Annotated in this window: 88 protein-coding genes and 11 pseudogenes (1 of these 99 running past the window's edge); 56 read left to right on the top strand and 43 right to left on the bottom strand. The window is 71.9% G+C overall.

Going from position 1 to position 100744, the window contains the following annotated elements:
* Positions 1–97 (top strand): annotated as a pseudogene (locus KWI83_RS38830) (VOC family protein); the annotation flags it as partial.
* 17 nt (positions 98–114) lie between these two features.
* Here KWI83_RS38830 and KWI83_RS20585 read toward each other — a convergent pair.
* Positions 115–951: pseudogene (locus KWI83_RS20585) on the bottom strand (transposase).
* Positions 952–977: 26 nt separating this feature from the next.
* On the opposite strand from KWI83_RS20585, the gene KWI83_RS20580 reads away from it, so the two are divergent.
* The gene (locus tag KWI83_RS20580) at positions 978–2402 is read left to right on the top strand and encodes a sugar efflux transporter (RefSeq protein WP_218515827.1); all 1425 of its coding nucleotides are present in this window, start codon (positions 978–980) and stop codon (positions 2400–2402) included.
* Positions 2403–3244: 842 nt separating this feature from the next.
* Here the strand turns inward: KWI83_RS20580 and KWI83_RS20575 are convergent.
* The 3 genes and pseudogenes from KWI83_RS20575 to KWI83_RS20565 all read right to left on the bottom strand — a co-directional run.
* Positions 3245–4396, bottom strand: a pseudogene (locus KWI83_RS20575) (IS1380 family transposase); the annotation flags it as partial.
* Positions 4397–4518: 122 nt separating this feature from the next.
* Positions 4519–5697, bottom strand: coding sequence for an acyl-CoA dehydrogenase family protein (locus tag KWI83_RS20570; RefSeq protein ID WP_218515826.1), 1179 nt, complete (start codon positions 5695–5697; stop codon positions 4519–4521).
* Positions 5698–5825: 128 nt separating this feature from the next.
* Entirely contained in the window at positions 5826–6200 is a 375-nt protein-coding gene (locus KWI83_RS20565; RefSeq protein ID WP_218515825.1) for a ferredoxin, read from the bottom strand.
* Between the two features lie 144 nt (positions 6201–6344).
* On the opposite strand from KWI83_RS20565, the gene KWI83_RS20560 reads away from it, so the two are divergent.
* From KWI83_RS20560 to KWI83_RS20550, 3 genes are read left to right on the top strand one after another with little or no spacing between them, the layout of a single operon-like run.
* A complete protein-coding gene (locus KWI83_RS20560; protein ID WP_218515824.1) occupies positions 6345–6749 on the top strand; it encodes a ChaB family protein in 405 nt (134 codons plus the stop codon).
* 37 nt (positions 6750–6786) lie between these two features.
* Complete coding sequence (locus KWI83_RS20555; protein WP_218515823.1) at positions 6787–7149, top strand: DUF6479 family protein; 363 nt, start codon at positions 6787–6789, stop codon at positions 7147–7149.
* 57 nt (positions 7150–7206) lie between these two features.
* Entirely contained in the window at positions 7207–7560 is a 354-nt protein-coding gene (locus KWI83_RS20550; RefSeq protein ID WP_218515822.1) for a hypothetical protein, read from the top strand.
* A 13-nt stretch (positions 7561–7573) separates the two neighbouring features.
* Here the strand turns inward: KWI83_RS20550 and KWI83_RS20545 are convergent, their stop codons facing one another.
* The 8 genes from KWI83_RS20545 to KWI83_RS20510 form a co-directional block, all read right to left on the bottom strand.
* Positions 7574–8029 carry an RpiB/LacA/LacB family sugar-phosphate isomerase gene (locus tag KWI83_RS20545; protein WP_218515821.1) on the bottom strand — a complete coding sequence of 152 codons (456 nt, stop codon included), beginning with the start codon at positions 8027–8029 and terminating at the stop codon, positions 7574–7576.
* A gap of 38 nt (positions 8030–8067) precedes the next feature.
* Positions 8068–8958: an NAD(P)-dependent oxidoreductase gene (locus KWI83_RS20540; protein WP_218515820.1), complete on the bottom strand. Its 891-nt coding sequence runs from the start codon at positions 8956–8958 to the stop codon at positions 8068–8070.
* A gap of 357 nt (positions 8959–9315) precedes the next feature.
* Positions 9316–11682, bottom strand: coding sequence for a glycoside hydrolase family 65 protein (locus tag KWI83_RS20535; protein WP_256362547.1), 2367 nt, complete (start codon positions 11680–11682; stop codon positions 9316–9318).
* Between the two features lie 145 nt (positions 11683–11827).
* Entirely contained in the window at positions 11828–12235 is a 408-nt protein-coding gene (locus tag KWI83_RS20530) for a luciferase family protein (RefSeq protein WP_218515818.1), read from the bottom strand.
* Positions 12236–12306: 71 nt separating this feature from the next.
* A complete protein-coding gene (locus KWI83_RS20525; RefSeq protein WP_218515817.1) occupies positions 12307–13275 on the bottom strand; it encodes a RimK family alpha-L-glutamate ligase in 969 nt (322 codons plus the stop codon).
* A 634-nt stretch (positions 13276–13909) separates the two neighbouring features.
* Entirely contained in the window at positions 13910–14971 is a 1062-nt protein-coding gene (locus KWI83_RS20520; RefSeq protein ID WP_218515816.1) for a LacI family DNA-binding transcriptional regulator, read from the bottom strand.
* Positions 14972–15097: 126 nt separating this feature from the next.
* Positions 15098–16846: a beta-galactosidase gene (locus KWI83_RS20515; protein ID WP_218515815.1), complete on the bottom strand. Its 1749-nt coding sequence runs from the start codon at positions 16844–16846 to the stop codon at positions 15098–15100.
* 32 nt (positions 16847–16878) lie between these two features.
* A complete protein-coding gene (locus KWI83_RS20510) occupies positions 16879–17967 on the bottom strand; it encodes a sugar MFS transporter (RefSeq protein ID WP_256362579.1) in 1089 nt (362 codons plus the stop codon).
* 505 nt (positions 17968–18472) lie between these two features.
* On the opposite strand from KWI83_RS20510, the pseudogene KWI83_RS20505 reads away from it, so the two are divergent.
* A pseudogene (locus KWI83_RS20505) lies at positions 18473–18760 on the top strand (ABC transporter substrate-binding protein); the annotation flags it as partial.
* 180 nt (positions 18761–18940) lie between these two features.
* Here KWI83_RS20505 and KWI83_RS20500 read toward each other — a convergent pair.
* A complete protein-coding gene (locus KWI83_RS20500; RefSeq protein ID WP_218515813.1) occupies positions 18941–19504 on the bottom strand; it encodes a PadR family transcriptional regulator in 564 nt (187 codons plus the stop codon).
* 131 nt (positions 19505–19635) lie between these two features.
* On the opposite strand from KWI83_RS20500, the gene KWI83_RS20495 reads away from it, so the two are divergent.
* On the top strand, positions 19636–20028 hold the full coding sequence (locus KWI83_RS20495; RefSeq protein WP_218515812.1) for a nuclear transport factor 2 family protein: 393 nt from the start codon (positions 19636–19638) through the stop codon (positions 20026–20028).
* A gap of 33 nt (positions 20029–20061) precedes the next feature.
* Here the strand turns inward: KWI83_RS20495 and KWI83_RS20490 are convergent, their stop codons facing one another.
* Positions 20062–20352: a zinc-ribbon domain-containing protein gene (locus KWI83_RS20490; protein ID WP_218515811.1), complete on the bottom strand. Its 291-nt coding sequence runs from the start codon at positions 20350–20352 to the stop codon at positions 20062–20064.
* Positions 20353–20638: 286 nt separating this feature from the next.
* Here KWI83_RS20490 and KWI83_RS20485 point away from each other — a divergent pair, with 286 nt between their 5' ends.
* The 10 genes from KWI83_RS20485 to dhaM all read left to right on the top strand — a co-directional run bounded on the left by KWI83_RS20485 (position 20639) and on the right by dhaM (position 28060).
* Positions 20639–21103, top strand: a complete 465-nt coding sequence (locus KWI83_RS20485) for an SRPBCC family protein (protein ID WP_218515810.1) — start codon at positions 20639–20641, stop codon at positions 21101–21103.
* Positions 21104–21266: 163 nt separating this feature from the next.
* Positions 21267–21878, top strand: coding sequence for a hypothetical protein (locus tag KWI83_RS20480; RefSeq protein ID WP_218515809.1), 612 nt, complete (start codon positions 21267–21269; stop codon positions 21876–21878).
* Positions 21879–22191: 313 nt separating this feature from the next.
* Positions 22192–22686 carry a DUF2617 family protein gene (locus KWI83_RS20475; protein ID WP_218515808.1) on the top strand — a complete coding sequence of 165 codons (495 nt, stop codon included), beginning with the start codon at positions 22192–22194 and terminating at the stop codon, positions 22684–22686.
* Entirely contained in the window at positions 22683–23081 is a 399-nt protein-coding gene (locus KWI83_RS20470; RefSeq protein WP_218515807.1) for a DUF4247 domain-containing protein, read from the top strand. The genes KWI83_RS20475 and KWI83_RS20470 overlap by 4 nt, the downstream gene beginning before the upstream one ends.
* 61 nt (positions 23082–23142) lie before the next feature.
* On the top strand, positions 23143–23580 hold the full coding sequence (locus KWI83_RS20465; protein ID WP_218515806.1) for a DUF350 domain-containing protein: 438 nt from the start codon (positions 23143–23145) through the stop codon (positions 23578–23580).
* A 10-nt stretch (positions 23581–23590) separates the two neighbouring features.
* Positions 23591–25189, top strand: a complete 1599-nt coding sequence (locus tag KWI83_RS20460) for a polyamine aminopropyltransferase (protein ID WP_218515805.1) — start codon at positions 23591–23593, stop codon at positions 25187–25189.
* Positions 25190–25572: 383 nt separating this feature from the next.
* Positions 25573–25743, top strand: a complete 171-nt coding sequence (locus tag KWI83_RS20455) for a hypothetical protein (RefSeq protein WP_218515804.1) — start codon at positions 25573–25575, stop codon at positions 25741–25743.
* A gap of 276 nt (positions 25744–26019) precedes the next feature.
* Entirely contained in the window at positions 26020–27012 is a 993-nt protein-coding gene (dhaK, locus tag KWI83_RS20450) for a dihydroxyacetone kinase subunit DhaK (protein WP_218515803.1), read from the top strand.
* Between the two features lie 45 nt (positions 27013–27057).
* Entirely contained in the window at positions 27058–27657 is a 600-nt protein-coding gene (gene dhaL / locus KWI83_RS20445; protein WP_218515802.1) for a dihydroxyacetone kinase subunit DhaL, read from the top strand.
* Positions 27650–28060, top strand: a complete 411-nt coding sequence (gene dhaM, locus KWI83_RS20440; RefSeq protein WP_218515801.1) for a dihydroxyacetone kinase phosphoryl donor subunit DhaM — start codon at positions 27650–27652, stop codon at positions 28058–28060. Before dhaL ends, dhaM begins: the two co-directional genes overlap by 8 nt.
* 90 nt (positions 28061–28150) lie before the next feature.
* Here the strand turns inward: dhaM and KWI83_RS20435 are convergent, their stop codons facing one another.
* Complete coding sequence (locus tag KWI83_RS20435) at positions 28151–28636, bottom strand: TetR family transcriptional regulator (protein ID WP_218515800.1); 486 nt, start codon at positions 28634–28636, stop codon at positions 28151–28153.
* Between KWI83_RS20435 and KWI83_RS20430 the strand changes: the two are divergent.
* A pseudogene (locus tag KWI83_RS20430) lies at positions 28619–28865 on the top strand (SDR family NAD(P)-dependent oxidoreductase); the annotation flags it as partial. The gene KWI83_RS20435 and the pseudogene KWI83_RS20430 sit on opposite strands and share 18 nt — an antisense overlap.
* A 123-nt stretch (positions 28866–28988) precedes the next feature.
* Here KWI83_RS20430 and KWI83_RS20425 read toward each other — a convergent pair.
* Positions 28989–29690, bottom strand: a complete 702-nt coding sequence (locus KWI83_RS20425) for a glycoside hydrolase family 75 protein (RefSeq protein ID WP_218515799.1) — start codon at positions 29688–29690, stop codon at positions 28989–28991.
* Positions 29691–30050: 360 nt separating this feature from the next.
* On the opposite strand from KWI83_RS20425, the gene KWI83_RS20420 reads away from it, so the two are divergent.
* Positions 30051–31031 carry a fibronectin type III domain-containing protein gene (locus KWI83_RS20420; RefSeq protein ID WP_218515798.1) on the top strand — a complete coding sequence of 327 codons (981 nt, stop codon included), beginning with the start codon at positions 30051–30053 and terminating at the stop codon, positions 31029–31031.
* A gap of 163 nt (positions 31032–31194) precedes the next feature.
* Complete coding sequence (locus KWI83_RS20415; RefSeq protein ID WP_218515797.1) at positions 31195–31728, top strand: hypothetical protein; 534 nt, start codon at positions 31195–31197, stop codon at positions 31726–31728.
* Positions 31729–31748: 20 nt separating this feature from the next.
* Here KWI83_RS20415 and KWI83_RS20410 read toward each other — a convergent pair whose 3' ends face one another.
* From KWI83_RS20410 to KWI83_RS20400, 3 genes are all read right to left on the bottom strand, one after another.
* The gene (locus KWI83_RS20410; RefSeq protein WP_218515796.1) at positions 31749–32297 is read right to left on the bottom strand and encodes a PadR family transcriptional regulator; all 549 of its coding nucleotides are present in this window, start codon (positions 32295–32297) and stop codon (positions 31749–31751) included.
* Between the two features lie 29 nt (positions 32298–32326).
* Entirely contained in the window at positions 32327–34342 is a 2016-nt protein-coding gene (locus tag KWI83_RS20405) for an NADPH-dependent 2,4-dienoyl-CoA reductase (protein ID WP_218515795.1), read from the bottom strand.
* Between the two features lie 82 nt (positions 34343–34424).
* A complete protein-coding gene (locus KWI83_RS20400) occupies positions 34425–34799 on the bottom strand; it encodes a hypothetical protein (RefSeq protein WP_218515794.1) in 375 nt (124 codons plus the stop codon).
* A 303-nt stretch (positions 34800–35102) separates the two neighbouring features.
* Between KWI83_RS20400 and KWI83_RS20395 the strand changes: the two genes are divergently transcribed.
* Positions 35103–37181, top strand: a complete 2079-nt coding sequence (locus KWI83_RS20395) for a SpoIIE family protein phosphatase (RefSeq protein WP_218515793.1) — start codon at positions 35103–35105, stop codon at positions 37179–37181.
* A 27-nt stretch (positions 37182–37208) separates the two neighbouring features.
* Here the strand turns inward: KWI83_RS20395 and KWI83_RS20390 are convergent, their stop codons facing one another.
* The gene (locus tag KWI83_RS20390; protein ID WP_218515792.1) at positions 37209–37991 is read right to left on the bottom strand and encodes a putative protein N(5)-glutamine methyltransferase; all 783 of its coding nucleotides are present in this window, start codon (positions 37989–37991) and stop codon (positions 37209–37211) included.
* A 290-nt stretch (positions 37992–38281) separates the two neighbouring features.
* On the opposite strand from KWI83_RS20390, the gene KWI83_RS20385 reads away from it, so the two are divergent.
* The 7 genes from KWI83_RS20385 to KWI83_RS20355 all read left to right on the top strand — a co-directional run bounded on the left by KWI83_RS20385 (position 38282) and on the right by KWI83_RS20355 (position 44039).
* A complete protein-coding gene (locus KWI83_RS20385) occupies positions 38282–38887 on the top strand; it encodes a sulfite oxidase-like oxidoreductase (protein ID WP_218515791.1) in 606 nt (201 codons plus the stop codon).
* On the top strand, positions 38880–39635 hold the full coding sequence (locus KWI83_RS20380) for a ferredoxin reductase (protein ID WP_218515790.1): 756 nt from the start codon (positions 38880–38882) through the stop codon (positions 39633–39635). Before KWI83_RS20385 ends, KWI83_RS20380 begins: the two co-directional genes overlap by 8 nt.
* 157 nt (positions 39636–39792) lie before the next feature.
* A complete protein-coding gene (locus KWI83_RS20375) occupies positions 39793–40377 on the top strand; it encodes a hypothetical protein (protein WP_218515845.1) in 585 nt (194 codons plus the stop codon).
* A gap of 111 nt (positions 40378–40488) precedes the next feature.
* Positions 40489–41457 carry an acetylxylan esterase gene (locus tag KWI83_RS20370; RefSeq protein WP_218515789.1) on the top strand — a complete coding sequence of 323 codons (969 nt, stop codon included), beginning with the start codon at positions 40489–40491 and terminating at the stop codon, positions 41455–41457.
* A 22-nt stretch (positions 41458–41479) separates the two neighbouring features.
* Complete coding sequence (locus KWI83_RS20365; RefSeq protein WP_218515788.1) at positions 41480–41884, top strand: nuclear transport factor 2 family protein; 405 nt, start codon at positions 41480–41482, stop codon at positions 41882–41884.
* A gap of 89 nt (positions 41885–41973) precedes the next feature.
* Positions 41974–43140: a serine hydrolase gene (locus KWI83_RS20360; RefSeq protein WP_218515787.1), complete on the top strand. Its 1167-nt coding sequence runs from the start codon at positions 41974–41976 to the stop codon at positions 43138–43140.
* A 152-nt stretch (positions 43141–43292) separates the two neighbouring features.
* Positions 43293–44039 carry a GntR family transcriptional regulator gene (locus KWI83_RS20355; RefSeq protein ID WP_218515786.1) on the top strand — a complete coding sequence of 249 codons (747 nt, stop codon included), beginning with the start codon at positions 43293–43295 and terminating at the stop codon, positions 44037–44039.
* Positions 44040–44177: 138 nt separating this feature from the next.
* On the opposite strand, the gene KWI83_RS20350 is transcribed toward KWI83_RS20355, so the two are convergent.
* Positions 44178–44900, bottom strand: coding sequence for a class I SAM-dependent methyltransferase (locus KWI83_RS20350; RefSeq protein WP_218515785.1), 723 nt, complete (start codon positions 44898–44900; stop codon positions 44178–44180).
* A gap of 599 nt (positions 44901–45499) precedes the next feature.
* Between KWI83_RS20350 and rho the strand changes: the two genes are divergently transcribed.
* Both rho and KWI83_RS20340 read left to right on the top strand, forming a co-directional pair.
* Positions 45500–46645: a transcription termination factor Rho gene (gene rho / locus KWI83_RS20345; protein WP_218515784.1), complete on the top strand. Its 1146-nt coding sequence runs from the start codon at positions 45500–45502 to the stop codon at positions 46643–46645.
* A 126-nt stretch (positions 46646–46771) separates the two neighbouring features.
* Positions 46772–47608, top strand: a pseudogene (locus KWI83_RS20340) (D-alanyl-D-alanine carboxypeptidase family protein); the annotation flags it as partial.
* A gap of 83 nt (positions 47609–47691) precedes the next feature.
* Here KWI83_RS20340 and KWI83_RS38825 read toward each other — a convergent pair.
* The 7 genes from KWI83_RS38825 to KWI83_RS20310 form a co-directional block, all read right to left on the bottom strand.
* On the bottom strand, positions 47692–49047 hold the full coding sequence (locus tag KWI83_RS38825) for a glycosyltransferase family 87 protein (RefSeq protein WP_256362546.1): 1356 nt from the start codon (positions 49045–49047) through the stop codon (positions 47692–47694).
* Positions 49044–50438 carry a polyprenol phosphomannose-dependent alpha 1,6 mannosyltransferase MptB gene (gene mptB, locus KWI83_RS20335; protein ID WP_218515782.1) on the bottom strand — a complete coding sequence of 465 codons (1395 nt, stop codon included), beginning with the start codon at positions 50436–50438 and terminating at the stop codon, positions 49044–49046. The genes KWI83_RS38825 and mptB overlap by 4 nt, the downstream gene beginning before the upstream one ends.
* 90 nt (positions 50439–50528) lie before the next feature.
* Positions 50529–51461 carry a glutaminase gene (locus KWI83_RS20330; protein ID WP_218515844.1) on the bottom strand — a complete coding sequence of 311 codons (933 nt, stop codon included), beginning with the start codon at positions 51459–51461 and terminating at the stop codon, positions 50529–50531.
* A 36-nt stretch (positions 51462–51497) separates the two neighbouring features.
* A complete protein-coding gene (aspA, locus tag KWI83_RS20325) occupies positions 51498–52907 on the bottom strand; it encodes an aspartate ammonia-lyase (RefSeq protein ID WP_218515781.1) in 1410 nt (469 codons plus the stop codon).
* Positions 52908–53063: 156 nt separating this feature from the next.
* Positions 53064–54080: an asparaginase gene (locus tag KWI83_RS20320; protein ID WP_218515780.1), complete on the bottom strand. Its 1017-nt coding sequence runs from the start codon at positions 54078–54080 to the stop codon at positions 53064–53066.
* Between the two features lie 44 nt (positions 54081–54124).
* Positions 54125–55591 carry an amino acid permease gene (locus tag KWI83_RS20315; RefSeq protein ID WP_218515779.1) on the bottom strand — a complete coding sequence of 489 codons (1467 nt, stop codon included), beginning with the start codon at positions 55589–55591 and terminating at the stop codon, positions 54125–54127.
* A complete protein-coding gene (locus tag KWI83_RS20310) occupies positions 55588–56265 on the bottom strand; it encodes a FadR/GntR family transcriptional regulator (protein WP_218515843.1) in 678 nt (225 codons plus the stop codon). Before KWI83_RS20310 ends, KWI83_RS20315 begins: the two co-directional genes overlap by 4 nt.
* A 209-nt stretch (positions 56266–56474) precedes the next feature.
* Between KWI83_RS20310 and KWI83_RS20305 the strand changes: the two genes are divergently transcribed.
* The gene (locus tag KWI83_RS20305; protein WP_218515778.1) at positions 56475–57536 is read left to right on the top strand and encodes an acyl-CoA desaturase; all 1062 of its coding nucleotides are present in this window, start codon (positions 56475–56477) and stop codon (positions 57534–57536) included.
* 59 nt (positions 57537–57595) lie between these two features.
* Here the strand turns inward: KWI83_RS20305 and KWI83_RS20300 are convergent, their stop codons facing one another.
* The 4 genes from KWI83_RS20300 to KWI83_RS20285 form a co-directional block, all read right to left on the bottom strand.
* A complete protein-coding gene (locus KWI83_RS20300; protein ID WP_218515842.1) occupies positions 57596–58558 on the bottom strand; it encodes an SMP-30/gluconolactonase/LRE family protein in 963 nt (320 codons plus the stop codon).
* 63 nt (positions 58559–58621) lie between these two features.
* Entirely contained in the window at positions 58622–58909 is a 288-nt protein-coding gene (locus KWI83_RS20295) for a helix-turn-helix domain-containing protein (protein ID WP_218515777.1), read from the bottom strand.
* 261 nt (positions 58910–59170) lie between these two features.
* Positions 59171–60733 (bottom strand): arabinogalactan endo-1,4-beta-galactosidase, encoded by a 1563-nt coding sequence (locus KWI83_RS20290; protein WP_218515776.1) that lies wholly within the window; start codon positions 60731–60733, stop codon positions 59171–59173.
* A gap of 110 nt (positions 60734–60843) precedes the next feature.
* A complete protein-coding gene (locus KWI83_RS20285; RefSeq protein ID WP_218515775.1) occupies positions 60844–62865 on the bottom strand; it encodes a beta-galactosidase in 2022 nt (673 codons plus the stop codon).
* Positions 62866–63046: 181 nt separating this feature from the next.
* Here KWI83_RS20285 and KWI83_RS20280 point away from each other — a divergent pair, with 181 nt between their 5' ends.
* The 7 genes from KWI83_RS20280 to KWI83_RS20250 all read left to right on the top strand — a co-directional run bounded on the left by KWI83_RS20280 (position 63047) and on the right by KWI83_RS20250 (position 68929).
* Entirely contained in the window at positions 63047–64363 is a 1317-nt protein-coding gene (locus tag KWI83_RS20280) for an ABC transporter substrate-binding protein (protein ID WP_218515774.1), read from the top strand.
* Positions 64360–65286 (top strand): carbohydrate ABC transporter permease, encoded by a 927-nt coding sequence (locus KWI83_RS20275; protein WP_218515773.1) that lies wholly within the window; start codon positions 64360–64362, stop codon positions 65284–65286. Before KWI83_RS20280 ends, KWI83_RS20275 begins: the two co-directional genes overlap by 4 nt.
* A complete protein-coding gene (locus KWI83_RS20270; RefSeq protein ID WP_218515772.1) occupies positions 65283–66188 on the top strand; it encodes a carbohydrate ABC transporter permease in 906 nt (301 codons plus the stop codon). The genes KWI83_RS20275 and KWI83_RS20270 overlap by 4 nt, the downstream gene beginning before the upstream one ends.
* On the top strand, positions 66185–67216 hold the full coding sequence (locus KWI83_RS20265; protein ID WP_218515771.1) for a LacI family DNA-binding transcriptional regulator: 1032 nt from the start codon (positions 66185–66187) through the stop codon (positions 67214–67216). Before KWI83_RS20270 ends, KWI83_RS20265 begins: the two co-directional genes overlap by 4 nt.
* 510 nt (positions 67217–67726) lie before the next feature.
* A complete protein-coding gene (locus KWI83_RS20260; RefSeq protein WP_218515770.1) occupies positions 67727–68080 on the top strand; it encodes a VOC family protein in 354 nt (117 codons plus the stop codon).
* Between the two features lie 81 nt (positions 68081–68161).
* Entirely contained in the window at positions 68162–68551 is a 390-nt protein-coding gene (locus tag KWI83_RS20255) for a MarR family winged helix-turn-helix transcriptional regulator (protein WP_218515769.1), read from the top strand.
* A gap of 108 nt (positions 68552–68659) precedes the next feature.
* Positions 68660–68929 (top strand): hypothetical protein, encoded by a 270-nt coding sequence (locus KWI83_RS20250; RefSeq protein WP_218515768.1) that lies wholly within the window; start codon positions 68660–68662, stop codon positions 68927–68929.
* Between the two features lie 13 nt (positions 68930–68942).
* On the opposite strand, the gene KWI83_RS20245 is transcribed toward KWI83_RS20250, so the two are convergent.
* The 5 genes from KWI83_RS20245 to KWI83_RS20220 form a co-directional block, all read right to left on the bottom strand.
* Positions 68943–69779 (bottom strand): MBL fold metallo-hydrolase, encoded by an 837-nt coding sequence (locus KWI83_RS20245; RefSeq protein ID WP_308122120.1) that lies wholly within the window; start codon positions 69777–69779, stop codon positions 68943–68945.
* A gap of 79 nt (positions 69780–69858) precedes the next feature.
* A complete protein-coding gene (locus KWI83_RS20240) occupies positions 69859–70266 on the bottom strand; it encodes an SseB family protein (protein WP_218515767.1) in 408 nt (135 codons plus the stop codon).
* A gap of 913 nt (positions 70267–71179) precedes the next feature.
* A complete protein-coding gene (locus KWI83_RS20230) occupies positions 71180–73246 on the bottom strand; it encodes a discoidin domain-containing protein (protein ID WP_218515766.1) in 2067 nt (688 codons plus the stop codon).
* Positions 73247–73463: 217 nt separating this feature from the next.
* Positions 73464–74114, bottom strand: coding sequence for a DUF4360 domain-containing protein (locus tag KWI83_RS20225; RefSeq protein ID WP_218515765.1), 651 nt, complete (start codon positions 74112–74114; stop codon positions 73464–73466).
* A gap of 278 nt (positions 74115–74392) precedes the next feature.
* Entirely contained in the window at positions 74393–75463 is a 1071-nt protein-coding gene (locus KWI83_RS20220) for a methyltransferase domain-containing protein (protein ID WP_218515764.1), read from the bottom strand.
* A 246-nt stretch (positions 75464–75709) separates the two neighbouring features.
* On the opposite strand from KWI83_RS20220, the gene KWI83_RS20215 reads away from it, so the two are divergent.
* The 7 genes from KWI83_RS20215 (at position 75710) to KWI83_RS20190 (ending at position 82214) form a co-directional block, all read left to right on the top strand.
* Entirely contained in the window at positions 75710–77299 is a 1590-nt protein-coding gene (locus KWI83_RS20215; RefSeq protein ID WP_218515763.1) for an ABC transporter substrate-binding protein, read from the top strand.
* A gap of 20 nt (positions 77300–77319) precedes the next feature.
* On the top strand, positions 77320–78288 hold the full coding sequence (locus tag KWI83_RS20210; RefSeq protein ID WP_218515762.1) for an ABC transporter permease: 969 nt from the start codon (positions 77320–77322) through the stop codon (positions 78286–78288).
* A 14-nt stretch (positions 78289–78302) separates the two neighbouring features.
* A complete protein-coding gene (locus KWI83_RS20205; protein WP_218515761.1) occupies positions 78303–79199 on the top strand; it encodes an ABC transporter permease in 897 nt (298 codons plus the stop codon).
* A 290-nt stretch (positions 79200–79489) separates the two neighbouring features.
* Positions 79490–80458 (top strand): ABC transporter ATP-binding protein, encoded by a 969-nt coding sequence (locus KWI83_RS20200; protein WP_218515840.1) that lies wholly within the window; start codon positions 79490–79492, stop codon positions 80456–80458.
* Positions 80451–81131: an ABC transporter ATP-binding protein gene (locus tag KWI83_RS20195; protein ID WP_218515760.1), complete on the top strand. Its 681-nt coding sequence runs from the start codon at positions 80451–80453 to the stop codon at positions 81129–81131. The genes KWI83_RS20200 and KWI83_RS20195 overlap by 8 nt, the downstream gene beginning before the upstream one ends.
* A 94-nt stretch (positions 81132–81225) precedes the next feature.
* The gene (locus KWI83_RS38820; RefSeq protein ID WP_256362545.1) at positions 81226–81408 is read left to right on the top strand and encodes a hypothetical protein; all 183 of its coding nucleotides are present in this window, start codon (positions 81226–81228) and stop codon (positions 81406–81408) included.
* On the top strand, positions 81396–82214 hold the full coding sequence (locus KWI83_RS20190; RefSeq protein WP_308122119.1) for an MFS transporter: 819 nt from the start codon (positions 81396–81398) through the stop codon (positions 82212–82214). Before KWI83_RS38820 ends, KWI83_RS20190 begins: the two co-directional genes overlap by 13 nt.
* 112 nt (positions 82215–82326) lie before the next feature.
* On the opposite strand, the pseudogene KWI83_RS40340 reads toward KWI83_RS20190, so the two are convergent.
* Positions 82327–82446 (bottom strand): annotated as a pseudogene (locus KWI83_RS40340) (acyl-CoA dehydrogenase); the annotation flags it as partial.
* Positions 82447–82643: 197 nt separating this feature from the next.
* Here KWI83_RS40340 and KWI83_RS20180 point away from each other — a divergent pair.
* A pseudogene (locus KWI83_RS20180) lies at positions 82644–83863 on the top strand (CoA transferase); the annotation flags it as partial.
* 168 nt (positions 83864–84031) lie between these two features.
* Here the strand turns inward: KWI83_RS20180 and KWI83_RS20175 are convergent.
* The gene (locus tag KWI83_RS20175; RefSeq protein ID WP_218515839.1) at positions 84032–84799 is read right to left on the bottom strand and encodes a DJ-1/PfpI family protein; all 768 of its coding nucleotides are present in this window, start codon (positions 84797–84799) and stop codon (positions 84032–84034) included.
* Between the two features lie 185 nt (positions 84800–84984).
* On the opposite strand from KWI83_RS20175, the gene KWI83_RS20170 reads away from it, so the two are divergent.
* The 3 genes and pseudogenes from KWI83_RS20170 to KWI83_RS20160 all read left to right on the top strand — a co-directional run.
* The gene (locus tag KWI83_RS20170; protein WP_218515759.1) at positions 84985–86679 is read left to right on the top strand and encodes a BCCT family transporter; all 1695 of its coding nucleotides are present in this window, start codon (positions 84985–84987) and stop codon (positions 86677–86679) included.
* An 85-nt stretch (positions 86680–86764) separates the two neighbouring features.
* Positions 86765–87410: pseudogene (locus KWI83_RS20165) on the top strand (iron chelate uptake ABC transporter family permease subunit); the annotation flags it as partial.
* A 1-nt stretch (position 87411) separates the two neighbouring features.
* A pseudogene (locus tag KWI83_RS20160) lies at positions 87412–87675 on the top strand (ABC transporter ATP-binding protein); the annotation flags it as partial.
* 351 nt (positions 87676–88026) lie between these two features.
* Here the strand turns inward: KWI83_RS20160 and KWI83_RS20155 are convergent.
* Positions 88027–88974, bottom strand: coding sequence for a methionyl-tRNA formyltransferase (locus tag KWI83_RS20155; protein WP_218515758.1), 948 nt, complete (start codon positions 88972–88974; stop codon positions 88027–88029).
* Positions 88975–89072: 98 nt separating this feature from the next.
* Between KWI83_RS20155 and KWI83_RS20150 the strand changes: the two genes are divergently transcribed.
* Both KWI83_RS20150 and KWI83_RS20145 read left to right on the top strand, forming a co-directional pair.
* Positions 89073–90416, top strand: coding sequence for a lysine N(6)-hydroxylase/L-ornithine N(5)-oxygenase family protein (locus KWI83_RS20150; RefSeq protein ID WP_218515757.1), 1344 nt, complete (start codon positions 89073–89075; stop codon positions 90414–90416).
* 9 nt (positions 90417–90425) lie between these two features.
* Positions 90426–91211 carry an ABC transporter permease gene (locus KWI83_RS20145; RefSeq protein ID WP_218515756.1) on the top strand — a complete coding sequence of 262 codons (786 nt, stop codon included), beginning with the start codon at positions 90426–90428 and terminating at the stop codon, positions 91209–91211.
* Between the two features lie 263 nt (positions 91212–91474).
* Here KWI83_RS20145 and KWI83_RS20140 read toward each other — a convergent pair whose 3' ends face one another.
* Genes KWI83_RS20140 through KWI83_RS20130 form a run of 3 tightly spaced genes read right to left on the bottom strand, consistent with a single transcriptional unit; the run spans position 91475 to position 95380 of the window.
* On the bottom strand, positions 91475–93538 hold the full coding sequence (locus tag KWI83_RS20140) for an iron ABC transporter permease (protein ID WP_218515755.1): 2064 nt from the start codon (positions 93536–93538) through the stop codon (positions 91475–91477).
* Positions 93539–93542: 4 nt separating this feature from the next.
* Positions 93543–94523, bottom strand: a complete 981-nt coding sequence (locus KWI83_RS20135; protein ID WP_218515754.1) for an iron-siderophore ABC transporter substrate-binding protein — start codon at positions 94521–94523, stop codon at positions 93543–93545.
* Positions 94520–95380 (bottom strand): ABC transporter ATP-binding protein, encoded by an 861-nt coding sequence (locus KWI83_RS20130; RefSeq protein WP_218515753.1) that lies wholly within the window; start codon positions 95378–95380, stop codon positions 94520–94522. Before KWI83_RS20130 ends, KWI83_RS20135 begins: the two co-directional genes overlap by 4 nt.
* Before the next feature lie 276 nt (positions 95381–95656).
* Between KWI83_RS20130 and KWI83_RS20125 the strand changes: the two genes are divergently transcribed.
* From KWI83_RS20125 to KWI83_RS20105, 5 genes and pseudogenes are all read left to right on the top strand, one after another.
* Positions 95657–96538 carry a GNAT family N-acetyltransferase gene (locus tag KWI83_RS20125; protein ID WP_218515752.1) on the top strand — a complete coding sequence of 294 codons (882 nt, stop codon included), beginning with the start codon at positions 95657–95659 and terminating at the stop codon, positions 96536–96538.
* Between the two features lie 206 nt (positions 96539–96744).
* On the top strand, positions 96745–97296 hold the full coding sequence (locus KWI83_RS20120; protein ID WP_218515751.1) for a hypothetical protein: 552 nt from the start codon (positions 96745–96747) through the stop codon (positions 97294–97296).
* 373 nt (positions 97297–97669) lie between these two features.
* Positions 97670–98956 (top strand): DUF6777 domain-containing protein, encoded by a 1287-nt coding sequence (locus tag KWI83_RS20115; RefSeq protein ID WP_218515750.1) that lies wholly within the window; start codon positions 97670–97672, stop codon positions 98954–98956.
* Between the two features lie 196 nt (positions 98957–99152).
* Positions 99153–99455: a hypothetical protein gene (locus tag KWI83_RS20110; RefSeq protein WP_218515847.1), complete on the top strand. Its 303-nt coding sequence runs from the start codon at positions 99153–99155 to the stop codon at positions 99453–99455.
* A pseudogene (locus tag KWI83_RS20105) lies at positions 99452–100744 on the top strand (type I polyketide synthase); its annotated part runs 1155 nt beyond the window's last position; the annotation flags it as partial. The gene KWI83_RS20110 and the pseudogene KWI83_RS20105, both read left to right, overlap by 4 nt.

Here is a 100744-nt window from a genome sequence, read left to right as displayed (position 1 = left end):
GGACGTGGGCCAGGGCCCTGGCCGGAGCTGGGTGGTCATGGTCGACCCCGAGGGCAACGAGTTCGACGTCCTGCGCACCCTGGCACCGTCCAACTAGATGATCACTCCCAAGGGTTAGTGGTCGTAGGCGATCAGTGAGCGCAGCACGGGCTGTCCGCTCTGGTCGTTGTGCCAGATGGCGGTGGTCAGCGTGAGGATGCGCTGCATGATGCGGGCGACGACGCCGGCAGGCGTGCGGCCGTGGTGCTGTTCGAGGTTGAGCTGGCCCTTGAAGGTCTCGTTGACCGACTCGATAACCTGCCGCAGTGGTTTGAACAGCTCGGCTCCGGGCCGCTCCGGTTCGCCCTTGCAGGTTGGCCGCAGCAGCCGGATTCCGTGCTCGGCCAGCTGGTTCTCGAAGTCGCGGCCGAAGTAGTTCTTGTCGCCGATCAAGGTCTGTCCGGGCCGGGTGGCGAGGAGTTCCGGTTCGGCGTCGAGCAGGTCCAGCAGCGTCTCGCGCTCGTCGGCTTTCGCTCCGGTCAGGGCGAAGGCGACGGGCAGTCCCTGGAGCGTGCACACCAATGCAGGCGCAGGCCCCAAAAGAAGCGGCTGAACTGGCGCAGTAGCCGTACTCGGCCCATCCGGCCAGCTCGGAGCGTTTGACGGTCTCGCGGGAGCGGCCGCACGGCGGAGCAGCTCGGTGGCCTTGCGCAGACGCTTGTTGTAGCTGGGCTGCTGGGGCACGTACAGGAACAGGTGCCGCGGGTGAGCGCGGGTGTGGCGGAGCCACTTGGCCTCGGAGGTGAACCCGAGCATGGCCTGCATCACCGCGAGGGTGACCAGCTCGGCGTCGGTGAGTTTAGGGGTGGTCCCGACAGCCGGTCGCCATGGCGCGAGATGCGGCGATGCCTTCAGCAGGTCGTCGGTTTTCACGTCCAGTGCGGTGGCGAGGGAGTCCAAGTCTGGCGTCACAACCGCACTTTGGGCTCCCTCACCTCATGCGCGCAGCCGATCCCTTGGAATCGATCATCCAGTGTTCTGGCATTAGTTGCCTAGAGATTGCCATTTATGACAACCTCAGTCGGGCTATGGTCAAGCACGGCCGCGCCCTGGAGAGGTCCAGTTTGAAGACGGACATCAGCAGCGCACGGAACGGCACCGGTGCCACCCGCGTACTGAAGGACACAACACTGCGCGGCATGGCGGTCAACACAGCGATGATCGGCCTGGCGGGCGCGTTGGTGAGTACCTCCGTGAGCCTGTTCCTGGCCGGTCCGGTCGGGGCGACACCGCTCATGACCGGACTGTTCTTCTCAGCACGGGGAGTGCTGGAGATCGCCGCCGGTCTGACGGTCGGCACACTGTCGGACCGCATGCTCAACCGCCGGACGCTCCTGATGCTGTGTCCCCTGTTGTCCGCGGCTGGCGCACTCTCCTACGCGGCGTTCCGCGACTACCTGCTTCTCCTGGCCACCGGCGCGGTGCTGTTCGGCCTTGGCGGCGCCGGATTCGCGCAGATCTTCGCCTACAACCGGGACTACGCACAGTCCCGTGCGCTCGATTCGACTCTCCTGAACTCCATACTGCGGTCGGTCACCTCGGTGTGCTGGATCATCGGCCCGCCGCTGGGGTTCCTACTCGTCGACGCCCAGGGCTTCGTTCCGCTCTACCTGCTGGCGGCATTCCTCTACGCCATGTCGGGACTCTTGTGCCGGTGTCTGCTCCCCGACCTACCGCGAGACCCTGCCAAGCGGAAATCCGTCGGAAACCCGTTCACCGGGCCGGGCCGCCCGCTGCTGCTGCTGCTCTTGCCGGCCGTGGTCCTCTTCCTCGCAGTCAACTCGATCTACCAGATCAACATCGCGCTCTTCGTCACGCTCGATCTGGGGCTCCGCCCGAGTTTCACCGGGCTGATGATCGGCGTCGCGGCTGCCCTGGAGGTGCCGGTCATCGTGCTGACCGGACGGTACGCACACCGCCTCGGCGCTTGGCGTCTCGTGCTGGGCGCAGCGGCCGTATCGGCGCTGTTCTTCGCCACGCTGCCTTTCGTACACTCCCCGGCCGCGCTGCTCCTGTCTCAACTACCCGGTGCCGCCTGCACCGGTGTGCTGCTGAGCCTGCCGCTCTCGCTGCTGCAGGACGCCCTGCCAGGTCGGGCGGGCACCGCGTCTTCGCTGTACACCTCCTCCCAGCAGGCCGGCATCCTGCTGGCCGGCGCCACCGCGGGCGTAGTCACCCAGTGGGCCGGTTACACAGCCGTGTTCTTCGTCTGCGCAGGGCTGTCGACGGCTGCCGCGTTTCTGGTCGCGGCGGGGTGGCGTGCCGTCACACGCCACGGCGCCCGTCCGGATGCGGGCAGCCGCCCGGAGTCGGGGTCCGGCAAGGACGCCGAACCCGGCACCAGCCCGACGGCGGACCGGTGAAGAGTCGGCCCCCGGAGCGGCAACCCTCGCGGCCACCCGCGGCCGGCCCTACGGGAGCCGGACCCGCGCCGGAGAGCGCCGAGTTCGGCCCCGGCACACGTAACCGTGCGACCGCCTCGTTCTCCAGCGCGCCGGTGTAGCCGAGCCAGTTGAGGAAGTCACAGCGAGTGGAGTTGGGGAGGAATTCTCCCTTCCGGAACCGCGTGTACTGGCGTCTGACCCCGCCGACATCATCAATAGAGCCTCGGCATCACCTGCTGATCTCTGTTGGGGTCCAGGCTCAAGCTGAGGCAACACGCTCTAACTGTCCCCAGAATTCAACTTCAGTGGACGGCCTGTGCGGTGCCTCGTGCCTCTCAGAGGGTGCGCCAGGCTGGTTCCGCAGGACACCGAACCAAGGCCGCTTACCGCGGTGGGACAAGAGAGTGCTTCAGTCCCGGCGACCGCTCGGGCCAGGGCCGTTCAGCACGATCCTGTTAGAAGCTCAAAGGGGCCTGTGGCCGCGGTTCTCCGCTTCCCTCCGCTCACCCAGGGACGCCGCCCCGGTCACACGAGACTCAGAAGTCCAGCAAACTTCATCGGTTGCCGTGTCGAGCTTCCAACGACCGAGGGCACCCGCCACCGCAAGTTGGTCGAGCAGAGTCGCCATGGCCACAGAGGAGAGACCTGTCGTCCGGATCAAATGGGCGGTTTCGACGCGGCCCCGACCGTGATCGTCGGTATGTGCGGCAATCTGCAGCGCCACCAGGCGGGCGACGGCCCGCTGTCGTCGAACTGCCGAACGGCAGGTCTGGCGTAGGGCCCAGTCCGCTGCCTGGGCGCGGGCGAGACGGCCAGGCCTCCAGCCAGATCTGGTTCTGCGCCGCGTCGTGCAGGGGGAGGTTGCGCAGGCCGGTCGCGCGGGCGGCGCGGATGCGGTCCTCGGCGCGGGTCCGCTGGCGGTGCCGCAGTTCCAGCTCGGCGATCGGGGTGTGCGTGGTGTTGGTGGCGAAGCACGTCAGCCGCATCCCGTCGGCGTCGGTGAAGCGCAACTGGGCGCCCGGATGCGGGCGTTCCTTGCGGACGGTCAGCCGTATCCCCTTCGGCCAGCCGGTCAGGCAGTCGCTGCCGGCGTCAAGTTCGGCTACCCAGGCGCCGTCGCGGACCTCGCCGTCCGGCTCGATGGCCGGTGTCCACGCCGACGCGGGGATCTTCAAGACGGCCTGGTGGATGGCATCGGTAATGGTCATCCCGACCGAGTACGACAGCCACCGCCCGCGCGCGGACAGCCAGTCGACGAATTCGTGGGTGCCGCCGCCGGAGTCACAACGTATGAGCGTCTGCCGCCCGCGCCGGTACTTCTTCGGCAGCTGGGCCAGGGCCAGTCTCGCGGCCTCGATGTGGTCGGCCGCGGTGTTGGAGCCGGCATTGCCGGGCCGTAGCAGGCCCACGACCGGTTCCCCGGCCCCGCCGCGGCCGTGGTCCACGAACCCCATCAGCGGGTGATGGCCATAGGTCTTCTTCCAGGTCGCGGCGGCGTCCTGCTTGTCGGAATGCGCGATGACGAGCACCCCGTCGAGGTCCACGATCACCTGCCCGTCCGCGTCCGGCGCTGAATGGCCGGCCAGCCTCCAGACGTGCTCGCGTACTTCGGCGCGGGCGGTGCGGATCGCGGCCAGGGCGCGCTTGCCGCCCGCGGCAAGCGCGTCGATGAGGCGGGAGACGGTCGGGTCGGAGGCGACCGGCCCGAACACGTCGGGCTCGGCCCGCAGCATGCCCACATCGGCCAGGCAGTCCCCGCCCAGCGCGATCGCGAACGCGACATCCAGCAGGATCTTGCCCGGATCGTGCACGGCCCGCGGCTTGCGCCACGGTGCCAGCGCCGCAGATACCGCCTGGTCCAAGCCCGTCTTGCGTGCTGTCTCCACCAGCAGAACGGCCCCGGCCTGCGCCACCACCCCACGACCGCCGCCCTCAACACGGACACGCGGATACGACCCGATACGCTTCTTCACCTGAGGAGTGCAGCATTCCCGACGACGAACAGGACCCTGGACAAGTCCCATCGCCCCAGGTCAGCGGCACTCCTCGCTTATTTGATCAAGCCTCGGACAGGCCACTTGGTGAAAGCGCGAGGCTAACGCCGTACCCGGGGCATGCCCAGGCCGATCCACGAGATGATCTCGCGCTGGATCTCGTTGTTGCCGCCGCCGAAGGTGAAGATCACCGCGGAGCGGTAGCCGCGCTCCAGCTCGCCGTGCAGCACCGCCCCGGCCGAGCCCTCCTGCAGCGCGCCCGTCGCGCCGACGACTTCCATGAGCCAGGCGTAGGCGTCGCGGCGCGCCTCGGAGCCGTAGACCTTGACCGCGGAGGCGTCCTGCGGGGTGAGCGTGCCGTGCTGGACGGCGCTGACCATCTGCCAGTTGAGGAGTTTCAGGGCGTCCAGGCGGGTGTGGGCCTGGGCGAGGCGGCGGCGTACCCAGGGCAGGTCGATGACGCGGCGGCCGTCGGTGAGCTTGGTGCGGCTCGCCCAGCGCCGGACGTCGTGCAGGGCGCGGATCGCCATGGTGCCGTGCGCGGCGAGGGTGACACGTTCGTGGTTGAGCTGGTTGGTGATCAGCCGCCAGCCCTGGTTCTCCTCGCCGACCCGGCGGGAGACGGGGACGCGGATGTTCTCGTAGTAGCTGGCCGTGGTGTCGTGGCCGGCGAGGGTTTTGATGACGGTGCAGGAATAGCCGGGGTCGGACGTCGGCGCCAGCAGCATGGTGATGCCCCGGTGGGGCGGGGCGTCCGGATCGGTGCGCACGGCCAGCCAGACCCAGTCGGCGGTGTCGCCGTTGGTGGTCCAGATCTTGTGGCCGTTGACCACGTATGCGTCCCCCTCGCGCACCGCGCGGGTCTTGAGGGAGGCCAGGTCGGTGCCCGCGTCGGGCTCGCTGTAGCCGATCGCGAAGTCGATCTCGCCGGAGAGGATGCGCGGCAGGAAATAGGCCTTCTGCTCCTCGGTGCCGTACTGCATGATCGTGGGCCCGACGGTGTTCAGGGCCATCAGCGGTAGTGGCACCCCCGCCTGGGCGGCCTCGTCGAAGAAGATGAACTGCTCCATCGCGGTGAGCCCGCGCCCGCCGTACTCCTCGGGCCAGCCCACGCCGAGCCAGCCGTCGGTGCCGAGCCGCCGGACGGTGTCGCGGTAGAACCGCTTCTGCGCGGCGGGCTCCGCATGCCGCAGACGGGCGTTGTCCGGCACCAGCTCGGCGAAGTAGGCACGCAGTTCGGTGCGCAGCCGCTGCTGCTCGGGCGTGTATGCGAGGTGCACGGCGCCTCCAGGCTCCCAGGGCGGTCCTGCCTGACGGCGCACACCGTAGAACGTGTTTCAGAAATTGGGAATGGCGGCGGTCGGGTGAAGTCGCCCCGGCTCCCCACCGGGCGCCCACGGTGCGCGGCTCAGCCCAGCGTGCCCAGGAACTCCGTGCAGGCCCGGGCACAGGCCCGGCACGCCGCCGCGGCGTCCTCGGCGCCGGGGTGGCCGTCGAAGACATGCGCGCACTCCAGGCACACGGTGCGGCACCACTCCAGCTGGACCCGCAGTCCGTCCTCGTCGACGAGGGTCTGCTCGGACAGCATCCGGCAGGTCGCGTCGCAGACCTCCGCACACATGATCCCTTTGCGGCGCAGGAACTCCTGCTCCTCGGTTCCGTCCGGATCCACCAGGCTCGCGCGCAGCGCGCACGCCCGCGCACACTCCGTGCACGCCTGCGCGCAGGCGAAGCGATCTTCCAGGAACCGGAAGACGTCCTGCTGCGAAGTCGTCGAACTCACACCGCGCGGGTAGCCAGGGCGGCCTACGCCAAACCCCCGCCGGGACGAAGGGTAAGGCCCGTTTTCCGCCATCGCGCGCGGGCACCCGGAGAACCCCGGACGAACGGACGAACGGACGAACGAGGAACGAGGGAGGTGGATCAGATGCCCGGACGGGAGGAACTCCCCTCGACCCTGGAGCGCTCCTCCCGGGAGGCCCAGCGCACCTGGATCAAGGCGCACGACTCGGCGGTCGAGCAGTACGGCGAGGGCGAGCGGGCCCACCGCGTGGCCTACGGCGCGCTGAAGCACACGCACGAGAAGGTCGGCGACCACTGGGAGCGCAAGGAAGGCGGTCGCAAGGGGCCCTCGGACCCGCAGTCGGCCAGGCCGCGCGGCCAGGGCGGGCGCAGCGGCGAGGGCGTCGACGAGAGCGCCTCGAAGCAGCATCTCTACGACATCGCCAAGCGGCTCGGGATCGACGGACGGTCCCGGATGTCGAAGCCGGAACTGCTCGACGCGATCCGCAAGGCCAACCGTTCCAAGACGCGTGCCGCCCGGTCCCAGTGATCCGGTTCGCTGCCGATTTAGGGGGTATTCGTCCGATATGAATACCGCATCCATGCAGCTGGCGCAGAGCGGACTGCTCGCTCTGGGGCTGTTCGTGGCCGCCATCGCCGTGTTCGCGGTGCTCGCGGGAAGCTTCTGGCTCGGCAACCGCATCAAGCTCAGTGAACCCCCGCGTCCGCGGCCGGATGAGCAGCCCCATCTGCCGCCGGAGGGCCCGGTGCACGAGGTCCGGGAGAACCGGGAGCCCGACGAGGTGCCCGTGATCCCCAAGGGCGGTCGCCCGCTGACGCCGTACGAGCTGACCAACATGCAGACCCGGCCGAGCGCGTCGAAGGACCGGCCCCGCTGGGCCAAGGGCACCACCGGTTCGTTCGGCGGCGGTGGGCTCGGCGCGCACTGAGCGCCGCCCCCGGCAGCACGGACGCAGAGCACAGACAGACAGAGGGAAGGGAAGATCATGGCCGACGCCGGTCACAGCGCCCTGCCACTGCCCGACTACGACCATCTGCCGATCGGCGGTCTGGAGGCCCGGGTGCGGTCGCTGACCACCGAGGAGGTGGAGGAGCTTCTCGCCTATGAGCGGACGCACGCCGACCGGGTGCCGGTGACCGAGCTGCTCACGACGCGGCTGGAGCAGCTGAAGGCGGGGGCGGAGCCGACGTCCGGCGACCCGTCGGCGACGCGCCCCGAGCAGGGCGCGGGAAGGCGGGCCGGTTCCCCGGTGTCGCCCGCGACATCGCCGGAGCCCGCCGGCCCGCCGCCGCACGGCACGCCGGACCAGCGGGGGAAGCCGAAGGCGAACCGTCACTAGGAAGGGGGGAGCCTCAGGGCAGGGCCCGACCGTCGTCCAGCTGTTCGATGCGGGCCACGTTCCCCCGGTCCTCGGCGTCCTCGCCGGCCTGCCCGGCGAACCAGGCGTCGAGGATCTCCTTCAGGACCGGCTCGGAGGTCAGCCGCAGGCTCAGCGCCAGCACGTTCGCGTCGTTCCAGCGGCGGGCGCCGTCGGCCGTGTACGCGTCGGTGCACAGGGCCGCCCGTACGCCCGGCACCTTGTTCGCGGCGATCGACGCGCCGGTGCCGGTCCAGCAGCACACCACCGCCATCGCCGACGTCCCGTCGGCCACGTCCCGTGCCGCCGCCGACGAGCACGCCGCCCACTGCGGGTCGTCACCGGCGCGCAGCGCGCCGTGGGTGAGCACCTCGTGGCCGCGGTCGCGCAGTTCCGTGACGAGCAGGCGGGCGACGGGTTCGTCCATGTCCGAGGAAACGGAGATCCGCATGCCTCGGAGCCTACGTCAGCCCGGGCTGCGAACGAGGATCATGCGGAGGGCGCTTCGTCGAAGCTGGCGAAGTACGCGGCGGCCATGTCCTCGTCGCCGTGGCCCTGCGCGGCGGCGCGGGCCAGCCGCTGCGCGCCCGCGGCGGCGACATCGAGCCGTACGCCGTGCCGCTCGCCCGCCTCGACGATCAGCCGGGCGTCCTTCGCGGCTGTGGTCACCGCGAACTGGGGCGGGGACAGCCGGTCGTCGAGGATGAGCCCGCTCTTGACGCGCAAATAGCCCATGTCGAGCGGGCCGCCCGCGATGGCGTCGAAGAAGTTCTGCGGGTCCACGCCGAGCGCCCGCGCCAGGGCGAGGGCCTCGCCGGCCGCGTTGGTGGCGGCGAGGACCCAGCTGTTGGCGACCAGCTTCAGCCGCGTCGCGGTGCCGGCGGCGCCGTCCTCGCCGGTCCACACCGTGCGGTTGCCGACCGCGTCGAAGACGGGCGTGACGGCTCCCCGGCCGGTGCCCGGACCGGCGGCGAGCACGAGCAGCTGTCCGGCCTCGGCGGGCTGGCGGGTGCCGAGCACGGGGGCGTCGTAGAAGACCAGGCCGTGTTCCTCGGCGAAGGCGGCCAGTTCGGCGACGGAGTCCAGGCCCACGGTCGTCGACTGCGCCCAGGCGGTGCCGGGGCGCAGGGCGGGCGCGGCCTGGCGCATGACGTCCCGGACGGCGGCCCCGTCGTAGAGCATGGTGAGGACGGTGTCGGCGCCCTCGACGGCCTCGGCGGGGGTGTCGGTGATGTGCGCGCCGTCGGCGGCGAGCGGTTCGGCCTTGTCCCGGCTGCGGTTCCAGGCGCGGACGGTGTGTCCGGCCCTGGCGAGGTTGCGGGCCATCGCGGCGCCCATGATGCCGGTGCCCAGGACACTCACGGTGAGTGTGTCGCTCATGCGTCAACTTCCTGATCGGTACGGTGATCGCTGCCCTGCTCGGACCGTCGGCTCCGACGATGCCACTCCTTGGTCACATCCCGCACGGCGGCAGGCCTGGTGGCCGTGGAGCATCGGGCTCGGGCACTGCTGAGCGAGGGCCGCGGCGGGCGCGCCGATCCGGGTGTCCTGGGTGAGGAAGCGCACCCGGCCGCCGGGCAGGTCCTCCACCGGCCAGGCGTTCCGGCACGCCGAGCCGCTCCCCGGGCCCGCCGGTCCGCAACGCCCTCGGCGGACGTCAACCCGGACGTGGCCCGGGTCCGCGACCGGCTGCGGCACGCCGACCGGTCCTGGTCAGGACAGCCCAGCGGCGGCGGCTCACTCCGGCAGCACCAGTCGCCCCGACTCCCCCGGCTTCAGACGCACGGCCCGGCCCGGCAGGCGTACGTCGATGGGCGTCTCGTCGGACGACGGCACGCTGATCTCCATGCGGCCGTGGCGCAGGCGCAGGCGGACGCCCCAGTTTCCCTGGTAGCGCAGGGAGAGGCCGTACGAGGACAGCTCCGGCAGCGGGACCGGGTCCAGCCACAGGGCGCCCTCGCGGGTCTCCAGGCCGGTCAGGCCGCGCTGGACGAGGTCGAGGGTGCCGGCCATGGCGCCGAGGTGGATGCCCTCGCCGGTGGTGCCGCCCTGGACGTCGGCGATGTCACCGCGCAGGGCCTCCTGCACGAACTGCCAGGCCTCGGCGCGCCGGGCCCGGGTGAGGATCCAGCCGTGCACCAGGCCGCTGAGGGTGGAGCCGTGGCTGGTGCGATGGAGGTAGTAGTCGACGGTGCGCTGCCAGGTCTCCTGGTCCAGCCGCAGCCCCAACCGGGCGAACAACCCCTGCAGTTCGGCCGGTGCGAACAGGTAGCCGAGCATCAGGACGTCGGCCTGCTTGGAGGCCTGGTAGCGGTTGACGGTGTCGCCCTCGGCCTCCAGGATCCGGTCCAGCCGGCGGATGTCGCCGTACTCCTGCCGGTAGCGGTGCCAGTCGAGTTCGACGAGGTCGCCGTAGCCGTCGAACTGGCTGATGACGCCCTCGTGGAAGGGCACGTGCAGGGTGCGGGAGACCTCCTCCCAGTGGTCGAGTTCGTCGTCGTCCAGGCCGGTGCGCTCGGCGAGTTCGAGGCGCCGCGGCTCGGGCAGGCCGTGCAGCAGCTCCAGGGTGCGGGCGAGGACCCAGGAGGCGGTGACGTTGGTGTAGGCGTTGTCGTTCAGGCCGGGCTGCTGGGCGCCGGGGTAGGCGTCGTGGTACTCGTCGGGGCCGACCACGCCCCGGATGCGGTACCGGCCGAGGGCCTTGTCGTAACGGGCCGCGTCGGCCCAGAAGCGGGCGATCTGGAGCAGCATCTCGGCGGCCTTGGTCTGCCGGAACTCGGTGTCGCCGCTGGCCTCGCAGTACTGCCACACGTTGTACGCGATCGCCGAGCCGACGTGGTGCTGGAGGTGGGAGTGGTCCGGCAGCCAGCGGCCCGAGCGCGGGTTGAGGTGCAGCTGCTGGGTCTCCTCCCGGCCGTCGCTGCCGCTCTGCCAGGGGTACATCGCGCCCCGGCGGCCGGCGTCCAGGGCGGCGGTGCAGGCCTGTTCGAGGCGGCGGTGGCGGTAGCGCAGCAGGGCCCGGGAGACCTCGGGGAAGTGCAGGTTGAGGAAGGGCAGGACGAACAGCTCGTCCCAGAAGACATGGCCGCGGTAGGCCTCGCCGTGCAGTCCGCGGGCGGGCACGCCGACGTCGAGGTCGGCGGTGTGCGGGGAGAGCGTCTGCAGCACGTGGAAGAGGTGCAGCCGCAGGATGCTCCCGGCCTCGCCGGGGACGTCGAGGTCGGCGCGGCGCCACAGTTGGGCCCAGGCGGTGCGGTGGCTGCGCAGCAGCTCGTCGAAGTCGGGGGCGCGGCCGACGCGGGCGACGGCGGCGTACAGCGGGTCGCTGATCGCGGGGTCGCGCGAGGTGTGCAGCGCGACGGTCTTGTCGACGGTGGCGGGGCGGCCCGGCACCAGGCGCAGCCGGACCCGCTGGATGGTGCGGGGGCGGGCGTGCCGGACGGTGACGGGCGCGTCGGCGGTGATGCGGGACGCCATGCCGATACGGATGTCGGAGGTGCGGGTGCGGCAGCGCAGCCACACCGTGTCGTGCTCGGCGGTGCCCGCGTGCTCGTGGGTGAGGTGGTGGCCGTCCAGATCCCGGTAGCGGGGCACTCCGGCGTTGGTGACGCCGCCGTCGAGGGCGGCCTCGACGTGCAGTTCGCCGGAGAAGCCGTCGGTGGTGAACTCGGTGCGCAGCGCCGCCAGGTGCGGGTCGGCCATGTGCACCAGCCGCTGCTGGCGCACCGTCAGTGCCCGTCCGTTGCCCAGCCCGTAGCGGGTGAGCCGCTCCAGCACGCCCGAGGACAGGTGCAGCACCAGGCGGTGTTCGAGCACGGTCGCGGTGTCCGGGGTGAGCCAGGGGCGGCCGCGCAGCCGGAAGCGCAGCGGCAGCCAGTTGGGCACGTTGACCAGGTCCTCGTTCTCGACCCTGCGTCCGGCCACGTAGGAGATCAGCCGGTTGTAGCAGCCGGCCACATAGGTCCCCGGGTAGTGCACATCGTCCGCGGAGGACTCCGGCAGGGCGCCGCGGGTGGCGAAGTAGCCGTTGCCGAGCGTGCACAGCGACTCGCGCAGCCGCTCGTCGGCCGGTTCGTAGCCCTCGTACTCCCAGGTCCAGCCCATCACCTCGGTGCTCCTCCCGCAGCAGGCGGCTCGCCCGAGATCCGGTACGGCTGTCTCGGCACCCGTGCGGATGCAGTCTCTCCCCGACGCCCTGCGGGGCGGTGCGGCCCACGCCGGTGACGAGCGGGACCGCGCCGGAGCGGCCCTACGGGGCCAAGGGTGCCACGCCGGCCGGGTCGCGGCGCAGCACCGTGACCCGGTGGAAGTTGCACCCGCCGGGCCGGGCGGGCTCGGCCGGGGGCTGCTCCTGGTGGGCCTGGAGGGCGACGCTCACCAGGCTCAGCAGCAGGTCGACGTCCGTGTCGCAGTCGAGGTGGACGGTCACCCACCGGGAGCCGGGCACCAGCCGGATCGCCGTGGAGACGCTGAGGTCATGGGCGAACCGCCGGATGGCCCGGCTTGTCAGGTGCAGGTCCACGTCGTGGGCCGTGTGGAAGTGGGCGATCTCGCTGCGGGCGGAGCGAACTGCCCGCCCCGTGCCGCAACTGGCCGGTCCCGCCGTGAGGTCGGGCCAGGCCTGCAGTTGCTCCAGGGCGCGCTGGGCCAGAGTCATGTCTCCATCGTCGCCGCATCACCCCACCGATACCAGTGGTTGAACGTTTCGTAACCCAGGCGTGAGGATCCTCACGCGGGCAGCCGCCGCACGGGGCGCGCCCTGCGGGCCGCCGCCAGGGCGTTGAGATGGGCCTCGATGTACGGCACGGCGACCGTCTCGACCTCGCCGTCGACGAAGGCGGGCTGCACGTTCACCTCGAAGACGACTCCGCCGTTTTCGATGGCGAGGTCGACACCGGCGAAGGGCAGTCCGACCGACGCGGTGGCCGCGATCGCCAGCTGGGCGAGGCGCGGCGGGAGGTCGGGCGGGGCGATGGGGACGGGGGTGGCGCCCTGGCAGGTGTTGCAGGGGGTGTCGGGTTCGGGCTGGAGGTGTTCGCGGGCGTGGATGACGCGGCCGCCGAGGACGAAGACGCGGAACTGGTGGCGGGAGCCGTCCGGGGTGACGTTGCCCGCGTCCCGGGACAGCAGCCAGTCGGTGCCGCGCTCGGCGTAGAAGGCGGTGGCCCGCTCCACGCCGTCCTCGGTGGTGAGGTGGAAGGTGTCGCCGCCGCCGGTGCCGATGACCGGCCGGGCCCAGGTGTCCCGGCCGAGCTTGTCGAAGGCGGCCAGCGCCTCGGCGACGCCGGGCCGGGACAGTACGACGGTCTCCATGTGGGCGATGCCGTCCCGCCGGAACCGCTCCACGGTGAGGTCCTTCTCGGTGGCGGTGCGCCAGGCGGCGACGCCGGTGCCGAGGGTGACCACGTCGTGGTGTTCCAGGAGGCGCTGGAAACCGGCGAGTTCGTGGCGGCGGTGCGGGGGGATCTCGTAGAGCACGACGACGTCGGGTACGAGGTCCAGCTGCTCGTCGGGCACGTGCAGCCGTAAGCCCTCTCCGGCCGGGAGTCCGCGTCCGGTGCCGCCGGTCGCGAAGTGCCGGGAGTCGATGGGCACCGGCGCGGCGCCGGTGAGCAGCTCCACCGCCCGGGCGAGGAACTCGGCGCAGCCCTCGGGCGAAGTGGGGTCGGTGATCAGGGCGATGCACGGTCGGGACACGGCGACCTCCAGCGGTTCTCGACGCGCACGGGTGCCGCGCACCCTCGGTCGCGCGGCCCGGGCGAACTCACGGGGTGGTGTCGGTCGCGCGGGCGGTCGTCGGCGCCCGTCGCTGCGGGCTGAGCCGTGCCGAACGCCCGGCGCGGACCGGGGCGCCACACTGTAGGCGCACGGCGGAAGGCCATAACAGGGCGCACACACGCCCACCTCCTGCTCCCACCTCTGCGCCGTCCGCCCCGCGCGTGCGCCTTGCGGGGTGTGGGGACGTCAGGGGCCCCCGCAGGCCGATCGGTCCCGTGGACTTGCGGACGGGTCGGGGCGCAAGACGGCCGGTCCCGTGGCGACGCGGACGGGTCAAGGCACAAGACGGCCGGTCCCAAAGCCACGGGGACGGGGAGCGCCCCAGACGGCCGGTCCCACAGCCACGGGGACGGGGAGCGCCCCAGACGACCGTTCCCACAGCCCTCGGTCCAGCCAACAACCTGGACGACCGGTCCCACAGCCCTCGGTCCAGCCAACAACCCGGACGACCGGTCCCACAGCCCTCGGTCCAGCCAACACCCCGGACGACCGGTCCCACAGCCCTCGGTCCAGCCAACACCCCGGACGGCTGATCCCACGGCCCTCCGGGCGGTCAGGGCGTCGGAGCCGGTCCCGTGCTGCGGCGGACGACGAGTTCCACGGGTACGACGGGCTCGACCCCGGGTTCCACGCCGTCGATGCGGTCCAGCAGCAGGCGCAGGGCGCGGCTGCCGATCTCGGCGAAGTCGGTGCGCACGGTGGTCAGCGGCGGCAGCAGATGCGCGGCCTCGGGGATGTCGTCGTACCCGACCACGCTCACGTCGTCCGGGACCCGCCGCCCGGCCTCGTGCAGGGCGCGCAGCAGGCCGAGGGCCATCTGGTCGTTGGACGCGAACACGGCGGTGACGCCCACGTCCCGGGCCAGGCGACGGCCCAGTTCGTAGCCGGAGTCGGCGCTCCAGTCCCCGGTCAGCGGCTCGGGGACGCGGACGCCCGCCGTGTTCAGGGTGTCCCGCCAGCTGTCCATCCGTACGTCCGCCGAGGTCCAGCCGGTGGGGCCCGCGATGTGGTGGACGGTGGCGTGGCCGAGGCGCAGCAGGTGCTCGGTGGCCTTGCGCGCTCCCGCCCAGGAGTCGGCGGTGATCAGGGCCGTACGGCCGCCGAGGTCGTTCTCCAGCACCACCATCGGGGCGTCCAGCCCGGCCTCGGCCAGGGCGGTGCCGATCCGGCGCTGCGGGGCGATGGCGATCACGCCGTCCGCGCCCTCGGCCGACAGCCGGTCCACCGCGCGGACCACGGTGTCCCGTTCGGCCGTGTCCAGGGCGATGGAGCTGACCAGGTAGCCGGCGCCCTGCGCCGCCGTGTTGATCGCGGTGAGGATCGAGGCCGGTCCGTACCGCGCCGCGTCGAAGGAGATCACGCCGAGCATCCGGGTCCGCCCGCTGGCCAGGGAGCGGGCGCTGCGGCTCGGCCGGTACCCCAGCGCGCGCATGGCCTCCAGCACCGCCTCCCTGGTCTCGGCGCGGACCGCCGGATGGTCGTTGAGCACCCGGGACACGGTCTGCTTGGACACCCCGGCCAGCCGGGCGACGTCGTCCATCACCGGGCGCGCCCCGGCGAAGCTGCGGCGGCTGCGCCCCCTGGGAGCCGGGCCGCCGGGGGTGCTTCGGGTCATGGCGAGCGGTGCTTCCTTCGGCCTCTTCCCGGCGGTCCTGTCCCGCCCGGCGGAACCACAGGATAGGCCGGGCGGGAACGCCCTCCCCCGGCGCCTCAGCCGTGGCTGACGCCGAGGCACGGTCGATCAGCGCTGCACCGGTCCGAGGTCGGGGGTGTCGGTGAGGTGGGCGCGGGTGCTGGTGGTGGCGTGCAGTTCGAGGAGGACGAGGTCGTTGACGCCGGGACGGAGGGCGGGTGCGGGGACGTACAGGGTGCGTTGGGGGCCGCGGTTCCAGTAGCGGCCGAGGTGGAAGCCGTTGATCCAGGCCTGGCCCTTGGTCCAGCCGGGCAGGGAGAGGAAGGTGTCGGTAGGTTCGGCGATCTCGAAGGTGCCGTGGTGGAAGGCGGGGCCGACGACGGGGGTGGTCTCGAACGGCAGACCTTCGATGTCGTTCAGGGGCAGGGGGTGGCAGTCCCAGCCGCGCAGCTCCTCGCCGTCGAAGGTGACCGGTCCCAGCAGGCCCTTGGGTTCGCCGATGCGGGGCCCGTAGTTGGCGCCGCCCATGTTCTCCACGAGGACGTCCAGCGTGGTGCCGGGGCGGGGGACGCGGACGGGCAGGGTCTCGTCGTGGCGTTCGCGTTCCAGTACGCCGACGGGGGCGCCGTCGAGGAAGACCTGCGCCCGGTCGCCGACACCGCCCGCGAAGTGCAGCAGGCCGTCGCCGCCCGTGAGGAGGGTGGTGCGGTAGAGGGTGTAGCCGGAGCGCTGGCCGAGTTCCTCCATGGTGAGGGGGCTGTCGGCGTGCACGGGGTCGGACTTCCACGGCACGAGGGGCAGCAGGGCGGCCCGGCGGTCCAGCTCGACGACGGTGGGCGGGAGTTTGGGGCCCGGTGCGGGGGCGGGCTCGTCGGGTACGGGGGCATGGCGGGCGATGACCTCGCGGAAGGCGTGGTACTTCGGGCCCGGGTCGCCGCTCTCGGTGAGCGGGGCGTCGTAGTCGTAGGACGTGGTGATCGGGGCGTAGGCGTGGTCGTGGTTGGCCCCGTTGGTGAAGCCGAAGTTGGTGCCGCCGTGGAACATGTAGATGTTCACCGAGGCCCCGGCCGACAGCAGCCGGTCCAGGTCGCGGGCCGCGTCGGCCGCGTCGCGCACGTGGTGGCCCTCGCCCCAGTGGTCGAACCAGCCGATCCAGAACTCCGCGCACATCAGCGGCCCTTCGGGCTGGTGGGCGCGCAGCAGGCCGAGGTTCTGGTCGACCTTGCTGCCGAAGGTGGCGGTGGCCAGGGTGCCGGGGAGACGTCCGGCCGCCAGGTCGGCGGGCTGTTCGCAGGTGAACAGCAGCTCCTCGACGCCGCGCGAGCGCAGGGAGTGGTGCAGGTGCTTGAGGTACGCGGTGTCCTCGCCGTAGGCGCCCAGCTCGTTCTCCACCTGTACGGCGATCACCGGGCCGCCGGATGCCGCCATGTGCGGCAGCAGCGGGGGCAGCAGCTGGTCGAGGTAGCGGTCCACGGCGTCCGTGAAACGCGGGTCGCTGCTGCGCAGGCGGATGCCGGGGTCGGCGGTGAGCCAGGCGGGCAGGCCACCGCCGTCCCACTCCGCGCAGATGAAGGGTCCGGGCCGCAGCAGGACGTGCAGGCCCTCGGCCCGGGCCAGGTTCAGGTAGTGCGGCAGGTCCAGGATGCCGTCGAGGACGAAGGGGCCGTCGGGGTGGGGCTGGTGGAGGTTCCACGGCACGTACGTCTCCACCGTGTTGAGCCCCATCAGCCGGGCCTTGCGCAGCCGGTCGGCCCACTGGCCGGGGTGGACGCGGAAGTAGTGCATCGCACCGGAGATGATCCGGAACGGCTCACCGTGCAGCAGGAAGCCGTCGGAGGTCGTGGTCAGGGCGGGCATGGGCAACTTCCCTTCGGACGAGATTGATCGATCTACGACGGGCGAGTGGCCCGGATCAGCCAGAGAGTCGCCACCAGGCAGAGCGCGGACACACCGCTCAGCAGCAACGGCACCGCACGCGTCCCCGACCACTCGATGGCCTTGCCGAGCGAGGGACCGGCCGCTACGCCACCGGCCACGGACGCGGCGATGACCGTCGCCCCGGCTCGACGGGCCCGCGGCACCGCCCGGTTGAGCCACGGCAGCCCGGTCGGGAAGATCGGCGCGATGAACAGGCCGACGCCCGCGTACGCGTAGGGTGCGAGGCCCGGCACCGTGGCCAGCAGCAGACAGCCGGTCATGCCCGCGCAGGAGACGGTGATGATGGCCTGGGCGGAGAAGCGCAGGGCGATCGGCACGACAAGGAACCGGCCGACCGTCATCATCAGCCAGTACACGGAGGTGGCGGTCGCCGCGAACCCGGCGCCGTACCCCACGCTCTCCAGGTGGGTCGGCTCCCAGCCGCCGACGCCGGCCTCGATACCGACGTGCAGGACGTACAGCGCGACGAACACCGCGAGCACGGATCCCAGGCTCCGGCCCAGGGCACCGGACTCCCCCGTCGCACCGCCGGGCTTCGGCGACCGGTCGCGTACGCCCCTCAGGCACAGCAGCAACGGCAGGGTGACCAGTGCGAAGCCGAGGAAGACCGCCGGGTAGCGATCGGCGCCGACCACGCCGACGACGGCCGGGCCGAGCATGGCGCCCACGCCGAAGTGGGCGTTGAGGACGTTGAGCATGGCCGTCGAGCGGTGGCCGAAGCCGATGGCGAAGAGCTGGTTGAGGCCGTAGTCGACGCCGCCGAAGCCGAGCCCGGCGAGCAGCGCCATGGCCAGCGCCGACGGCCAGTCGGGCGCCAGGGCGAAGCCGGTCGCGCCCACGGCCATCAGCAGATACGAGCAGCCCAGGAGCCGCCGGTTGCTGATCCGCCCGTGCAGCCGGTCGAAGAGCAGCACCCCGGCGACACCGCCGGCGAAATGGGCGCTCAGCCCCAACCCGGCGGCCGACGGGGACAGCCCGAACTCCCGCCGGAACGCGGGGATCGCGGGCCCGTACAACGCCTGGAGCGCCCCGATGAGCATGAAGCCCACACAGGAGGCGACCACGGCGAGCGGGGTGAAGGCGGGGGTGTCCGGGGTGGTGCGGGCGGCTGCGACGGGAGGTCCGGTCGTTGGCTCGGTCACGCGGATTGATGTTACCGGTAACATCATGCCCGTCAAGGTGTCCTGCGCGGTGCCGTGAAAGGGGTTTCTGCCGTGGGGCGGTGATGGCGCCACGGAAGTGGCGGGCCGGGGTCCGCCCCCGGCTCCGTCATCGTCGCCGCCCGTCGCACCGGCGTGGCCCCGTCGCCCTCGCCCTGACACTGGCCCTTGGGCTGCTGACCGCGGCCTGTGGGGGCGGCTCCGGTCCCACGGGGGCGGACGCGTCACCGGCCTCGGCGGGTGAGCGTGCCGCGGCGGCGCAGAAGCAGCTCGCGACGAACTCCCTCGTCCCGCTCCAAGGGGAGCCACCGCAACCGGAGTTGCCCGTCACGGTCGACTCGTCCGACGGACGTGAGGTCACCGTCGAGGACGCCTCACGGATCCTGCCGCGGGCGCGGTGGATGCGGGCGTCGAGTCCGGCCTGGACAAGCCGTTCACGCCGCTGACCAGCGAGGCCCTGATCAAGGCCCAGCCGGATGTGATCCTGATGACGAGCAAGGGCCTGGAGTCGATCGGCGGCGTCGACGGACTGCTCGACGTGCCGGGCATCCGTGAGACACCGGCCGGTCAGAACCGCTCTGTCGTCACTCTCGACGACGGCGTCCTGCTCAGTTTCGGCCCGCGCACTCCCCTGGTCGTCGACATCCTGGTGGACCGGGTGCATCAGGTGTGAGCGGGAGCCTCAGCTGGTCAGCCTCAGGGGCGCGTTGTCCTTTGAAGTGGGCGCTCGCCACCGCCGCGCCCGCACGGCGTACGGCTGCCCCCAGGGTCGGCGATCCGGTCCACACGCCGTGCCGTCGCCCGCCCAGCCACGCCCGGCTCAGCCCGCCGCCGCGCGCTGCTCCGGCTTGCGTCAGCGCGTCGCCGCGCGCTCCTTCAGCCGCCGCAGCGCCAGCTCGCACCAGCGCAGGTTCTCCCGTTCGAAGGACATCCCGCGCAGCAGCGTGAGATACGGCCCGATCCGCTCGGCCTGTGCGAAGTGCTCGTCCTCCGTGCGCCCGCTCAGCATCCGCTCCCGCAGCCGCTCGTAGCGGGCCAGCTTGGCGGTGGCCCACTCGATGCGCTCGGCGACCGCCGCGCGCACGGCCTCCAGGTCGCCGACGTCGGCGCACTGGACCTTGACCATCAGCTCGTCCCGGATCGCGGTCGGCCGGGCGGGCGGTTCGGCGACGTAGGCCCGCACGGCGGCGAAGCCGGCCTCGGTGAGGGAGAAGAGCCGCTTGTTGGGCCGCCGCTCCTGCTCGACCACGCGGGCCACGACGAGGCCCTCGCGCTCCATGCGTTCCAGCTCCCGGTAGAGCTGCTGAGGGGTGGCCATCCAGAAGTTGGCGACGGAGGCGTCGAACCCCTTCGCGAGGTCGTACCCGGACGCCTCGCCCTCCAGCAGTGCGGCCATCACCGCGTTGCGCAAAGCCATCGCGCCACGTTAGCACCGCGTTGACTAGTCAACGAGTTGACCACCAAACCCTGGACAAGCCAGGCACCGCCCCCTAGCCTCGCTGCCACCTATTCAATTCGTTGACTATCCGAGTGCCCGAGGTGACCTGGATGCATCCCTTCCGTCAGGCGGTCGAGGACAAGGACATCGACGCCGTGGAGGCCATGCTGGCCGACGACGTCGTCTTCACCAGCCCCGTCGTCTTCAAGCCGTACACCGGCAAGGCCGTCACGGCCGCGATCCTGCGCGCCGTCGCCGAGGTCTTCCAGGACTTCTCCTACGAGCGGGAGATCGGCGCCCCCGACGCCCGCGACCACGCCCTGGTCTTCACCGCGACGGTCTCCGGAAAGCAGCTCCAGGGCTGCGACTTCCTGCGCATGAACGAGGACGGGAAGATCGCGGAGCTGATGGTCATGGTCCGCCCGCTGTCTGCGGCCAAGGCCCTGGCGGAGGAGATGGGCGCCCGCTTCGACGCCATCGCGCGGGAGGCGGCCGGGGCCTGACCCGGCGCCCGGACACCGAGGCCCTCGGCGCCTTCAGGACTGGTACGGCTGCTGCTGCGGTTGCCCGTACGACTGACCGCCCGGTCCGCCTGCCGCCTGCGCCTGCAGTTGCTCCGCCTGCTCCTTGGTCACCCTCTGTTCCGCGCCGCAGAACGTGCACTGGGTCGTGTACTTGGTCGAGAACGGGAACAGCGGCACAAAGAACAGCGTGAACTTGGTGACGCGCTTCCTGAGCGTGTGGGCGGCGGGATTGCCGCAGTGGCCGCACAGCAGCGTCAGTATCGCGATCTGGTACAGGTATCCCTTGGCGCCGAAGATGATCATACGGTCATTCCCTTCCCGGGGCGGCGTCTGTCGGCAGCGAGCCGGTGAGCGGCGCGGTGCGCTCTCGCAACACAGCCTCGTACACACCGATGCACTGGGCCAAACGGCACCGCGGAAGCCCGGGCACGGCGGACGCCGGACAACGCCCAGTGCAGCGACCAGCACGTAGTGCGACTCACTCAAGGCCCTGCTGTTAACCCGCCCTCCCCGGGTACTCGCTGCACTGTTCGGAGATCCGCACGGCGGGCCGACAGCCTGCCGGACACGATCGCCAAGGAGGTCGGACATGAGCACGGTCAAGGAAGCAGTGGAGGTCGAGGTCCCCCTGCACACCGCCTACAACCAGTGGACCCAGTTCGAGGAGTTCCCCAACTTCATGGAGGGCGTCGAGGAGGTCAGGCAACTCGACGACCGCCACAACCACTGGACCACGAAGATCGGCGGAGTACGCCGGGAGTTCGACACCGAGATCGTCGACCAGCTCCCCGACGAGCGGATCACCTGGCGCACCACCTCGGGGGAAACCCACCAGAAGGGCACTGTCCGCTTCCAGCGCCTGGACGACACGCACACCCGCGTGGAACTGGTCATGGATGTCGAACCCACGGGCGCCGCGGAGAAGGCCGCGGACATGACAGGGATCATGGACCGGCGCATCAAGGGAGACATGCGTCGCTTCAAGGACTACATCGAGCAGCGCGGCGGCGAAACCGGAGGCTGGCGCGGGCGCATCAAGCCCGGACCGTCCTGACGCCGACCGGCCCGCCCCCGAGAGCCGTGCCCTCGGCACGAGCATTCTCGGGGGTTTGGCGCCTGCCCCCGGGCCATGACAGTGCGTGATCCCCAGGTGCAACCTTTCGGCTGTCACGGCTGTCCTGGTAGATATCACCAACACGCACACCTTGGGGGATGCAATGGCGCGAAAAAGAAAAAGGGCAAGGAAGGCGACGGTGTGGGTGGCGCTCGCGCTCACGGGCGCCACCGCGGCGGTGGCGGCCACCCCGGCGCAAGCGGCCCCGGCCCGCGCCTCGGTCGCGACCCCGCCCGCCACGGCGTGTCCGACCGGCTGGGGCAGCACGGCCGAGACCCGCACCGCCACCACGACCGTGCCGGTCACGAACGTCAGGACCGGCCGCCAGGCCTGCTACGACCGGATGGTCGTCGACCTCCCCGGCGCGGGCACAAAGGGGCTCGGCTACTCGGTCAGGTACGTCGACCAGCTCCGCCAGGACGGATCAGGCCACCCCATTCCGGTCAGCGGCGGAGCCATCCTTGAGGTACGGGTGACCGCACCCGCCTACGACCCCGAAACCGGCGCGCCGACGTACCCCGCACGGGCGGGCCGCCCGCTGCCCGGCGTCGACCTCACGGGATACCGCACCTTCCGGGACGCACGCTTCGGAGGCAGCTTCGAGGGCGAGACGCAGATCGGACTCGGAGTGCGGGCACGGCTGCCCTTCCGGGTACTGGTGCTGACGGACCGCGTCGTGGTGGACGTGGCGCACAACTGGAACGGGACCCGCTGAGGACCGACGCATCGCCGGACCGCCCCGTCAGCCCGAACGAAGCTCGCCCGACTCCCCAAGCCTGGCGAGCTTCGCCAACGCCATCCGGCATGTCGTATCGCCACCGGGCGATGGCCTCGGCGTCCACGAACGCCCGATACACAGCCGCACGCAGGTAGCCAGAGGTGGGCCTCGTCTGCCCCACCCCGCAGCCCCGCGCGCGTGTGCCATACTCTGCGGCGTTCTGCATGGTCCAACTCGGGGGATCTTCGTTGAAGCTGGGGTGTGCGCGTTCCGTCCTGGGGGCGCGCGTGGCGTGCTGGGTCGGTACCGGATGAGCGGTATAGCCCTGGCCGCACCGTATCTCGACACCGACGCCGACCAGCTCTCGTTCGCCCTCGGTCATCCCCCGTGCACCGCGCTCGCCGTGCGGGACCTGACCGTCGGGGGGCTCGATGTGCAGCTCAGGCTCCTGGGTGCCTCGCATCAGGTCTTCGCGGGGCCGGTCCGGGAGACCGTGGCCTGTCTGCCCGGCGTCGAGGGAGGCCTGCCGGACGCGGCGGAGCGCGAGGTCGACGGCTGGAACTACCGTTTCGAGGCCCGCCTCCGCCGTTGTCCCGCTGGCGAGTTCAGCACTCGGGTGGCGGAGATACGCGGTCGGGCGGAGGCACATCCCCGGGCGCTGTACGGCATCTTCCCCGGCTCCCCGGACGCGGTCACCGCACTCACCGTCGAGTGGCGCGACACAGGACCGAGCTGGCGTACCTGGCACACGTATCCGCAGAGCCGCACGATCGTGGCGACGCACACCCGGCTGGAGGTCCGTTGAAGACCGCCCGACGCATCAGCGTCCTGTTCCTCGCCACGGCGGCGCTCGCCGCCTGCTCCGGTGGCTCAGGCACCAACGCCGTGCCGTCGAGCTGGATCCGCCAGGAATACCGTGCCGGCGGCGGGGGCTACCTCGACCGGAGCGACCCGGTCACCACGGTCGCGACCGAGATCCACAAGCACACCTCGGCCCAGGACCGCACCAGCAGCGGCACCATGGTCTTCCTCCGCTACCGGGACGACATCGTCGCGATCAGCCCCTACCTGGGCGGCAGCCGGATCGAGATCGACGACTACCGCAGCGGCTACACCCGCTGGAAGCGGCACCTGAGCTCGGTATGGCCGGATCCCGACAGCGACTCGTTCCGTGGCGGAGGCCCCGGCTCCGGCAAGTGACCCACCGCGGCCACCACGCCCACCGCAGTACACCCTGTCAGAAGTCCTCGAAAGGCACCCCGTGGCAGAGATCTTCGAGTCCGCAGGCACTGCCCTGCTCTACGGCCTGGTCGGCTTCGTGGTGATGGCGGTCGGGTTCATCGCCCTCGACCTCGTCACCCCCGGCAAGCTGGTCCATGTGGTGTGGACGGAGCGCAACCGGGGCGCGGCCGTCCTCCTCGCCGGCCAGACGATCGCGATCGGCCTCGTCATCGACCAGTCCATCCGGGCCAGCGAGTCCGAACTGGGCCTCAGCCACGGCCTGTTCAGCACCCTGCTGTACGGCCTGGCCGGAGTCGTCGTGATGACCCTGATCGCCTGCGTCGTGGGGCTGCTGACTCCCGGCCGCCTCGGCCACGCCATCCTCGACGACCAGGACGGCCGGCCCCACCCCGCCGCCTGGGTCCAGGCCGCCATGTACCTCGGTACGGCCTTCATGGTCGGCGCCGCGGTCTCCTGAGCCCGCCACCGTGAGTACCACCGCCCCGGATCGCACCGACCCGGCCGTCGCACAGCCGCCCGCGAGGTACTCGCGGGCGGCGCGCTTCCTGCTCCTGCTCGCGGTGTTCGTCTGTGCCGCCTGCGGTCTGGTCTACGAGCTGGCGTTGACCGCGCTGGGCAGTTACCTCATCGGCAACACCGTGACGCAGACCTCCGTGGTCATCTCCGTCATGGTCTTCGCCATGGGCCTCGGTTCCCTGGCCGCCAAGCCGATGCAGCGGCGCGCGGTCGGAGCCTTCGCCCTGTTGGAGGGAGCGCTGGCGCTCGTCGGCGGCCTGTCGGTGCTCATCCTGTACGTGACGTTCGCCTGGCTGCGGATCTACATGCCGGCCATGGTGGCGGTGTCGTTCGTCGTCGGCCTCCTCATCGGGGCGGAGATTCCGCTGCTGATGACGCTGCTGCAGCGGATCAGACGACAGGAGGCGGGCAGCGCCGTCGCCGACCTGTTCGCCGCGGACTACGTCGGGGCGCTGATCGGCGGACTGTGCTTTCCGCTGCTGCTCCTGCCCACCTTCGGGCAGCTCAAGGGAGCGCTGGTGGTGGGCGCGGTCAATGCCGTGGCCGGTGTCGTCGTCGTGCTGTGGATCTTCCGCCGGGAGACCCGACGTGCCGTGCGCATGGCGCTCCTGGGCGGTTCCGCCGCCGTAATCGCCGTTCTCGGCACGGTCTATGTGCTGGCGGACGACATCGAGGTCACGGCTCGTCAGCAGCTGTACCGGGACCCGATCATCCATGCCGAGAGCACGGTCTACCAGGACATCGTCGTCACCCGGTCCACCGCGTTCACGGGCAGGCCCGACACGCGGTTGTTCCTCAACGGGGACCTTCAGTTCTCGTCCGTCGACGAGTACCGCTACCACGAGGCCCTCGTGCATCCGGCGTTGTCGGGGAAACGCTCCTCCGTCCTGATCCTGGGCGGCGGGGACGGGCTGGCCCTGCGGGAGGTGCTGCGCTACGACGATGTCGAGGAGGTGACGCTGGTGGATCTCGACCCGGCGATGACGCGGCTCGCTCGTACCTTCGGGCCGTTGACCGACCTCAACGACGACGCGTTCGGCGACCCGCGGGTCAACGTCGTCCACGCCGACGCCTTCAACTGGCTGCGGGACGCCGGCGGGCGCCATGACGCCGTCGTGATCGACTTTCCGGACCCGGACACCGCCGCGCTGGCCAAGCTCTACAGCGTCGAGTTCTACCACCTGCTCCGGCACGCCCTGAACCCCGACAGCCACGTCGTGGTGCAGGGCGGGTCCCCGTTCTTCGCCCCCAAGTCGTACTGGTCCATCGCCACCACCATCGAGCAGGCCGGCTACCGCACCACCGAGTACCAGGTGGATGTTCCCAGCTTCGGCAACTGGGGATTCGTCCTCGCCACCCCCGGCACCGACGGTCCGCCGCCGACGCTGCGCCTGGCCGGGGACGCCCCACCGCTGCGCTTCCTGGACGACGCCGTGCTGGAGGCCGCTTCCGTCTTCCCGGTCGACCGCCGCCCCCAGCACGTCCGGGCGAGCACCTTGATGGATCCCGCGGTGCTCGAGTACGCGCGGCACGAGTGGCAGAACTACTGATCCGTCCGTGGGCCGTTCCGAGTATCGCTCGGCCCCAGCCCGGCGTCGGAGGCAGCGGGCAGGGAGCACAGCCGCCGCGTGTGACGACCGCTTCCGGAGCGAGGAGCTCAACTGGCCAGGTTGAGCAGTGACGGCGTTACCGGCCGCGAGCGCGGTGACGACGATGGCGCCCGGGGGATCCATGGCGATCACGTGGCTTCCTCACGGGGCTCTCCTGGACGTGCCCGCCCGACCGCAGCGCCACCTTTGAGCGTGACGAGGAGCCGGTCGGGCAGGGTGTAGTGCGCGGTCGCGATGCCCAGCGGGCGCCTGATGTCGGTGCACGCCGAACCGGGGCTGACGGGCGCGGAGTTGGCCCGCCGCCTCAACGTGGGCCCCGGGCCGTGGCCTCGCCGGTGGCGCGGCTGGAGGGCCGCGGGCAGCTGGAGCGCCGTGAACACCGCGCCACCGGCATGTGCAGGAGCTGCCAGGTCACCGATGATCTGGGCCTGCAGGAGACCGCACGGCTGCGGGCGCTGCTCGACCAGGTGGCCGACGCCGTACGCAAGGCCTGAGCCGCTCTGCGTCGCCGCCGCCCGGCGCAGGCCACCGAGCCCGGCACATACGGTTCGCGATCACCGCCACCCCCCTCAATTGTCACAGTGAGCGATGATGATTCTGTCTGGGGAACCATCCGCCCGCGTGACCTTCACCGTCTCAAGGTCGATACTGCCGACAGCAGCCCTCCACATCAGCACCGCCAGACCCGCCAAGACCGACGATCGAGCTTACTGGTCCTGACCGGCTGAAACGCAGGTCAGCGGCTCATCTGATCTCATCAGGAGGCCCCCATGAAGATCCTCATGAACGTACCGGAGACCGTCGTCGCGGACGCGCTGCGCGGTATGGCGGCGGCTCATCCGGAGTTGACCGTCGATGTGGAGAACCGGGTGATCGTACGGCGGGACGCGCCCGTCGAGGGCAAGGTCGCGCTCGTCTCCGGTGGGGGCTCGGGGCACGAGCCGTTGCACGGTGGGTTCGTGGGACCCGGGATGCTGTCGGCCGCCTGCCCCGGGGAGGTCTTCACGTCCCCCGTGCCGGACCAGATGCTGCGCGCGGCCGCGGCCGTGGACAGCGGGGCCGGCGTGCTGTTCGTCGTGAAGAACTACACCGGTGACGTGCTCAACTTCGACATGGCCGCCGAGCTCGCCGAGGACGAGGGCATCCAGATCGCCAAGGTGCTGGTCAACGACGACGTGGCCGTCACCGACAGCCTCTACACCGCCGGGCGGCGCGGCACCGGCGCCACGCTGTTCGTGGAGAAGATCGCCGGGGCCGCCGCCGACGAGGGGCAGCCGCTGGAGCGGGTCGAGGCGATCGCGCGGCAGGTCAACGAGAGCTCGCGCAGCTTCGGCGTGGCGCTGAGCGCCTGCACCACGCCCGCCAAGGGCACCCCCACCTTCGATCTGCCGCCCGGCGAGCTGGAGCTGGGCATCGGCATCCACGGCGAGCCCGGCCGGGAGCGGCGGGCGATGATGACCTCGCGCGAGATCGCCGACTTCGCGGTGCATGCCGTACTGGAGGACCTGGCCCCGAGCAATCCCGTCCTGGTCCTGGTCAACGGCATGGGGGCGACCCCGCTGCTGGAGCTGTACGGCTTCAACGCCGAGGTGCAGCGGGTGCTCGCCGAACGCGGGGTCGCCGTCGCCCGCACCCTCGTCGGCAACTATGTGACGTCCCTCGACATGGCGGGCGCCTCGGTCACCCTGTGCCAGATCGACGAGGAGTTGCTGCGGCTGTGGGACGCGCCGGTGCGGACGCCGGGGCTGCGCTGGGGTATGTGACACGGCGACGGGACGATCAAGGCACCTACCACGCGAGGAGACCCAGTGCTCGACGCCGACTTCTTCCGCCGTTGGATGGCGGCGACCGCCGCGTCCGTGGACCGCGAGGCGGAACGGCTCACGGCCCTCGACTCCCCCATCGGGGACGCCGACCACGGCAGCAATCTGCAACGCGGGTTCACCGCCGTGACGGCGGCGCTGGAGAAGGAGGCCCCGGACACGCCCGGCGCCATCCTGACCCTGGCGGGGCGGCAGCTGATCTCGACGGTCGGCGGGGCCTCCGGGCCGCTGTACGGCACGCTGCTGCGCCGTACCGGCAAGGCGCTCGGCGACGCCGCCGAGGTCGACCGGGCGCAGCTCGCCGACGCGCTGCGGGCGGGCGTGGACGCCGTGATGACGCTCGGCGGGGCCGCGCCCGGCGACAAGACGATGATCGACGCCCTGGTGCCGGGGGTGGACGCGCTCAGTGACTCCTTCGGCGCGGCGCGCAACGCCGCCGAGCAGGGCGCGCTGGCGACGACCCCGTTGCAGGCCCGCAAGGGCCGGGCCAGCTATCTGGGCGAGCGGAGCATCGGGCACCAGGACCCGGGCGCCACCTCGTCGGCACTGCTCATCGCGGGGCTCGCGGAGGCCGCCGATGAGTGACGAGAAGCTGGTCGGGATCGTGCTGGTGTCGCACAGCGCGCAGGTGGCCGAGTCCGTGGCCGAGCTGGCGAAGGGGCTCGCGGGCGGCGGTACGGCGGTGCCCGTCGCCCCGGCGGGCGGCACCGAGGGCGGCGAGCTGGGGACGAGTGCGGAGCTGATCGCCGCCGCGGCCGCGTCCGTGGACCGGGGCGCCGGGGTCGCCGTGCTCACCGACCTCGGCAGCGCCGTCCTCACCGTGAAGGCGCTGCTCGCCGAGGGCGACGAGCTTCCCGCCCGGACCCGCCTGGTGGACTGCCCGTTCGTCGAGGGCGCCGTCGCCGCGGTCGTCACGGCGGCCACGGGAGCCGACCTGGACGCGGTGGTGGCGGCGGCCTCGGAGGCGTACAGCTACCGCAAGGTCTGACTGTCAGGCCGGGCCCTTCCACCGACGGCGGAGGGTGTGCGGGCAGTGACTTCCCGGTCGCCCCCTCCGCCGCCGTACCGCCTCGGCTCCTCACCTCAATCCCTCCGCCACGGCGGCCGACGCCGAGCGCACCGTCACCTCCAGCTCGTCCTCCTCCGCCCCGCGCCCGGCGGCCCGCCAGGCGCAGTGCTCCACCGCCGCCCGCAGCGCCGCGTTGAACATCGCCGCCTGGATGGCCGCCCGCGGGTCGTCGGCCGACAGCCCGGCCCGCTCGGCGAGGGCGCGGGCGCACGCCGGTTCTGCCTCGCCGTACGTCTGGAGCCAGACCGCGCGCAGGCCCGGCTCGGTCCGGGTGTGCCGTACCAGCGGCCCGAGGAGCGTGCGCTCGGGACCGGCCACGAGCGGCCGTCCCGGTCGCCAGTCGCGCGGGCACCCCGCGAGCATCTCGATCCCGGCCGAGAACAACGGCCGTACGCAGCTCTCCTTGCTCGGGAAGTACCGCCACACGGTCCGCGCCAGGACCCCGACCGCCGGGCCGATCTGCTCGCCGGTGGTCGCGTGGACGCCCTGACGCACGAGGACGGCCGCAGCGTCATCGTCACCGGAGCGGGCTCCGGCATCGGGCGCGCCGCCGCCCTGGCCTTCGCCGCCGAGGGCGCCCGGGTCGTGGTGGCGGACCTCAACGCCGAGGGCTCGGCGGCGACGGTCTGCCGTCGTCGACCGGGTGACGCGGACCGCGGTGGAGCGGTTCGGCGGGGTGGACGTGCTGGTGAACAGCGCCGGGATCATGGACCGCATGTCGGCGCCCGAGAACGCCATCGCCCCGGGCGGCACCAGCACCGGCATCGCCGCGTGATCCTGCCCGTCGACGACGGCTGGTCCGCCGTCTGACGGCCACTCAGCCACGGCAGGCGGACTTGGCGACCACTCACCCACCGTCCACAAATCGCCGCGCCAGCCGCTCCCCCTCCGCCACAGCGGCGGCCTCGCTCTCCAAGGGTGAGACCCGCGAGCCCTTGAAGACGACGTAGGTGACACCGGAGTCCGTCCCCCCACTCAGCGGGTCGGGCGGGATGCCGAGGGCCCGGGCGGCGGCGTACGACGCCTCGCCGATGACCGCGCGAGGCCCGGCGTCACCGACGACCGCGTACTGCACCCGGCCGCGATAGATGATGGCCGCCGCCGACCCGCCGCGCACGCCGTGCTCGCGGTAGTCCCAGATGCGGCTGGGGACGGGCACGACGACGTACGGGAGGCGTTCGGCGTTCAAGTGGCGGCCGTCGGAGTCCTGGAAGGCCGTGCCGGCGGCGAAGTACGGGTCGGCGCGGCGGTTGCAGCGGCGGCCGGGGCGGCCGTCGCAGTCGATGTCCATGTCCGCCGTCCAGAAGACGGCGTCGCGGGTGCCGCAGACGGGGACGGTCGCGGGCCTGCCGGCGTCGGTGCGGTAGTGGCCTCTGGACACGGGGATGCAGTCCCGCACCTTGGCCAGCAGGTCGGCCGCCCGGACGGCGCCCTCGGCCGGTCTCTCGTGCCGGGAGCGGGGTTCCTTGGGAGGGTGGGCGGTCGAGGGCGTCGCCGGGGCGAGCAGGGCGGCACTTGCCGCGGCCAGCGCGAGCAACTGGACACGCACGATAGAAGACTCTCTGCTGGGGGACACTGACGGTCACTCCGCACCATCTGATGCTGTTCCCGATCATGAGGCCATCCGAGGGGTCCGGACGGTGCACGCCACGCGTGTCCACCAGGGGGCGGGATCCGAGCCCGTGTCGGCTCGGCCTCCCGGCCGCCCCGGCCGGCGCGGGTTCAGCGACGACAGCGGTCCGCGCCACAGCACGAACTCCGCACGACTCAGGGCGAGTTCGTCCGTGCTCGCTTCAGCATACGTAACCGCGCGCGGTGCTCCGGAACACACCACCCTCTTGATGTGATCGCGTCAGACGCGTCATATTGGTCCGGACCATTGCCGCCGTGCCATCCCGGGAGGCCAGTCGTGCGACGCGTTCCCGTCCCCGCTGCCCTGGTCCCCGGCGTGCTGCTGCTGGTCTCGTCCTGCGGCTGGGGCGGTACGGCGGACGGCGACGAGGGGCGGCTGCCCGCCGCGCCGACGGGGGTCACCGCGGCGGCGGGCAGCGCGACCAGCGTCCATGTGATGTGGAACGCCGTGGCCTCACGCGGCGTCAGCGTCTACGAGGTGTACCGCGACGCCACCAAGGTGGAGGAGGTCCCCGGCTCCGAGCACATGGTGGACGTGACCCGGCTCAAGCCGTCGACGACGTACGTCTTCAGCGTGCGGGCCCGGGACGCCGAGGGGCGGCTCGGGCCGCGCAGCCGTGAGGTGCGGGCGAGGACACCCGCCGCCGTCGCGTCCGACACCGCGGCCCCCTCACGGCCGGGCGAGGCACGGGGGCGGGCCGCCGGGAGCCGGGCGGCGCAGTTGTCGTGGGCCGCGTCGACGGACGACCGGGGCGTGGCGTCGTACGACGTGTACCAAAGCGGCACGAAGATCCACAGTGTGGGCGGGGGACAGACCGCGACCGTGGTGACGGGGCTGCGGCCGGGCACCCGCTACTCCTTCACCGTCCGGGCGCGGGACGCGGCGGACAACCTCTCCCCCGCCAGCGCCGCCGTCCGGCTGACCACCGCGCCGGGCACGGACGACGGGCGGGACACCGCGCCGACCGACTTCCGTGCGACGACCCGGCGCGCCGACGGGGCGTACCACATCGACCTGTCGTGGGTGCCGCCTGAGGTGGACGGGGTGATCACCGAGTACCAGGTCCAGCTCGACGGCCGCCCGGCCACCACCCTCGTCTGGGGCGGGGCCGTGCCCCGGGGCAGGGCGACGTACAGCTTCTACATCGGGCGGGAGGCCGGGGTGAGCCATCGGGTGCGGCTCCGCGCGCGACTGCCGGACGGCACCTGGGGCGGCTTCTCGGCGGAGCGGACGGTGACGACCGGCGAGGGGCGCTGAGACCTCCGGGCATGCCCTGGACGGCGGAACACGTCACCTGTGCGGGTGCGGTCCGCATGCGGGACGGGCCGGGGGCACGTTGGCTGCCTTTGAGGCAGCACGGGCGTTCCCCGACCTCGGCGGCGCAAGGGATGTACCGCCAACCGTGCCGCCGGAGGGTTCCATGCGTACTTCTCAGCCTCTTCTCGGGGCGGCCCTGGCAGCCGCCGCGCTGCCGCTGGCCCTGACCGCCGGACCGGCCGCCGCGAACACCGGTATCTCGGTGAGCACCGTCGGCTCCACGGTCTCGGTGACGACCAGCGCGTGCACCCAGGTGAACGGCAGATGGGGCACCGCCTCGCTCCTCAGCAGCAGCCAGGCGAACTTCGCCCAGGGCCGCCAGGTGCCGGTGACCGGCACGGTCACCCAGCAGAACGCGGCCTGGACCAACGTCAGCCCGGGCACGTACACCGTCATCGTCATGTGCTCCAACGGCAACACCGCCGGCACCCAGTCCGTCATCGTGGCCGCCCCGTCCAGGCCGACCATCTCGTCGACGTCCACGGCCTCGCCCACACGCGGTGTGATCGGCGGCGTCGGCGGCGCCAGCCGGGACTACGGCACGCTGACGCTGGTGGCGGGCGGGGCGCTGGTGGGGACGGGGGTGATCGCCACGGTCTGGTTCCTGCGCCGCCGCTCGAAGCCGTACCGGCTCTGAGCCCGGCTGCCAGACGACGTCTAGCGCTGTTCCGTCGGCAGTTCGGCGAACTCCGCCAGGGCGTGCTCCAGCCAGCGCGTCCAGAAGGTCTCCAGGTCGATGCCCGCCCGCAGCACCAGGTGCTGGAGCCGGTCCTGGGGGCTGTCCTTGCCCGGCGGGAAGTCGCGCCGCTCGATCTCCTCGTACTCCGCCAACTGCCGCCGGTGCAGGTCCAGATGGCGGCGCAGATCGTCCACGACGCCTTCGGTGCCGACCACGGCCGCGGCGCGCAGCCGCAGCAGCAGCGGGTCGCGGTGCGGCCTGGGATCCTGGGCGGCGGCGGTCCAGCGGGCCAGTTCGGCGCGGCCCGCGGGCAGCACCTCGTAGCTCTTCTTCTGCCCGCGCACCGGCTGCTCGGTCGGCAGGGCCCGGATCAGCCCCTCGGCCTCCAGTTTTCCCAGCTCCCGATAGATCTGCTGATGCGTCGCCGACCAGAAGTAGCCGATCGACCGGTCGAAGCGGCGGGTCAGCTCCAGCCCCGAGGACGGCTTTTCGAGCAGGGCGGTGAGGATCGCGTGCGGGAGTGACATGGTGGCCATCCTAGGGACGGGCCCCATGACTACAGGGCGGCCGCCAGTTCGGTGCCCTGCCTGATGGCGCGCTTGGCGTCCAGCTCGGCGGCCACGTCGGCACCGCCGATGAGGTGCGCGGGGCGCCCGGCGGCGACCAGCTCCTCGTACAGATCCCGGCGCGGCTCCTGCCCGGTGCACAGCACGATGGTGTCGACCTCCAGGACCGTGCTGGTCTCGCCGACGGTGATGTGCAGTCCGGCGTCGTCGATACGGTCGTAGCGCGCGCCCGGGACCATGGTGACGCCGCGGTGCTTGAGCTCGGTGCGGTGGATCCAGCCGGTGGTCTTGCCGAGGCCCGCGCCGACCTTGCTGGTCTTGCGCTGGAGCAGATGAACTGTGCGCGGCGGTGCGGGCCGCTCGGGGGCGGCGAGTCCGCCGGGGCCTTCATAGGTCATGTCGACGCCCCAGTGGCGGAAGTACGTCGCCGGGTCCTCGTGCGCCTTGTCGCCGGAGTCGGTGAGGTACTCGGCGACGTCGAAGCCGATGCCGCCGGCGCCGAGGATCGCGACGCGGTCGCCGACGGGGGCGCCGTCGCGCAGCACGTCCAGGTAGCCGAGGACCTTAGGGTGGTCGACGCCGGGGATGTCCGGGGTGCGCGGGGTGACGCCGGTGGCGACGACGACCTCGTCGTGGTCGGACACGTCGGCCGGGGTCACGCGCGTGTTGAGGCGGACGTCCACCCCGTGCGCGTCGAGCTGGTGGCGGAAGTAGCGCAGCGTCTCGTCGAACTCCTGCTTGCCGGGGACCTTGCGGGCGACGTTGAGCTGCCCGCCGATCTCGCTCGCGGCGTCGAACAGCGTGACCGCGTGGCCGCGTTCGGCGGCGCTGACGGCACAGGCCAGGCCCGCCGGGCCCGCGCCGACGACGGCGACCCGCTTGCGCCGCCGGGTCGGGGAGAGCACCAGCTCGGTCTCGTGGCAGGCGCGCGGGTTGACCAGGCAGGAGGTGATCTGCCCGCTGAAGGTGTGGTCGAGACAGGCCTGGTTGCAGCCGATGCAGGTGTTGATGGCCTCCGGCTTGCCCGCTGCGGCCTTGGCGACGAAGTCGGGGTCGGCGAGCATCGGGCGGGCCACGGACACCATGTCGGCGCACCCGTCGGCCAGCAACTGCTCGGCCAGCTCGGGGGTGTTGATGCGGTTGGTGGTGACGAGCGGTACGGACACCTCGCCCATGAGCCGCTTGGTGACCCAGGTGTACGCGCCGCGCGGCACCGAGGTGGCGATGGTGGGGATGCGCGCCTCGTGCCAGCCGATGCCCGTGTTGATGAGGGTCGCCCCGGCTTCCTCGACCGCCTTGGCGAGCGCGATCACCTCGTCGAGGGTGGAGCCGCCGGGCACGAGGTCCAGCATCGACAGCCGGTAGATGACGATGAAGTCCTCACCGACCGCCTCGCGCACGCGCCGGACGACCTCGACCGGGAAGCGCATGCGGTTCTCGTACGAGCCGCCCCAGCGGTCGGTGCGGTGGTTGGTCTGCGCGGCGATGAACTCGTTGATCAGATAGCCCTCGGACCCCATGATCTCCACGCCGTCGTATCCGGCCCGCCGGGCGAGGCGGGCGGCGCGGGCGTAGTCGTCGATGGTCCGCTCGACCTCGGCGTCGGTGAGCGCGCGGGGCGGGAAGGGGCTGATCGGGGCCTGGAGGGCGCTGGGGGCGACCAGGTCCTGGTGGTAGGCGTACCGGCCGAAGTGCAGGATCTGCAGGGCGATCCGGCCGCCCTCGCGGTGCACGGCCTCGGTGATCCGCCGGTGCTGTTCGGCCTCCACCTCGGTGGTGAGCTTGGCGCCGCCCTCGTACGGCCGCCCCTCGTCGTTGGGTGCGATGCCGCCGGTGACGATCAGGCCCACGCCCCCGCGTGCCCGGGCGGCGTAGAACTCCGCGATGCGCTCGAAGCCGCGTTCGGCCTCCTCCAGGCCGACGTGCATGGAGCCCATCAGGACGCGGTTGGGCAGGGTGGTGAAGCCCAGGTCGAGCGGGCTCAGCAGGTGCGGGTAACGGCTCATGGCCCCTCCGTGCGCGGTGACGTCCCTCTGTTGTAGACGACCGCGCACGGTTTATGCAACTAGTTGCATAACGGGAGGGGTGTCAGCGACTCTCCAGCCGTACGTGCAGCTCCCGCTCCTGGTCGCCGGAGGCCGTGGCGAGGTCCTGCACCTTGAACAGGTCGTGCAGGGTGGTGCGGAAGCGGTCGATCGCCCAGTAGCCGCCGTGCGCGTCGGCCTCGACGGAGGCCGAGAGCCGGGGGGTGGCGGGGCGAGGGCCCTCGTGCGGTTCGGAGACCTCGAAGGTGCCCAGCCACACCGTCGGCCGGACCTCGTGCCACTCGCGCGGTATGTCGTCGGAGCACCGGTCCGAGTCGAAGCACGCGCACAGGGTGTCGAAGACGATCCGGGCGTCCTCCTTGCTGCATCCGCTGATCTCCAGGGAGACGGATTCCGGGTGCAGTCGCTCACTGTCCATCGTGGGGCTCCTCTCGTGGCCGCACTGCGGTACGGCAGCGGGTTCCCGCACAGCCCCGTGCCGCACTCCCAGAAAACCACCACATTCCGGGATGTACAGCCCCGAGAGGAGCACCGGCTCAGCTCTTCGTGAAGCGGTACGTCTTGCCGTCGGTCAGGATGCAGATCGCCAGACACCCCCAGTCATGTTGAGGGATGGTGGAGTAGGGCTGTGGTGGCGTAAGAGAGAGGGTTGAGCGCGGTACGGCAAGGGGAGTCGGCACGAGGACGGCGTGCCGTGCGGAAGGCGAAGGCGGTGCGTGGGATGGGTGCAACCGGGCCACCGGTGGCCGAAGGGACCGAGCCGGGCAGCGGGCCGGAGCGGCCCAGCGGCCTGCTCGACGTGCTGGGCGTGGCCTCGGTGGTACTGGACGCCAAGGGCTGCATCGTCCTGTGGAGCCCCCAGGCCGAGGAGCTGTTCGGCTACCCGGCGCACGAGGCGCTGGGCCGTTACGCCGCCCGGGTGATGGTGCACGAGGAGCACTTCGACCTGGTCAGGAAGCTGTTCGCCGATGTCATGGCGACCGGTCGGGCCTGGGCGGGTGCCTTCCCGGTGCGCCGCAAGGACGGCAGCACCCGCCTGGTGGAGTTCCGCAACATGCGGCTGCTGGACGACCGGGGCGACGTCTACGCCCTGGGCCTCGCCGCCGACCAGTCGACCGTGCGCCGGCTGGAGCAGGACGTCGCGCTGTCCACGCGGGTGATCGCGCAGTCACCGATCGGGCTGGCCGTCCTGGACGCCGGGCTGCGCTATGTGTCCGTGAACGCGGCGCTGGAGCGGATCAACGGCGTCCCGGCCGAGGAACACATCGGCCGGACCATCGGCGAGGTGCTGCCGATGCTGGAGCTGGCGCCCCTGGAGGCCGCGTTGCGGCACGTCCTGGACACCGGGCAGCCGCTGGTCGACCACCCCGCCGTCGGCCGTACCCCGGCCGACCCGCACGAGGACCACGCCTGGTCGATCTCGCTGTACCGGCTGGAGGACGCCCGCGGCACGGTGCTGGGCGTCGCCCTGTCGGTCGTGGACGTCACCGAGCAGTACCGGGCGGGCGTGGAGGCGGAGGCCGCGCGGCGGCGGCTGGCGCTCATCGCCGACGCGTCGGCCCGCATCGGCACCACGCTGGACCTGGACCGCACCGCCCACGAACTGGCCGACGTCGCGGTACCGGAGCTGGCGGACGTGGCCGCCGTGGACCTGCTGGACTCGGTGGTGGGCGGCCGCCGCAGCAGCCCCGACCCGTCCCAACCGGCGGTGATCCGGGCCCTGGCGGTACGGGCGGACGACGCACCGGAGGCCCTGCGGGCGGCCGACCCGCCGGGACAGGTGGCCCGCTACGGCCCCGACCGCCTGGTCACCGAGTGCGTGCGCACCGGCCGGCCGGTGATGGTCCCGCGGGTCAAGGAGGAGGACCTGCCGCGCATCGCCCGGTCCCCGGAGGCGGCCGCCCTGCTGGCCCGCTCGGGCGTCCACTCGTATCTCGCCGTCCCGCTCATCGCGCGCGGCGAGGTGCTGGGCGCCCTCGACCTCAAGCGCATCCACAACCCGCTGCCGTTCGGCGAGGACGACCTCCTGCTCGCCCGTGAACTGGCCGCCCGTGCGGCGGTGCAGATCGACAACGCCCGCTGGTACCAGAACGCCCGCGACACCGCCCTCACCCTCCAGCGCAGCCTGCTGCCCAGCCATCCGTCCGTCACCGGCGGCCTCGAAGTCGCCTCCCGCTACCAGCCGGCCGGCGCCGCCACCGAGGTCGGCGGCGACTGGTTCGACGTCATTCCGCTGGACGGCGGCAAGACCGCGCTCGTCGTGGGCGATGTGATGGGCAGCGGCATCACCGCCGCGGCGACCATGGGCCGGCTGCGCACCGCCACCAACACCCTGGCCTCCCTCGACCTGGACCCGGCGGTGCTCCTCGAACACCTGGACCGGATCACCGAGGGCCTGGACCACTCGATCGCCACCTGCCTCTACGCCGTCCACGACCCCCGGCAGCGGTGCTGCCGGATCGCCAACGCGGGCCATCTGCCGCCCGTCCGCGTCCGCGGCGACGGAACGCGCGAGCTGCTCGACCTGCCGACCGGCGCGCCGCTGGGCGTGGGCGGCGTCGAGTTCACCACCACCGTCTTCGACCTCGACCCCGGCGACGAACTCGTCCTCTACACCGACGGCCTGGTGGAGACCCGCAGTCACTCCCTCGACGAACGCCTGGACACCCTGCTGGCGCTCCTCGACGACCCGACCCGCCCCCTGGAAGACGTCTGCGACCTCCTCGTCCGCACCCTGCACCACCCCGACAACCACGACGACGTGGCCGTCCTCATCGCCCGGGCGCAGACGGGAGACTGACCCGGGCCCGCGCCCTGTGAACCGACGTCAGTTGGTGCCGATCACCACATGCGCGTGCAGCTCCTCCGACACCGCCAGACGGGTCGTGAGGCCGGCCCGGTCGAAGGCGGCGACGGCCTGGGGGGCCTGGCGCTGGCTGGTCTCGCTCAGCAGGCAGCCGCCGGGCGCGAGCCACTCGGCGGCACCGGCGGCGACCCGGCGCAGCACGTCCAGTCCGTCGGCGCCGCCGTCGAGGGCGGTGGGCGGTTCGTGGTCACGTGCCTCGGCGGGCAGGAGACCGACCTCGGCGGTGGGGACGTAGGGGACGTTCGCGGCGAGGATGTCGACGCGGCCCCGCAGTTCGCCGGGGAGCGCCGCGTACAGGTCGCCTTCGTGGACCCGGCCGCCGTGCCCGGCGACATTGCGCCGGGCGCAGTGCACCGCGGCCGGGTCGATGTCGGCGGCGTGCAGTTGGACCCGGTCCAGGGCCGCGGCGAGGGCGGCGCCCACCGCGCCCGAGCCGCAGCACAGGTCGACGACGACCGAGGCGTGCGGGGCGGCGGCGACGGCTTGTTCGACCAGGAACTCGGTGCGGCGGCGGGGGACGAAGACGCCGGGTTCGACGGTGATGCGCAGCCCGCGGAACTCGGCCCAGCCGAGGACGAGTTCGAGGGGCAGTCCGTCGCTGCGGCGGGCCACCATCGCGGCGAGTTCGTCCGGGGTGCGGGCGGCGCCGAGGATCAGCTCCGCCTCGTCCTCGGCGAAGACACAGCCCGCGGCACGCAACGCGGCGACCACGGAGGCGCGGGAAGGGGAAAGCGGCAGGGGCATGCGGGGTGAGAGCCTTTCGGAAGCCGAAGGGCGCTCTCTCGGTCGTCTACTGCCGGTGGTCCGCGCCGACATGAGGGGAGAGCACCCGACCTGGCACAGCGGTAATGGGTCCCACCTCCTCGGTCACGCACGGCTGGGACCGCCCTCAGCCGGACGGTCACCCTACCCCACGGGTCGGACGGCGACCGCCTCCGGGGGCATGTCCTCGTACCCCGTACGGTGGTACGCGTACGCACTGATCACGCTCTACCCGCGGGCCGCCGCACCGGCGGTCTGGAGGCACCACCCGCATGAACGTCACCCGAGGCTTCACCGGGCGTCCGCGCGTCGACAACCCGGGGCTGCCGCCCGGCCAGTACGACGCGGGCGACGACTGGCCCGTCCTGTCCGCCGAGGTCACCCCCGACCTCACCCCCGCCGACTGGACCTTCCGCGTCGACGGCCTGGTGGAGGCGCCCCGCACCTGGGACTGGGCGCAGGCGCACGCGTTGCCGGCGTCCGCGTACGAGGGGGACATCCACTGCGTGACGAGCTGGTCGAAGTTCGGGGTGCGCTTCGGGGGCGTCTCGCTCGACGCCTTCCTGGAGCAGGTCCGCCCGCTGCCGACGGCCACGCACGCCGTCGCCTACGCGCACACCGGGTACACCACGAACCTCCCGCTCGCCGACCTCACCGGCGGACAGGCCTGGATCGCCTGGGAGTACGACGGCCGGCCGCTCCCGCCCGAACACGGCGGGCCGGCGCGGCTGCTGGTGCCGCATCTGTACTTCTGGAAGAGCGCTAAGTGGATCGCGGGCCTCCGCCTGCTCGACCACGACGAGCCCGGTTTCTGGGAGCAGAACGGCTACCACGCGCGGGGCAACCCGTGGGAGGAGCAGCGGTACTCCGGTGACTGACACGTTCACTCCCCCGACGCGGTTCGCCGTGCCCGGCCGGATCGCCGTGAGCAACGGCACCGCGGGCCGCTGGCAGACCGCCACCCTCACCGAGATCCGCCGCGAGACACCGCGCGCGGCCACCTTCCGGTTCGCGGTGCCCGCCTGGGCGGGGCATCTGCCCGGCCAGCACCTGATGCTCCGGCTGACGGCCGCGGACGGCTACACCGCCCAGCGCCACTACTCGATCGCGTCCGCGCCGGACGACTCCGGGCACATCGAGCTGACCCTGGACCACGTCGCGGGCGGTGAGGTCTCCGGCTGGTTCCACACCGAGGCCCGGCCCGGCGACCGGGTCGAGGTGCGCGGGCCGCTGAGCGGCTTCTTCGCCTGGCCGGGCGACCGGGCCGCGCTGCTGATCGGCGCCGGATCCGGCGTCGTACCGCTGATGTCGATGGTGCGGCACCACCGGGCGCGCGGCCTGTCCGTGCCGCTGCGGCTGCTGGTGTCCGCGCGGACCCCCGAGGAGCTGATCTTCGCGCGAGAGTACGGCGCCGAGACGACGCCCGTCTTCACGCGCACGGCGCCGCCGGGCGTACCGGTGGGTCGGATGAGCGCGGCGCATGTGGCGCCCCTCCTGGAGGCGGCGCCTCCCGGTGGGTGGGAAGCCTATGTGTGCGGCTCCGACGCCTTCGCCGAGCACGCCTCCCGTCTGCTCGTGGCGGCGGGCCAGCCGGTGGACCGGATCCGGATCGAGCGCTTCGGCTGAGCACCCGCCCCCTGCGCCGCCCCGTCCCCCTCATCGTCGGTCCCCATGAACGAAGTCCGTGGGACGGGGTACCTGAAGCATGTGGCTCTCGCACGCGTACATGGGCCCGGGAGGTGCCGGTACGGCTTCCGGGCTCGGTGACGGCGAGGAGGCGGAGATGCGAACCCGGGTGCGCGGCTGGCGTTGGCGGCGCAATCCGCTGCGGCGCAGGTCGGACGTCGTCGAGGCGTGGACGGTGCTGGCCGTCGCGGTCCTGCTGTTCCTGGGCGCGCCGCTGGCCGGGGCCCTGGCGGGCTGGTGGGCGCACGGCGAGGCACGGCAGACCGCGGCGGCCCAGCGGGAGGACCGGCGGCACGTCCGTGCCGAGGTCGTCGGCCGAACCCCCGACACGCTGCCCACGGTGCACGGCGGCCGGGAGTACTCGTACCGGGCGACCGTGCGCTGGACGGAGCCCGGCGAGGACCCCCGGACGGGCACGGCGCGGGTTCCGGCGGGGACGCGGCCCGGGGAGACGGTCGACGTGTGGTTCGACGGGCGCGGCCGCAGCGTGCCGCCGCCCGCAAGCGCGGCGACGATCTGGCAGCACAGTCTGACCATGGGGATCTGCGCCACGGCCGGCACGGTCGGCGTGGTGCTGGTCGGCCACGCCGCCGTCCGCCGGGTGGCGGACCGGCACCGGATGGCGGAGTGGGAGCGCGCGTGGGCGCGTACGGAACCGGAGTGGACCCGCCGTCGGGCCTGAGGCCTGCACCACGGGAACTGTTGCGGCGCAGGACCCGGGTATCTGGCGAGTGGTCCGACCACCCGCGTACGGTGTGATCACCAATGTCGTCTGCGCTGAAGGCGGTCCTACATGGCCCTGTTCGACCTCCCCCTCGACGAGCTCCGCGAGTACCACAGCTCCTCCGCCGCACCCGAGGACTTCGACGCCTTCTGGTCCAAGACGCTCCAGGAGGCCCGCGAGTACGACCTGGACGCCCGGTTCGAGCCGGTCGACACCGGACTGACCACCGTACAGGTGTTCGACGTGACGTTCGCCGGGTTCGGCGGTCACCCGGTGAAGGGCTGGCTGACGCTGCCCGCCGCCGCCGAGGAACCGCTGCCGCTGGTCGTCGAGTTCGTCGGGTACGGGGGCGGGCGCGGGCTGCCCCTCGAGCATCTGCTGTGGGCCTCCACGGGCCGCGCGCACTTCGTGATGGACACCCGCGGTCAGGGCAGCGCCTGGGGCGCCGGTGGCGGCACCCCTGACCCGGTCGGCGGCGCTCCGGCGTACCCGGGCTTCATGACCCGCGGCATCGACGCGCCCGAGAACTACTACTACCGCCGGGTGTTCACGGACGCGGTCCGCGCCGTCGAGGCCGCCCGCTCGCATCCGCTCACCGACCCGGCCCGCACCGTCGCGCTCGGCGCCAGCCAGGGCGGCGGCATCGCCATCGCCGTCGGCGGTCTGGTCCCGGACCTGGTGGCGGTCGCGCCCGACGTGCCGTTCCTGTGCGACTACCCGCGCGCGGCGACGCTGACGGACCGACACCCGTACCGGGAGATCGGCCTCTACCTCAAGACGCACCGCGGCCGCAGCGAAGACGTGCTGCGTACGCTGTCCTACTTCGACGGCGTGCACTTCGCCGCCCGTGGCGGTGCCCCCGCCCTGTTCTCGGCGGCACTGGAGGACCAGACGTGCCCGCCGTCCACCGTCTTCGCCGCGTTCAACGCCTGGGCGCACGAGGAGAAGGCGATCGAGGTGTACGACTTCAACGACCACGAGGGCGGCGGCCCGTTCCAGGAGGCCGCCAGGATGCGCTGGCTGCGCTCGTACGCCTGAACAGTCCGCTGAAAGGTCTGTCATGGAGGCACGGGAGGCCGCCGAGCGGTTCGTCCGCGTGTGGGAGCGGGGCTGGGCCACGCACGACGTGGACGCGCTGCTCGCGCTGTACGCCGAGGAGTGCGTCCACCGCTCCATGCCGTTCCGCGAGCCGCACCGCGGGCGCGCGGCACTCGCCGCGTATCTGCGCCGGTCGTTCGCCGACGAGCGGGTGACCGACGTGCGCTTCTCGGCCCCGGTCGTGGGCCAGGAGGGGATGGCGGTCGCCGAGTTCCGGGTGCTGTCCGAGGAGGGCGGCGAGCCCGTCACCCTGGCCGGATGCGTCTTCGTCCGGTTCGACGCCGACGGACTGGCGGTCGAGACACGGGACTACTGGCACACCGCCGACGGCCACCGGGAGCCGACGGGGTCGCTGTTCTTCGGCTGACCTTCCGCGCTGTCCGACCAGTCGGTACGTTCAGGGAGCCCCGGTCCGCAAGGTCGCGGGCCGGGCTTCCTACGGACGACGGAGGGTGCATGTCCGAGCGCGAGCCACAGATCCACGGCCACTGCGACGCCCGCTTCACGGCGGTGCGTGCGGCGTTCGAGGAGAACTTCCGGGAGCGGGAGGAGCTGGGCGCGGCCGTCACGGTCATGGTGGACGGCGTGACCGTGGTCGACCTGTGGGGCGGCTGGGCCGACCCGGCCCGCACCCGGGCCTGGGAGCGCGACACTCTGGTCAACGTGTGGTCGACGTCCAAGGGCCCGGTGGCGCTGTGCGCGCACGTCCTCGCCGACCGGGGCCTGCTGGACCTCGACGCGCCGGTGGCCACGTACTGGCCGGAGTTCGCCGCGGCGGGCAAGGAGAAGGTCCTCGTACGGCATCTGCTCTCCCACCGGGCCGGCCTGTCCGGCCTGCGCGAACCGCACTCGTTCGCCGACCTGTGCGACTGGGAGCTGACAACCCGTCGGCTCGCCGCGACGGAGCCCTGGTGGGAGCCGGGGACGCGGTCGGGGTACCACGCGCTGACGTACGGCCATCTGGTCGGGGAGGTCGTCCGGCGGGTCTCGGGGCTGCTGCCCGGCGCGTTCCTGGCGCGGGAGGTGACCGGGCCGCTCGGCATCGACTTCACCATAGGGCTGCCGGAGAAGGACGCCGGGCGGGCAGCGGAGCTGACGCACCGGCGGACCGCGCCCCGCTCCGAACAGACGGCGATCTTCAGCCAGTTGGCGCCGGCCGCGCTCGCCGCGCTGACCAACCCCGCAGTGGGCGCGGCCGAGGCCAACACGCCGGAGTGGCGGGCCGCCGAGATCCCCGCCGCGAGCGGCCACGGCACCGCGCGGGCGGTGGCGGCCCTGTACGGGATCCTCGCGGGCCGGGGATCGTACGGCGGCCGACGGGTCCTCTCCGCCGAGGCGGCCGAGCGGGTGCGGGAGGGCCAGGGCAGTGGCCGGGACCTGGTGCTGGGCGCCGGGCTCGACAGGGAGACGGAGGCCTGCCTCGGCCTGTGGCTCAGCGGGCCGCACGGCTCGTACGGGCGCAACCCCCGGGCCTTCGGGCACGACGGGTTCGGCGGGTCCTGCGGGCTCGCCGACCCGGAGGCGGGCGTGTCGCTCGGGTATGTGATGAACCGCATGGGGCCGCACATCGCCGACGATCCACGGAAGATGGCGCTGGTGAACGCCCTGTACGGCGCCCTGTGACAACCCTGCGCGCCCTCCTCGGGCGAGTTCCCGCCCAGTCTGTTTCGGCCGAACCGCCGGAGTGGCCTTCCGTGCTGGTTTAGACCAATGCTAGATCTGGTGGCGCAATGAGCCCGCACGGCTACCGCACGTCACCAACAGGAGGGCGCGGCATGGCCCGCACCACCCCGCACGACCGCCCGCACACCGACGAACGGCCCCTGTACTGGCGGATCGCGACGGAACTGCTCGGCGAACTACGCGACGGCGCGATCCCGCCCGGCGAACGGCTGCCGGGCGAGCGGCAGTTGGCCGAGCACTTCGGGGTCAGCAGGGAGACCGTACGGCAGGCGCTGGAGGTGCTGCGCCGGGACGGCCTGGTCGCCACCGACCGGCGCGGCAGTCACGCCACGCTGCCCGGCCCGCCGGTCGAGCACCTCACCTCGTCGGCCTTCCCGGTCGGTGCCCGGCGCGCCGCCGACCCGCGTGCCGTCGACCGGGCCACCGTCACCTGGGAGACGCCCCCGCCCGAGCACGCGGCGGCCCTCGGGCTCGCCCCGCACCGGCCGACCCTGATGCACCGCTACGAGTCCGCCTCCGCCGACGGCCGCGGCCTGCGCAGGGCCGTCACCTCCTTCTCGGCCGTGGCCCTGTCCGAGGTCGAGGAGCTGGGCCGCTACCGCGACCGGGCCGACGGCACCGCCGCGGCCCAGCTGCGCCGCGCCTACGACTGGATGCGCAGGGCAGGGCTGACCCTGCACCACCGCGACGCCATCACCCGCCTCCCCGACACCCCCTCGGTCCGGGTGACCCGCCTGGTGCACGACCAGTACGAGCGGCCACTGGAGGTCACCGACCTCGTCGTGGACGCCCAAGGGGACGCGCTGGTCTACGAGTTCACGCTCCCGGCGGCGGTCTGACCGGGTCCTGGGCCGGGCAGGGCCCGCCGCCGCTCCCGCGGGTCGCAGCGAGGTGCGGGTCCGCCCGGCCCCGGGCGCGGAGCGCGGCGCATGCCTCCTTCAACGCCGATCTGCTCGACTTCATCCGGAGCTGAGCCCCTACCGGAGGCGCCGGGCCACGACCATCCGCACCCGCGGGCTCCCGTCCCGCCGCCCGAACTCGGGCAGCGGGTGCAGATCCACCCGGAACCCGGCGCCTTCCAGCTCTCGGAGGACATCCCCGAACCGCACGGCCCGGTAGTACATGACGAACGGCGGCCGCCACACGGCGTTGCGCACCCGCATCACCAGGTCGAAGCCCAGCAGCATGCAGTACATCAGGGAGCCCGTCCGAGGCGGGGCCACGACGGGGAACACGAAGCACCCGCCGGGCCGCAGCACGGAGTGCACCTGGGCGAACAGTCCCGGCAGCTCCCGCGGCAGGAAGTGCCCGAACGCCCCGAAGCTCACCGTCACGTCGAACGCGGGGCGGAACGGCAGGGCCCTGGCGTCCGCACGCACCCACGACACCCGAGGCAGGCCCGACGGGACACGCTCCCGCGCGACCGCGAGCATGCCCGCGCTGAAGTCGACTCCCGTGACGCTGCGCTCGCACACCTGCCGCAGTACGCCGACGCCCGCGCCGGTACCGCAGCACAGGTCGAGCCCGTCCTCGAACGGCCCGATCCGCCGCAGCGCCGAGGCGACGGCGTCGAGCACCGAGTCCGGCGTGCGGAAGGGGGTGTGATCGAACTTGGGAGCGAGCAGGTCGTAGCCACGCTCGACCGACGACAACGCCTGGACGGCGAGTTCACGCAGGCTGGGACCTTGGGGGCTGAACATCGACTTCAGCTTAGAGGTCCTTGCACTATGAGCGTCCGATCAGGTCGCGTGGCCTGGTGCCGTGCATCGCAAGGCGCCGGAGCGCCCAGGTAGCTCCGCTACCTGGGCGTTTCGGCAACGCGGCGAGGTGCGGTGCCAGGCCGCGCGACCCGGGCGGGCATAGTGCAAGGACCCCTCAGTCCCGCCCGGACGGCAGGCGCGGCGTGGCAGGGATCAGCAGCCCGGTCACGCCGGAGTGGACGAAGACCAGCCCGGCGGCGGCCGGGCGCCGACACTTCGCCGGGTCAGCAGGTGAGACGTACGTCACAGCGGAAGTCGCGTGCGAGGCGGTAGAGTGCGACGAGCACTTGTGTACGCCCCGTTGTGGCGCCGGTGCCAGTTCCTTCCTCAGCCTGCGAGACACCCGCCGTTTCTCCTGGCCGGTGCAGCGGCTTCCCAGCACCACCTCCTCCACGGGCCGTCAGGCCGTCGCCGAGGTGCTGTTCCCGCCGCCCGGAGGCACATACGTACGCCTCGTCCGCGGCTCTTCCCCCATCCCTTCCCTTCCTCCCGCTCGCCTGCGCGGCAGGCCGCCGAGTCCTTCGAAAGGACCGACCACCATGACCATCACACTCGAACGCCCTCCCCATCAGCACTCGGCCCCGGCCTCCCAGGTCGCCACCGGTGTCCTCGACATCGACGCGGGCGGCAAGGGACATCTGCGAAGCCTGGACTGTCTGCCCTCGCCCGCCGATCCCCAGCTCCCGGCCGCCCTGATCCGCCGGTACGGGCTGCGCGAGGGAGACCTCGTCGAAGCCGTACGTGGTCCCCAGCGCGCCCTGACGGAGGTCGAGCGCGTGGACGGCCACGCGCCCGGGCAGCTCCGGGGCCGCCGCCACTTCCGCGACCTCACGCCCCTCCACCCCCGCGAGCGACTCCGCCTCGAACACCCGGCGGCGGGTCTCGCCGGACGCGTCGCCGACCTGATCTCCCCCATCGGCAAGGGGCAGCGCGGGCTGATCGTGGCCCCGCCCAAGACCGGCAAGACCGTCCTGATCCAGCAGATCGCGGCCGCCGTCGCCGGGAACCACCCCGAGTGCCGGTTGATGGTCGTGCTGCTCGACGAGCGGCCCGAGGAGGTCACCGACATGCGGCGCTCGGTGCGGGGCGAGGTGTACGCCTCGACCTTCGACCGGACGCCCCAGCAGCACATCGCGCTCGCCGAGCTGGTGATCGAGCGGGCCAAGCGGCTCGTCGAGGCCGGTGAGGACGTGGTGATCCTGCTCGACTCGCTGACCCGGCTGTGCCGGGCGCACAACAACGCGGCGGCCTCCGGCGGCCGTACTCTCTCCGGCGGTGTGGACGCGGCCGCGCTGCACGGACCCAAGCGGTTCTTCGGGGCCGCGCGGCTGGCCGAGGAGGGCGGCTCCCTGACCGTCCTGGCCACCGCCCTGGTCGAGACCGGCTCCCGGGCCGACGACTTCTTCTTCGAGGAGCTCAAGAGCACCGGCAACATGGAACTCCGGCTGAGCCGCGAACTCGCCTCCCACCGGGTCTTCCCGGCCGTCGACATCACCGGCTCCGGCACCCGCCGCGAGGAACTGCTCCTCGCCCCGGCCGAGTTGACCGCTGTACGGGGACTGCGGCGGGCGCTGCGGACCAGGGACGGCGAGGCCCGTCTGGAGACGCTGCTGGAGCGGATGCGGCAGACCCCCGACAACGCCACGTTCCTGCGCCGGATCCAGCCAACGCTGCCGGCCGGCTAGGCAGCCCCCTCGTCCCGGCGCGTGAGAACGCGACACGCCGGGTCCACGTGTGGCATCCGGGTGCACGCGGGACCCGCTCGGCCCGGCCAGCGTGGTTCGAGGCGAGTCCATTCCTAGGTTGATCATATGACGATCGGATTCGCTTCTCGGGCTGCCGTGTCGACCTGTGGCCTCTGCCTGGCTGGTGCCCTCACGTTCGCGCCCGCCGCGACGGCCGCCCCGACCGGGGCCGACCCCGGAACACCGGGCGGATCACGCGGAACGGCACCCGTACCGGCCGTGCTGTACCGCTCCGGCACGCAGGTGCGGCCGCGCCCCGGCGCGCCGGAGGTCCCGGACGTCTCCGCCCTGTCGTGGCTGGTGGCCGACGCCCGTACCGGCGAGGTGCTCGCCGCGCACGACGCGCACCGCAAACTGCCCCCCGCCAGCACCATCAAGGCTCTGTTCGCCCTCACTGTGCTGCCCAAGCTGCCCGGCGGCATCCGGCACAGGGTCACGTACGGCGAGTTGTCGGAGGTCGGTGAGGGCAGCAGCCTGGTCGGCGTCAGCGAAGGGCACTCGTACCGCGTCGACGACCTGTGGCGCGGGGCCTTCCTCAGCTCGGGCAACGACGCCGTGCGCGTACTGGCCCGGCTCAACGGCGGCTGGCTCGTCACGGCCCGGCAGATGGAGGCCAAGGCCCATGCCCTGGGCGCCCGCGACACGCGGGTCCGGTCGCCCGACGGATACGACGCGGAGGGCCAGGTGTCGTCCGCGTACGACCTGGCCCTCTTCGGCCGGGAGGGGCTGCGCAACGCGGACTTCGCCCGGTACTGCGCCACCCTGGAGGCCAAGTTCCCCGGAGGCGGTGGCTGGGAGTACGACATCCGCAACACCAACCGGCTGCTCACCGGCGACGACGGCGTGGCGCGCTACCCGGGCCTGATCGGCATCAAGAACGGCTACACCAGCAACGCCGGGCACACGCTCATCGCCGCGGCCCGACGCGACGGGCGCACCCTGGTCGTGTCGGTGATGAACCCGCAGTCGGGCGGCCCCTTCGACGTCTACGAGGAGGCCCGGTCGTTGCTCGACTGGGGCTTCGGCGCGGCCGACCGGGTCGACCCGGTCGGCTCACTGGAGGCCCTGCGCAGCACGCCCCGCCCGGGTCCCGAGACCGTGCCCGTGCCGGTGACCGCAGCGGCCACGCCGGAGGCCGAGCCCGGCTGGCCGGAGGCGGCGGCGATCGCCGTCGCCGCCTGTCTGGGCGCGGCGGCCGTCGCGCTGGTCCTGCGGCTCAAGGCCTTCCACATCGAGGGCTGACCGACCGGCAACCCCAGCAGCAGCCCGAGGGTGATCCAGGCGTACGCGTTGCTGCCGAGGAATCCGTCGACGCCGGACGCGTCGTCGAACCAGAGCCACACCACGCTGGTGCACAGCACCGCGTACAGCGCGGCCGCGATCCGCGGCTGACCGGCCCGGAGCAGCACCACGAAGGACGGCAGGAGCCAGACGAGGTGGTGCACCCAGGTGATCGGGCTGACCAGACAGGCGGTCAGGCCGGTGAGCGCGAAGGCGGCGTACCAGTCACCGGCCGCCGCGGCCCTGCGGGCGCGCCACGCCCACACGCCCAGCACCAGCAGCACGGTGACCGCCCAGAGCGCGCGGCTCTCGATGTCCAGCCGGGCCAGGATGCCCTGCAGGGACTGGTTGGAGACGTAGTCCAGCCGTCCCACACGGGTGGTGTCCCACATGGCGTGTGTCCAGTAGAAACGCGACGCCTCCGGTGTCACCACGGCCGCGAGCCCCGTCGCCCCGGCGGCCACGCCCGTCGCCACTGCGGCGGCCCGCCGGCGCCGGGCGAGCAGCAGCAGGCCGATGAAGAGGGCGGGCGTGAGCTTGATGGCCGCCGCGAGGCCGATGCCGATACCGGCCCAGCGGCCCCGCCCGGTGGCGAGCAGCCAGGCGTCGACCAGGACCAGGGCCAGCAGCAGGACGTTGACCTGCCCGAAGCTGAAGGTGTCGCGCAGCGGTTCGTACAGCGCGAGGGCGCAGGCGGCCAGGGCGCAGCCGTACCAGCCGTGGCGGCGCCAGGCCCGCCCGGTCAGCACGCGCAGCGACACGGCCAGGGCCGCCAGGTTCAGCAGCAGCGCGATCACGATCGCGGTGCCCATCCCGACCAGGGCCATGGGCAGCATGGCGACGGCGGCGAACGGCGGGTAGGTGAAGCCGTACATCGTGCCCGGCACCCGGTAGTCGTAGATCCGGCCGCCGTCGTGGATCCAGCTGTGGATGGTGCCGTGGTAGACGCGCAGGTCGAACCAGTCGCGCAGGAGCGGCACGGTCGCGGTGAAGACGGTCACGGCGGCGGCGAGGACCAGCACGAGCAGCAGCCGCCCGCGGTCGGTGCGGGGGGCCTTCATGCCGTACGCCCCAGGACCGGGGCCTGCGCGGCCTGGTGGGCCTGCCACAGCACGACCACGGCGAGTACGCCGCCGGACACGGCCAGCATCAGTTGCCCGAGGTCGGCCGGGCCGCCGCTGGGCAGGACGCCGAGCGCGAGCACACAGGTGACCGCCGCGACCCGGTGCCGTACCGAGGTGTCGGGCGCGGCGGCGGCGATCAGGAACAGCCCCCACAGCGCGTACCAGGGCCGGATGGCCGGGCCGAAGGCGGCCACCGCCGCGAGGCTGAGGCCCAGGGCGTACACCGGGCGCGGGCGCAGCCGCACCCATATGACGAACAGTACGACGGCGGTGATCACCAGGCCGATCGTGTGCCAGACGGGGACGGCGAGCGGTGCGAGGTCGCTGCCGAGCCGCTCCAGCAGGGCGCCGGTGGCCCGGCCGAGCAGGCTGGTGAGCGCCCAGTTGTGCGGTGAGACGGGGGTGTTGAGGGCGGCGATCCACCCGTATCCGGTCCCGGCGACGGCGGTGGCGGCCGCCGTCGTGGCGGCCGACGCGGCGGCGGTCGTCAGCACCGCCCGTACGGCGCCGCGGCCCGCGCGCATCTGGAGGACGACGATCGCGGCGAGGCCGAGCGCGGCGGGCGCCTTGACCAGCGCGGCGAGGGTGACGAGGACGGCGCCGAGGACCGGCCGGCGGCCGAGCGCCGCGACCAGGCCGACGCCGAGCAGGCCGAGCATCATGGCGTCGTTGTGCGCGCCCGCCACCAGGTGCAGCAGCACCAGCGGGTTGAGGGCACCGAGCCACAGGGCGGCGGCCGGGTCGGCGCCGCTGTGCCGGGCGAGGCGGGGCAGCGCGGCCGCCATCAGGGCCACGCCCAGCAGTGCCAGGAGGCGCATGCCCATCAGGCCGGCGGGGAGTTCGCCCCGGGTCAGGCCGGACAGCGCGGAGGCGGCGGCGAGGAACACCGGGCCGTACGGGGCGGCGGTGTGCTGCCACACCGGGGCCACCTCCTCGGCGAGCGGGCCGCCGAGCCGGGACGGGCCGTGCGTGTACACGTCGATCTGGGCGTCGACCATGGCGCCCTGGGCGAGATAGCTGTAGACGTCGCGGCTGAACAGGGGCGGGGCCAGCAGCAGCGGGGCCGCCCAGACGGCGAGGACCAGCAACAGGGAGCGGGGCGTGGGTGGTTCGGGGCCGCGCAGCAGGCTGCCGAGCAGCGCCCAGGCCGCTATCAGCAGCACGACACCGAAGTAGACGCCGACGAGTCCGAGCGCGGCGCCCGCCGAGGACGGCGACAGCAACTCGCGGACCGGGAGGGCTCCGGCCGTCTCACCACCCAACGCGAGAATGGCGGTACCGGCCAGACCGAGCAACTGGCAGCGGCGGAGATCGACGGAGGAAGCCATGGCCAACACTCGGTCAGGGTGTCAACGCCGGGTGGCCGGAAGGCGACGCGCCGCCCACCGGTGGTTAGCCTGCGCATGACCTCCGTGTGATCAGAACACCGACAGCCCGGTGAGCGTCGTGAAACGGTCCAGGGCAGCGACCCCCGCCACCGAGTTGCCGCGTTCGTCGAGCCCCGGGCTCCACACGCACAACGTGCAGCGGCCCGGCACCACGGCGACGATTCCTCCACCCACCCCGCTCTTGCCGGGCAGGCCCACCCGGTAGGCGAAGTCACCGGCCGCGTCATACGTGCCGCAGGTCAGCATCACCGCGTTGACCTGCTTGGCCTGGCTGCGGCTCAGCAGCCGCGAACCGTCGGCACGCACCCCGTGCCGGGCCAGGAAGGCGCCGGCCAGGGCGAGGTCGGCGCAGGAGGCGCGGACCGAGCACTGCCGGAAGTACTGGTCGAGCAGCAACGGCACCGGGTTGTCGATGTTGCCGTAGGAGGCCATGAAGTGGGCCAGTGCGGCGTTGCGGTCGCCGTGCGCGGCTTCGGACGCGGCGACCTCGGCGTCGAAGTCCAGGTCGGGGTTGCCGCTCTCGTCGCGCAGGAACTGAAGCAGGGTGCCCGCGGCGTCGCCGGTACGGGTCTGAAGGCGGTCGGTGACGACCAGCGCACCGGCGTTGATGAACGGATTGCGTGGAATGCCGTTCTCGTACTCCAGCTGCACCAGGGAGTTGAACGGGTTGCCGGAGGGCTCGCGGCCGACGTGCTCCCAGAGTTCGTCGCCCTCGCGGGCCAGGTCGAGGGCGAGGGTGAAGACCTTGGTGACGGACTGCGCGGAGAACGGCTCGCGCCACTCCCCCACGCCGTACACCGTGCCGTCCAGTTCCGCGACGGCCATGCCGAAGCGGCGCGGGTCGCAGGCGGCCAGCGCCGGGATGTAGTCGGCGGGGCGGCCACGGCCGGGGGTGTGCTCGATCTCCTCCGCGATGCGCTCCAGGATCGGTTGGAAGCTCAGCGACGACGTCATGATCACCAGTGTGCCTCCCGTCCGGTCCTGGCGCGCGTCCGCGGGTCAGACGACGGGTGAGCCGCTGCCCGCGAGGACCTCCGGCTTCAACAGCGCGGCGAGGGTCTCGGCGGGCAGCAGGCCCTTCTCCAGGACGAGTTCGGCGACGCCCCGGCCGGTGACGAGGGCCTCCTTGGCGATGTCGGTGGCGGCGGTGTACCCGATGTGCGGGTTGAGGGCGGTGACCAGGCCGATGGAGTTCTCCACGCTCGCGCGCAGCACTTCGGTGTTGGCGGTGATGCCGGTGACGCAGCGCTCGGCGAGGGTGAGGCAGGCGGCGCGCAGGTGCGTGATGCTCTCGGACAGGGAGTGCAGGATGATCGGCTCGAAGGCGTTGAGCTGGAGCTGTCCGGCCTCGGCGGCCATGGTGATGGTGACGTCGTTGCCGATCACCTCGAAGGCGACCTGGTTGACGACCTCGGGGATCACCGGGTTGACCTTGCCCGGCATGATGGACGAACCGGCCTGGACCGGCGGCAGGTTGATCTCGCCGAGGCCCGCGCGCGGCCCGGAGGACAGCAGACGCAGGTCGTTGCAGCTCTTGGAGAGCTTCACGGCGATGCGCTTGAGGACGCCGGACATCTGGACGAACGCGCCGCAGTCCTGGGTTGCCTCTACCAGGTTCACCGCGGTGACCAGCGGCAGGCCGGTGATGGCGGCGAGGTGGCGGCGGGCGGCTTCGGCGTACCCGGCGGGGGCGTTCAGGCCGGTGCCGATGGCGGTGGCGCCCAGGTTGATCTCATGGATCAGCTCGGCGGCCTCGGCAAGACGGCTGCGGTCCTCGTCCATCATGACGGCATAGGCGGAGAATTCCTGACCGAGCGTCATCGGTACCGCGTCCTGCAACTGTGTACGGCCCATCTTGAGCACATCGCGGAACTCGACGGCCTTGCGGGCGAAGGCGTCCTGCAGTACAGCCATCGCCTTGAGCAGTCCACGGACCGCGAAGACCGTCGATATCTTGACGGCGGTCGGGTAGACGTCATTGGTTGACTGGCCGAGGTTGACGTCCTCGTTGGGGTGCAGATATGCGTACGCGCCCTTGGCGTGGCCGAGCAGTTCCAGCGCCCGGTTGGCGACGACCTCGTTGGCGTTCATGTTGGTCGAGGTGCCGGCGCCGCCCTGGATGACGTCCACGACGAACTGGTCGTGCAGCCTGCCGGTGCGGATCTCCCGGCAGGCGGCGGCGATCGCGGCGGCCTTGCGCGGCTCCAGCAGGCCGAGTTCCTCGTTGGCGAGGGCGGCGGCCTCCTTGACGGCGGCCAGGGCGTCGATCAGGTGCGGGTAGGCGGAGATCGGCGTGCCGGTGATGGGGAAGTTCTCCGTGGCGCGCAGGGTGTGAACACCCCAGTACGCGTCGGCGGGGACGTCGCGGTCCCCGAGCAGATCGTGCTCGCGGCGGGTGGCGGCGGTCATCAACGGGTTCTTCTTTCTGAGGTGAGGGTGAGGTTCCCAGGGGCGCGGGGCGTTGTCGATATGCGGCTGTCGCCGCGCGGGCGCGACCAGCCACAAACGACCGGAAGACCGACGACGGCCCGCAGTCCCCCTTTTGAACCGGCCATCGGCTCCGCGCTACACGGAAGACGCCCGAGGAACCGGGTCCAGCGCCCGGACTGCCCGCACACACCCCACCGGCTGTCCTCCGCCGAGCAACGGCTCGCCCGCGAACTCGGTGAGCAGCGCCGGGTCGACCCCGGCGCGGGCCAGTGCGGCGGCGGCGACCGGGACGCGGGCCCGGCTCGCCCCGTCGGCGATCTTCACGGCGATCGCCCGGCCGTCGGGCAGCGCGGCCACCTGAACGCCCTCGAACCCGTCCTTGGCGAGCAGCCCCGGCACGGCCCGCATCAGCGCGGCCACGTCCCGACCGGAGCCGGAGGCCATCTCGGCGTGCTCGCGCATCGCGGCGGCGACACGCGCCTCGGGAGTGCCGGGCTCGGCGGTGACGATCCGGGCGGCGGCGCGGGCGAGGCCGTGCAGGGAGACGGAGAACAGGGGCGCGCCGCAGCCGTCGACGGTCACCTGGGCGACGCGCTGCCCGGTGAGGTCCTCGACGATCTCGGCGATGGCCAGCTGGAGGGGGTGCGCCGGGTCGGGGTAGTCGTCGAGGGACCAGCCGTTGAGCTGGGCCGTGTACAGCATGGCGGCGTGCTTGCCGGAGCAGTTCTGGGCGAGGCGGGAGGGCATCCGGCCCTCCCGCACCCAGGCGTCCCGGACGACCGGGTCGAACGGCAGGTCGGGAACGTTGCGCAGGTCGCTCTCGGCGAGTCCCGCCATGTCGAGGATGCGGCGGGTGCCTGCGAGGTGGCGTTCCTCGCCGGAGTGGCTGGCGGCGGCGAGGGAGAGCAGCTCGCCGTCGAGCGGCAGCCCGGCGCGCACCATGGCCACGGCCTGGACGGGCTTCAGCGCCGAGCGCGGATAGAACGCCGCCTCGACGTCGCCGATCTGGAAGGCGACCTCGCCGTCCGCGTCGAGGACGATGACGGAGCCGTAGTGGATGCCCTCGACGATCCCGGCGCGTATGAGGTGGGCGACGGGGGCGTGGAGGGGCTCACGGACGAGGGGTGCGTCCGCGACGGAGCTGGTGTGCATCACTGCTTGGTTCACTGAGGGGTCGGGGTGGACCGGTGCGCGGGTCACGCGCCGGATCCGGCGTTGGTGGGGTTGGGGGTGAGTCGGCCGCGGATGGCGTACCAGCCCGCGACCAGGGCCCCGGCGATCAGCGGCAGACACAGCACGGTGGTGCGTCCGGCGCCGCCGTCGGCGTACATGAGGACCAGGACGGAGGCGAGGAACGCCAGCGTCACGACCTCGGTCCACGGGGAGCCCGGCAGCCGGTAGCCGGGGCGGGTGAGGTCACCGCGCTGGGTCCGCTGCCAGAACCGCAGGTGGCAGATCATGATCATGCCCCAGGTGGCGAGGATGCCGATCGCGGCGAAGTTCAGCACGATCTCGAACGCCTCCGCGGGAACGACGAAGTTGAGGCCGACACCGAGGACGCAGATGCCGCTGGTGAGCAGGATACCGCCGTACGGAACCTGGCTGCGGCTCATCCGGGCGGTGAACTTCGGGGCGGAGCCCGCGACGGCCATGGAGCGCAGGATGCGGCCGGTGGAGTAGAGACCGGAGTTGAGCGAGGACATCGCCGCGGTCAGCACGACGAGGTTCATGATGCCGCCGGCCGCCGGGACGCCGATGTTGGACAGCACGGTGACGAAGGGGCTCTCCCCCGCCTTGTACGAGGTCCAGGGCAGCAGCATCGACAGCAGCAGGACCGAGCCGACGTAGAACAGGCCCACCCGCCACATGATCGAGTTGATCGCCTTCGGCATGATCTTCTCGGGGTTCTCGGTCTCACCGGCGGCGACGCCGACCAGCTCGACGGATGCGTAGGCGAAGACGACGCCCTGGATGATGAGCAGCATGGGCAGCAGGCCGCTGGGGAAGACGCCGCCGTTGTCGGTGATCAGGGACGGGCCGGGGGTGTGGCCGTCGACCGGGTGCTGCGTGACCAGCAGGAAGATGCCGATCAACATGAAGAGGACGAGCGCGCCGACCTTGACGATGGCGAACCAGAATTCCAGCTCACCGAAGATCTTGACCGAGATCAGGTTGACTGCGAGGACCACAGTCAATGCGATCAATGCGATCACCCACTGCGGGATGTCGGAGAACATGCCCCAGTAGTGGGTGTAGGTGGCCACCGCTGTGATGTCGGCGATGCCGGTGGTGGCCCAGTTGAGGAAGTACATCCAGCCCGCGGTGTAGGCGCCCTTCTCACCGAGGAACTCGCGGGCGTACGACACGAAGGCCCCGGAGGACGGCCGGTACAGGACGAGTTCGCCGAGGGCGCGCACGACGAGGAAGGCGAAGACGCCGCAGACCGCGTAGGCGATGAAGAGGGAGGGGCCCGCGTCGGCGAGGCGGCCGCCGGCGCCCAGGAAGAGGCCGGTGCCGATGGCGCCGCCGATGGCGATCATGTTGACGTGCCGGGACTTCAGGGACTTGCTGTAGCCCTCGTCTCCGGCGTCGACATGGCCGGAACGTTTCTGCACAGCGTCGCGCCCGGGCTGCACCTCGTCGTGCAGGGACTGCTCGCTCACGCCTCGGGTCCGCCTTCCGTGGGGGTGTCCGTGCGCGCGGGGCGCACGATGTCGGTGAGGGTGGTCTCGACCCGGTCGAGGTGGTGGGACATGGCCTCGATCGCGTCGTGCTCGGAACCGTCGATCAGCGCCTCGACGATCGCCCGGTGCTCCCGGTTGGACTGCTCGCGCCGTCCGCCCAGTTCGTTCAGGAACGCCGACTGGCGGGCCAGCGCGTCCCGGATCTCCTCGATGACCCGGCGGAACACCGGGTTCTGCGCGGCCTCGGCCACGGACAGGTGGAAGAGGGTGTCCATCGCGACCCACGCGGTGGTGTCCGTCTCCCGCTCCATGCGGGCCAGCAGGTGGGCGAGGTGGTCGAGGTTCTCCGGGGTGCGGCGCAGCGCCGCGTACCCGGCGACCGGGATCTCGACATGGCGGCGCACTTCCAGCAGGTCGCTGGCCGAGTAGTCGCCGAAGGTGGGGTCCTCGACGCTGCTGGCGATGACGAAGGTGCCCTTGCCGGTCTTGGCCACGGTCAGCCCCATCGTCTGCAGGGCGCGCAGGGCCTCCCGCAGCACGGGCCGGGAGACCTCCAGCGTGCGGCAGAGCTCCGCCTCGGAGGGCAGCTTGTCGCCGATCGCGTACTCGCCGCGCTCGATGGCGCCGCGAAGGTGGGAGAGCACCGCTTCCATGGCGCTGACGCGCCGCGGGCCCGGCCCACCTGTCTGGCTGTCTGACAGGTTCACGGGGTGATACTCCGGGTGGCCGGGGGGCGGTGTCAAGCGGGCCAGAGGGCACCGCAAACCGGCGGACCCCCCGTTTCGGCGGTGGGGCCACCCGCACCCTGCTTGGGGGGCAGACGTCATTCTGCTGCCGGAAAATCGTTCACATACTGAAGCGCATGGTCAATCCAACGGTGCTCCCGGGGAACTCGTCCACGCGCGAAGAACTACGCGAACAACAAAGGGGAAGCGACTTTTCCGAACTGTCGCGCCGCATAACCGAAGCCGGGCTTCTGCGGCGCCGACCGTTGTACTACACCGTGCGTTTCGGGGCGGTCGCCCTCGCTCTCGCCGGGGGCATCGGGGCGTTTCTCGCGCTGGGGGACAGCTGGCGCCAGCTGATCGTCGCCGCTTTCCTGGCCGTGGTCTTCGGCCAGCTCGGGCTGGCGGCCCACGACCTCGCCCACCGGCAGGTCTTCTCCCGCCGTCGCCCCAGCGAGGCCGGTGGTCTGCTGGTCGCCAATCTGCTGCTGGGCATGAGCTACGGCTGGTGGATGAACAAACACACCCGGCATCACGCGAATCCGAATCACGAGGGAAAGGATCCGGACGTCTCCCCCGACATTCTGGTGTGGTCACGGCGACAGGCACGCGGGGCAAAGGGGCTGCCTCGTTTCATCGGAAAGCACCAGGCCGCGCTCTTCTTTCCGCTGCTCACGTTGGAAGGCCTGAATCTGAGCTTCAGCAGCTTCAAGGCGCTGAAGCACCCGTCGATGAAACGACCGGTGCTGGAGGGGACGCTGCTCGTCGTCCATTTCGTCGCGTACTTCGGCGCCCTGTTCACCGTCCTCTCCCCCGCCAAGGCGCTCGCCTGCATCGCCGTCCACCAGGGCCTGTTCGGGATCTATCTCGGCTCGGTGTTCGCCCCCAACCACAAGGGGATGCCGATGATCGAGGAGGGGGTGCGACTGGACTTCCTGCGGCGCCAGGTCCTCACCTCGCGCAACGTCAGGGGCAGCGCGCTCATCGACGTCTTCATGGGCGGGCTCAACTACCAGATCGAGCACCATCTCTTCCCCAGCATGCCGACACCGGCGCTCGGCAGGGCCCAGGTCATCACCGAGCGGTACTGCGCGGAGCTGGGCATCCCGTACCACCGGACCGGGCTGATCGCCTCGCACCGAGAGGCGCTGCGCCACCTCAGGAGCGTGGGAGAGCCGCTGCGCGAGGCAGGCCACTGACGGGACACGCCGGGACGCGCCCTCGGCGGGGTGCGTCAGACCCGGGGGCCGCGCCGCCGTCACTTCGGGGCCGGTGCCGCGCACACCGCGACGCCGCGCTCCTGGATGCTGCCCAGGATCAGCAGGTCGCCCACCTGGCAGACGCTGGTGATCATGCGGAAGCCGGAGCGGCGGTGGGTGAGGTGGTGGACGACGTCTCCGTCGTCGTCCACCGCCAGTACACCGGCCGCGGCCGGAGGGCAGACGGGGACGTGTACGGCTGTCCGGGCCGCGGCGCGGCGTACGGCGTCGGGTGCGCGGTGCAGCAGGTCCAGGGCGGGCACACGGGGGCCGGCCAGCGCGACCCAGAAGGGGCCGTCCGGGTCGGCGCGCCAGATGTTGTCGGGCATGCCCGGCAGATGCTCCACCAACGGTTCGTGCTGCCCGGCGCGCGGGCCGGTGAGCCAGTAGCGGGTGAGGCGGCACGCGCTGGTCTCGGCGACGACCAGGAACGACCCGTCCCGGCTCACGGTGAGGCCGTTCGCGAACTGCAGGGAGTCCAGCAGCACTTCGGGCCGGTCGCTGCCGGGCTCCAGGCGCAGGAGTTGACCTGTGCCCGTCTGTTCGACCACCTCGCCGATCCAGCGCTTGAGCGGATAGCGGCGGCTGGAGACGGTGAAGCAGACGCTGCCGTCCGGCAGGGCGACCGCGTTGCTGCAGAACCGCAGCGGCTCCCCCGCCACCGAGTCGGCGAGGACGCGTACGGTGCCGTCGGTGAGGTCGGCGCGCAGCAGTCCGCGTTCGGCGTCGCAGACCAACAGGGCGTCGCCGGGGAGGAGTTCGAGGCCGAGCGGGCGGCCGCCGGTCTCGGCGAGGGTCTCGACCCGGGTCGCCGTCGGGTCGGCCAGGCCGTCCAGGCGCAGGATGCGGCCGTCCTCGACCCCGGTCAGGACGCGGCCGTCGGCGTCGGCGACGACGTCCTCGGGGCCGCGCGCGCCGATGTCGACGTAGCGGAGCGGCACGACAGGAGCGGGGCTGGGCATGGGCGGCTGCCCTTCGCGGTCGGGGGCGTGGTCCTCGGGTGGGTACCCGTGGCCCGGGCTCACCTACCAGTCCTTCTCGAACAGCCAGGCCACCTCGGCGATCCGGACTTCGTCGCGGCGGTAGTAGGTGCGGCGCCGGACGCGCTTGGCGCGCAGCATGCCGAGGTCGGCGAGGAGGGTGAGGTGGGTGCGGGCCACGGCGCGGCGGACGCCGAGTTTCGCGGCGACGGCGTCGGCACAGACCCCGTCCGTCACGAGGTCGGCGTGCCGCCGGCGTGGGAAGTGGGCGACCGGATCCTTCAGCCATTCCAGGATGCGCAGGCGGGTGTCGTTGGCGGGAGTCCTCAGCATCACGTCCCCCTTGGTTCCGGGCCCTCTACGTGCGGCTTGCCCACTGTGGCGCCGGGCAAGCCGTCCCGCCCGGCACACCGCCGGACTTGACCGGGATCGAACGGGCCTTCGACGCAATGTCGCGGAACCGCGAGGACCCGGCCGCGGAGATGCGCACTCTCACGGCCGGGCCCCGGGTCCTGCGCTCCGCCTGGGATCAACGCGGCGGGGTCCTCACCTCAGGCCCGCCGAACCCTCGCCGCGATCCCCGTCGCATCCCCCTCAGCGGTGGCTGAACCACGCCATCGCAGGCAGCGCCCTGTCGTCGTAGCCGAACAGGGCCTGGTTCTCCCAGCCGTTGCCGGAGGAGGCGTCGGTCGGGTCCCAGCCGTTGCCGGTGACCGCGGTCCAGGTCGCCTCCCAGTAGAAGACGCCGAGGCCACGGCCGTTCGGGACGGCCTCCACGATGCTCGCGATGTCCTTCATCCACTTGGTCTGCCCGGCCGTCGAGGCCGCGTAGCCGGGGACGAGTTCGCTGGAGAGGTCGATGATGTTCTCGTGCGCGTCCTCGCTGTCGAGACGGAAGGGGTAGGCCGTCTCCGCGACGAAGACCGGCTTGCCGTAGCGGGCGGCCGCGTCGTCCAGCGTGGTTTGGAAGTCGTGGAGGGTGCCGTGCCAGTAGCCGTAGTACGACAGGCCGATCACGTCGAACTTCACCCCGTTGGCCACCGCGCTGTCGAACCACCAGCGGGTGCCGGACAGGTCACCGCCCTTGGCGAGGTGCAGCGCGACGGTGGTGGACGAGTTGACCGCCTTGCTGGCGTCGTATCCACTGTTGAGCAGCCCGGCGAGCTGCGTCCAGTTGTTGGTTGATCCCTCGTTCCACAGCATGCCACCGTTGATCTCATTGCCGACCTGGACCATGTCGGCGGTGGTGCCCTGCGCCTTCAATGCGTTCAACACGTCGTACGTGTGGTTGTACACGTCCGTCCTGAGTTGACTGTACGAGTGGCCCGCCCACGCCGCCGGCTTGCTCTGGGCGCCCGGGTCGGCCCACGTGTCCGAGTAGTGGAAGTCCACCAGCAGCTTCATGCCCTGCGCCTTGACGCGCTTGGCCATCGCCAGCACGTGCGTCTTGTTGTTGTAGCCGTCGGCCGGGTTGACCCAGACCTTCAGGCGCGCGTAGTTCATGCCGGAGGACTTCATGATGGCGAGCGGGTCACCGGCCGTGCCGGAGCTGGTCCGGTAGACGCCGCCGAGCGCCTGGCTCTTGGCGAGGGACGAGATGTCGGCACCCTTGATCGACGTACCGGACGTGCCCGACGTGAAGGTCAGGTCGTCAACATTGATCCAGTTGCCCGCGTTCGCGTCACTGTTGATGCTGATCGTGCACTGGTTGTTCGTCACATTGATCGGCACGACGATCCGGATCCACCCACTGGTCGACACCGGCAGATCCGTGCGCTGCTCCGCGCTGCCGCAGTTCTTCAGCGCTATGTACGCGGACTTCTGCCCGCCGCCGGAGCGCACCCAGGCGGTCAGCTTGTAGTTGCCGTTGGTCAACCCGGACAGGTACTGGTACGTCTCCACCTTGTAGGCGCTGGACGCCCAGTGGCTCAGCCGGTAGCTCCCGCTGCGGCCACCGGCCTCGACGAACGAGGCACCGGTCGAGCCGTACTCGGACCAGCCGTTGGGCGTGGCCGCGCCCGCGCCGTTGGCTTCGAACCCGCCGTTGGTGAGCGTGCTCGCGGCGTGCGCGGACTGGGCGGGCAGGGCGGTGAAAGAGAGCCCGGCCAGGAGCGGCAGCAGCAGGGCCCTGAGGGTGCGTCTGGGATGGAACTTCATCGTCCGTCGTCCCTTCGACGTGATGGTGATGGGGAGCCCCTCCTGGTGGGATGAGGGGGTGCCCCTCCGCCCACGGCTCTCGTGGCACACGCGGGCGGAGGGGAGTCGGCTCAGCCGTCGAGTCGCACGACCCGCACGGCTCCCGCCGGGACCGCGAGGCGGCCCGCGGCGCGCTCGCCCGTCAGCAGTTCGGTGCCGGGCGCGTCCAGCGGCACCTTGGCGTCGGCGTCGGTGTGGTTGATGGCGAACAGAAAGGTGCCCGACTCACCCGTGCGGCGCACGACCTCGACATCGTGGGGCAGGTCGGCGCGCGGGGCGAGCCGCGCGTCCTCGGCGGCCCAGCCCAGCAGGGCGTCCAGGCCATCGTGGCCGAGGCGGGTGGAGACGTACCAGGCGGTGCCCTCGCCCAGGCGGTGCCGGGTGACGGCCGGGTGGCCGGCGGTGAGGCCGTCGGCGTACGTCCACACCGTCTCGGCGCCGCGCGGCACCACGAACTCCGTCCACACGTCGGCGCCGAGCTCGGAGCCGTCGGGTCCGGTGATGCGGACCCGCTCGCCCTGCAGCAGCGGCGAGAACTCCTCCACGGTCAGGCCGAGGACCTCCCGCAGCGGGCCCGGGTACGCGCCCTGGTGGACGGCGTCGTGCTCGTCGACGATGCCGGAGAAGTACGACACGACGAGGGTGCCGCCGTTCTCGACGTACTCCTTGAGGTTGAGCCCGGCCGCCTCCGTCATCAGGTACAGCGCGGGCACGACGACAAGGGGATACGCCGACAGGTCGGCTTCCGGGTGGGCGAAGTCGACCGTGAGGTGGCGGTCGTAGAGCACCTCGTAGAAGGCGTCGGCGCGTTCGCGGGCGTCGTGGTCCTCGGTGGGGCGCCATTCGAGGTTCTGCGCCCACCAGGAGTGCCAGTCCCACAGGACGGCCACGTCGGCGACCGTGCGGCTGCCGCGGATCGGGCTCAGCGAGTCGAGCGACGCGCCGAGTTCGACGACCTCGCGCCACACGCGCGTGTCGGTGCCGCCGTGCGGAAGCATCGCCGAGTGGAACTTCTCGGCGCCGCGCCGGGACTGCCGCCACTGGAAGAACATCGCGCCCTCGGAGCCGCGGGCCACGTGCGCCAGGGAGTTGCGGGCCATCTGCCCGGGGGCCTTGGCGGGGTTGCGGGCCTGCCAGTTGACGCCCGAGGTGGAGTGCTCCAGCAGCAGCCAGGGGGCGCCGCCCGCGACCGAGCGGGTCAGGTCGGCGGCCATCGCCAGGTTCACGTGGGTTCGGCGGCCGTCGGTGATCAGGTAGTGGTCGTTGGTGACGAGGTCGACCTCGCGGCCCCAGGCCCAGTAGTCGATGGAGTCGCACTGGCTGAGCGCGGTCATGAAGTTGGTGGTGACGGGGACGCCCGGCGAGAGGCGGTGCAGGATGTCCCGCTCCATGCGGAAGTTCTCGCGGATGGTGGCGTCGGCGAACCGCTTGTAGTCCAGCGCCTGCCCCGGGTTGCCGACGGTGGGCGTGCGGCGCGGCGGGTTGATCTGCTCGAAGTCCGTGTAGTGCTGGCCCCAGAAGGCCGTGCCCCAGGCCTTGTTGACCGCATCGACCGTGCCGTACGTCGTCGCCAGCCAGCGGCGGAAGTGCGCGGCGCAGGAGTCGCAGTAGCAGGCGGAGACGGGGACGCCGTACTCGTTGTGCACGTGCCACATCGCGAGCGCGGGGTGGCCGTCGTAGCGCTCGGCGAGCTGGGTCGTGATGGCGGCGGCGGCCGCGCGGTAGTCGGCGTTGCTGTGGCAGATGGCGCCGCGCGAGCCGAACTCGTAGCGGGTGCCGTCGGCCGTGACCGGGAGCGCCTCGGGGTGGGCCCGGTAGAACCACACGGGCGGCGCCACGGTCGGCGTGCCGAGGTCGACGCGTATGCCGCCCTCGTGCAGCAGGTCGAGCAGGCGGTCGAGCCAGCCGAAGTCGTACTCCCCCGGTGCGGGTTCCAGCAGCGCCCAGGAGAAGATGCCCACGCTCACCATGGAGACGCCGGCCTCCCGCATCAGCCGGACGTCCTCCTGCCAGACGCTTTCCGGCCACTGCTCGGGGTTGTAGTCCCCACCGAAGGCGAGCCTGGTGAGGCCCCTGGGGGTGGTCTCCGGCATGGAATCTCCCGGTTGATCGATCAAATGGGAACGTGCACACACAACGATCGCCGTGCGAGCCCAACATAACCGCACAGCAACAACCATTGACAAGTGTCCAGGATGTTTCTCTACTGTGAACGCTCACAGAAGCATGGCAGGTTCTCGCAGCAGGCGAGGACCCAGGTCAGGGGAGAGATCCATGCCCAACACGAAGCGCCGCCGCCTCGTGGCATCCGCCGTCGCCGTCACGCTCGGCGCCACCGCCCTCGCCGCTTGCGGCTCCTCCGACGACGGCGACGCCCAGTCGGGCCCGGTCTCGCTGACGTACTGGACCTGGACGCCCGGCATGGACAAGGTCGTGGACCTGTGGAACAAGGGCCCGGGCAAGAAGGAGCAGATCACCGTCACGGTGAAGAAGCAGGCGTCCGGCGACACGCTGGTCACCAAGATCCTCACCGCGCACAAGGCGGGCAAGGCGCCCGACCTGGTGCAGGCCGAGTACCAGGCGCTGCCGACGCTGGTCAGCAATGACGTGCTCGCCGACATATCGGGTGAAGTCGGGGATGTGAAGGGCAAGTTCGCCGAGGGCGTCTGGCAGCAGACCACGCTCGGCACGGACGCGGTCTACGCCGTCCCGCAGGACATCGGGCCGATGATGTTCTACTACCGCGAGGACCTGTTCAAGGAGTACGGCCTGAACGTCCCCACCACCTGGGACGAGTTCGCCGAGACGGCCCGCGCGCTGAAGAAGAAGGCCCCGGACAAGGACCTCACCACCTTCTCCGCCAACGACTCGGGCCTGTTCGCGGGCCTCGCCCAGCAGGCCGGCGCCAAGTGGTGGACGACCTCGGGCGACCAGTGGAAGGTCGGCATCGACGACGCGGCGACGCAGAAGGTCGCCACGTTCTGGGGCGACCTCGTCAAGGAGGGCGCCATCGACAACCAGCCGATGTACACCCCGGCCTGGAACAAGGCGCTCAACACCGGCAAGCAGATCGCCTGGGTCAGCGCCGTGTGGGCGCCGGGCACGCTCACCACGGCCGCGCCGGACACCAAGGGCAAGTGGGCCATGGCCCCGCTCCCCCAGTGGTCCGCGAGCGAGAACGTCACCGGCAGCTGGGGCGGTTCCTCCACCGCCGTCACCACCGACTCCCAGCACAAACAGGCCGCCGCGAAGTTCGCCGCCTGGCTGAACACCGACGGCGACGCCCTGAACGCGCTGGCCAAGGAGAGCGGCATCTACCCGGCGTCCACCTCCGCCCAGCTCAGCGGCGCCTTCACCACCCCGCCGGACTACTTCTCGAACCAGGCGGACTTCTACACCACGGCCGCCGAGATCGCGGAGACCACCGCGCCGTCCGCGTGGGGCCCGAACGTCAACGTCGCCTACACGGCGTTCAAGGACGCCTTCGGCGCCGCCGCCAAGAACAAGTCGGACTTCACCGCCGCCCTGAAGACGATGCAGGACGAGACGGTCGCCGACATGAAGAAGCAGGGTTTCGAGGTCGCGGAGTGACGAGCACGGCACGCCGGAGGGCGTACGGGGTCAAGGGGGCCCCGTACGCCTTCCTCCTCCCCGCGACGATCCTGTTCGCCCTGTTCTTCGCCCTGCCCATCGGGTACGCGGTCTGGCTCAGCTTCCGCAAGGTGCAGGTCTCCGGCCTCGGCCTGGGGTCCGGTGCGCGGAAGGAGGTCTGGGCCGGTCTGCAGAACTACACCGACGCCCTCTCCGACAGCGAGCTGCTGAACGGGGCGCTGCGCGTCCTCGGCTACGGCTGCATCGTCGTCCCGGTGATGCTGGGCCTCGCCCTGCTGTTCGCCCTGATGCTCGACTCCGAGAAGGTCCGGCTCGCCCCCTTCACCCGGCTCGCGATCTTCCTGCCGTACGCCATCCCCGGCGTCGTCGCGGCCCTGCTGTGGGGCTTCCTGTACCTGCCGGACGTCAGCCCCTTCTACTTCGTGCTCGACAAGCTGGGCCTGCCGCAGCCGGACCTGCTCGACGGCGGTCCGCTCTATCTCGCCCTGTCGAACATCGCCGTCTGGGGCGGCACCGGCTTCAACATGATCGTCATCTACACCTCGCTGCAGACCATTCCGGCCGAGGTGTACGAGGCGGCGAAGCTGGACGGCGCCACCCCGCTGCAGATCGCGCTCCGGATCAAGATCCCGATGGTGGCGCCCTCACTGGTGCTGACCTTCTTCTTCTCGATCATCGCGACGCTCCAGGTGTTCAACGAGCCGACCACCCTCAAACCGCTCACCAACTCCGTGTCCACGACGTGGAGTCCGTTGATGAAGGTGCACCGGGACGCCTTCGGCGAAGGCGACATCTACGCGGCGGCGGCCCAGGCCGTGATCATCGCACTCGCCACGCTGGTGCTGTCCTTCGGCTTCCTGCGGGCCGCGAACCGTCGAAACAAGCGGGAGGCAGCCCGATGAGTTCTCTTGCCGTCCGCAAGGCCGCCCCGGCGGCCGGTACGACCCCCGGCACCGCCCAGGGCCCGCCGCTGCGCCGCCGAATCGCGCTGGTCCCGACGGTGACGCTGCTGCTCGGCGCGCTGTACTGCCTGCTGCCGGTCGCCTGGGTGGTGATCGCGTCCACCAAGTCGGGCAGCGAGTTGTTCTCCACGTTCACGTTCCTGCCGGGCACGGGGTTCACGGACAACCTCTCGGATCTGAGCGCCTACCGCGACGGCGTGTACTGGCAGTGGATGGGCAACTCCGCGCTGTACGCCGGTCTCGGGGCGCTGCTGTCCACCGCGGTGTCGTCCGTCAGCGGCTACGCCCTCGCGACGTACCGCTTCCGGGGCCGTGAGGCGATCTTCAACGTGCTCCTGGCGGGCGTGCTGATGCCGCCGGTGATCCTCGCCGTCCCGCAGTACCTGCTGCTGGCCCAGGCGGACCTCACGGACTCCTACCTGTCCGTGCTGCTGCCGCAGATCCTCTCGCCGTACGGCGTCTACCTCTCGCGGATCTACGCCGCTGCCGCCGTCCCCGCCGACGTGGTGGAGGCCGCCCGGATGGACGGGGCGAACGAGTGGCGGATCTTCACCCGGATCGCGCTGCCGATGATGGTCCCGGGGCTGGTGACGGTGTTCCTGTTCCAGTTCGTGGCGGTCTGGAACAACTTCCTGCTGCCGTACATCATGCTCAGCGACGACGAGAAGTTCCCGATCACGCTCGGGCTGTACACGCTGCTGGAGCAGGGTGCCAACACACCGGCGCTGTACACGCTGGTGATCACGGGCGCGTTCCTCGCGGTGCTTCCGCTGGTCGCTCTGTTCCTGGTCATCCAGCGGTTCTGGAGCCTCGATCTGCTCTCCGGAGCCGTAAAGTCATGACCATGAGCAACACGGGGGGCAGGCGCAAGCCGCCGACGATTCACGACGTGGCGCGCGAGGCGGGTGTCTCGCGCGGCACTGTCTCGCGCGTTCTCAACGGCGGTCACTACGTCAGCCCCGCCGCGCAGGAGGCCGTCAACGCCGCGATCCGCAGGACGGGTTACGTCGTGAACCGGCACGCCCGTTCGCTGATCACCGGGCGTTCGGACTCGGTCGGCTTCCTGCTGACCGAGCCGCAGGAGCGGTTCTTCGAGGACCCCAACTTCAATGTCCTGCTGCGCGGTTGCACCCAGGCGCTGGCCCAGCACGACATCCCGCTGCTGCTGATGCTGGCCGGGACGGAGGACGAACGGCGGCGCATCACGCGGTACATCACCGCCGGACACGTCGACGGGGTGCTGCTGGTGTCCAGCCACTCCGGGGATCCGGTGGCGCAGGAGTTGCGTGAGGCGGGTGTGCCGCTGGTGGCGTGCGGCAAGCCGATCGGGCTGGGCTCGAAGGTGAGTTACGTGGCCGCCGACGACCGGGACGGCGCGCGGGACATGGTGCGCCATCTGCTGTCGCTCGGACGGCGCCGGATCGGGGTCGTCACCGGTCCGCTGGACACGCCCGGCGGTGTGGAGCGGCTCGCCGGTTACCGCGAGGTCCTCACCGAGGCCGGTGTCGAGATCGACGAACGCCTCATCGTCTCGGGCGACTACAGCCGGGCCAGCGGCGAGGCGGGCGCCGAGCGGCTGCTCGCGCAGGCTCCCGACATGGACGCGGTGTTCGTCGCGTCCGACCTGATGGCGCAGGGCGTGCTCACGGCACTGCACCGGGCGGGGCGCCGGGTGCCGCAGGACGTGGCGGTCGGCGGCTTCGACGACTCCCCCGCCGCCGTCGCCGCCAGCCCGGAGCTGACGACCATACGGCAGCCGTGGGACCGGATCAGCGCCGAGATGGTACGGGTGCTGCTGGCGCAGATCGGCGGGGAGGACCCGGCGGCGGTGATTCTGCCGACGGAGCTGGTGAAGCGGGAGTCGACGTAGTCCGGGCGGGCGCGGGGTGGTGGCCGTGAGTGTGGATGAACGCTGCGGCCCTGGCGCAGACGCGGGCGTGCGGGACAGGCTCGCGGGCTCACGTCACCACCTGCCGAGGGTGCCCGCGCGGGCATACGGGGCAAGCCCCCGGGCTCACGTCACCACCGCTCGACGGTACCCGCGCAGGCATACGAGGCAAGCCCGCGAGCCCACGTCACCACCGGTCAACCGTGCCCGCGCAGGCATACGAGGCAAGCCCCCGGGCTCACGTCACCACCGCTCGACGGTACCCGCGCAGGCATACGAGGCAAGCCCGCGAGCCCACGTCACCACCGGTCAACCGTGCCCGCGCAGACGTGCCAGGCAAGCCCGCGAGCCCACGTCACCACCGGTCGACGGTGCCGGACGGCGGGCGCGGCAATCGATCAGGATCGGAGAAGCCGCCCGCCACTGCCCCGGCCTAGCGTGAGACCACCGACGGAGACGACCGTCGGATCGCGCCACACCAAGGAGTACGCCATGACCGCCGGCCTGCAGACGATCATCTACCCCGTCAAGGACCTCGACCGGGCGAAGTCCCTGTTCAGCGCGCTGCTGGGGGTGGACCCGCACACGGACCAGCCGTACTACGTCGGTTTCCGGGACGCCGGGCAGGAGATCGGCCTCGACCCGAACGGCCACGCGCAGGGCCTGACCGGCCCGGTTCCCTTCTGGCACGTGGCCGACATCCGGGCCACGCTCGCGGCGCTGCTGGCCGCGGGCGCCGAGACGGTGCAGGACGTTCGGGACGTCGGGGCCGGCCGACTGATCGCCTCGGTGAAGGACCCGGACGGCAACCTCGTCGGGCTGCTCCAGGACCGGACCACCGACTGAGCGCCACCCCGTTTGTCCCTCCCTTGCGCCCACACTAGTTGCACAGTCAACAATTGGCCGGATCAGTGTTACCGTGCGGATATGGCAGCGAACACGGTCGGCACCGACCTGGAGCAGCGGTGGCGGGAGATCCTGTCGATGCACGCGCGCACGGTCTGCGAGATCGACCGCGTGCTCCATCCGCACGGGCTCGGTGCGAGCGACTTCGAGGTACTGGACATCCTCGCCACCGCGGCACCCGAGGAGGGCGACCACTGCCGGGTGCAGAACCTCGTGGGACGGGTCCACCTCAGCCAGAGCGCCCTGTCCCGCCTGATCGGCCGACTGGAGAAGGACGGCCTGGTCGAACGCTCCGTCTGCGTCGAGGACCGGCGGGGCGTGTGGGTCGCCCTGACCCCCAAGGGCCGCGCCCTGCACGCCGAGGTGCTGCCCCTGCAGCGGGCGGCACTGGCGCGGACACTGGAAGGCTGAGCCGTTCCCCCTGATGGCGGGCCACCCACCGGGGTACCTGGTCGTGACGGACACCGACCCTCGGGAAAGCTGCCCTCACCGGGCCACTGAACACGAGAGGTGCCGAACATGACCGACGCCGACCCGACCGCACTCACCCTGCTGAGGGAGCGGGCCGACAGCGGCGACCCCGACGCGATCGACGAGCTGGTCGAACTCGCCGCCGAACGGGGCGACCTGGCCGAGCTGCGCCGCCTCGCCGAACGGGGCAGCAGCACCGCGACCGACCAGCTCATCGAGGTCGCCACCGAACAGGGCGACCTCGATGAGCTGCGCCGCCTCGCCGACGCGGGCAACACCACCGCCGCCGACCAGCTCCTGGACCTCACCGCCGAGTGACGCCCGGAGGGGTTCACAGCACGAACTCGGCCCCGTCCGGAAGGACTTCGATGCCCGCCTCGGCCGCCTGCGCACGGGCCGCCGAGGCGGGGTCGAGAAGCGGGTCGGCGTCGTCCAGGCGGGTGTGGATGCGACGGAGCCCGGACCGCGGGGCGAGGGCGGCATCGGCGGTCGCGGAGTACGTACCGTCCAGCACGGCGCAGTCGGCGCCCGCCAGCAGCTCGTCCAGCTCCGCGCCCCCTCCGGCGGCCAGGCGGGGCGCGTAGACGAGCACACCGCCGGTGGCCAGGTCCTCGATGCGGTACGCCGTCACCCAGCACTCGTCCGCGGCGCGCCGGGGCAGATACGCCGGCGCCGGCGCCCCGACGGGGTGGGCGGTGACGACCAGGCCACCGGAGAGCACGAAACCGCCCGCGGGGAGGCTGTCGTACCACTCCCACGGCGCGTACCGGTCGACCATGGCGCGCGCGGGTGCGAGGGCGGTGAGGACCGGTGGCGCGGCGTACACCTTCAGGTCCGGCGCCCCGCGCAGCTCGGTCAGTCCGGACATGTGTTCCGGTTCGGCGTCCGTGAGGAGCACACCCCGCACCGGTGTGGGCCGGGGTCCGGGGCCCGGCCACAGCGCGGAGGTGGCGTTCAGCTGGGCGCGGATGTCCGGCAAGGCGTTGAGCAGCCACCAGTCCCGGGAGTTGCCGGTGACGGCGGCCGCCTCCTGCGTACGGGAGGGCAGCGTGCCGTCACGGGCGGCGGCGCACGGCGTGCAGCCGCAGTTCCACCGCGGGAAACCGCCGCCGGCCACGGTGCCGAGCAGGACGACCCTCAAGGGCGTGACCACCCCGGCGCGGGCCACATTTCCGGCCGACCTCGGCACACGTCGGCGCGGCGGATCCCGCGTGACGTGGGCGTTCACCCGAGGTGAACGCCCGGGTTCAGGCCTGCGGACGGGCCAGCAGGGTACGGACGCCGTCCGAGGTGAGCGTCAGACCGTGCGACGAACTGCCGTCGATGGTGAGGGACAGTTCGTCGGACGGCCACTGCGAGGCGAGGGCGCCGAGCGGTACGAGGCGGTAGCGGGAGACGAACGGCAGCAGCTGGGCCATCTCCAGCTCGGAGGTGAACACGGGCACCACCGGGCGCCCGTCCGGTTCCTCCAGCACGGGCAGCGCCACCGCGGTGGGGTCGGCCGCTTCCTCGTCCATGGCGTCGTCCGGCACGGGGACCAGCACCTCGCTGCTCGCGAGCGTGTCCAGCGCCGACTCGTCCTCGGTGTTCACGACGAGCGCGTCCAGCGCCCGCTGGGCCGGTGTGGGGGTGGGGTCGTTGGCGGGTGTCTCCATGGCGGATTCCCTGGTCGTGGCGGTCGTGGGGCCCGCCCGGGCCAAGATCGGGCTCCGGTGCGGCCCTCGACGCGTACCCCGGCGGGCGGCGAACATTCCCGTTCCGGGCGAGCAATCCCGCGCTCCCCGTATCACCTGTGGACCACGGGCGCCGTGTCGGAATTCCCTCAGCCGCCGCCGTCCGCCGGGCTCAGCCGCAGCACCGTGCCCTCCCCGTCGGCCGCGAGCAGCAGGGCGTCGTCCGGGGCGACGGCCGGCCCGGCGAAGCGGTACGGCGCCCCTGGCATGCCGCCCACGAAGAGGGCGGGCCGGGTCCGGGGTACGACGCCCGGGGGCGGCCCGACCGGCAGGTCCTCGGCGTCGATGCGACTCTCTCCCGTGGTGAGGGAGATCGCCCGGAGCCTGCGGTGCGTGGTCTCCAGCGTGAAGATCTCGTCGCCCAGGACCGCCAGCCCCTGGGGCCCGCCGAGCCCGTCACCAGGTCGAGCCGACCCCCCGCACCCGGGCCAGCGCCTCTGTCCATGGGTGCAGGCCCGACGCGCCCGCCGCCGCTCCTACCGCTTGCGGTCGCCCCCCACCCCGCCGACGCGGCCCGCGCCGTAGTCGAGCTGCTGCGCGGTCCTCACCAACGCGGCGAGAGGGTCACTCGAAGGAGTGCGACGCGCCACCCGGATACCGCGGGTTTTCCGCACGCGGAGCCGGTCCAGCCATCGTGCGACCGAGAATCCTGCCAACCGTCCTCCCCTTTCCAGCACTTCGGGGACACCTACGCCCGGCGGCGCTGTGCGCCAGGGTAATTCGCCATGCCCCGCCACCCCTTCCGCCGCGTAGAAATATCCACCGGCACGGGCACGCCGCATCAGATCAGACCAGCGGAAATTCGCACAAGATGCGCGTTATTCGTACATACGTGTCAGCTGCTGTGGACGCCCATCTCGTACAGCGAATAACCCCAGTCGGTGCCACGGTCCAGGAACTGGACGCGGACGTACCGGGCGGGCGTCGGGGTGAACCGCGCGGTGTCCAGTCCGCCGTCACCGGCGGTGGTGGACCAGGCGGTCTGCCAGTTCACGCCGTCGGTGGAGAGCTCGACGCGGTACGACGTCCCGTACGCCCGCTCCCAGTCCAGCGTGACCCGCCCGACCCGGTTCGTGGACCCGAGGTCGATCCGCAGCCACTGGTCGTCGCTCCAGTCGCTGGCCCAGCGGGTGCTGCGCGCACCGTCCACGGCCCGGCCCGGCGCATAGCTGGTGAACGGGTTCCACTCCGCCGAACTGGCCGTGGCCGAAGCGCCCGCGGCGAGGTTGACGCCGCTCTGGTGCCGCTCGGACGCTCCCCAGGTGTCGAGGTAGGACTCGGCGCCCCGGAAGAGGTCGTCCACCACGGCCTGACCGCCGACGAGCCGGACGTCCTCGATCCAGTCCGGGACCAGGCCGTAGTGCGCGGCTCCGTCGGTGTTCAGGTCCCAGGTGCGCTCACCGGTGGTCTGCCGGTCGATGACGGAACCGCCGTCGACGCTGCGGAAGGGATATGTCACGGGGTTCGCGGCGTCCGCGCCGCGCGGGCCCGGCCAGCCGCCGACGCCGTTCATGTCCGTGCCGTAGCCGTAGCCCACGTCGTACTTCTCGCGCAGCGCGTCCGTGCGCTTCGCCTCCGCGCTGAAGGCCTCGGAGCCGTGCATGTACTGGGCGATGAAGCCGCCGAGGGAGTAGACCCGCTCCGTCCAGTTGAGGTCCATCCAGCTGTGCGAGGACAGCACACCCGGGTACGACTCGGCCTCGAAGATGTCGAGCACCCGGCCGGTGGCCTTGACGCTCATGTGGTCGATCTCCAGCATCATCTTGCGTTGCATCATCCCGCGCACGGCGTACTCACCGAGTTCGGTGAGCCCGCGGACGTTGCACTGGGCGTCCCCGTTGTACGCGGGGACCTCCACGCCGTCCGGGAGTTCCGCCTCGGCCTCGGGCGCCGCCGCGCCGCCGATGGGGTTGTCGTGCTGGGGTCCCGTGCACTTCTCCGTCTTCCAGAAGGTACCGGTCGACAGGAACTGCCCGACATTGATGGCGGTTCCGAGCGCGCCCTCGTCGAAGCGCACGCCGCACAGCGCGTTGTCGAACTTGTGGCACAGGAACATGCTGCGCACCCCGAGCGCGTACAGCTCGTCCAGCCCCTTGTCGATGTCCTCCCTGCTGCACTGCGGGATGTCCAGGATCTGCTTGCAGCCGAACGGTTCGGAGGTCTCGACGCCCAGGACGACCGCCAGCTTGCCCGCCTCGATGACCTCACGGGCCTGCGCGCTGTCGGTGACGATCCGGAACCAGCCCTTGCCGGGGCCGCCGTACATCCTGTCGACGTAGGCCTGGAGGTCGTACGTCAGTTTGGCCTGCAGCCGGATCGACGTCATCTCGTCGCAGCTGCGGTCCTTGAAGAAGTAGACCGAGCAGATCACGCCGTTGGTGACGAGGTCGTTGACCAGGACGCGCTGGCCGCCGCGCCAGGCCCGCTCGATCCAGGCGTAGTAGTTCTGCTGGTGGGTCAGCGAGTCGTGGGCGGGCCAGTCCTTGAACGTGGGCCAGCCCACCGGATCGTGCCTGCCGTCACCGCCGCCCGTGATGAAGTCGAAGAGGGCGAGCGAACCGTCGGGGTAGTGCTCGGGGCAGTCCTTGAGCGCGTCGGCGATCCCGGCCTCGGAGAAGGGCTTGCCGCAGATGAGCCGTCCGCCGAACGCCTCGTTGGAGAACAGGTGGTTGTGCGCGTCGACGAAGCCGCGCACCTCGCCCTCGGCGGTGGTGCCGGTGAACGGCTCGCCGGTGACGTTGATCTGCGAGTCCGGGGCGGGCCGCGCGACCGGGTTCCACCAGTCGGTTCCGGCCGCCGAACTCGGTGCCGGGCCCAGGACTGTGGCCAGCACGAGGAGGAGCAGCGACACGACGGTGACGTGTCTGCGGCGGCGGTTCGGGCGTCGTGGAGCCATGGTCATTACCCACGTCCCTCGGTCGGCGGGATGGCACGGTCGACGAGCCAGGCCCTTACGGGACCTCTACTGACGGGTTGTCATGACCGGCGCGAGATATGCGACGAGGATGGCCAGCGGTGCATGGCACGTCAAGAGCTGTGCACACAGGAGCGATTGAGTGTGCGAGGTACGCCTGTGCCCCGGTCGCCGGACGTCGCGGCGACCGGGGCACAGGCCGGTGTCAGGTGTCGGGACACTCCTTCCACGCCAGGTGGTAGACGGTGCTGATGTCCCCGTCGGTCGAGTCCATCGTCATGAAGCTGGTCTTGGCCGGGTCGGAGGTGCCCGCGCTCACCCGCAGCTCGGTGTTGATGTTGAAGTTGCGCTGGACGCCGCAGGGCGCCCAGACCAGCTGGGCCCAGTCAGTGGTGTCGGTGGCCTGCCAGTTGTCGTTGTAGGGGCCGCGGAAGGGGTGGTTTCTGAACTCCGTGTTCGGAGAGCCCTGGAAGTAGTACGAGGCCCGCTGGATACCGCTGGCGCCCGGCTGAAGGGCGGCGAAGCCGCGGTAGTCGGCGCTGGCGATGGCGTACGTGAAGCCCTGCGGCACATGGACGATCAGGTTGAGCTGGCAGTTCTTGCGGAACGCCGTGGGGTCGGAGGTGCCGCCGACCTGGGCGAGGTAGTCGCTGTAGGTCACCGTGAAGGCGGTGTTGTCCTGCGAGACGGCGACGGCGGCGGTGCCCTGCGGGCAGCCGGAGCCGTTCACCGTGGCGACCTTGATGACGATGCGGTCCGGGGGCGGGTCGACGAAACCGGACGACGGGTCCTGCGCGGGTACCGCGGTGGCGAGCAGCGCGCCGATCACGCCGCTGAGGAGCAGGCCGGCAGCCATGGTTCTCCCATCTCTGCTTCGGTTCGAGGCTTCCGTTCGGGGATTCGTTCGGGGTCTCCGTTCGGGTCCTCTGGTCGGGGGGGTGGCAACCACGATGGTTCAGTCATGAACATGTCAAGCTCAGGCTCATGCGGCGCCCAACACGCCCCGGCCTGGAGGGAATCCGTGAACATACGGTGAAGGCCGGGAGCGCTCGCATCGTAGGGGCCGCGGCGATCAGGCGACCAGGGCTGTATCCGGCCATCCCCGGTCGCCGACCGCCTGCGTCACGCGTCGGCTCACGGCCTGATGTCGTACAGCACGTTGAACGGGTCGTCCGCGGGGGAGCGGGCCACGTCGCTGAAGCCCGCCTCGGCGCAGAGACTGCGTACCACCGCCTCCGGCATGCCGCACGTGCCGAGCGCGGCGCCGTCGTTCGCGAGAGAGGTGGTCATGCAGTAGAACATGCTGAACCCGTAGAGCATCGTCGCCACCGGGCCCACGTTGTCCTGGGGCCGGTCCTCGCAGTTGATCTCCAGCATCAGGTAGTCGCCGTCGTCCTTCACCGCGGCCCGGACGGCGGCGAGCAGCCGCTTCGGTTCGGCGGAGTCGTGAATGACGTCGAAGGTGGTCACGAGGTCGTACCGCCCGGGGAGCCCCTCGGTGGCATCGACCGTCTCGAAGGTCACGCGGTCGGCGACACCGGCCTGCTCCGCGTTCCGCCGGGCACGTTCCACCTGGGCCGGGAAGTTGTCGAACCCGGTGAAACGCGAGCGGGGAAACGCCTCGGCGAGCACGATCAGCGCGCGGCCCGCGCCGCATCCCACGTCCGCGACGTCGATGCCCCGTTCCAGCTTCTCGACGACGTGGGGGAAGGTGCTCAGCCAGTCGTCGACCATCACGCTCTCGAACCAGCTCCCCGTGAAACGGCTCATGCCGTCCCACAGGATGCCCGGGTAGTCGCTCTGCCGTACGCCACCCCCATGCCGGAACGCCTCGCACAGTCGCTCGTACGGCGTCAGCGCGGCGGGCACCATCTGGTAGACGCCGCCGAGGAACATGGGCCCCCACTCGTCGGCCAGGGCCGGAGCGTGTTCCGCGGGGAGCGCGAAGCGTCCGGGCTCCGGTTCCTCCAGATAGCCCGCCGCGGTGAGGCCCCGCAGCCACTCGCGCACATAACGCTCATTCAGGTCCAGACGATCCGCGAGCTCCTGACTGTCGGCGGGGCCACGGGCTGCGAGGTCCTTGAACAAGCCGAGCCGGTCGCCCAGGTGGCACAGCCCGACCGTCATCATCCCGCTGAGGTCCGCGAGCGCCTTCTCCATGAAGGCCTCGACCTTCGCCTCGTCCACCTCGCGCGGTGCCGCCATCATGTTCCTCCTCGCCGTCGAGCACGGTCGTGAACATCGACCGTTCGGCAAGCCAAACACCGGGCTGCCGCCTCGTCCGTCAGCCACGGCGGGCGGAGACGCGAAGTCCACCCCAGGGCACGTTCTCCCCCATGCCGGTGCTGTTCGCGCTCGGCGTGGGATACGGATGATCGGCGGGCGCCGCTCACCCCTCCAGTCGCACATAATGTGCAAGTACGATTCTCAAGCAGCAAGGGTGTGAGGCTCATGACGACGACCCGTCGAACAAGAGGTGCCGCCGTCGCGGCGGCGGTGGTGGCCGGGGTCGCCGCCTGTTCCGCACCCAGCGAGGGCGGGAGCGGCGGCAGTTCCGCGGACTCCGTCGTGATCGGCGTGGCCTCCGAGCCGGACACGCTCAGCCCCCTGCTCGGCTACGGCAAGGACGGCAACTCCAAGATCTTCGACGGGCTGCTCGCCCGGGACGCCGACCTGAAGCTGAAGCCCGCCCTGGCGAAGTCGCTCCCCGAGGTCGCCGACGACGGCCTCACCTACACGTACACCCTGCGCGAGGGCGTGAAGTTCAGCGACGGCGAACCGCTGACGGCCGCCGACGTGGTCTTCACCTACCGGACCGTCCTGGACGAGAAGACCAACAACACGTCCAGGAGCGAACTGGACGCCGTCAAGGACGTCCGGGCGAGCGGTGACGACAAGGTCGTCTTCAGGCTGAAGTACCCCTACGCGCCCTTCGCCGGGCGCACGGTGCTGCCCGTCGTCCCCGAGCACATCGCGGGGAAGCAGGACCCCAACACCGGCTCCTTCAACACCCAGCCGGTGGGCACCGGACCGTACGTCCTCTCCGCCTGGAGCAAGGGCGAGAAGCTCACCTTCAAGGCCAACCCGCACTACTGGGGCGGCGCGCCGAAGGTGACGACGTTCACCATGGCGGTCATCGCGGACGACAACGTACGCGCCACCCGGCTGCGCTCCGGCGACCTGGACGGCGCGGTCCTCCCGCCCAACCTCGCCGCCACCTTCAAGAACGACGAGGGCATGAAGTCGTACGAGGCGAGGTCCTACGACTTCCGTGCCGTCACCCTGCCGACGGCCGGCAAGGTCACCGGCGACCGCGCGATCCGGCAGGCGCTCGATGCCGCCGTGGACCGGAAGGCCATGGTCGACAAGATCCTCGACGGCGCGGGCACACCGGCGTACGGACCGCTGCCCGTGGACGATCCGTCGTTCGCCAAGGGCATCGAGCGCGAGCCGGACGTGGGCAAGGCCACGCGGATTCTCGACGAGGCGGGATGGAAGACCGGCGAGGACGGCATCCGCGCCAAGGACGGGCAGAGGGCCACGTTCACCCTGCTCTACCCCTCGGGCGACAAGGTCCGCCAGGACCACGCCCTCGCCTACGCCTCCGACGCCAAGAAGGCCGGAATCGACGTGCGCGTGGAGAGCGCCACCTGGGAGGTCATCGAACCCCGGATGAAGGACGACGCGGTCCTCGCGGGCTTCGGCAGCACCGGCGACCCCGACTTCGGCCTCTACACCCTGCTGCACTCCTCACTCGCGGGCGACGGCTTCAACAACATGGCCCGCTACGACAACCCGGCCGTGGACCAAGCCCTGGACACCGGCCGCCGCACGCAGGAGCCGGACAAGCGGAAGGCCGCGTACGACAGGCTCCAGCGTGAGCTGGTGAAGGACCCCGGCTACACGTTCCTCACCCACATCAACCACCTCTACGTGCTCGCGGACCGGTGGGAGGGGCTGACCACGCAGCTCGAACCGCACGAGCACGGCTTCGCCAGCGGGCCCTGGTGGAACATCGAGGACTGGCAGCCCAAGAAGTGACGCCCCTGCCCTGGGGAGCGATGGCACGTCTGGCGGGACGGCGGACCCTCTTCGCCGTCCCCGTCCTCCTCGTGGTGACCTTCGGCGTGTTCGCCATCGCCGCCGCCTCCCCCTTCGACCCCGTCAAGGCGTACGCCGGCACGGCCGCGCTCGGCGCCGACCAGGAGACCCTGGACCGGCTGCGCGACAACCTCGGTGCGGACCAGCCCTTTCCCGCCCGCTGGTGGGAGTGGCTGACGTCCGCGCTCACCGGTGACCTCGGCCACTCCAGCGTGCTGCGGCAGCCGGTGGGCCAGGTGATCGGGGAACGTCTGGTGTGGTCCTCGCTGCTCTGCGCGGTCGCGTTCGCCGTGGCCGTACTCGCCGGCACGCTGCTCGGGGTGCTGGCCGCCCGCCGTCCCGGGTCGATGCTCGACCGAGCCGTCACCTCGCTCGCGTACACCCTGGAGGCGGCACCGGTCTTCTGGATCGCCCTGCTCGCCATCTGGCTGTTCGCACTGCAGCTCGACATCCTCCCGGCGGGCGGACTGACGGACACCGGCAGCGAACAGGTCACCCCCGGACAGGTCGCGAGCCATCTCGTCCTGCCCGCCGGTGTGCTCGCCGTCTCCCAGCTCCCGTGGTTCGCCCTCTACGTGCGGCAGGGGGTCGGCGACGCCCTGGCGGAGGACCCGGTCCGTGGCGCCCGCGCCCGGGGACTGGGCGAACGCACCGTCCTGCTCGGCCACGCGCTGCGCTCCGGACTGCTGCCGGTCCTGACCCTGATCGGCTCCCGCGTTCCCGAACTCATCACCGGAGCACTGCTCGTGGAAAGTGTCTTCAGCTGGCCGGGCATCGCCGCGGCCACCGTCGAGGCGGCCACCGCCGTCGACTTCCCGCTGCTCGCCGCCCTGACCACCCTCGCCACCGCCGCGGTCCTCGTGGGCAACCTGCTCGCGGACCTGCTGTACGGCCTGTTCGACCCGAGGGTGAAGCTCAGTGACATGTGACGTTGGTGACTCCCATGGCTGATATCGCAGTTGAGAAGGGAACACGGCCCGGCGTCGAGTGGCGCTCCGCCGGTACCGCGCGCCGTTCGACCCGCACGCTGCGTGTGCGGGTCTCCGCCACGCTGGTGGCCCTGACCGTCCTCGCCGTCCTGCTCGTCCCGCCGCTGGTGCAACTCGACCAGCAGGCCGTCGACCTGTCCGCCAAGCTGCAACCGCCGTCCTGGGCGCACCCCTTCGGCACCGACGACGTCGGCCGGGACCTGCTGCTGCGCTGCGTGTACGGCCTGCGGGTCTCGCTGCTCGTCGGCGTCGCGGCGGCGCTGACGGCGACCGTGGTCGGCACGGCCGTCGGGGCCACCGCCGGGGCCCTGGGCGGCTGGGCCGACCGGGGCATCATGCGCCTGGTCGACACCGTCTCGTCGGTGCCCCACCTGCTGCTCGGCATCTTCATCGTCGCCATGTTCCGGCCGGGTGTCTGGCCGGTGGTCGTCTCGGTCGCGCTCACCCACTGGCTGTCGACGGCACGCATCGTCCGCGCCGAGGTCCTCTCCCTGCGCTCGCGCCCGTACATCGACGCCGCTGTCTCCGGGGGCGCCTCGCGGTGGCGGGTGACGGTACGGCACCTGCTGCCGGGGGTGCTGCCCCAGGCCGCGCTCGCCGCCGTACTGATGGTGCCGCACGCCATGTGGCACGAGTCGGCCCTGTCCTTCCTCGGGCTGGGGCTGCCCACGCACACGGCGAGCCTCGGCACCCTCATCCAGACCGCGCGGGGATCGCTGCTGGCCGGGCAGTGGTGGCCGACCCTCTTCCCCGGACTGTTCATCATCGTGCCGACCCTCGCCATCGCCGGGCTCGCCGGCGCCTGGCGGGAGCGGATCAATCCGCGCCGCCGATCGGAGCTGATGCTGTGACCGAGCGCTTTCCGCAGGGACCGGCGGGACGACTGCCGTCGCAACTGGCCGAGGGCACGCCTCGACGACCGGCCGAGCGGCCAACGCAGCGACCGGCCGAACGACTGCCGGAGCAACCGGCCGAGGGCACGCCTCAACGACCGGCCGAGCGACCAACGCAGCGACCGGCCGAACGACGGCCGGAGCAACCGGCCGAACACCTGCCCGAACAGCCGGCCGAGGGCACGCCCCAACGACCGGCCGAGCTACCCCCCGTGCTGTCGGTGCGCGGGCTGTCGGTGCGCTTTCTCATGCCCGGTGGGCGCCGGGTCGCCGCTGTCACCGACGCGCACTTCGACGTGGCGGCCGGCGAGTGCCTCGCCCTGATCGGCGAGAGCGGCTGCGGCAAGTCCGTCCTCGCCTCCGCCCTGCTCGGCCTGCTCCCGGCCAACGCCCGGACCGCGGGCGAGGCCCGGCTCGGCGACATCGACCTGCTCTCCGCCGACGAACGGACCCTCGCCCGCCGGGTGCGGGGCCGCCTGATCGGGCTCGTCCCGCAGAGCCCGGCCGCGCACCTCACCCCTGTCCGCACCATCCGTTCCCAACTGGAGGAGACCGTCGCGGAACTGACCGGCGTCCGGGGCCGGGCCGCCCTGCGGCAGGCCGCCGAGACGGCCGCCGACCGTGCGGCGTTCCCCGTCGACCACCTCGACCGCTACCCGCACCAGCTCTCCGGCGGCCTCGCCCAGCGCGCCGCCACCGCGCTCGCCCTCGTCGGCGACACGCCACTGCTGCTCGCCGACGAGCCGACGACAGGGCTGGACCGCGATTTGGTGGAGCGCACGGTCGACGAACTGCGCCGCCACGTCGACAGCCCGGACGGGCCGAACAGCGGCGGACGCGCCCTGCTGATGATCACCCATGATCTGGCGGCAGCCGAACGCATCGCCGACCGGATCGCCGTGATGTACGCCGGCCGCATCGTCGAACTCGCCGACGCCCCGGCGTTCTTCGGCTCACCCGGCCCCCGCCACCCCTACAGCCGGGGCCTCCTCCAGGCCCTTCCCGACCGCGCCTTCACCCCCATCCCCGGCCTGCCTCCGGAACTCGGCGACCTCCCCGACGGCTGCGCCTTCGCCGCCCGCTGCGACCGGGCCACCGACACCTGCACCGCACTGCCACCCATGACCGAGGCCGTCGCCTGCCACCACCCCTTCGCAGGTCACGACCCGCGGCGGCCGCGCCCCGCCGCACCGGCCCCCGAGGACATCCGTGCTTGAACTACGCGCCATCACCGCCGGATACGACCGCCACGCACCCGTCGTACGGAACGCCTCCCTGACCATCGCCCCCGGCGAGTCCGTCGGTCTGCTCGGCCCCAGCGGCTGCGGCAAGTCCACCCTCGCCCGCGTCGCCGCCCTGCTGCACCGCCCCGACTGCGGCACCCTGCTCCTGGACGGCGAACCCGTACGGCACTGGCGCCACCGCGCCCCGCGCGAGCTGCGTACCGCCTTCGGCGTCGTCTTCCAGCAGCCCCGGCTCTCGGCAGACCCCCGGCTGCGGCTCGCCGACCTGATCGCGGAGCCTTTGCGCGCCACCGGCCGCCGCGAGGAGATACCCGAACGAGTCGCCGAGCTGGCCGCCACCGTCGGCCTCACCCCCGACCTGCTGGGCAGACAACCCCACGAAGTCAGCGACGGCCAGCTCCAGCGTGCCTGCCTGGCCCGTGCCCTGGTACTGCGTCCCCGCTGGCTGGTGTGCGACGAGATGACCGCGATGCTCGACGCCTCCACCACCGCCGCTCTGGTCGCGGTCGTCGAGGACTACCGCGCCACCACCGGCGCCGGCCTGCTTGCCGTCGGCCACGACCGCACACTCCTGCACCGCTGGTGCGACCGCACGGTCCCCTGGCAGGCGGTGTGCGGGGCGGAGCCGGTGCCCGCAGGGTCCTGAACCGCCCCACCCGCCGCGCATGTGGCACACGCCATAACAAGGGCCGGAACCCGGAAGCGGTTCGGGCCGACTGCTCTTCCTGGGAGGTGCGTCTGTGACGACGGGTCGGAGTGGGACCGGCACGGCTGCCGAGGTGGGCGAGGCGAGGGCGGGCGGCGCCCTGACCGCGCTGCTGACCTGCGCCATGGCCTTCTCGATGATGCAGTTGTTCCTGCCGGGGGCCCTGGGCCCGAGGCTGGTGAGCAACTCGGCGTCTCCCCCACCGTGCTGGGGCTGACGACGACCGTCGGGTTCACGACCGCAACCGTCCTCTCGCCCGTCGGCGGACGGGTGGTGGACCGGGTGGGGCCTCGCCGGTGTCTGGTCGCCCTGCTGGCGGTGTCGGCGCTGGCGCTGGCGCTCGTCGGGGCGGCGCCCGGCGCCGGTTTCCTGCTGGTGGGGGTCGCACTCGGCGGGCTGCCGCAGGCGCTGGCCAACCCGGCCACGAACAAGGCGATTCTGGCCGTCGTACCGCCTGCCCGGCGCGGCTCGGTGACGGGGATGAAGCAGTCGGGGGTGCAGCTCGGGGCGTTCGCGGCCGGGCTGCCGCTCGCGGTGCTCGCCGGGTTCGCGGGGTGGCGGGCAGCGGTGTGGACGGCGGCGGGTGCCGCGGTCGTGGCGGCCGTGTGGGCGGCGCGGGTGCTGCCCGGCGATCCGCCCGCGAAGTCCACCCCGGCGGCCTGGATGCCGCGCGGCATGATCGCCTGGCTGATGGTCTTCTCGCTGCTGCTGGGCTGCGGCATCGCTTCCGTGAACACCTATCTGGCGCTGTACGGCGCTCAGCGGCTCGGCCTCGGCCCGACCGCGGCGGGCGCGCTGGTGGCCGTGCTGGGCGTGGCGGGGATCGCCGGGCGGATCGGCTGGTCGAAGGTCGCGGGCCGCCCCGGCTGGTCGGTGTGGTTGCCGGGTCTGCTGGCCGCGGGGCGGTGGGGGCGGCGCTGCTGCTCGCCGTCTCCTCGTACGTCCCGCCGCTCGCCTGGGCCGCCGCGGTGGCCGTGGGGGTCTTCGCGGTGGCCGCCAACGCGGTGTCGATGGTCCTGGTGATGCAGCGTGCCGCGCCCCGCCGGGCGGGCCAGGACGTAGGCGCCGGGCCGTGGTCGCTGGCGCCCTCCACTTCGGCGATGTGCGCGTAGGAGCGCAACGGCAGCCCCTGCCCGCCGAGTTCGGCGGGATGCGGCAACGCCCACAGTCCGGCGTCCTTCGCGTCCTCCCGGAGCCGGGCCAGCAGGGCGCTCGCCTCCGGCCCGCCCGCGTCCAGCACGGGTTCGTGGGGCATGACCCGCTCACGGACGAAGTCCGCCACCCGCTGCCGCAACTCCGCGATGTCCGGCGGGCATTGAGGCTCACCCTGCGTCACTCGCACCAGTTTCCTCCGCTCCTGTGGGAACTCCGGCCCTCGCCGGTCCGACTGCTCTTGTCGTGGAACGGTCGGGGGCGACCGCCCCGGGTTCCCGAGCGTCAGGAAGGAGAGGCATGGCAACTCCTGCCACACCCGTCACCCTGCGCACGGCCCGCCCGCTGGAGGGGCTGCGCGTGGAGACCTCGGGTCCGCCCGGTCCGGCGGACGGTCTCGTCGCGGAGCATCTGCGGCTGCTGGGCGCCACGGGCGACGGCCGTCCAGGTGGCCGGTTCGCCCTGTCCGGGCGGCAGTCCGGGGCGGGGGCGGTCACCGCCCGTACGACGTGGGGGGACGGCGTCGTCGACGAGGCGACCGTGCAGGCGGCCACCGGCATCATGGCGGTGCACGGCCGTCGCGACGGCGGCCCACGCGGCCTCGCCGTCGACTACGCGGCCACCGCCACCGGCGTACACCGTGCAGGCACTGCTGGCCGGACTGCTCGCGCAGGCCCGTGGCGGACGCGTCCACGGCGCGGAGGTGAGCGCGGAGCGGGCCGGGTCGCTGGCCGTCGCGCAGTACCTGGCCGCCGCCGGGGCCGAGGAGGGCGAGGCCGCCGAACTGACGCCGGGCGGACCGCCCTTCACCGCGGCGGACGGCACCCTCTTCGAACTGGAGACGCTCGACCCCGGGCGCCTGGGCCGCGTTCTGGCGTGCGCTGGGAGCGCCCGAGGAGGCGATACGACGGGGTTGGCGGCCCTTCCAGTTCCGGTACGCCACCGCCTGCGCGCCCTTCCCGCCCGTACTGCATGAGATCGTGCGGGCGAGCCCCTGGGAGCGGGTCCGGGAGGCCGCCGACGGCTCCGGGACGCACGTGTGCCCGCTGTCGTCGCTCGCGCGGCGGGCCGCCGAGTACGACGACGCGCCGCCCTGGGAGCTGGCCGTGCACATGGCGTCGTACTCCGGCACGACGGCACCGGTGGACGCCCCGCTGGCCGGACTGACCGTCCTGGAGGCGGGCCGCCGCATCCAGGCGCCGCTCGCCGCCCATCTCCTCGGGCTGCTGGGCGCGGAGGTCGTCCGGATCGAGCCGCCGGGCGGTGACCCGCTGCGGGGCATGCCGCCCGCCTGCTCGGGGATCTCGGCGCGCTGGCTGGCGCTGAACCGGGGCAAGAAGGCCGTCGAGGTGGACATCAAGGCCGCGGCGGACCGGGAGCGGCTGCGCGAGATGGCGGCGCAGGCCGATGTCTTCCTGCACAACTGGGCGCCCGGCAAGGCCGCCCAGCTCGGCCTGGACCACGAGCACCTGGCCGCCGCCAACCCGGCGCTGGTCTACGCCTACACGAGCGGCTGGGCCAGGCCGCGACGTCGAGGTCGACGTCCCGGATGGCCTCCACACGGCCGTGCCGGCAGGCGACCGCGCGCATCACGACGTCCAGTCCGTCCATGCCACCTCCTCGCTCCCCCACAGCAGTCGGAAGGAAAAGGCGGCTGGTTCCCGGGGATCGCGGCGGCGAGGGTCCGGCTAACGCGCCGCGTCCGCGAGCAGTTTCAGTGCCAGCGCTTCCGTCGCCTCGTCGGCCTTCTCGGGGCTGCCGGTGTCGTACGGAGGATCCGGGTCGTACTCGACGGCGAGCTGCATCGCTCGCGCCACGTGCTCGTCGGACAGGCGGGCGGCGAGATACAGCCCCATGTCGATCCCGGCGGACACCCCGGCCGCCGTGATGATCTTCCCGGCCTCGACGAACCGCCCGGGCGTGTAGGTGGCGCCGAGTTCCTTCAGATACGGGCGCGAGGCCCAGTACGTGGTGGCGGGCAGGCCGCGCAACAGTCCGGCGGCGCCGAGGATCAGGGAGCCGGTGCACACCGATGTCGTCCAGGTCGAGCGGCGGTGGATGTGGCGGATCCACTCGTGGACGGCGGTGTCCTCCATCATGGCCACGGTTCCGCGCTCACCGCCGCCGGGCACCAGCAGCACGTCGGCCCTGCGGACGTCCCGCATCGCGCGTTCCGCCACGAGCTCCAGCTCACCCGTGTCCGTACGCACCGGCCCCCGTTCGCGGGCCACCAGGGTCACCCGCACGTCCGGCACCCGGCACAGCACCTCGTACGGCCCCACCGCGTCCAGCGCGGTGAACCCGTCGTACAGCAGCACGGCCACCCGTAACCGGCCGTCGGTTGCCGCGAACGCCGGGCCGCTCACCCCGGTGGCGACCGCCAGGCCCGCCCCCAGCGCACCCGTCACCGCGCCGCGCAGCACTCCGCGCCGACTCCTTCCGAGCTCGGCATCCATGCCCGTTCAACTCCCTTGATGTTCAGTTCGGTTGGCACATCAGGAGTCGTCCCGCGCGTCGTGGGAGTTCCCGGCGCGGAGCAAGAACCGGCCCTCGTCCAGGACCGTCGGCGGGCCCCCAACGCGTGGGCCGGGCGGCGCGCCGCCCGGCGTTGTGCCGAGATGCCGCACCATAGTGGGGTGTCATGAGCACGGATCCGATCGATCAGCCTCGGCCGGGGCCTCCGTCCAGCGCTCCCGACAGCGGGACGCCCGACCGCACCCTCGTCGGCATCGGGATGGCCGCCGTCGTCGCCGTCGTCCTGTGGGCCTGGCTGGGCGACGAGTCCTTCGACAGCGTCTCCTCCGCGAGTCTGGGCTGGGTCCTGGACAACTTCGGCTGGCTGTTCGTGGTCGCCGCGGACGTGTTCCTGGTCCTGTGCCTGGTGATCGCGTTCAGCCGGTTCGGCCGGATCAGACTGGGCCAGGACGACATCGAGCCGGAGTTCGGAAACCTCGCCTGGATCGCGATGATGTTCAGCGCGGGCATGGGCATCGGCCTGATGTTCTACGGCGTCGGCGAACCGCTCACCCACTATCTCGCGCCGCCCCCGGCGAGCGGTGTGCCCGCCCAGACCGACACGGCCGCGCGTACGGCCCTGGAGTACTCCTTCTTCCACTGGACGCTCACCCCGTGGGCCATCTACGGGATCGCGGGGCTGGCCCTGGCGTACGCCGGTTTCCGCAAGGGCCGCAGCAACCGGCTCAGTGCCGCGTTCGTGCCGCTCATCGGGGCCCGGCGGGCGGCGTCGTGGCCGGGCCGGTTGATCGATCTGCTCGCCGTCTTCGCGACCGCGTTCGGTACGGCGACGAGCCTGGGCCTGGGGGCACTCCAGGTCGCCGAGGGGCTCGACCTCACGGTGGGGATCGACGCCACCCGGAACACAGAGCTGATCATCATCGGGGCCCTGTCCGCGGCGTTCGTGGTCTCGGCCTTCTCCGGTCTGCACCGGGGCATCAAATGGCTGTCGACGCTGAACATCGTGCTCGCGGCCGCGCTGATGGTGTTCGTCTTCCTGCTCGGACCGACCGTCTACATCCTGGATGTGATCCCGGCGTCCGTCGGCGGCTATCTGAACGACCTGCTGCCGATGGCCACACGCACCGGCGCCTTCTCCGACCGGTCCTGGCTGGGCTCCTGGACGATCTTCTACTGGGCCTGGTGGCTGTCGTGGGCGCCGTTCGTGGGGACGTTCATCGCCCGTATCTCGCACGGCCGGAGCATCCGCGAGTTCCTCATCGGTGTGCTGCTGGTGCCGAGCGGTGCGACCGTCGTCTGGTTCTGTGTGATGGGTGGTACGGCGCTCCGGTTGGAGTCGACCGGACAGGCGGACCTCGGGGGCGATGTGGCGGACGGCGCCGAGGCGGCGATGTTCGCGATGCTGGACGCGCTGCCGATCGGCACGGTCACGTCGTTCGTCGCGATGGTCCTGGTCATGACCTACTTCGTCACGAGTGCCGACTCGGCGTCGCTGGTGATGGGCTCCCTCACCAGCCGTGGCACGCTGCACCCGCCGTCGTGGCTCGTGGTGGCGTGGGGTGTGCTGATGGCGTCCGTGGCGGCGGTGCTGCTCGTGGTGGGCGGGCTGAACTCGCTCCAGACGGCGACGATCCTGGTCGCGCTGCCGTTCGTGGTCGTCATGCTGGTGCTGTGCGGGGCGCTGCTGAAGGAGCTGCGGGAGGATCCGGGCGCGGGGCCCGCCCGGCACCACGCACTGCACCGGCTGCAGGACGTCGTACGGACGATGGTCGGCGACGTGGTCGCGGGACAGGCCCCGACGCGTCACCACCGGCTGCGGCGGGCGGCGAAGGCCCGCAGGGAGACCGAGGAGGAGCCGTGACGTTCGGCGTCCCTCGCTGCTTTCCAGGGCCTGCGGGCGTTGCCCCGGTGGGCCCATGACGAGCCGCGCACGGAGCCGTGAGCCCATGACGACCGACCTCGCGCCCGGCGCGGGCCGGAGAGACCCGGCGGACCGGATCGACGTCCCCCGCTCCGCGGGCCGCGTCCCGTTCCGGCTCGCCGTGCCGCCCGTCTCCGGGGTGCTGCGGCCCCGGCTGGTGGCCGTGTGCCTGGTCCTCGCCGCCGCCGCGTTCCTCGCGTTCTGCGTGGAGACCGCCATCGGGGACATCGACCTGCCGCTGATCGACGTGATGCGGGCCCTGGTCGGCGCGGGCGATCCCGGAACCCGGCTGATCGTCCATGAACTGCGCCTGCCGCGGGCCCTGGCGGGGCTGCTCGGCGGCATCGCGTTCGGCATCTCGGGGGCCCTGCTCCAGACCATGACGCTCAACCCGCTCGCCAGCCCCGACATGATGGGCATCACCCAGGGCGCCGGGACGGCGGTGGTCGCGGGAATCGTCCTCGGCTGGGACACCGGCGCGGGCGCCAGGCCCTGGGACTGCTCGGCGCGCTGACGGCCGCGCTGCTGGTGTACGTGCTGCGTGGAAACGCGGCACCACCGGCTACCGGATCGTCCTCGTCGGCGTCGGCATCGCCTGGATCTGCACCAGCGCCACCGACTACCTCATGGCCCACGGCCGGCAGTTCCAGGCGCAGGCCGCGCTCGGCTGGCAACCGGCATCAGGGCCGCACCGTCGTGATGGTGGCGCACGACCTCAGCCAGGCGTGCCGGTACGCCGATCACGTCGCCGCCATGAAGGCGGGCCGCGTCGGGACGAGGGGCGCACCGGCCGAGGTCGTCACCGCCGCGATGGTGGAGGAGGTCTTCGGGCTGCGGTGCGTGGTCGGCGAGGACCCCGTCAGCCGGACGCCGATGGTCATTCCGATGGGCCGCCACCACGAGGCCACCGCCGCCGTCCCGGGCACGACGGGCTGACACCGGCCCGGGGCTCCGTCGTACGGACGGCCCGTCAGAGAGCCGCCCAACGCCCAGAAGCAGTCACTCACGACGCCCCCGCCCGACCACAGGCCCGGGGAGGCGACGGGGCCACGCCTCGACGCCCGCAACGACGCTCACGGACGACGAGCCGGACCGACCGGTCCGCACCGCTCCCTCACGGACGGCTCGTCGGACAACCGCCCATCGCCCACAAGCAGTCGCTCCCGACGCACCCACCTGACCACAGACCGGGCAGGCGACCGGCCCACACCTCGACACCCGCAACCACGCTCACGGACGACAAGCCGGACCGACCGGCAGGTCACCGGTCCGCGTCCTGCCGCTCACTCACGGACGGTCCGTCAGGTAGCCGCCCATGGTGCGGAAGTAGTCGGTGGCGGCGTACTCCGTGCCGTCGTCGGTCCGCACCCGTCGGACCACCAGACCGGGCAGGCGACCGGACCGCGCCTCCGCCCCGGCGACGACGACCACCCCGTCACCCTCGCGGATGAAGATCCGCCCCGGTGTGCCCCCGTAGCGGCCCCGCGAGACGGCGGCCGAGACGATCCGGATGCGTTCGCCGCGGTGATGGGTGAAGGCGTTCGGGTACGGGTCCGACTGGGCCCGTACGAGCCGCTCCAGGTCCTCGGCGGGCCAGGTCCAGTCGATCCGGCTGTCCTCCAGGGACCGCTTGTGGAAGAAGCTGGAGCGCGAGCGGTCCTGCGGCGTCCACACCGCCTTGCCGGAGGCGATGAGGTCCAGCGCGTCGGTCACGATCGGGCCGATGAGGTCGACCGTGCGGTGGAACAGGTCCGTCGCCGTGTCGGTGGGCCCGACCGGCACCGCGCGCTGGAGCAGGATGTCGCCCATGTCGAGCTCGGCGTCCATGCGGTGGGCGGTGACCCCGACCTGCCTCTCGCCGTTGATGAGGGCCCAGATCAGCGGCGAGAATCCGGCGTAGGCGGGCAGCAGCGAGTCGTGGACGTTGAGCGTGCCGTGCGGCGGCAGGTCGAAGATCTCCGGGGGCAGCCAGGTACGCCAGTTGTTCGCCACGATGATGTCCGGCTCGGACTCCTTGAGCGCGCGCAGGAGTTCGTCGTCGCCCGGCCGGTTGCGCAACAGCACCGGCACACCGTGCTGTTCGGCGAGGTCGGCGACCGAGTCGCTCCAGATCCTCTCGTACGCGTGGTCGCTCTTCGGGTGGGTGACGACCAGGACCACCTCGTGCCGGGAGTCGAGCAGCGCCCGCAACGTCCGGTGTCCCCAGGTCTGATAGCCGAACATGACGACCCGCATGTGAGCCTCCTCAGGCATTGCTAGGTAAGGCTTACCTTATCTAGCATGTGCCTGCTTGGGGGAGGCTGTGTCCCCCCTTCAGGGGAGGCGATGAAGCGGTGACGACACTGCAGAGCGGGCCGGATTCCGTCCACGACCTTCTGGGCATCGGCTTCGGACCGTCCAATCTTGCGCTCGCGATCGCGCTCCAGGACCACAGCGCGACCTCACGCGAAGACGGCGGATTCCGGGCCCTGTTCCTCGAAAAACGACCTCGGTTCGGCTGGCATCGCGGCATGCTCGTCGACGACGCCACCCTGCAGGTGTCGTTCCTGAAGGACCTGGTGACCATGCGCGACCCCACCAGCGACTTCAGCTTCCTGTGCTACCTGCGCGTACGCGGCCGACTGGTCGACTTCCTCAACCAGAAGCCCCTCTTCCCCCTGCGCATCGAGTTCCACGACTACTTCGAGTGGGCGGCCGGCCGGGTCGCCCCGCTCGTCGAGTACTCCGCCGAGGTCGTCTCCGTACGACCCGTCACCGAGGACGGCGAGGTCCGGTACTTCGACGTCACCAGCCGCGATCCGGCCGCCCCGGAGCGTGTGACGGTCCGCCGGGCCCGCGGCATCTGCGTCGCCACCGGCCTGGAGCCGCACCTGCCGCCCGGCGCCGTACGGTCCGAACGTATCTGGCACACCAGCGAGTTGCTGCCCCGGGTCGACGAACTCGTGCGCTCCGGCGCGCCCGTACGCCGCGCCGTCGTGCTCGGCGCCGGGCAGAGCGCCGCCGAGGCCGTCGACTACCTGCACCGCACCTTCCCCCACGCCGAGATCTGCTCGGTGTTCGCCAAGTACGGCTACACCCCCGCCGACGACAGCCCGTTCGCCAACCGGATCTTCGATCCCGAGGCCGTCGACCTGTACTACGGCGCGCCCCACGAGGTGAAACGGTCCCTGTTCGACTACCACCGCGGCACCAACTACTCGGTGGTCGACATGGAGTTGATCGAGGCGCTGTCCCGGACCATGTACCAGGAGAGGGTCCAGGGCAGGCAGCGGCTGCGGATGATGAACGTCTCCCGCATCCGCGAGGTCGAGGCCGGCGCGGACGACGTGCGGATGACGGTGGAGTTCCTGCCGACCGGCGAACGCGAGGTCATCGCCTCGGATCTGCTCGTCTACGCGACCGGCTACCGACCCCGGGGCATCGGCGACCACCTCGGCGAGCTCGCCAAACTCTGTCTGCGCGACGAGGAGGACGCCCTCCGGGTCGGCCGTGACCATCGCGTGGTGACCGCCCCGAACGTCACCGCCGACATCTACCTCCAGGGCGGCACCGAACACACCCACGGCCTCACCTCCACCCGGCTGTCCACGACCGCCGTACGGGCCGGGGAGATCCGCGACTCCCTCCTGGCGCGGCGCGGCGCCGACACCGCGAGGGCGGACTACGCCCAGGGTTAGGGGCGACGCGTGCGTCACCTCGCTGCGGAGACCCTGCTGCCGGTCGGCACGGCGCTCGCCGTGGCCCTCGTCGTCCTGGTGGTCGCGGCCACCGCCGTGGTCGCGGTGTTCCGCCTGTCCCCGGACGACTCCTACGGGCGGGCCCGCGAGGTCGTGGTGACGGGCGTACGGGCGGCCGTGCAACTGGCCGCGGTGTCCCTGGTGGTCGGCTGGGCCGTCCGCCACACCGCGGCCCTGCTCGGGTTCCTGCTCCTGATGTCCGCCGTCGCCACCCGTACCGCCGGACGGCGCGTCACGCCGAACGGCACCTGGTGGTGGACGGCCCTGCCCATCGTGGTCCCCGTGCTGCCCGTCCTTGCCGGGCTGGTGCTGGCCGGGCTGCTTCCCCTTCCCGGTATCGCGATCGTCCCGGTGAGCGGCATCCTCATCGGCGGCGCGCTCACCGCGACGGTGCTCGCCGGACGCCGCGCGCTGGACGAACTCGCCCTGCGGTACGGCGAGGTGGAAGCCGCCCTGGCGCTGGGCCTGCCGGAGCGCGACGCCCACCTCCTGGTGATCCGGCCCGCCGCGTCGGACGCCCTGCTGCCCGCCCTCGACCAGACCCGTACCGTGGGCCTGGTGACCCTGCCGGGCGCGTTCGTCGGCATGCTCCTGGCCGGCGCCTCCCCCGTGCTCGCCGGGGCCGTCCAGCTCTTCGTGCTCATCGCGCTGCTGGCCGTCGAGGCGCTCTCCGTGGCCCTGACCATCGAGCTCGTCGCCCGCCGCAAGCTGCACCGCGGAACGCAGCACCGGTGAGCCGACCGCGAAAGCCGGGCGGGCCCGGCTGAAATCCCGCACGGCTCGACAACCCCGTGCTCCGCCGCAAGCTGCACCGCGGAACGCAGCACCGGTGAGCCGACCGCGAAAGCCGGGCGGGCCCGGCTGAAATCCCGCGCGGTTCGGCAGCCCCGTGCAGGGGCGCGAGGCTGTGTCGAAGTGCGGCTCCGCCGCGTCGGCGCGGACGGCCCGACGGGCCCGCAGACGATCGGCGGCCCATCGCGGCACTTCCCGCGGAGCGCTCAGCGGCTGCGGACGAGGAGATAGAGGAAGTACGGCGTCCCGATCACGGCCGTCATCAGGCCGGCGCCGAGCTGGGCCGGCGCGATCACGGTCCTGCCGACCAGATCCGCGGTACAGACGAGCACGGCGCCGAGGAGCATCGCCACCGGCACCACCCGGACGTGCTGCCGGCCCACGAGGGCCCGGGCCGCGTGCGGTGCCACCAGGCCCACGAAGCCGATCGTGCCCGCGGCGGCCACGGCGGTGGCGCTGAGCAGAACGCCCAGGACGAGGAAGCCCAGGCGCCCCCGCGCCACGTCGAGCCCCAGGAGCCTGGGGGTGTCCTCGTCGAGCGACACAAGGTCGAGCTCCGTACGCCGCAGCACCGCAACGGCCGCGCCGACGGCGAGGACCGCCGCGAGAGGCGCCGCGTCGGGCAGGGTCCGGCCGTAGGTGGAGCCCGACAGCCAGGTGAGCGCCTTCGTCGCGTTGAACGGGTCGGTGAGGATGATGAGCAGGCTGATCAAGGCACTTGCCCCGGTGGCGACGCCGAACCCGACGAGGACGAGCCGGTTCTGCTGGAACCCGCCGCGCGCGGCGAGTCCGAAGACGAGGACGGAACTGACCACGGCGCCCGCGAACGCCCCACCGGCCACGCTCCACGAACCGGCCAGGGGCACCGTCGTCACGAGGAGCACGGCGCCGAGTGCGGCTCCGCCGGAGACACCGAGAACACCCGGCTCGGCCAGGGGATTGCGGGTCACCGCCTGGACGAGCGTCCCGGCCAGGGCGAGGGCGGCGCCCGCGAGGAGCGCCGCGACGACCCGGGGCACCCGGGTGTCGAGGACGAAGGAGACGGTCCGGCCCGCCCGGCCCTGCGCCCAGTTCGCCACGTCGCCCAGCAGCAGCTTGCTGTCGCCCAGCAGCACGGCGGCGATCGTCACGCCGACGAGCACGGCGGCGAGGACGGCTGTGGTGGTCAGAAAGACGGTCCGGCTCCTGATGCGCAGCCGGTCGGGGGCGGCAGCGGCGGCCCCGTCCCGGACCCGGGTGGCCATCACGATCAGGAACACGGCGCCGACGAGGCTGGTGACGACACCGGTCGGCACGGCGACCGCCACGTCCGCCGGTACGACGGCGCGCAGCAGCACGTCGGAGCCGAGCACCAGCGCCGCACCGACGAGGCCCGCGACCGGCATGCCCGCCCGTGTCCGGGTGAGCGCGCGGAACCTGCGGGCGAGGGGGCGGACGAGCGCGGGGGCGCACAGGCCGACGAAGCCGATGGGGCCGGCGAGTGTGACGGCCGCCGTGGACAGCAGCGCCGTGAACACGACGACGGTGACCCTGGTGGCGCGGACCCGGACGCCCAGGCCGCGGGCGGCGTCGTCGCCGAGCGCCATGGCGTCGACCCGCCGGGCGAGGAGCAGCAGCCCGACGAGTCCGGCGACACCGACCGGCGCCATCTGCAGCACGCCCTCGAACCCGTTCTGGGCGATGCTGCCCTGGTTCCACTGGTAGAGGCCCTCGGTCTGCCGCGGGAACAGCAGGAGCAGTCCCTCGGTGACGGCGGTGAGGCCGAGGGTGAGGGCGCTGCCGGCGAGCACGAGACGGACGGTGCCCGTGCCCGGGCCGGACAGTCCCAGGACGACGGCCGCGGCGGCGAGGCCGCCGGCGAACGCGACGCCGGAGGAGGCGATGAGCGGAAGCGAGACGCCGGTGGCGGCGGCCAGCCCGAGGGCCAGGTAGGACCCGGCGTTGACGGCGAGCGTGTCCGGGGAGGCGAGGACGTTGCGGCTGACGGCCTGCAGGGCGGCGCCCGCCATTCCGAGCGCGATCCCGACGAGGAGCCCGGCGGTCATGCGGGGCAGCCGGGAGGCGATGACGACGGAGGCGTCGGCCGGATCGGCCCGGCCGGTGAGCGCCTTCCACACCTCGGGCGCGCCGACCGCGGCCGTGCCCTGCGTGAGGTCCACGATCGCGAGGACGGTGACCAGCAGGACCAGGGCGGCCGTCACCGCGGCCGCGCCCGTCCGGGACGTGGCCGCCGACGGACGGGTGGGGGGAGCGGATGCGGTGACGGCCATGCGGTTACTTCGTCAGGGCCTTGACGACGGCGTCGACGTACTGCTCCATCGACTCGGGGCCGCCGAACATCCAGATGCCGTCGGGCAGCCGGTGGACGTTGCCCTTCTTCACGAACGGCAGCGAGGTCCACACCTTGTCCTTGGCCAGGGCGCCGGTGAACGGGGTGCTGTTCTTGTCCCCGTCGCTGCCGATGTAGGCGAACTGCACATCGCCCAGCTTGGTGAGGCCCTCGACGTCGGTGGAGCCGAGCCCGTAGTCCTTGTCGCCCTCCACGGTCCAGGCGTTCTTCAGGCCGAGCTTCTCGTTGACCGCGCCGATGAGGGAGCCGCTGGTGAACGGCCGGATCGATACCTGGTTGGAGACGACATAGCCGTCGGCGAAGGCGTACTTCGCGCCGGCGAGTCCGGCGTCGGCGAGGGCCTTCCTGCCCTCGGCGAGCTTCGCGTCGAACTGCTCCTTGAGCTTGGCGGCCTGCTCGGTGGTACCGGTGGCCTGCGCGATGAGGTCCAGGTTCTCGGTCATCTGCCCGATCGGGTCGGCGGCGTCGGCGGACCGCACCTCCAGGACCGGGGCGACCTCGCGCAGCTGCTTCACGGCGGACGCCGGCAGATCGGTGGTGGCGACGATGAGGTCCGGGGACAGCGAGGCGATGGTGTCCATGCTCGGCTCGCCGCGCGTGCCGATGTCCTTGGGCTCGTTCTTCAGCGGGACCGCGGTGTCCCAGGTCTTGTAGCCCTTGACGTCGGCGACACCGACGGGGTCGACGCCCAGCGATATCAGGCTCTCCACGACGTTCCACTCGGTGCCGACGACCTTCTTGGCCGGGCCGTCGAGCTCCACCTTGGCCCCGGAGGCGTCGGTGAGGGTGACGCGCTCGCCGGTCTGCTGCGCGGTGTCGTCGGCGGCGGGCTCGGTGGTCCCGCAGGCGGTCAGGGTGAGCGCCGCGGCGGTGGCGGCCGCCGCGGTCATCAGGAGGCGTCTCATGAGGTGGTGCTGAGCCTTTCGCTTCGCGTGTGGTGTCGGCCGATGGCGCGGGTGCGCAGCCGGCCCGTCAGGGGGTCGGTGTCGACTTCGATACGGATGCCGTACGTGTCGGTGAGCCGCTGTGCCGTCAGTACGTCCTCGGGCAGGCCGTCGGCGATGATCCGCCCCTCGTGGAGCAGCACGACCCGGTTGGCGACGGCCGCGGCCTGGTCCAGGTCGTGCAGGACGGCGCCGACCGCGATCCCGTGGTCGTCCGCCAGGTCGCGGACGAGGTCGAGGAGTTCGATCTGGTAGCGCAGGTCCAGGTAGGTGGTGGGTTCGTCGAGGAGCAGTACGCCGGTCTCCTGGGCCAGGCACCCGGCGAGCCAGACGCGCTGGAGCTGGCCCCCGGAGAGGTGCTCGGCACCCCGGTCGGCGAGCTCCGCGACGCCGGTCAGGGCGAGGGCGCGTTCCACCGCCGCCCGGCCGTCCGGATCCTTCCTGCCCCAGCGGCCCCGGTACGGGTAGCGGCCGAACTCGACGACGTCCCGCACGGTCAGCCCGCTCGGCGTGGGCCGTCCCTGCGTCAGCAGGGCCACGCGGCGCGAGAACTCACGGGGGGTCAGGGCCAGACCGTCGGTGTCGCCGTCGATGACCAGTTCGGCGGTCCTGGGCCGCTGCAGCCGCGCGAGGGTGCGCAGCAGCGTCGACTTGCCACTGCCGTTCGGGCCCACCAGCACGGTCACTTCGCCGGGCCGCAGCCTCAAGGACGCGCCGTGCACGACATCGACACCGTCGTACGCCACGGTCACGTCCGTGGCCGACAGCTCATGACCGCGTGGACTCACGGCCCCGGAGGTCTCTTCACCAGCTCGCACCCCGGAAGGTTAGCCTAACCTAATGAGCGATTGAAGCGGGGGTGGCCGCTCAGCCTCCGGCACCCGTGGGCTGGGCGGATCCTGCAGCGGGGTGGGCAGGACAAGGTGGGCGAGCCCGCCCCACCGTCAGTCCGGCTCCGGTGTGTCCCGGGTGACGGGCAAGTGAGGGTCGGTGTCACACGCACAGAGACCCCGAGACCCCCAAATCCCTTTGCAGAGCTTGGCTGGAGCAGCTATTTTTCCCCGGCCGTTCACCGCCCTCATGACGGAGACACCTTGTCGATGCGCATCACCCCCCTGACCGACCCCGACCGTGGCCCGTTCAGCCGCCGTCTGGCATGGCTGGCGTCCGAGGCGGGCGGGGCACCGGTCGGCTCGGCGTTCCTGCGCCTGCCCACCGGCCCCGGTCAGGAGCACCAGGGCGAGCTGGAGCTGAACGTTCATCCGGCCGAGCGGCGCAACCGTGTCGGTTCGCGGCTGCTCAAGACGGTTGTGGCCGCCGCCCGGAAGGAGGGCAGACGGCACGTTGTCGCGCAGGCCGAGGCCGGTTCGGCCGGGGACCGTTTCCTCGCGGCGAGCGGCTTTCGCAAGGTCCTCACACTGACGTACGCGCGACTCACGTTGGCCAGTGCGGACATCGCCGCCCTCACCGGGATCGTCGAACAGCCGCACCCCGGCTACCGGTTGGAGTCATGGCAGGGCAGCGTCCCCGGCCACCTCGCACAGACCTTCGCCGCCGCACGCCGGGCCATGGACGACATGCCCATGGACGAGGCCGACCACGTCCCGGTGACCTGGGACGTCGAGCGCGTCCGGGCCGCCGCGCGGATCATCGAGCAGCGCGGCGACCTGCTGCACACCGTCGTCGCGGTCGACACGTCGGACAACTCGATCGCCGGGTTCACCGAACTGGTCGTTCCCGGCGGCGGAAAGGGCGATGGTCAGCACTACGGCACCGGCGTGCTGCCCGAGCACCGCGGGCACGGCCTCGGCCGGTGGATGAAGGCGGAGTCGATCCGGCACGCCCGTCAGCACCACCCCGACCTCGACGGCCTGACCACCGACACCGCCGCCGGCAACGCGCCCATGCGCCACATCAACGACAGCCTGGGCTACCTGCCGACGCATCAGGTGATCTCCCACCGACTCGATCTCTGACGACCCACTGCCCAGGCCCTCCAGGAGACGGGCACACGACCCGGCGGACACCTGGCCCGCCGGGCGGCAAAAAGTACAGAAAGCTAGGATTCCAGACATGGGAGAGCGGTCCGCACAGCCGACTCCGGTGACATCGTCCTCCGTGGCTCCCGGGTCTCCCGGCAACCCGCGATGCCGCTCATACGGAAGTAACGGAAGCGGAAGACATGGCCGCCCCCGACACCGGTTTCGTTCCGACGCACGTCGTACCCCATGACGGACTGGCCGCCTGGGAGACTCCCGACGTGTCCCGGCCCACCGTGCCGCTCGACCCACTCCTGCCCGTCCAGCTGACGGAACGGCGCGGCGACTGGGGACGCATCGTGTGCCACAACGGCTGGTCGGCCTGGGTCGACGGCCGCCTGCTGGTTCCCGTGCCCCAAAGCCCGCCCATGGCCGGAGCACCGCCCACCCGCACGACCGACCCGCGCCCGTTGCTGGCCCGGGTGAAGGAATCGCTCGGCCGCTACTGGCTGGCCATGGAGGACATGGCGGCAGGCAAGGCGGACGGTGAGACCTTCCGGCAGCGGACCCGCGGGCTGCGGGCCGGGATGGTCATCGACGGGGACGCGGCGTGGCTGTACGACGCCGAGCAGGAGCGGTGGGTGTACTGCGACGGCACGCGCATCGACACCTATGCGGTCTCGTCCGCCCCGTCCGCCGACGAGGCTCCGGCGACGCCGACGGAGATCGTGGACTGGCCGCGCGAGTCCCGATGACCCGGCGCACTTGGGGCCCTACGACACCGGAGCGCACAATAGGCACGAAAGGTGTTCATACCCACAATATGTGGGTGAATATTTAACAAACCCTTCGATCTGCGTATTTTCTGCGCCGGCGGGAGGGAAAGCTGTGAGTTCGGAACCACTGCCAGAGCGTCCCACTGGCCCGCCCTCCGGCCCTCTCGCCGGTGGCCCTTCCAGCGAACCGGCAGGACCTCCTCCTCCGCCGCCGCCTCCGCCGACCGGCGGTGGGGGGTCGGGTGGCCCGGGTGGCCCAGGCCCCCCGAAGCGGCGACCCGGCGGCGGAGAGCATGGCCCCTGGTGGCGGTCCCTGCCGCGGATCGCGGCGATCACCGCCCTGATCGCCGCTGTGGGTCTGACCGTCTTCTTCACCCGCCCGATTGGCGGACCGGCCCAGGCCGGTGAGGTCATCCTGCAGCCCGCGAACGCGACCGGGCCGGATCCCTACACCGAGTCGACGGCGAACACGACCTCGTCGTTGCCGGCTGCCACGCCCAGCGCGCCTCCCAGCAAGGCGAACGCGATCCGCAGTGTGACGGGATCGGAACCCGGCCTGTACGGCGGGAGCCACAACACCGCCAGCTGCGACGTGGAGAAGCAGGTCCGCTATCTGACCGCCGACCGAGCCAAGACCAAGGCCTTCGCCTCGGTTCTGGACATCCGGGAGTCCGCCGTCCCCGGCTATCTGCGCTCGCTGACGCCGCTACAGCTGCGTTCCGACACCCGCGTCACCAACCACGGCTACCGCGACGGCGCATCCACCAGCTACCAGGCGGTGCTCCAGGCCGGCACGGCCGTCCTCGTCGATGGCTACGGAGCGCCGAAGATGCGCTGCGCCTGTGGCAATCCGCTCGGCCGTGCGATCGCCCAGGAAGGTACACCGCAGCAGAAGGGGACCGCCTGGTCCGGGTACCGGCCGCAGAACGTCGTGGTCGTCAACCGCGCGCCCACCAAGGTCAAGGAGTTCGTCATCTTCGACGCGGAGGAACGGGACTGGGTCCGCCGCTACCCGGGGGACCACGGCGCCCGTGATGAGAAGACCGCTCCCCCGCCCAGGCACTGGCCACTGCCGCCGACACAGTCGCCCGCGACCGAGTCGCCGCACACCGAGCCCGGCAAGGGCGACCGCGAGTCGAAGACCGACAAGGATCCCAAGCCCAAGCCCGACGACTCCCCCACCCCCAAGCCCACCACCACCAAGCCCCCGACCGAGGACACCCCCAAGCCCACCACCGACACTCCCAAGCCCACCACCGACACCCCCAAGCCGACCACCGAGACCCCCAAGCCCACCACCGACACCCCCAAGCCCACCACCGACACCCCCAAGCCCACGACCGACACCCCCAAGCCCACCACCGACACTCCGAAGCCCACGACCGACACCCCCAAGCCCACGACCGACGACACCCCGCAACCCAACCCCGACACCGACACCCCCCAACCCCCAACCGACGACACCCCGCAACCCAACCCCGACACCGACACCCCCCAACCCCCAACCGACAACTCCCCGCAACCCGACCCCGACAACAACGCCCCCCAGCCCCAGCCCGACAACGGCAACGGCAACGGCAACGGCAACGGCAACCCTGAGCCCAACCCCGACAACGGCAACGACAACCCCGCCGAGTGACCCGCTTCAGCCTGTGCGTCCAGCCGCGTCACCGATCCGGTCCCGCCGACCGCCCCTGGGCCACGTACGGCCACCACCGGCACCTGTCAAGTAACGAACAGCCGGGACTACGACCTCATCGCCCCTCCGGGCACGGTGGCAATCGACCGCCTGCGCAAAGAGCAGGAACGAAACGCCATCCGGATCGGAGGCCCCGATGTCCCGTCGTGCACTGCTGTCCGTCGTGTTCGGTGCGGAAGCGACCGGCAGGCTGAAGACTCAGGGGTACGACGATGCGCGCTCCGACTCCAGCTGTGCCGCCGCCGTGGCGGAGGCCCGCAGCGGTTCCGTGGACGGACCGACTGCCCGGAGCGCGGGCGAGGACCTGCGCCGCGCCGCCATGCTGGTCACGCACGTGCACGGCGAGGGCGAACAGCTCAGAGCACGGATCAAGCAGCTGAGCGACGCAACGGAGGCCGTGGTCCCACCCAGGCACCTCGACAAGGAAGACGCGTCATGACCGACATCGCCATCGTCGGACTCGGCTGCCGCTTCCCAGGCGCCCCCGACATCCGCTCGTACTGGAAGCTCCTGATGAGCGGGGAACGGCAGTTCTCCGCCGTGCCGAGGGAGCGGTGGCACCACGGGACCTTTCACACATCCGGAAGCCGTTCGGCCCCCCATGCCGCGGACACCGACCGGGTCGCCTTCCTGGACGACGTTGACCGTTTCGACGCCCTGCACTACGGGGTGCCGCCCGCTCGTGCCCGTGCCATGGATCCGCAGCACCGGCTGATGCTGGACATCACCCGTGAGGCCCTCGACGACGCGGGGCTGGGCCGCGGCGACTTCGACCGGGAGAACACCGGGGTCTTCTTCGGAATGTCGGTGTCCGACTGCAAGGACCTCATGACGGCCCCCGTCCAGGCCTTCACCCTGCCCGGGAGCCCGCTCAACATGGCGGCCGGCACCGTCAGTCGGCAGTTCGACCTCGGCGGGCCGAGCCTCGCGGTCGACGCCGCCTGCTCCGGCTCGCTGGTCGCCCTCGACGTGGCGATCGCCCATCTGCGCCAGGGCACCTGCCGGATCGCCGTCGTCGGCGGGGTGTACCTCAATCTCACCCCCGACAGCCTGTTCGGCTTCTCCGAGCTGCGCGCGCTGTCCGCCACCGGTGTGTGCCGCCCGTTCGACGAGCGGGCCGACGGCTTCGTGCTCGGCGAGGGCGCCGGTGCCGTCGTCGTACGGCCGTTGTCCGACGCGCTCGCCGACGGGGACCGTGTCTATGCCGTGATCAAGGGCATCGGCTCCGCCAACGACGGCGCGAGCCCGGCACCGCCGGCCCCCACCCCGGAAGGCCGGCTGCGCGCCATGCGCCGGGCCTATGACGACGCCGGTGTTCCCCCCTCGTCCGTGGGTTTCCTCGAAGCCCACGGCACCGGCACCGCCGCCGACGACCGCGCCGAGGTCGAGGCGCTGCGCCTGCTGCGCACCGAGTACCCCGACGACGACCCCGGTCTGTGCTACCTCGCCTCGGGCAAGGCCCTCATCGGGCACTCCCTGTCCGCCGCGGGCATCGCGGCCCTGATCAAGACGGCGCTGGTCGTCCATCACCGCACCATCGTGCCGCAGCCGGAGACCACCCCCCATCCGGACCTGGGCGTCTCCGCGACGGGCCTGCGCTTCGCCGACACCGCACGGCCCTGGCCGGGCGCGGGCACCCCGCGGCGTGCCGCTGTCAGCTCGTTCGGTTTCGGCGGCACGAACGTCCATGTGGTTCTGGAGGAGCGGCCCGCCCCAGCCGTCGGCCGC

The organism is Streptomyces sp. TRM70350 (assembly GCF_019219825.1).
Taxonomy (GTDB): domain Bacteria; phylum Actinomycetota; class Actinomycetes; order Streptomycetales; family Streptomycetaceae; genus Streptomyces.
The sequence above is the reverse complement of the archived record's forward strand: the minus strand, read 5'-3'. Positions and strand labels throughout refer to the sequence as shown.

Excerpts from the sequence above, each read along its gene's own strand:
- KWI83_RS20580 (WP_218515827.1), top strand. The coding sequence starts at position 978 with ATGCGCGCAGCCGATCCCTTGGAATCGATCATCCAGTGTTCTGGCATT.
- KWI83_RS20560 (WP_218515824.1), top strand. The coding sequence starts at position 6,345 with ATGCCCGGACGGGAGGAACTCCCCTCGACCCTGGAGCGCTCCTCCCGG.
- KWI83_RS20555 (WP_218515823.1), top strand. The coding sequence starts at position 6,787 with ATGAATACCGCATCCATGCAGCTGGCGCAGAGCGGACTGCTCGCTCTG.
- KWI83_RS20550 (WP_218515822.1), top strand. The coding sequence starts at position 7,207 with ATGGCCGACGCCGGTCACAGCGCCCTGCCACTGCCCGACTACGACCAT.
- KWI83_RS20545 (WP_218515821.1), bottom strand. The coding sequence starts at position 8,029 with ATGCGGATCTCCGTTTCCTCGGACATGGACGAACCCGTCGCCCGCCTG.
- KWI83_RS20540 (WP_218515820.1), bottom strand. The coding sequence starts at position 8,958 with ATGAGCGACACACTCACCGTGAGTGTCCTGGGCACCGGCATCATGGGC.
- KWI83_RS20535 (WP_256362547.1), bottom strand. The coding sequence starts at position 11,682 with ATGGGCTGGACCTGGGAGTACGAGGGCTACGAACCGGCCGACGAGCGG.
- KWI83_RS20530 (WP_218515818.1), bottom strand. The coding sequence starts at position 12,235 with ATGACTCTGGCCCAGCGCGCCCTGGAGCAACTGCAGGCCTGGCCCGAC.
- KWI83_RS20520 (WP_218515816.1), bottom strand. The coding sequence starts at position 14,971 with ATGACCCGAAGCACCCCCGGCGGCCCGGCTCCCAGGGGGCGCAGCCGC.
- KWI83_RS20515 (WP_218515815.1), bottom strand. The coding sequence starts at position 16,846 with ATGCCCGCCCTGACCACGACCTCCGACGGCTTCCTGCTGCACGGTGAG.
- KWI83_RS20510 (WP_256362579.1), bottom strand. The coding sequence starts at position 17,967 with ATGCTCATCGGGGCGCTCCAGGCGTTGTACGGGCCCGCGATCCCCGCG.
- KWI83_RS20500 (WP_218515813.1), bottom strand. The coding sequence starts at position 19,504 with ATGGCTTTGCGCAACGCGGTGATGGCCGCACTGCTGGAGGGCGAGGCG.
- KWI83_RS20495 (WP_218515812.1), top strand. The coding sequence starts at position 19,636 with ATGCATCCCTTCCGTCAGGCGGTCGAGGACAAGGACATCGACGCCGTG.
- KWI83_RS20490 (WP_218515811.1), bottom strand. The coding sequence starts at position 20,352 with ATGATCATCTTCGGCGCCAAGGGATACCTGTACCAGATCGCGATACTG.
- KWI83_RS20485 (WP_218515810.1), top strand. The coding sequence starts at position 20,639 with ATGAGCACGGTCAAGGAAGCAGTGGAGGTCGAGGTCCCCCTGCACACC.
- KWI83_RS20480 (WP_218515809.1), top strand. The coding sequence starts at position 21,267 with ATGGCGCGAAAAAGAAAAAGGGCAAGGAAGGCGACGGTGTGGGTGGCG.
- KWI83_RS20475 (WP_218515808.1), top strand. The coding sequence starts at position 22,192 with ATGAGCGGTATAGCCCTGGCCGCACCGTATCTCGACACCGACGCCGAC.
- dhaK (WP_218515803.1), top strand. The coding sequence starts at position 26,020 with ATGAAGATCCTCATGAACGTACCGGAGACCGTCGTCGCGGACGCGCTG.
- dhaM (WP_218515801.1), top strand. The coding sequence starts at position 27,650 with ATGAGTGACGAGAAGCTGGTCGGGATCGTGCTGGTGTCGCACAGCGCG.
- KWI83_RS20415 (WP_218515797.1), top strand. The coding sequence starts at position 31,195 with ATGCGTACTTCTCAGCCTCTTCTCGGGGCGGCCCTGGCAGCCGCCGCG.
- KWI83_RS20410 (WP_218515796.1), bottom strand. The coding sequence starts at position 32,297 with ATGTCACTCCCGCACGCGATCCTCACCGCCCTGCTCGAAAAGCCGTCC.
- KWI83_RS20405 (WP_218515795.1), bottom strand. The coding sequence starts at position 34,342 with ATGAGCCGTTACCCGCACCTGCTGAGCCCGCTCGACCTGGGCTTCACC.
- KWI83_RS20400 (WP_218515794.1), bottom strand. The coding sequence starts at position 34,799 with ATGGACAGTGAGCGACTGCACCCGGAATCCGTCTCCCTGGAGATCAGC.
- KWI83_RS20395 (WP_218515793.1), top strand. The coding sequence starts at position 35,103 with ATGGGTGCAACCGGGCCACCGGTGGCCGAAGGGACCGAGCCGGGCAGC.
- KWI83_RS20390 (WP_218515792.1), bottom strand. The coding sequence starts at position 37,991 with ATGCCCCTGCCGCTTTCCCCTTCCCGCGCCTCCGTGGTCGCCGCGTTG.
- KWI83_RS20385 (WP_218515791.1), top strand. The coding sequence starts at position 38,282 with ATGAACGTCACCCGAGGCTTCACCGGGCGTCCGCGCGTCGACAACCCG.
- KWI83_RS20375 (WP_218515845.1), top strand. The coding sequence starts at position 39,793 with ATGCGAACCCGGGTGCGCGGCTGGCGTTGGCGGCGCAATCCGCTGCGG.
- KWI83_RS20370 (WP_218515789.1), top strand. The coding sequence starts at position 40,489 with ATGGCCCTGTTCGACCTCCCCCTCGACGAGCTCCGCGAGTACCACAGC.
- KWI83_RS20365 (WP_218515788.1), top strand. The coding sequence starts at position 41,480 with ATGGAGGCACGGGAGGCCGCCGAGCGGTTCGTCCGCGTGTGGGAGCGG.
- KWI83_RS20360 (WP_218515787.1), top strand. The coding sequence starts at position 41,974 with ATGTCCGAGCGCGAGCCACAGATCCACGGCCACTGCGACGCCCGCTTC.
- KWI83_RS20355 (WP_218515786.1), top strand. The coding sequence starts at position 43,293 with ATGGCCCGCACCACCCCGCACGACCGCCCGCACACCGACGAACGGCCC.
- KWI83_RS20350 (WP_218515785.1), bottom strand. The coding sequence starts at position 44,900 with ATGTTCAGCCCCCAAGGTCCCAGCCTGCGTGAACTCGCCGTCCAGGCG.
- rho (WP_218515784.1), top strand. The coding sequence starts at position 45,500 with ATGACCATCACACTCGAACGCCCTCCCCATCAGCACTCGGCCCCGGCC.
- KWI83_RS38825 (WP_256362546.1), bottom strand. The coding sequence starts at position 49,047 with ATGAAGGCCCCCCGCACCGACCGCGGGCGGCTGCTGCTCGTGCTGGTC.
- mptB (WP_218515782.1), bottom strand. The coding sequence starts at position 50,438 with ATGGCTTCCTCCGTCGATCTCCGCCGCTGCCAGTTGCTCGGTCTGGCC.
- aspA (WP_218515781.1), bottom strand. The coding sequence starts at position 52,907 with ATGACCGCCGCCACCCGCCGCGAGCACGATCTGCTCGGGGACCGCGAC.
- KWI83_RS20320 (WP_218515780.1), bottom strand. The coding sequence starts at position 54,080 with ATGCACACCAGCTCCGTCGCGGACGCACCCCTCGTCCGTGAGCCCCTC.
- KWI83_RS20310 (WP_218515843.1), bottom strand. The coding sequence starts at position 56,265 with ATGGAAGCGGTGCTCTCCCACCTTCGCGGCGCCATCGAGCGCGGCGAG.
- KWI83_RS20305 (WP_218515778.1), top strand. The coding sequence starts at position 56,475 with ATGGTCAATCCAACGGTGCTCCCGGGGAACTCGTCCACGCGCGAAGAA.
- KWI83_RS20300 (WP_218515842.1), bottom strand. The coding sequence starts at position 58,558 with ATGCCCAGCCCCGCTCCTGTCGTGCCGCTCCGCTACGTCGACATCGGC.
- KWI83_RS20295 (WP_218515777.1), bottom strand. The coding sequence starts at position 58,909 with ATGCTGAGGACTCCCGCCAACGACACCCGCCTGCGCATCCTGGAATGG.
- KWI83_RS20290 (WP_218515776.1), bottom strand. The coding sequence starts at position 60,733 with ATGAAGTTCCATCCCAGACGCACCCTCAGGGCCCTGCTGCTGCCGCTC.
- KWI83_RS20285 (WP_218515775.1), bottom strand. The coding sequence starts at position 62,865 with ATGCCGGAGACCACCCCCAGGGGCCTCACCAGGCTCGCCTTCGGTGGG.
- KWI83_RS20280 (WP_218515774.1), top strand. The coding sequence starts at position 63,047 with ATGCCCAACACGAAGCGCCGCCGCCTCGTGGCATCCGCCGTCGCCGTC.
- KWI83_RS20270 (WP_218515772.1), top strand. The coding sequence starts at position 65,283 with ATGAGTTCTCTTGCCGTCCGCAAGGCCGCCCCGGCGGCCGGTACGACC.
- KWI83_RS20265 (WP_218515771.1), top strand. The coding sequence starts at position 66,185 with ATGACCATGAGCAACACGGGGGGCAGGCGCAAGCCGCCGACGATTCAC.
- KWI83_RS20260 (WP_218515770.1), top strand. The coding sequence starts at position 67,727 with ATGACCGCCGGCCTGCAGACGATCATCTACCCCGTCAAGGACCTCGAC.
- KWI83_RS20255 (WP_218515769.1), top strand. The coding sequence starts at position 68,162 with ATGGCAGCGAACACGGTCGGCACCGACCTGGAGCAGCGGTGGCGGGAG.
- KWI83_RS20250 (WP_218515768.1), top strand. The coding sequence starts at position 68,660 with ATGACCGACGCCGACCCGACCGCACTCACCCTGCTGAGGGAGCGGGCC.
- KWI83_RS20240 (WP_218515767.1), bottom strand. The coding sequence starts at position 70,266 with ATGGAGACACCCGCCAACGACCCCACCCCCACACCGGCCCAGCGGGCG.
- KWI83_RS20230 (WP_218515766.1), bottom strand. The coding sequence starts at position 73,246 with ATGACCATGGCTCCACGACGCCCGAACCGCCGCCGCAGACACGTCACC.
- KWI83_RS20225 (WP_218515765.1), bottom strand. The coding sequence starts at position 74,114 with ATGGCTGCCGGCCTGCTCCTCAGCGGCGTGATCGGCGCGCTGCTCGCC.
- KWI83_RS20220 (WP_218515764.1), bottom strand. The coding sequence starts at position 75,463 with ATGGCGGCACCGCGCGAGGTGGACGAGGCGAAGGTCGAGGCCTTCATG.
- KWI83_RS20215 (WP_218515763.1), top strand. The coding sequence starts at position 75,710 with ATGACGACGACCCGTCGAACAAGAGGTGCCGCCGTCGCGGCGGCGGTG.
- KWI83_RS20210 (WP_218515762.1), top strand. The coding sequence starts at position 77,320 with ATGGCACGTCTGGCGGGACGGCGGACCCTCTTCGCCGTCCCCGTCCTC.
- KWI83_RS20205 (WP_218515761.1), top strand. The coding sequence starts at position 78,303 with ATGGCTGATATCGCAGTTGAGAAGGGAACACGGCCCGGCGTCGAGTGG.
- KWI83_RS20200 (WP_218515840.1), top strand. The coding sequence starts at position 79,490 with ATGCCCGGTGGGCGCCGGGTCGCCGCTGTCACCGACGCGCACTTCGAC.
- KWI83_RS20175 (WP_218515839.1), bottom strand. The coding sequence starts at position 84,799 with ATGGATGCCGAGCTCGGAAGGAGTCGGCGCGGAGTGCTGCGCGGCGCG.
- KWI83_RS20170 (WP_218515759.1), top strand. The coding sequence starts at position 84,985 with ATGAGCACGGATCCGATCGATCAGCCTCGGCCGGGGCCTCCGTCCAGC.
- KWI83_RS20155 (WP_218515758.1), bottom strand. The coding sequence starts at position 88,974 with ATGCGGGTCGTCATGTTCGGCTATCAGACCTGGGGACACCGGACGTTG.
- KWI83_RS20140 (WP_218515755.1), bottom strand. The coding sequence starts at position 93,538 with ATGGCCGTCACCGCATCCGCTCCCCCCACCCGTCCGTCGGCGGCCACG.
- KWI83_RS20135 (WP_218515754.1), bottom strand. The coding sequence starts at position 94,523 with ATGAGACGCCTCCTGATGACCGCGGCGGCCGCCACCGCCGCGGCGCTC.
- KWI83_RS20120 (WP_218515751.1), top strand. The coding sequence starts at position 96,745 with ATGGCCGCCCCCGACACCGGTTTCGTTCCGACGCACGTCGTACCCCAT.
- KWI83_RS20110 (WP_218515847.1), top strand. The coding sequence starts at position 99,153 with ATGTCCCGTCGTGCACTGCTGTCCGTCGTGTTCGGTGCGGAAGCGACC.